A 115,343-nucleotide genomic window follows, 5' to 3' on the forward strand; every position below is an offset into this window, starting at 1 on the left:
TTGCCCACCCACTTGGACTTGAGCGGTGCGAGGTAGCCCAGGTCTTCGGCCAGTTCGATCCAGACCACCTGGCCGGCCCAGCCCTGGTAGCGGATTTCGGATTTCTCCAGGTTCTGCGCGGCGGCAGGGGCCGCCAGGCCCAGCGCCAGCGCGGAGACCAGCAGGAAGCGTTTCGACAGATCGAGCATGGGGAGTTCCTTCGTTGCAGTGGTTCAGTGAGGTGTGCAGTGCAGTGCGTGTGCATTCACTCAGGCCGGGCGCCGTTACCGCGGCCTGAGACCCCCTGCCTTCCGCAACCCGCGTGCCATGGCGTCGATGCTGCTTATGCGGAAATCGCGCATGGCGCCGGGGTGCTGCGTGGGCGCCGCCTGTGCGCTGCGTCGCCGGGATAAACGCACCCTGCAGCGTTGACGCGTATGGCAACTGACAGCAGCCGGGGGCGCCACGGCTGAGGTGCGAGCGGCTGTGCGCGGCTGCTGGGTTTGCAGCAGCGCGTGCGCGCTTCGTCGTTCGTTGCTGCAAAGTCAGCAGCGGCTGCGGGGCGCTGCAAAGCGATGCAGCGTTGTGGTGGATGCTCAGGGCGGCGGGCGGTCGGCACAATGGCGCGATGACGACCCCACCCTCGCGCCACGCCGTGGTCTGGCTGCAGGCCGACGCGCCGCCCAAGCCGGCCGTGGGCGCGCCCTGCAACGGCTGCGGTTTGTGCTGCCTGGCCGAGCCCTGCCCGCTGGGCATGCTGGTGTCGCGCCGCCGCCGTGGGGCCTGCGTGGCGCTGCGGTGGGACGAAGCGCACGCCCGGTACCTGTGCGGCATGGTGGCCGACCCGGGCGAGGTGACGGGCCTGCGGCAGCGCTGGTTGACGGCACCGCTGGCCTGGCTGGCTCGGCGCTGGATTGCGGCGGGCGTCGGGTGCGATGCGGATGTGGCGACCACCGACGTGCCGCGCCCGTGAGCTGGGTGGTGACTTGCCAGGGAACTGTTGGCGGGATGGGGCGGCAGGCGGTGCGCTACGCAGCGCTTGGAAGGTGATTGCTATTAAAAATATAGCTGCTAGCGCTTGCCTATCAAGCGGTAGAGGGGTTTTTTAATCAAAAACCCCCAGTGTCTACGCAGCGCGGCAGCAACGTCGTCTACTGGCCCACTGCGCTGTGGGCTGTCAGTGGGGCCGGGCGTCCGCCATGCTGCGCCGAGCCAGGTGCACGCCCGCCAGCATGCAGCGCACCGACCCGCCCGCCAGTTCGATGGTCGGCACGGCCAGCGGCAGCAGCGTGGCGCTGCGCTCGATGACGGCCTTCTGCGCCGCGGTCAGGCTGGCGGCGGCGCGCGCCGACAGGGCCAGCACACGACCCCGGGCGCCGGTCAGCTCCAGCGCATTGCCCGCGAATTCGCCGATCTGGTGGGCGCTCAGTTCGATGACGTCGCGGCCGGTTTCGCGCAGGCGGCTTCGCACAGCCTCACGTCGCAAGGGGTCGGTGATCAGGTGGAACCCGCCCAGCGCGAAGTCGGTGCCCACGCAGAGCATCACGTTGGTGTGATAGCACGGCCGGCCCTCTCCATCGGCCGTGGCAAAGGCCATGGGCTCGTAGTTGAAGTGGGTGCAGAACCGCTCCAGCGCCACCGGGTCGGCGCGGTTCGACTGCGCGGTGTAGGCGATGCGGCCGATGTGGTCGAGCACCATCGCGCCGGTGCCTTCGAGGAACATGTTGTCGGCCTCCAGCCCCGAGTAGTCGATCACGTCCTGCACCCGGTACTCGGCCTTGAGCAGGTCCAGCACGTCGCTGCGGCGCTCGCGCCGCCGGCTCTGTGCGTACATCGGGTACACGGCCACGTGGCCGCCGGCGTGGGTGGAGAACCAGTTGTTGGGGAAGACCGCATCGGGCGCGTGGCGCTCGCCCAGGTCGTCGAACAGGTGCACGCGCACGCCGGCGGCTTCGAGTTTCGCTGCGGCCTGGGTCACCTCGGCGTATGCCTTGCGCGCGATGTCGTCCGGGGCGGCGGTGGTGGTTACGGACTGAAAGGCGTTGTCGTGCGCGGTGTCCGGGTTGGGGTGAAAGCGATGGGGGCGGACCATCACGACGGCGGAGGGGGCTTGGGCGGATGCGGGGGAGGGCATGGCGGTCAGTGGTTGGAAGATGGCGGCAAGGTGGCGGTGCATGAATTTTCCGGACAGTGCCAGCCAACCAACAGACTTCAAACTGATCGAAATGCAGCAAAATCTGGCGTTCTGATCACCCAGAGGCCCACTATGAACAGGCTGGACGACACCGACCGCGAAATCCTCAGCATCCTGCGGGCCGACGCGCGCACGCCCGTGGCCACACTGGCGCTCAAACTGCGCGTCTCGCGCGGCACCGTGCAGAACCGGCTGCACAAGATGGAGGAAAGCGGCGTCATCGTGGGCTACACCGTGCGCCTGCGGCCCGACTCCGAGCCCCAGCGCATCCGCGCCTGGATGAGCATCGCGGTGGAGGGCAACGCCGCGCCCGAGGTGATCCGCGCGCTGCGCGGCGAGCCCATGGTGGGCACGCTGCACACCACCAATGGCCGCTGGGACATCGTGGCCGAAGTGCGCGCCGAGAGCCTGGAGGCCTTCGACGCGGCGCTGGGCCGCATCCGCCTGACGCCCGGCATTGCGAACACCGAGACGAGCATCCTGTTGTCGACGTACAAGGCCTGATGCCGGTGCGCCTGCGGGGCGGAAGGTGCACTGGCACCTGTGCGACACCGGCTAGGGGGTTTCCGCAAGACCCCTGAGGAGTCGGTTGAAGTCCAATGGCGAAGTCTTTGTTTTTGCTATTGAGGAGCCCCGCCATGCAACGTCGCCAGATCATCCAATGGGGAGCCGCCGGCCTCGCCGCCCCCGCTTTCATGGCGCAGGCCCAGAGCTTTCCGAACAAGCCCATCAAGCTCGTGATCGCCTTCCCGGCGGGCGGCCCCACCGACATCACCATGCGTTCGCTGGCCGACAGCGCCGGCAAGATCCTGGGCCAGCCGGTCATCGTGGAGAACAAGCCCGGCGCCGGCGGCACGCTGCCCGCGCAGGCGCTGCAGGGCGCTGCGGCCGACGGCTACACCGTGGCGCAGATTCCGCTGGGCGTCTTTCGCCTGCCCTACACCACCAAGATCAACTGGGACCCGGTCAAGGACATCAGCTACGTGCTCAACGTCACCGGCTATGCGTTCGGGCTGGTGGTGCCGGCCGACTCGCCGCTCAAGACCTGGACGCACTTCGTGGCCTGGGCCAAGGCCAATCCCGGCAAGCTGAGCTACGGCTCCACCGGCACCATGACCAGCCCGCACCTGACGATGGAGCTGATCGCCCAGCAACTGGGGCTGGAGCTGCTACACGTGCCCTACAAGGGCAGTGCGGACCTGATGCAGTCCATCCTGGGCGGGCAGATCATGGCGGCGGCCGACTCCACCGGCTTTGCGCCGCAGGTCGAGGCCGGCAAGCTGCGCGTGCTCAACACCTGGGGCGCCGAGCGCCTGGCCAAGTTCCCGGACGCACCCACGCTCAAGGAGCTGGGGCTGAACCTGGTGCAGAACTCGCCCTTCGGCATCGGCGCGCCCAAGGGCACACCCGATGCGGTGGTCAAGCGCCTGCACGATGCCTTCAAGCAGGCGATGGAGCAGGACAGCTACAAGACCGCGCTGGCCCGCTACGACATGGTGCCGATGTACATGAGCACGTCGGCGTACAAGAAATTCGCGCAGGACACCTTCACGCGCGAGAAGGCGCTGGTGGAAAAACTGGGCCTGGCCAAGCCGAGTTGAAGTGAGCACCCCCTGAGCGGCTGCGCCGCTTCCCCCTCTCTCGCTGCGCTGCGCTGGCGGGAGGGGGACGCCCCCAGCGCACGGAAGTGAAGCGCCGCAAGCGGCTTGGCGGCCCTTGCGCGGGGGCACTGGCCCGGGACGCGCCAGTCACGACGTTTCGCTGGCAAACTTTTCTCACTGAAGGTCCGCCCTCACGCTATTCATCGGTACCGCGACATGGCCTCCGGAGGGGCGTATGGCGTTCCGTGTGATGATCCGTCCCAACATTGAACGGAATACCGCGAGCATTTATGGCATCCCCCTCCGACAACAGCATCAGCATGGCCCTGTTCTGCGACTTCGAAAACGTCGCCCTGGGCGTGCGCGATGCGCAGTATGAAAAGTTCGACATCAAGCCCATCCTGGAGCGCCTGCTGCTCAAGGGCTCCATCGTGGTCAAGAAGGCCTATTGCGACTGGGAGCGCTACAAGGGCTTCAAGGCCACCATGCACGAGGCGAATTTCGAGCTGATCGAAATCCCCCATGTGCGGCAGTCGGGCAAGAACTCGGCGGACATCCGCCTGGTGGTGGACGCGCTGGACCTGTGCTACACCAAGTCGCACGTGAACACCTTCGTGATCATCAGTGGCGACTCGGACTTCTCGCCGCTCGTGTCCAAGCTGCGCGAGAACAACAAGCAGGTGATCGGCGTGGGCGTGAAGCAGTCCACGTCGGACCTGCTCATCGCCAACTGCGATGAATTCATCTTCTACGACGACCTGGTGCGCGAGAACCAGCGCGCGATGGCCCGGCGCCAGAACCCCGGCTCGGCCCCCGCGCCGCGTCGCACGCCCGAGGAAGAGCGCCATCGCAAGGAAACCCAGGACGTGCGCCGCACCCAGGGCGTGGAGCTGGCGGTGGAGACCTTCGAGGCGCTGACCTCCGAGCGCGGCGACAGCGGCAAGATCTGGGCGTCGGTCCTCAAGGAAGCCATCAAGCGCCGCAAGCCCGATTTCAGCGAGAGCTATTACGGCTTTCGCACCTTTGGCAACCTGCTGGAGGAAGCGCAAGCACGCGGCCTGCTGGAGTTCGGCCGTGACGAGAAGTCCGGCGCGTATGTGTTCCGCTCGCTGGGCGGCGGAGTGGGCGCAGGCAGTGCCGATCCCTCGGGCCGCGCCGACGCACCGGCCGAGCGGCAGGGGGGCGCAGCGGGTCACGTCCGCCACGATTTCCATGCCGTGGCTTCGGTGCCGGACACCTCGGCAGGCCAGGGCGAAGGCGGCGGCGGCAATGGCCGCGGTGGCCGCTCGCGCGGGCGCCGGGGCGAAGGCGCTGGGCGCTCGTCGGCACCGCAGCACGCAGAGATGCGCCGCGATGGGCAGGCAGAGGACCATGGCGACCAGCAGCCCGACTTCGGCGTGGATGCTCACGATGGCCGTGATTCGCGTGACTCCCGCAATTCACGTGAGGCTCGAGATGCTCGTGACACGCGGGACACGCGCAATGCGCAGGATGACGATCAGCCGGAGCGTCCGACCCGCAGCTACTTCAGTCAGCCGGCGGCCGCACCAGCGCCTGCACCCGCTGCGGTCGACGCCCCGCCGCGTCGCGATGCCGTGTTGAATGATGACGACTACCAGTCCGGCGCTCCAGCTCAGCAGTGGGGTGCCGACGATGACCACCAGGCCTCAGCGCCCGCGATGGTCGAGGCACCCGATGAAGCAGCCGAAGAGTCCAGCGCCCCTGCACCCCGCAGCCGCCGCGCCGGATCGGCAGCGCGCAAGACCAGCGGGCGCAAGGCAGCAACGGGCGACTCGGAGGCACCGGCGGCCGCATCGCAACCCGCGCCAGCGCCCAAGCCACGAACAGCATCGGCCAAACCCAAGGCCGCCGCGGCTGCTGCAACAGCAGCAACTCCAGAGGCCGCTGCAAAGACCCCAGCGCCCCGCGCCCGCAAGCCGCGCAGCACAGGCAAAACCACCAAGCCCGCTGAGTGAACGGTGCCAGCCGCCGGCCGGGCTGAACGCCTGCCGCACGGCTGACACGCGCCGCCAGCCAATGCAACCCTGGCCTTATGCGGCGGCTGCCTGTACGGCGGACGCGCCCGCCTGCGCGGCGAGCCGCTGGCGCACCGTGTCGTAGCGGGGCGGCACGCAGCCCACCTGCTCCACGCAATGGCTGGCACTGGCGAGCGCATGCCACAGCACGGCGTGCAGCCGCTCGGTAGCCAGCGGGGCCACCAGGCCCCCGGGGCGCTCGCACAGGGCCTCCTGCCCCCGCTCCGGCCCCGCCAGCAGCGCGGTGATGAGACCGGCCAGAAAACAATCTCCCGCCCCCACGGTGTCGGCCACGGCCAAGGGCGCGTGCTCTTGCGCATGCACGGCCTGGCCGTCGCGCTGCAGCAGCCACGCGCCGCCGGGCCCCAGCGTCAGGGCCAGCCACTGGGCGCGGGTGTGGTCCAGCAGGTGCCGGGCGCGCTGCAGTGCGGTGCCGCCCGGCACGGCCAGTGCCTCCAGGTCGTCGTCGCTCACCTTGATGAGGTGGGCGTGCTGCAGCGCGGCCATCACGTTGGCCCGGTAGGCGGGCACGTCGTCTACCGCTGACAGGCGCAGGTTGGCATCGACCACCACCATGCGCCCGGCGGCACGCTGGGCTGCAAGCCACGGCAGGTAGATGCCTGCGTCCTGCGCCACCAGCGCGAGGCAGCCGGTGGCCACCACCTGCAGGCCGGGCAGGGCGGTGCAGGCGGCGATCAGCGCGTCGCCCGTGGCCTGGCGGTCGGCCACGCCATCGCGATAGAAGCTGTAGCTGGCCTTGCCCTCGGCATCCAGCGCGGCCACCGCCAGCGCGCTGGGCGCGCGCACGGGCACGGGCGATGCCAGGGCCACGCCGGCGTCGTGCAGGCCCTGCAAAAGCTGTCGGCCCAGCAGGTCGGCCGACAGCGGGTTCAGGTAAATCGTGCCCACGCCCTGCAGGCCCAGCGCACGGGTGAGGTTGTAGACGGCCCCGCCCGCGCAGGGCCGCAGGCGTCCGTCAGCCTCCTGGATCAGGTCGAACAGGGCTTCTCCGGCGGTGGCCACCCGCAGGGCTGGTGCTGCGTCGGTGGGCGTGGAGGCCGTTGGTTCTAGGGGAGCGCGCGACCCTGGGAGCGGTGTGAGGGTGGCGGTGTCAGGTGCTGATCGGCTAGGGAAAACCATAACTAAATCCACTTGATTTATTAAATTGCAACGCACTATAGTTCGATCCCATCCACCCGACAAGAGTGGTGTTCCCGAGGTGCCGCACCGTGTGGCGCCCGGGGTTTCAGCCATCCGTTCCAAGGAGACAACCGTGATCCAACGCGCCCCTGCTTTCGTGCTGTCCGCCATTGCCTTGTCTGGCGCCCTGGCCTGTAGCCTGGCCCAGGCTGCCGAGCCCGTGATCGGCCTGATCACCAAGACCGAGACCAACCCCTTCTTCGTGAAGATGAAGGAAGGCGCCACGGCCGAAGCCAAGAAGCTCGGCGCCAAGGTGGTGTCGGCCGCGGGCAAGACCGACGGCGACAACGCCGGCCAGGTCACGGCCATGGAGAACCTTATCGCCGCGGGCGCCACCACCATCCTGATCACGCCCAGCGACGCCAAGGCCATCGTGCCAGCCATCAAGAAGGCCCAGGCCAAGGGCGTGATGGTGATCGCGCTCGACAGCCCCACCGAGCCGGCCGACGCCACCGATGCGCTGTTCGCCACCGACAACTACAAGGCCGGCGAGCTGATCGGCCAGTACGCCAAGGCGGCGCTGGCCGGCAAGAAACCCGTCATCGCCATGTTGGACCTGCACCCCGGCCACCCCGTGGGTGCCCAGCGCCACAACGGCTTCCTCAAGGGATTCGGCCTGCAGGCCAACGATGCCAAGAGCAACGAGCTGTCGCGCCCCGCCGAGGTGGTGTGCATGGCCGACAGCTTCGGCGACCGCGCCAAGGGCCAGACCGGCATGGAAAACTGCCTGCAGAAGAACCCCGACATCAACCTCGTCTACACCATCAACGAGCCTGCTGCCGCCGGTGCCTACAACGCGCTGAAGGCCGCCGGTAAGGACAAGGGCACGATCATCGTGTCGGTGGACGGCGGCTGCGCCGGCGTGGCCGACGTGGGCAAGGGCGCCATCGCCGCCACCAGCCAGCAGTACCCGCTGCGCATGGCCGCGCTGGGCGTGGCGGCCGGTGTGGAGCACGCCAAGACCGGCAAGAAGGTCAGCGGCTACACCGACACCGGCGTAACGCTGATCGCCGCCAAGGCCGTGCCCGGCGTGGACAGCAAGGACGTGAAGACCGGCACGGACCTGTGCTGGGGCGCGAAGTAAACAAGTCGCTGGCGGCTCCGCTGCCGGCTGACACCCTGGCGCCGGGCCCACTGCCCGGCGCGTAGACGAACGACCCCCGAATGCCATGAACACCACCGCCTCCAAGCTCCCCCCGCTGGCCACGCTCGGGCCCTTCATCGCGCTGCTGCTGGCCTGCGGCTTCTTCGCGCTGCAGAGCGACCGCTTCCTGTCAAGCCAGAACTTTGCGCTCATCCTGCAGCAGGTGATGGTCGTGGGCGTCATCGCCATCGGGCAGACGCTGGTCATCCTGACCGCGGGCATCGACCTGTCGTGCGGCATGGTCATGGCGCTGGGCGGCATCGTGATGACCAAGGTGGCGTCGGACTATGGCCTGTCGGCCCCCGTGGCGATCGCCTGCGGCATGGCGGTGACCACGCTGTTCGGCATGGTCAACGGCCTCTTGGTCACCAAGGTCAAGCTGCCGCCGTTCATCGTGACGCTGGGTACGCTCAATATCGCGTTCGCCGCCACGCAGCTGTACTCGGGCGCGCAGACCATCACCGACATTCCGGGTGGCATGACCATGCTGGGCAACACCTTCCAGGTCGGCGGAACGGCCGTGGTGTGGGGCGCGCTGCTGATGCTGGCGCTGTACGTGGCGATGTGGTTCTTCCTGCGCGAGACCGCGCCGGGCCGCCACATCTACGCCGTGGGCAACAACCCCGAGGCCACGCGCCTCACCGGCATACCGACGGACCGCGTGCTGCTCTTCGTCTACATGCTGGCCGGCGTGTTCTACGGCATCGCCGCGCTGCTGTCGGTGGCGCGCACCGGTGCGGGCGACCCCAATGCGGGGCAGACCGAGAACCTCGACGCCATCAGCGCCGTGGTGCTGGGCGGCACCAGCCTGTTCGGCGGGCGCGGGGTGATCCTGGGCACGCTTGTGGGTGCGCTCATCGTGGGCGTGTTCCGCAACGGGCTCACGCTGATGGGCGTGTCGTCCGTCTACCAGATACTGGTCACCGGCATCCTCGTGATCCTGGCCGTGGCCACCGACCAACTCTCGCGCAAAGGAGTGCGTTGATGATGAACGCCGCTCAACAATCTTCTCCATCCGCGGCACCGCTGGTGATGCAGGCCAAGGGCCTGGTCAAGCGCTACGGCCAGGTCGTGGCGCTCGATGGTGCCGACTTCGAGCTGCGCGCCGGCGAGATCATGGCCGTGATCGGCGACAACGGCGCGGGCAAATCCAGCCTGATCAAGGCGCTGTCGGGCGCCACCGTGCCGGACGAGGGCACCGTGCTGCTCGACGGCGTACCCGTACAGTTCAAGAGCCCCATCGATGCGCGCCGCGCGGGCATCGAAACCGTGTACCAGGACCTTGCCGTGGCCCCGGCCATGACGATTGCCGAGAACCTGTTCCTGGGCCGCGAACTGCTGCGCCCCGGCATGGCCGGCCGTGTGCTGCGCATGCTGGACAAGAAGCGCATGCTCGAAGAAAGCGTGGCGCGCATGAACGAGTTGAAGGTCGGCATCCGGTCCATGACGCAGGCGGTGGAGACGCTGTCGGGCGGGCAGCGCCAGTGCGTGGCCGTGGCGCGCGCCGCGGCCTTTGCGCGGCACGTGGTCATCATGGACGAGCCCACCGCCGCGCTGGGCGTGAAGGAGGGCAACATGGTGCTGGAGCTGATCCGCCGCGTGCGCGACAAGGGCCTGCCCGTGATCCTGATCAGCCACAACATGCCCCACGTGTTCGAGATCGCCGACCGCATCCACATCGCCCGGCTGGGCAAGCGTGCTGCCGTCGTCAACCCCCAAAAGATCAGCATGAGCGACACCGTGGCCGTGATGACCGGCGCCATGGCGGCGTCGGAGCTGCCTGCCGAATGCCTGGCCTGAACGGGCCGCGAATCTACCCATGCTCAAGAACATCGACCCCCTGCTGACCCCCGACCTGCTCAAGGTGCTGGCCGAGATGGGCCATGACGACGCCATCGTGCTGGCCGACGCCAACTTCACCGCCATGAGCCTTGGGGCTGGCAAGCCCGTGCTGCGCCTGCCCGGCATCGGCATGGCCCGCGCCGTGCAGGCCGTGGCCAGCGTGCTGCCGCTGGCGCAGGACGTGCCCCACCCCGTGGCCTACATGCAGGTGGGCGGCACCGAGGCGCCGTACCGCTCGGCCCTGCAGCGCGACACCCTGCAGGTGCTGGCCCGCGAAGGCGTGGCCAGCGAGCAGGCCGAAGGCGTGGAGCGCTTCGCGTTCTACGAACGCGCCCGGCGCGCGTACGCCATCGTGGTGACTGGCGAGCTGCAGCCCTGGGGAAACTTTCTGCTGCGCAAGGGCGTCATCGGCGACACTTTGCAGCCCTGATCCCGCACATTTTTCTGCCACCACCACCGTGATCCCTCTCGACTCCGCAGACCTGCCTGACGCCATTGCAGACGCACCTGAGCCCGCAGCCGCCGGGCCGGTGCGGCTGCGCCAGCGGGGCTCCAACCACGTGGGGCTGCGCCAGTTCAACGAGCGGGTGGTGCTGCAGGCCCTGCGCACGCACGGCAGCCTGGCCAAGGCCGAGATGGCGCGTGTCACCGGGCTCACCGCGCAGACCATCGGCCTCATCACCGCGCGGCTGGACGAAGACCAGCTGCTGCGCCGCGAAGCCCCGGTGCGCGGCCGCGTGGGCCAGCCCTCGGTCCCCATCGGCCTGAACCCGGACGGCGCGTTTGCCATCGGCATCAAGATCGGCCGGCGCAGCGCCGACTGGCTGCTGGTCGACTTCACCGGCCACGTGCGCGAGCGCGTGGTGCTGGACTATGCGTTCCCCGACATCGATGTGCTGCTGCCCGCCATCCGCCGTCACCTGAACCAGCTGCTCGACGGCCTGGGCCCGCTGCGCTCGCGCGTGGTGGGGGTGGGCGTGGCAGCCCCGTTCCAGCTGGGCGGCTGGCACCGCATGCTGGGGCTGACCGAGGCGCAATCGGAAGCGTGGAACAACATCGACCTGGCCGAGCAGGTGCAGCAGATGACCGAGCTGCCCGTGAGCTTTGCCAAGGACACCTCGGCCGCCTGCGTGGCCGAGCTGCTGCAGGGCCGCGGGCGCGACATCCCGAGCTTTCTGTACCTGTTCATGGACACGTTCATCGGTGGTGGCTTGGTCATCAACTCGCACCTGCACCGCGGCCTGCACGGCAACGCAGGCGCGGTGGCCTCGCTGCCTCTGACCCCAGCGCAGCCGGGCCAGGCACCCGCGCAGCTCATCAGCCAGGCATCGCTGTGGGAGCTGGAGCAGCGCTTTCGCGCCCACGGCCTGGACCCCATGGCCGCCTACGACAAGCGCGTGCTGCAGGCCCCCTGGCTGGCCCACAGCCGCGCGTGGATCGACAGTGCGGCCACGGCGCTGGCGCACTGCATCGTGTCGGCCACCGCCTTCCTCGACCCGGACGCCGTGGTGCTGGACGGCGCCTGCGCGCCCGAGCTGCTGCAGGCGCTGTGCGAAGGCGCGCGCCGTTCGCTGGCCGACTACAACTGGGAAGGCCTGCACCAGCCGCCACGGCTGGAGCTGGGCAGCATCGGCTCGGATGCGCGCGCGCTGGGCGGTGCGCTGCTGCCGCTGCACGCTTGCTTTGCGCCGGACCACGAGATTTTTTTGAAGGCTTGACGCTCTGCGTTCTGTGCTGCGTGCTCTGCGGTGTGTGGTGTACAGCGTGGGTTTGCTATGAATTAAATAGCTACTTGCGATTGCCTATCAAGCGGTAGAGGCCATTTTTATTCAGTAAAACCTTGGGTGGACGGTCTGAGGGATTTGGTGGGCTGGAGGTTTTGCCCGCCGACATCCCTTGAACGCCCCGCCAGAGGCTTCACCTCCAAGCCCGTTGTTTTACCGGCCCGCCAGAATGGCCCGCGCCACTTCAGCAAACCCCGCGCCCCGTTCACCCTCGGTCACGTACCGCGGCAAGTGCTGCAACTGCGGCACGAACCGCGCAATGTTGGCCACCCCTACGCTGTGCGGGAAGTGCTGGAACATGAGCTGGTCGTTGGTGGAGTCGCCCACGTACACCCAGCGGTCGATCTCGGCATCCAGGTCACGCCCGAACAGCTCGCGCACGATCCACCGCGCGCCTTCGAGCTTGTTGTGCGTGCCGTACCAACCGTTGATGTGGATGCTGCTCACGGTGGCGTTCATGCCCGCCGCCTGCATCAGCGCAACGCATTGATCAATGTGCGCCTGCGGCATCTGCGTGAACTCGCTGTGGTCGATGGCGATGTCGCACTCGCGGCCCGCGGAGTCGGTGGCGCGGCGCGCGCCGGGGACTTCGTGCTCGATCTGGGCCAGCACCTGTTGCATGCGGGCGAAGTTGGCGGTGCGGGTGGTTGCGTCCTGCTGGTAGAGCTTGTTCAGCGAACCATCGGGTTGCCGGACCAGCGCGACCGCGCCGTTCTCGGCCACGATGGCGTCCACGGGCCAAGACAGTGCGAAAGGTTCGCTCCAGCCGACGGGGCGGCCGGTGATGGGGATGATGGGTAACCCTGCTGACTTCAAACTCTTGAGCGCCCGGACAGCATCCGTCGTGACGGCGCCATCCGTCGTGAGGGTGTCGTCGATATCCGTGAGAAGTCCGACTATTTTCGAAAGGTCGGGCGTACGCTGAAGGTTAATCAATTGCATTGCGGTGGAAGGCTGGTGGGTTAGTATCGGAAGCTCAGCCTTGATTCAGGTTGATGAGTGTAATGAGAAAGAAAAACGCCCGTGTCTTTGACTGAAATTGTATGAAATCCTGGAATGCCTCTACCGCCCCGGCTGCGTCCTGGCGAAGAATAATGACTTGGACTTGGTTGCTGTTGGTAAGCGCCGTTGCGGTCCGCGGCCTGTACAAGGTCTATGTCAGATCAGTTGGAATGGTGAATGGCGACGCAGAATGGATTTATCTGCCAGGCGGAAGAAAACTTCTGGGAGATCCATTGGAATTTATAGCTACAGATATATTGAGCTATAGCGTGGCACCGCTAGGCTATGTGTGGAGTGCTGTCTGGGGTGTGAATGAGTTGGCTATCAAGCTCGCGAATTGCGGGCTTTTCATCATTTGCATATTCCTGGTGTGGCGTATCGCGCTACGGTTGGGCGGTGCCGTAGCTGCCGTTTCGGCCACTGCCATATGGGTGACAACCCATACGCTGCTCCATGCAATACCTCAGGTATTGACAGAGGCCATGTACATGTTCGGGTTTTTGCTGTTCGTCTTTGGGCTGGTGGAGGCAATTGTGTCAGGCAATCCGAGGATCCGCTGGTTTGCGGCAACCTCGCTGGGTTTGACCATCACCCTGCTATCGCGACCAGTGCTGCAATATGTCGTGCTGGGAGTACTCGCTTTGATGGCTGCAGCATACGCCGCTTGGCGGATCGGCGCCCTTAAAGACACTGCACCTCATGTCAAGGTGATATTTCGCCGTGCAACGTATGCCTTGTTGTTGGCGTTGGTGCTTCCCCTGCTGGTGATTGCCAAAAATGGCATCTATTTCGGCAGTTGGAGCATTGGCACAGGCGCGGGAGCGGGGCTGTATTATGGCGTACACCCCTTGCACATGGGGGAGGAACCGTACTACACCAATTTTCAGTACGATGTCGGGCACACTGCCTCAACCATCAACCCCGCCACGCGGGGAAATCTTGAAATTGAGGCTGATCGCTGGCAAAAACAAATCGCGGTCCACATGATTACGCAGACCAGTTTTCTGGATAATTTGCGGTTTTTTGCCAGCAAGGCGCGCGCATGGCTTCTGTACAGTCCAGTCGAAAATCACTTTGATCCCGAATGGCGCGAAAAACGGCAGTTGCAAGTGATTTTGCTTTGCGCAGGCATTGGGTTGCTGTGCCAGACGGCGCTGTTCCGAGGGCGTCGGGCGGTTGTGGAAATTTTTGAACAGCTGATACCAGCTCCCCATGCAAGGAGTGGATCCTGTCCCGTAGCGTGGACCCCATCGGACCAAGCCAAGGGGATGATTTTTTGTTGCGTCGCCTTGGTATTATTGACGGGTGGAATGATTGCCCAGTTTCTTCCGATACTCTATAACGCGCGTTACAACGGTGCGTTTCTGGATCCATTATTCGTCATTCTTGGGTCCGTAGCATTGGCCATGCTGACCCGGCACGTTCGCCTATTGTTCGCAGGTAATGAAGCAGGACAAGGCAACCTGCGCAACCTGCGCAAGTGGCCCAGGGCGGCCGGACAGATCGCCTTCCTCGTGCTGCTTCTTTTTGTCCACAGGGCTGCTGGCGACTGGGCGTTGCGCCATGAACGGCTCTCCCTCGACCCCCACCGGCTGGGCCCCGCTGCCGTCGTATTGAACGGTGACGCATTTGGCCCGGCACGGGTGTCCGGCATGGAGGCCAGGGGTGACAACCGATGGGTCACACGCGACTATCTGTCCGAATTGGCTATACAGGTGAACATTCCTCGGGGCTTGAGCCTGTCGAGAGAGAGCGTGTATGAGGCCATCTGGCGCGTCAGGCTGCAAATGCGGGGGGACATCCCGAGCGCCTGCCGCGATGTGGCGGTCAGCTATTCTCAGCCGGACAGTCCGACATCCACTTTGCCTCCTCGGGTTTTTCTTTCACGCGATGGCGAAATGCACAGCTATGCCTTGAGCGCAGGGCAGAGCATGCGCCCGCGAGAGAGCGGAGAATTGATATTCAAATTCACCTGCCCTGCGGGAATAGAGATCCATTGGGGTGGCGCAGAACTGCTGCGTTCGACGTTGGCTGAGGCAAGCCGAGAACTTGTCCTCCATGGAAGCGCATTCAGCCCCTATCAGCCTCACGAGCCTCGATTGCCCGACAAGAAGCAACCGTAGCACGCGTGAGCGGTTGGTTGCCGGAACCGGCCGCTTTCCCGACACCACGGGTTCATGGGGGAAAGGGGCACGGCATTGAGCCCCTCATCGACGAGGCCGCCAACTTGCCAGCATTGGGTGCCTGCCGACGGTCAGGATTCAAGAATTTCTTCGTCGAGATTCTGGCTGAGCGGCTCCGTGGGCAAATTGCCAACGTCGTAATGCATGAATGCCACCAAAAACTGGATTCCTGCCAGAAGGGGCAGTGCGGCCAGCATCACGGTTCCGCTGGTCGCGGGTTGATGATTCTGGCTGCTCATGATCCAGTGTGATACTCCGAAAATCGACCCGAAGACAAACAAGAGTATGCCGGTGAGGCTATACAAGGTGCCTACATTGAAGTCGCGAACGATGTAGTTGTACACATAGCGTCTCCATAGCCGCGACAGGTGTTTGCGCAGGAATTCTGGGAGTATCTTGCCGATTTTCAGGTTGGATTCCTCGTCTGCATAGACAGAATCCATGGGAATATCCTTGACCACGGCACGTATGGTGTTGAGCCTGAACAGCATGTCAGTCTCGAAAAAATAGCGTTGCTCGAGTTTTTCGAGTGGCAGTTCTTTCAGGACTTGGGTGCGGATTGCCGTATAGCCGTTGGTCGGATCCATGACGTTCCAATAGCCGCAGCTTAACTTTGTCAGGAAAGACAGCGCACCATTGCCGAACAGGCGCATCGGAGGCATGCCCTGCACCGACTCAGGCCGGTAAAAGCGATTTCCTTTGGTGTAGTCAGCCCGTTTTTGCAGAAGAGGGCGGACGAACTTGGGGAGGAGTGTCGGATTCATCTGGCCATCCCCGTCGATCTTGACAACGATGTCCATACCATCCGCTATGGCCGCCTGATAGGCCGTCACGATCGCGCCACCCACACCACGATTTTGCGGGTTGTAAAGCACTCGGACCCGCGGGTCCCTGTTGTTCTGTTCGATGAACCGGCCGCTGCCTTCGGGACAGGCATCGTCCACGGCATAGATGACTTCGACTTCCGAACCGATGGCCTCGATGACTCCGAGGACATGCTGCAATACCTTGTAGCAGGGAATGGCGACCGCAATGCGCATTTTTGTTTTCTCAACTGGTGGATGCCAACGCCACGCCCAGCATGATCAGCGCTCCGCCTGCCAGCGTGCGCCAATGCAGCGGCTCGCCGAGGAACATCCAGGCCAGCGTGGGGACTATGAGGAAGGCCAAACCCATGAACGGGTAGGCGAGGTGCAGGGGCACGTTGCGCAGGATCCATACCCAGCCCAGCGTCGTGAGGCCGTAAAGAATCAGTGACGCGATAAGCCAGCCATTGAAAACGAACGCCTGCCACGTCAGCGGCGCTGCAAACGCGCCAGCCGCCTTCTTGAACAGGATTTGCCCCACGCTGATGGACAGCACACAAAGCAGGGTGAGCGCGATGGTGAATTTAGGCATTCTCTCTATCCGGTGACCCACAAATGACGGGAAGCAGAACCAACGGCGCGGTGAAGAATGCCAGGAGATACCGGTACTCGCCCGCGATCGAAAAGATGAATATGGCGATCAGTTGCACGGCGTAGGTGCCTGAGATCAGGGCCGCAATCTTGTCGCGTCGCGCCAGCGAGCGGCGAAGGGCAAACATCAGCAACACCAGCCCACCCCAGGGGGCCCACAGGAGTGCCCTGTGCTGGATGGAAAAGTCGTACCAGGCGTGAAGATGCTTGCGCGGCGAGAACTTCAGGGGCTGCACACTCGATACTGATTGGGTCAGCGGCAGTATTTGGGCGGTAGCCGGTGGGCCGGGTATGCCGCCATTGGCCATCGCCGAGTACAGGAAGATGTTGACACGGCTGGCCATGAAGGCAGGAAAGTTGTGCCACAGGTTGTACTTGAAGAACTCCTTGATGATGGTTCTTTTGGATTTGTTCGAAAGCGACAGAAGCGCTGGGCCTGCAGGAAAGAAGATCAACGGGTCCCAGTAGTAGTGGTCGTGGAACTCCCGGATCTTGTCCAGCGATTGGCCAGTGGAGGTGAGCGCGTCGACCGTTTTGGCGGTGACCCGCGGTTGGTTGTGTTCCCACAATCCCATCGGTCTGTCTTCCAGGAATCCCACGGTTTCATACAGGGCCAGCGGGAATACCGAGCCGATAGGATTCTCGTACTTGTAGACGAACTGGCTACCAAAGCCGACGACGAGCCAAGGAACGATGACCAAGCCCAGGCGAAGCCTGTAGGGATTGGACAGTACCCACGCCATCGCCACGAGGGGAATCAGGTTCAGCACCCCGTTGGGCCGTCCAAAGATTGCAAACGGTACGGTAACGAAGAGAATCAGCAGCGACGGCAGATCAACGCTGCGGCGGCGGATGCTCCTCCATGCCTCGAACAGCATGCCGCTCAGTGCAATCGCGTAGATGCCGTCCGAGTAGAAGCTGCTGGAGTAATACACCACACTGGGTGCCAGAGCGACAAACACGAGGCAGTAGGCAAAGCTCTTCCACATGCGGCGCGTCAGCATCCAGGCCAGTATGCGGGCGCACACTGCTGCACAAATCAGCATCTGCAAAGCGATGGGTACTTCGACCCGCCCGGTGGCTCCGTAGGTGAGTAGTGCATAGAGATACCAGAATGCCGGCTTGTTGGCCTGATGCACGCGATCGGTGTCGACCTCCAGCATGATGGCGAGGCTGTCCTGCCCCAGAATTCCGGGCCAGGAGGCAACGAGCCATGCGGCATACACGACGCCAATGAACCCCAGGACGATGGCGAAGTACTGCAGCTCGGACAGCGCCAGAAAGCGGGTTTTGACGGCGCGCATGGCAGGCGCGCCAAACCACGCCTGCGAGGACGACGGCTTGAATCTCAAAGCCTGCTTTTCCACCAGATGCCAGCTGGCGTACGCCAGCGCCACGGTAATGGTGAGCGATATGAACAGAGTCCCTGCGAATCCCAGCTGCGGCCAGCCATACTGAATGACGGTTTGCTGGATGGGAAATGCGAACAGATAAATGCCATAGGAAGGATCTCCCCACCGGCCAGCGCGCCGGATGTACGCTGTGGTTTGCGTTCCGGCACAGATGATGAAAAACGGCAGCCCCAGCAGCAACGCGCTATGCCGCCAGCCCGCCGCCCACACTGCGGCGGTGGCAAGAGCGATGGCTCCGCCCCACAGCACTGGCCGACGGCGCCAGTACGGCTCCAGGGTGTAAAGCGCGGCGCCGGCCAAGAAGAAAGCGCTCAGCTCGCGGCCGTGGTGAACCGTGCCTGTCACGTCAGGATTGCTGCGGACGAGAAACCAGCCGATCAGAACCGCAATGCTCAAAAGCAGCACGGGCCGGTACTTGAGCAGACCGATCAAACCCGCCAGACCCAACACGATGTAGCAGCGTACTTCGATGGGAATGGTCCACAGCGACCCATTCACGCCGAGGCGGTAGGGGTTGTTCTCAAACACCCCGGGCAGCACGAAGTGGATCTTCATCCCCAGCGCCTGTAGGTAGTTGGCCGTTGCACGGTGTGTCAGGTACTCCTTCAACGGAAGTTGCGTGACCCAGGCGCCCAACACGTAGGCGGTCAATACAACGGCGACGGTAAGGGCAGGCCAGATGCGCAAAAACCGCCGAAGCCCGAACCGCCAGAAGTTTGGATCTCTCTGCCAACTCGCATTCACCAGATAACCGCTGAGTACGAAGAAGATGGTGACCGCCAGTCCGCCCAGGCTGTGGATGCCGAAGAAAGACGGCTCCATCTGGCCCGTGAGCGCGAAGTGGTGGCTGTACAGCACCATCGTCGCGGCCACGATGCGGATTGCGTCGAAGTTGTTGCCCGGGTGGGTGGCTGGAGAGGATGCCCCTGTGTGAGCCTGCACGGAATTCTCGGCGCTCATGCGCTCGCCTGCAGCGACAACCCGGCATGCTCGCGCAGCGGATGAAAATGAATCTTTGGAAACCGCTCCTGCGCCAGCCGCACGTCGTACGGTGACGTGCACAGATAAGCCAGCGTGTCCGCCGCATCGTGCGCCAGGCGCAGTGGATACGCGTCGGTGAACGCACGCAGATCCGCCGGGGAATCTGCAGTGATCCAGCGCGCCCCTGTGTACTGGCAGCCTTCCAGCCGCACGTCCGCGTCGTACTCGGCCTTCAGGCGGTGCTGCACCACTTCGAACTGCAGTTGCCCCACGGCGCCCAGCAGCATGTTGCCGCCGGCGTCGGGCTTGAAGACCTGAATGGCGCCTTCTTCGCCCAGCTGGGCCAAGCCCTGCTGGAGCTGCTTGGTGCGCAAGGGGTTCTTGAGCACCACGGTCATGAACATTTCCGGCGCGAAGAACGGCAGGCCGGTGAACTGCAGGTTGGCACCATCGGTGATGGTGTCGCCCAGCTGCACGCCACCGTGGGTGGTAAAGCCGATGATGTCGCCCGCGTAGGCCTCTTCGACCGCCTCGCGGCGCTGGGACATGAAGGTCACGACGGACGTGGGGCGCAGTTCCTTGGCGGTGCGCTGCACCCGGAGCTTCATGCCCGGCATGTACTTGCCCGACGCCACGCGCACGAAGGCGATGCGGTCGCGGTGGTTGGCGTCCATGTTGGCCTGCACCTTGAAGACCACGCCGGCGAAGCCCTCGTCCTCGGGCTGGATGGTCTTGACCACGGGCTGCTTGTTCACCTGCAGGGTGCTCACGCGTGGGCCGGGGGGCGGAGCCATGTCGACCAGGGCGTCGAGCACCTCCATCACCCCGAAGTTGTTCACCCCGGAGCCAAAGAACACTGGGGTCAGTTTGCCGGCCAGGAAGGCGTCGTGGTCCCAGGTGGGCGATGCGCCGACTGCCAGCTCCATGCTTTCGAGCGCGGCATCGAACTCGGCGCCGAAGCGTGCGCGCAGCGTGGTTTCGTCAGACAGCGGAATGGCTTCGAAGTCCTGCGGGCGGCGCTCGCTGCCGGACTCGAACACCGTCATGGTCTTGGTGCGCAGGTTGATGATGCCGCCGAAGGCCTTGCCCTGGCCCACGGGCCAGGTCATGGGGCAGCAGGGCATGCCCAGCTCGCGCTCGACCTCGTCCATGATGTCCAGCGGGTCGCGCACTTCGCGATCCATCTTGTTCACGAAAGTGATGATGGGCGTGTCGCGCTGGCGGCAGACCTCGATCAGGCGGCGCGTCTGCGCTTCCACGCCGTTGGCCGCATCGATCACCATCAGTGCCGAGTCCACGGCCGTAAGCACGCGGTAGGTGTCTTCCGAGAAGTCCTTGTGGCCGGGCGTGTCGAGCAGATTGATGACGTGTTCGCGGTACAGCATCTGCATGACCGACGAGGCCACCGAGATGCCGCGCTGCTTTTCGATTTCCATCCAGTCCGACGTGGCGTGGCGGCTGGCCTTGCGGCCCTTGACGGCGCCGGCGATCTGGATCGCGCCCGAAAACAGCAGCAGCTTTTCGGTCAGCGTTGTCTTGCCCGCGTCCGGGTGGGAAATGATGGCAAAGGTGCGGCGGCGCCGGGTTTCGGGGGCGTAGGACACAGGGGATTCCAGAAGGGGGAGTCGAGGCACGCTGCGGCAGGGACTGCGGCTGGCGGCGCGGCAGGCGCATGCGCCCGAATCGCGGGATTTTAACGGTGTCCGCTACGGCGCTCGCGGTGGTGCGGTCGCCGGGCCTGCAATGCCGGCACTGGCCAGGCGCAGGGCTGCCAGATTCTCCAGTCTGCAAGGCTGCGGGCGGAGCGCCGCGCTGCCGGGTTTGTGCCGGGTACGCCGCGCTGCTCTGGCCGCGCCACCACACTTGCTTTTATAATCCGCCGATCCGAGGAGCGTTGCAGCGTCCCCAGCACAGGCGGGGCGTGAGGCTCGGAGTCATCCAGCAACGACGCTCAACCACTTCTCGCGTGGTGAGCCTCCGGCAATCCCCCGACCAGTGGTTTTTTCAAACATGCTTTGGAGCAAACCATCATGAACGCACGCGTCAACGCACCCGTCAACACCGACTGTGTCATCACCGACATCGGCCTGGCCCCCTGGGGCCGCAAGGAAATCGCCATTGCCGAGACCGAGATGCCCGGTCTCATGGCGATCCGCGAGGAATTCGCTGCCGCCCAGCCCCTGAAGGGCGCCCGCATCACCGGCTCGCTGCACATGACCATCCAGACGGCCGTGCTGATCGAGACCTTGAAGTCGCTGGGTGCCGACGTGCGCTGGGCTTCTTGCAACATTTTCTCCACGCAGGACCACGCTGCCGCTGCCATCGCTGCGGGCGGCACGCCGGTGTTCGCCGTCAAGGGCGAGTCGCTGGAAGAGTACTGGGATTACACCCACCGCATCTTCGACTTCGGTGCCAAGGGCACGGCGGGCGAAGGCCCCAACATGATCCTGGACGACGGCGGCGACGCCACGCTGCTGATGCACCTGGGCCAGCGCGCCGAGAAGGACGCGTCCCTGGTGGCCGGCAACGGCGCCAGCGAAGAAGAGCGCATCCTGTTTGCCTCGATCCGCAAGAAGCTGTCGGAAGACGCCACCTGGTACACCCGCAAGTCGGCCGAGATCGTCGGCGTGACCGAAGAGACCACCACCGGTGTGCACCGCCTGAACGAGATGTCCGCCAAGGGCACGCTGCTGTTCCGCGCGATCAACGTGAACGACTCGGTCACCAAGAGCAAGTTCGACAACCTGTACGGCTGCCGCGAGTCGCTGGTGGACGGCATCAAGCGCGCCACCGACGTGATGATCGCCGGCAAGGTCGCCGTGGTGGCGGGCTACGGCGATGTGGGCAAGGGCTGCGCCCAGGCGCTCGCTGCCCTGCGCGCCCAGGTGTGGGTGACCGAGATCGACCCCATCAACGCCCTGCAGGCCGCGATGGAAGGCTTCAAGGTCGTGACGATGGAATACGCGGCTGATAAGGCCGACATCTTCGTGACCACGACCGGCAACAAGGACGTGATCCGCCACGAGCACATGGTGGCGATGAAGAACGAGGCCATCGTCTGCAACATCGGCCACTTCGACAACGAGATCGACGTCGCGTCGATCGAGAAGTACCAGTGGGAGGAAATCAAGCCCCAGGTGGACCATGTGATCTTCCCGGACGGCAAGCGCATCACGCTGCTGGCCAAGGGCCGCCTGGTGAACCTGGGCTGCGCCACGGGCCACCCGAGCTTCGTGATGAGCAGCTCGTTCGCCAACCAGACGATCGCGCAGATCGAGCTGTTCACCAAGCAGGGCGACTACGAAGCCGGCAAGGTGTACGTGCTGCCCAAGATCCTGGACGAAAAGGTCGCCCGTCTGCACCTGAAGAAGGTCGGCGCGCAGCTGACCGAGCTGACCGACACGCAGGCCGCCTACATCGGCGTGGCCAAGCAAGGCCCTTACAAGCCTGATACGTACCGGTATTGATCCCGGTAGGGCGCTGCGCGTGGGCTCGGCCTGCGCTGGGCGCTGGGGCTGACCGGCTAGGCTGCCGAGCGGCGGGTTGAGGCTCTGCAGCTTTGTTGCATGCCTGCGGCAAGGACCCGTCTGCCATCAGACGGGTCGCCCCCGGCACTTGGCGTAGCAGCTTGCTGCATCAGTGGCGCGTGCTGGGTGTACTTGGGTTTGCTATACAAAATATAGCTGGTAGCGCTTGCTGAGCAAGCGGTAGCGGCTATTTTTATTCATAAGAAGGACGGGCGCGATGCGCGCAGATGTGTATTTGGTAGAGCGCGGGCATGCCGCGACCCGGTCCCAGGCCCAGCGGCTCATTGCTGCGGGTGTGCAATGGCGCCTGTCGCCGGGCATGCCTTGGCAGAAGGTGGCCAAGAACGGCGACGACATTCCCGAGATCGCCCTGGTCGAACTGCTGGACGGCGCCGAAGCCAAGTACCTCTCACGCGGCGGCCTGAAGCTGGAAGGGGCGCTCAAGGCCACCGGCCTGGCGGTAGACGGATTGCGCTGCCTGGACGTGGGCCAGAGCACCGGGGGCTTTACCGACTGCCTGTTGCAGCACGGCGCCGCGCAGGTGATCGGCGTCGATGTGGGCCACGGCCAGTTGCACGAGCGGCTGCGCAACGACCCGCGCGTGGTCGGTGTGGAGGGGCTGAACGCCCGCGCCATGACGGCCCAATCGCTGCAGGACGCGAGCGAAGAAGCGCTGTCCGAGCATGTGGAAACCGACGTTGATGACAACGACACCCAGCCCGTGGCGCCCTATGCGTGGATGCGCAACGGTGGCGAGGTAGACGAGGAATACGACGACACCGACGACGCCCGCGAGCAGGACGTGGAGGCCTTCAAGGCCGAACGCGCTGCCAAGGCCCGTGCGCGCGCTGAAGGCATCGTGCCCACCAAGCGCCAGCGCAAGGCGGGGCTCGAGCAGGTGGACATCACACCCGAGTTCGACGTCATCACCGGCGATCTGTCGTTCATCTCGCTCACGCTGGTGTTGCCGGCGCTGGTGCCGCTGCTGAAGGCGGGCGGCTCGCTGCTGATGCTGGTCAAGCCCCAGTTCGAGCTGCAGCCGGGCCAGGTGGGCAAGGGCGGTATCGTGCGCGACGAGGCTCTGTACGCGGTGGTCGAAAAGCGCATCCGTGACTGCTGCGCCGACCTGGGGCTGACGGTGGGCGACTGGCTCCCCAGCGCGATCGACGGCGGCGACGGCAACCGAGAATTTTTTGTTTCTGCGAGGAGAGCTGCTGCATGAATGCTGCCAGCGCACAAGGCACCGGCTTTCCGGTGAGCTTCGAGTTCTTTCCCCCCAAGACGCCCGAGGGCGCCGAGAAACTGCGGGCCGCGCGCCAGCAGCTGTACGCGCTGCACCCGGACTTTTGCTCCGTGACCTACGGCGCGGGCGGCTCCACCCAGGAGGGCACCTTCGGCACGGTGCGCGAGATCCTGGCCGAGGGCGTGAGCGCCGCTTCGCACTTCTCGTGCATCGGCGCCACGCGCCAGTCGGTGCGCGAGGAACTGGCCCAGCTCAAGGCCATGGGCGTGAAGCGCCTGGTGGCCCTGCGGGGCGATCTGCCCAGCGGCTACGGTGCCGGCGGCGAGTTCCAGTACGCCAGCGACCTGGTGGCCTTCATCCGGGCGGAGACGGGGCGCGACTTTCACATCGAGGTGGCGGCCTACCCGGAGGTGCACCCACAGGCGCGATCGCCGGAGGCAGACCTTAAGGCTTATGTCGCCAAGGTCCAGTTAGGGGCGGACTCTGCCATCACCCAGTACTTCTACAACAGCGATGCGTACTTCCGGTTCGTGGAAGAGGCCAAGCGTCTGGGCGCCGACGTGCCTGTGGTGCCGGGCATCATGCCGATCGGCAGCTCGACGCAGCTGATGCGCTTCTCGGATGCCTGCGGCGCCGAGATTCCGCGCTGGATCCGTCTGCGCCTGCAATCGTTTGGTGACGACACGGCGAGCATCAAGGCCTTTGGCCTGGATGTGGTAACCGACCTGTGCGACCGGCTGCGCAGTGCGGGCGTGCCGGCGCTGCATTTTTACACCATGAACCAGAGCGCTGCGACCCTGGAGATTTGCCGCAGGCTGGGGATCTGATGCGGCAGGGGCACCGCGCCGCGCTGCTGCAGGGCCCGTGGTCCGCGGTCACCGGGCTGTGGCGCCAGCGATGGCCGCGCGCGTTGCTGGCCGTGCCGGTGCTGGGCGGGGCGGTCGCTTTGGCTGCGCTGTGCGGCCCCGCGCCGGTATGGGCGCAGGGGTTTTCGGCAGAAGCAGATGCTCTGGCGCCCAACCTGCTGAGCGTGCCGGGTGAGGCCATGCTGATCGACCCGGTTCGCCCCGAGCGTCCCCCGGCCGATGCGCCGCTGATCGTGCCCCTGATCGTCCCGGGCACGCAGTTGGACCTCTCTGCCGATGAAGTGGGGCTTGCATCCTGGTACGGGGCCAAATTCCACAAGCGGCGCACGGCCAGTGGAGAGCTGTTCGACATGAAAGCCCTGACCGCTGCCCATCCCACGCTGCCCTTTGGCTCCCTGGTGTGCGTGCGCAGCCAGGCTACGGGGCGCTCGGTGGTGGTCCGCATCAACGACCGCGGCCCCCACACCCGCAAGCGCGTCATCGACCTCAGCCGCGGAGCTGCCGAGGTGCTGGGCATGGTGGGGCTGGGGTTGAAGCCGGTGGAGCTGTTCGCGCTGGACGACGGCGCGCGCGACTGCCCGATGCCTTAAAGGCGAAAGGCGAAGGGCGAAGGGCGAGAGTCGGGGGCCACTTCCCGCCGGTGCACACGGCACCCTGGCCCCCTCCAGCGACATCGTGGGTCCGGCTTTGCCAAGTCACTGCAGGCGTGTTTCCCTTGGGGGGAGGCGCCGTAGGCGACTCCAGGGCGCCTTGCTGGCCTACCCTCCGGATTCGAGCGTGTGCGTGGCGTGCTTGTCCTGCGCCAGCAGTTCCACCATTTGGGGCAGCGCGGTTTTCAGCGCGGCTTTCAAGGTGAAGGGCGGGTTGATCAGGAACATGCCGCTGGCCGGCAGGCCGGGGCGTTTGGTGTCGCCCGCGGCATCGCTGGTGATCTTGCTGGACTTGACGGTGAGCGTGGCGTGCAGCCAGCTCTTGCCCGCCTTGGTGGCCATGGTTTTCAGGCGGCGCGGCAGGTCGTGCGCCTCGGGGCGCGGGATGATGGGGTACCAGACGGCATAGGTGCCGGTGGCAAAACGCTTGAGCGAGTCTGCCGCCATGTCGAGCACCTTGGCGTAGTCGGTCTTGATTTCGTAGCTGGGATCGCACAGCACCAAGGCGCGGCGGGCCGGTGGAGGCAGAAATTTCTTGATGCCTTCGAACCCGTCTTCATGCAGCACGGCCACCTGGCGGCCCGCTTCGAGCTGGGCCACGTTGCCCGCCAGCGAGCGCAGGTCGGTCGGGTGCAGCTCGAACAGCTTGAGCTTGTCGTGGTCGCGCAACAGGCGCTGGGTGATGAACGGCGAGCCCGGATAGACCCTGAGCGCGTTGCCCTGATTGAAGCCGCGGATCAGGTCCACGTAGGCCTGCAGTGCGGGAGTGAGGGCGGGGGCCTCGGGCGCGAACAGGCGGACCACGCCGTCGGCCGCTTCGCCGCTGGTGTTGGCATAGTCGCCATCGAGCCGGTACAGCCCGGCGCCGGCATGGGTGTCCAGCACGGTCAGGGCCGCGTCTTTTTCGATAAGGTATTGCAGGGCGGCGATCAGGACCGTGTGCTTGAGCACATCGGCATGATTGCCTGCATGGAAGGCGTGGCGATAACTGAACATGTCCAATGGTAACGGGTGCGGGTCGCGGTGGCGCATCCCGCCGGCAGGCCCGCCCCGCCATGGCTGCCAGGAGCTTCAGGTCGCCGGGACGGCTGTGCACAGGGCGTTTCCGTGGCGATGTCATGATCCGATGCCGTTTCGTCATGGTGTCCGGTGGTGCGGAGAGGCCGGGCGCGGCACAATCGGGTTGTTTGCCCAAGCGTGATGTTTTTTGCAGACAGAAAGCCTTTTGTTTCAGCAACCGTAACCGCATGCTTCATCATTCCGCCTGCAGCCGCCTTGACCTCAGGGCGTTGCCGATGCAAGCACGCATGCACGCCACGCACTCTTCAACATGAACGCAGTCTCCAGCCCCGCCTCTGCCCCTGCCAGCGGTATCAGCCACACGGATGCGCTGCCGCCCGGTACCCGGCTGGCCGAGTTCGAGATCCTGGGGCTGCTGGGTGTGGGCGGGTTCGGCATGGTCTACAAGGCCTTCGACCACTCGCTGCACCGGGCCGTGGCCATCAAGGAATACATGCCGTCCGCGCTGGCGGGGCGCTCCGAAGGGCAGTCGCTGTGGGTGCGGTCGTCGTCCGACCAGCAGACCTTCCGCGCCGGACTGGCGTCGTTCGTGGGGGAGGCGCGGCTGCTCGCGCAGTTCGACCACCCCTCGCTGGTCAAAGTGTTCCGCTTCTGGGAGGCCAACAACACCGCCTACATGGTGATGCCGCTGTATACCGGCATGACCTTCAAGCAGGCCCGCGCCCAGATGCGCACGCCCCCGTCCGAGGCCTGGCTGCGCAAGCTGCTGTGGTCGATACTGGGCGCCCTGCGTGTGCTGCACGAGGGCAAGACGCTGCACCGCGACATCTCGCCGGACAACATCTTCCTGCAGGACAACGGCCCGCCGGTGCTGCTGGACCTGGGGGCCGCCCGTCACGCCATCAACGACCAGGACCGCAAGCACACCGCCGTGCTCAAGGTGAACTACGCGCCCATCGAGCAGTATTCCGACGGCGACGAGGAACTGCGCCAGGGTCCGTGGAGCGATTTGTATTCGCTGGCCGCCGTGATGCACGGCTGCCTGTGCAACGACACGCCCCTGCCGGCCACGCTGCGTTCCATCCGCGACCGCATGGTGTCGTTCTCCCGCGTGGCCCGGACGGTCAAGCGCCAGTTCGGGGTGGAGTATTCGGCGCCCTTTGTCGCTGCCATCGCCAAGTCGCTGGCGCTGCGCCCCGCAGACCGGCCGCAGAGCATCGACGAGTTCCTGCAGATCATGGAGATGACCACGGCTCCGGAGGGCAGTGAGCATTTCGATTTCAGAGCCGACCTGGGCGACATCTGGGTGGAGCCTGCCGACCGGCCCGGCCCCGGTCAGGTCACGCCCACGGTGGATGTGACGTCTGCGTCGGACGCCGTCAGTGAACTGCAGGCCCAGGCCGCGCGCGTTGCGCTGCCGGACGGCGCCCTGCACGCCGCGGGCCCCGCCCATGGCCACGCTGCGGGCGATGCCGGGGGCCTTGGCACGGACACGACGGTCGACCTGGGCGGCGACACGGTGATGATGGGGCCGGACACGGTGGCGGCCGACGCCGGGGACACCGTGTTCATCGACGCGGGCGACTCGGTGGTGGACGATTCGCGCTACGACGACCCCCAGACCTACCGCAGCATGGGCGAGCAGGGCCACGGCAAGGCCGCGGCGGAGCCCCGCGCCAAGCATGCCGACCGCGATGCAGGGGCGCGCGCTGCGGCCAAGCCTGGCAAGAGCGGCAAGCGCGTGCCCATCGTGGCCTGGATTGCGGTGGCCGTCTTTGCGGTGGTGGCCGCCGCTGGTGGCTTGCGCTGGGCCCAGAGCGACAAAGCGCCTAAAGACGACATCATCACCGAGATGGCCGAACCGGCAGCCCCGGCCCCCGCGGTGGCGGACGCCGCCCTGACCGACACTGCCGCAGGTGCCCCTGCCGCCGAATCCGCTGCGTCGGACGCCACGGCCAGTGCGGCCGCTGCGACGGCTGCGGCAGCCGCTGCATCGGCCGCAGCGCCGGTGCCTGCCGTTGCCGCTGCCTCGGCGCCTGCGACCAAACCCGCACGCACCGCCAAACGGCCTGTGGCCGAGCCGGCCCCCGCTCCCGTCGTGGTGCACGAAGAGCCCGCGCCACCCCCTGCGCCCGTGGTGGCCGAGCCCCGGCCCCGCCCCACGCCGCCCCGGGTGCAGTCGCCGCAGGAAAGCTGTGCGGATGCCAATTTCCTGTCGCGGCCGATGTGCATCCACCAGGAATGCCAGAAAGCCTCGCACTCCGCGCACCCCATTTGCGTAGAGAGCCGGCGCCGCTACGAGGCCGAAGAGCAACGGCGCCGCCAGACCCCCAACTGAGGGCATGGGGCCGGTGGCCGGCCCCGTTTGCCGCGTGTGCACGCACGCCGCTTGCGTGCACGCGGGGTAAATTCGTATAATCGAGGGCTTCGCAGCGCTTTTGTGGTCCCGCGGCGAGGATTTCATGCCACCTAAGAGGCTTCCTTCAGAGAAGCACCGACCGTGGAAAAGGACCCGCCAAACCCTCTTCATAGAGAGAATCTCATGACTACTACTTTCAGCGCCAAGCCCGCTGAGGTCGTGCACGAGTGGTTTGTGATTGACGCGACCAATAAGGTCCTCGGACGAGTAGCCAGCGAAGTTGCTCTCCGTTTGCGCGGCAAACACAAGGCCATTTACACGCCTCACGTCGACACCGGTGACTTCATCGTCATCATCAACGCCGCCCAGATCAAGGTGACCGGCACCAAGTCCCTGGACAAGGTGTACTACCGCCACTCGGGTTACCCCGGCGGTATCACGGCCACGAACTTCCGTGACATGCAAGCCAAGCACCCTGGCCGTGCGCTGGAAAAGGCTGTCAAGGGCATGCTGCCCAAGGGTCCCCTTGGCTACGCAATGATCAAGAAACTCAAGGTGTATGGTGGTGCAGAGCATCCCCACACCGCCCAGCAGCCCAAAGTGCTGGAAATCTAAGGAGCCTTGAGATGATTGGTGAATGGAACAATGGCACCGGCCGTCGCAAGTCCAGCGTCGCCCGCGTGTTTCTGAAAAAAGGCACTGGCAAGATCACGGTGAACGGCAAGGACATCCAGTCCTATTTCGGCCGCGAAACCTCGATCATGATCGCCAAGCAACCGCTCGCACTGACCAACCATGTCGAAACCTTCGACATCCAGATCAATGTGCACGGTGGTGGTGAATCCGGCCAGGCCGGCGCTGCCCGCCACGGCATCACCCGCGCCCTGATCGACTACGACGCGACGCTCAAGCCCGCACTGAGCCAAGCCGGCTTCGTGACGCGCGATGCCCGCGAAGTGGAACGTAAGAAGGTCGGTCTGCGCTCTGCACGCCGCGCCAAGCAGTTCTCCAAGCGTTAAGCTTTTGGTTCTGCCCGGAGGCCGCCTCGCGTGGCCTTCGCTCTGCAAGGGGGTTCTTCGGAGCCTCTTTACAGAACAGAAAAACCGCCTCAGGGCGGTTTTTTCGTTTAAGGTGCGCCTTTTTCCTTGCGAACCATTCTCATGTTGCAACCCCTGAATGAAGAAGCGGTAGTGCGTAGCCTGCTCACCCGCCCGGTGCCCGCCGGTGAAGCTGTGGCAAGGATGGGCCGGACGGCCTTGGCACAAACGAGCGCCGCCCAGGGTCAGCGGCTGTTGCAGGAGCTCTGAGCCATGCGCCTTCGTTTGCTGCGCCGCCGGTTGACCATCAGCGCCCCCCGGGTCGCCATCCGCAGTGCGCTGCCCTGGCCGTTTCGCTGGCTGGCCCTGGCGGTGGTGCTGGGTTTGTGCGCCGCGGTTGCGCTGTGGGCGTTCGAGTTCGGCAAATCCATTGCAGGCCTCGACAGCATCTCCCGCGACGAGCTGAACAAGCTGCGCGCCGAACTAACCAGCCTGCGCGATGCGGGGCAGGAGCAGCAGACCGTGGCCCACACCGCCGACAGCCTGCTGATCGCCGAGCGTGCCGCCAAGGAGAACCTGATGGCGCAGGTGCGGCAGCTCGAGGCCGACAACCGCACGCTGCGCGAAGACCTGGGTTTCTTTGAAAAGCTGATCCCCGCGGCCAAGACCGAAGGCCTGGCCATCCGCAGCCTGCAGGCCGAGGTGCTGGGGGGCATGCAGTTGCGCTGGCAGGTGCTGGTCATCCAGGCCACGCGCAATGCGCCCGAATTCAACGGCCGGCTGGAACTGGTGCTGTCCGGCACGCAGGACGGCAAACCCTGGACGCAGACCCAGCCAGCACAGGGCCAGCCGGTGCAGGTCAAGCAGTACCGGCGCATCGAAGGGGTGCTCGATCTGCCCCCCAACGCCGTGGTAAAAACCGTGACCGCGCGCGTGCTGGAAGGCAGCACGGTCCGGGCGGTGCAGGCCATGACCATCGAGTGACGCGGGGCAGGGCAGGGGTGCTGCCTGGGCGGCAAACCCTGTCAGCGGGCGCACGGCGCCTGTGGCCGTGACCCCGCGCTTCGGCTTGAGCGCATTCGGGGCACCATTCAGCATCTTGTGCCATGGTTTTCGTGCCGCGAGGAAGCCTGAGCAAGGTATCGTCGGCCCCTATTTTTGCTGCGCGCCGGGCCGATTGGGCGGCGCGCTTCTCCAGGAGTTTTGCCCATGTTTTCCCGTAAAAAGCAGCCCCCCATCAAAAGCCTGATCGCGCAGGGCACCAAGATCGAGGGGAACGTTCACTTCGTGGAAGGCATGCGCATCGACGGCGAGGTGGTGGGCGACATCCGTGCAGCGCCCGAACAGCCCAGCATCCTGGTGATTTCCGAGACCGCCCGCGTCGAGGGCGCAGTGCACGCCACCCATGTGATCGTCAATGGCCAGGTGGAGGGGCCGGTGCATGCCACCGAACTGCTGGAACTCCAGCCCAAGGCAAAGATCACAGGCAATGTGCACTACAAGGCGCTGGAGATGCACCAGGGGGCCGTGATCGCCGGGCAGATGTGCCCGGTGGCTGTGCTGGTGGAGGAAAAGCCCCCACTGAAGTTAGCGTCAAACGGGCAGTGATGTGAATTCCCGAGCGGTCTGCAGTACTATTACCCGCAAAATTGAAAACCGGAAGGACACCCCATGAGCGCAGTTGCCGAGAATATCCAGACCGAAATGCCAGCCCCCATCCTGTTCACGGACAGCGCGGCGGCCAAGGTGGCGGACCTGATCGCCGAAGAAGGCAACCCTGACCTGAAGCTGCGCGTGTTCGTGCAGGGTGGCGGTTGCTCCGGCTTCCAGTATGGCTTCACCTTCGACGAGATCACCAACGAAGACGACACCACCATGACCAAGAATGGCGTGTCGCTGCTGATCGACGCCATGAGCTACCAGTACCTGGTGGGCGCCGAGATCGACTACAAGGAAGACCTGCAGGGTGCCCAGTTCGTGATCAAGAACCCGAACGCCACCACCACCTGCGGCTGCGGCTCCAGCTTCTCTGCCTGATCGATGCACGGGCATGCCAGCAGGGCACTGCGATAGCTGCCCTGCCGACGACACAAGCCGCCTCCGGGCGGCTTTTTCGTTGGCGCCCTCCTGAATTTGCAGCGACTTTCAGCGCCGCGCCTGCCACCGATCTTGTGAGCCGTCCATGCAGCAGCCATCCTTGACCCCGCCACAGTCCACCACGCAGATGCCGGCACCCACGCCGACGCCCTCGCCGCAATCGCTCAAGCTGCTGCTGTGGCTCGTGGCCATCGGCTTCTTCATGCAGACGCTGGACGCCACCATCGTCAACACTGCCTTGCCGGCCATGGCGCGCAGCCTGGGCGAGAGCCCCCTGCGCATGCAGTCGGTGGTGGTGGCGTATTCGCTGACCATGGCCATGCTGATCCCCGCGTCGGGCTGGGTGGCCGACCGCTTTGGCGCGCGGCGGGTGTACCTGGCGGCCATCGTGCTGTTCGTGCTGGGCTCGGTGTGCTGCGCACTGGCGCAGAACCTGGGCCAGCTGGTGGCGGCGCGTGTGGTGCAGGGGCTGGGTGGGGCGCTGCTGCTGCCCGTGGGGCGGCTGGTGGTGCTGCGCACCTTTCCGCGCGAGCAGTTCCTGCAGGCGATGAGCTTCGTGGCCATCCCGGGGCTGATCGGCCCGCTCATCGGGCCCACGCTGGGCGGCTGGCTGGTGGAGGTCGCGTCCTGGCACTGGATCTTCCTCATCAACGTGCCGGTGGGCATCGTGGGCTGCATTGCCACGCTGCGCTTCATGCCCGGCGGGCCGGTCACCTTCGTCGCGCGCTTCGACCTGGCGGGCTACCTGATGCTCGCGTTCGGCATGGTGTCGCTCTCGCTCGCGCTGGACGGCCTGGCGAGCATGGGCCTGCGCCAGGCCAGCGTGCTGGTGCTGATGGTCTTCGGGCTGGCCAGCCTGGTGGCGTACTGGCTGCACGCCGCGCGCAAGCCGGACCCGCTGTTCTCGCCCAACCTGTTCACGGTAGACACGCTGCGCATCGGCCTGCTGGGCAATCTGTTTTCGCGTCTGGGCAGCTCGTGCATGCCGTTCTTGATTCCGCTGCTGCTGCAGGTGAGCATGGGGTACTCGCCCATGCAGGCCGGCATGATGATGCTGCCCGTGGCCATGGCCGGCATGTCGATGAAGCGCTTTACGACCACGCTGATCACCCGCTTTGGCTACCGGCGCGTGCTGGTGGTCAACACGCTGCTGGTGGGCGTCACCATGGCCAGCTTCGGGCTGGCGAGCCCCGCGCAGCCGCTGTGGGTGCACATCGTGCAACTGGCGGCGTTCGGCGCGGTGAACTCGCTGCAGTTCACCGCCATGAACACGGTCACGCTCAAAGACCTGGAGCACGCCATGGCCAGCAGCGGCAACAGCCTGCTGTCGATGGTGCAAATGTTGGCCATGGGCATGGGCGTGGCGTCTGCCGGTGCGGTGCTGGCGGCCTTCACCAACGTTTTTCCGGCGGGTGCTGCAGGGCAGGCGCTGGCAGCGTTCCAGGCCACCTTTGCGTGCATGGGGCTGATCACCATCGCATCGGCCGCCATCTTCTGGCAGCTGTCGCCACTGGACAAAACCAGCAGCCGGGCCGCGGCGTCGGCAGATGCGGCAGAGCCGGGCTGACAAGGCGGGCGAGAACACTGCGGCTGCAAGGAGCCGCAATCGCTCCCCAGCGCAACGGGCTGTCAGGCCGGGTAGATGGCGCCCAGCACGCGGGGCCCTACGGCGCCGGTCACGCTTGACAGGTTGCCCGGCTGGCCCATGACCGCCTGGCGTGCCAGCCAGGCGAACGCGGCGGCTTCCACCTGCAGGGCGGGCAGGCCGAGAGCGTCGGTGGCCACCACACGCAGGGCGGGGCACAGGGCCTGCAGCCGGGCCATGAGGTGGGCGTTGAGTGCGCCGCCGCCGCACACCGCCAGCGATGCACTATCTTTTTGATAGCTGCTTGCGCTCATCTGGCAAGCGGTAGCGGTGAATTCGGTCAATGTCGCCTGTACATCCACAGGCCGGGCGTCGCCCCACGCGTGCAGGTGCGCCGCCAACCAGCCGGGGTTGAACAGGTCGCGCCCCGTGCTTTTGGGCGCGCTCTTGTGCAGAAACGGTTCTTGCAGCAGTGACGCCAGCAGTCCCGGCAGCACCTGCCCGCTGGCCGCCCAGGCCCCGCCTGCATCGTACGGCTGGCCCGTGTGCTGCTGGCACCAGTGGTCCATCAGCGCATTGCCCGGGCCGCAATCGAAGCCCAGCACGCTGCCGTCCGCGCCCAGCACGCTGAGGTTGGAGATGCCGCCGATGTTGAGCACCAGCACCGTCTCGCCAGCCCGGCCGAACACGCCCTGGTGAAACGCCGGCACCAGCGGTGCCCCCTGGCCGCCGGCCGCCACATCGCGGCTGCGAAAGTCCGCCACCACCGCAATGCCGGTGCGCTCGGCCAGCAGGGCGGGGCTGCCCAACTGCAGTGTGTAGCCGGTGCCGTCGAATTCCTGCGGGCGGTGGCGCACCGTCTGCCCGTGGGCGCCGATGGCGCGGATGGCGGTGGCGGGCAGGCCGCTCTGGGCCAGCAGCGTGCGCACCACCCCGGCATATGCGAGCGACAGCGCATTGCCCGCCAGCGCGGCGCGGTGCAGTTCGTCGTGGCCAGAGGTATTGAGCGCCAGCAGCTCGGCCCGCAGCTCCGGTGCGAAGCCCGCGCTGGCATGGTGCGTGACCACCATGCGCGGGCCCGAAAAGTCGGCCAGAACCCCGTCGACGCCATCGAGCGAAGTGCCCGACATCAGGCCGATGTACAGCTCGTTGGTGATGGTGCTCATGGGAAGCCTGCGAACGGGCGAGGGCGTTTGCTATGGGCGCGGACCCAGCCAGGGACGCCGCGGAACTGGCTTTGCCAGGCCGCTGGCGTCGTCCCCCTGGGGGGAAGGCGCCGCAGGCGACTCAGAGGGGGTCACATCACTCTGCGCTGGCTTGCTCGATCAGCGCTGCGGCATTCAGCTGAATGCGCATGTTGGACGCCAGGCGCTGGAAGACAGGGCGCGATGCGGCCGAGATGGGGGCGGCAGCGTCGCTGGCGGCCACAATGGTCTGCGGGTCCTGGTGCACGCCGTTCACGCGGAACTCGAAGTGCAGGTGCGGTCCTGTGGCCCAACCGGTGGAGCCCACGGCGCCCAGGGTCTGGCCCTGTTCGACCGACTGGCCCTGGCGCACGTCGATGCGGCTCAGGTGGGCGTACACGGTGACGTGCTGGTTGCGGTGCTTGACGAAGACCACATTGCCAAAACCGTTCTGCACGCCAGCGAACTCGATCACGCCGTCGCCCACGGTGCGCACGGCGGTGCCGGTGGGGGCTGCGAAGTCGGTGCCCAGGTGGGCGCGCCAGGTCTTCAGGATGGGGTGCAGGCGCATCTTGAAGCCGCTGGTCACGCGCGAGAACTCGACGGGCGAGGTCAGGTAGGCGCGGCGCATGCTCTCGCCGTCCAGGGTGTAGTACGAGCCCTTGCTGCCCGGCTCCTGGAACCAGATGGCCTGGTGGGTCTTGCCGTTGTTGACGAACTCGGCGCTCAGCACGCGGCCGCTGGACAGGGGCTCGCCGTCGGCCTCCAGAGTTTCGTACACCACGGAGAACCGGTCGCCCTTGCGCAGCGAGCGGCGAAAGTCGATGTTGCCCGAGAACAGCTCGGCCATCTGCACGGCCACGCCGTCGGGGATGTTGGACGCATCGGTGGCGGCGAACAGCGAGCTGTTGATGACGCCGCCCGACAGGCGGCTGCTGGCCGTCATCTTGGCGGTCTCGACGCGCGAGGTGAATTTGTTGTCGCCCGTGCGCTGCACGATCAGGCGGCGGAAGTTGCCGCTATCGTCCGGCACCCAGCGGGCCGTCAGGCGCACCAGGCGGTGGTCGTCGGTGGTTTCGGCCGACACGACGCGGCCGGTACGGCCGAGCATGTTCTGTCTGACGGGCGTGTCACCGCGCATGAAGGCGGCAGCGGCCGGATCGGCCACGCCCATGCGCTGCAGCAGCGATTCGGGTGTGTCGCTGCTGCGCACCTGCTCGGAGCGGTACAGCGAGAAGCCGGGGGCATCGAGCTCGCCCAGCACCATGTTCTCGGCCAGCGATTCGACGGGCAGCGTCACCATGCGCACCGGCATCTCGGCCGGGTCGGGCGCGAAGGACGCCACGGCGAATGCGCCGCCGCCGCCTGTCAGCAAGATGGCTGCAATGGCGGCGGTGATGCGCTTGGGGTGTTTCTGGATCGTGTGGGACAGCCGGTCAAGCAGAGCCGTGCTGGCGGTGGTCAAGCCATGAATCAAAGGTCTATCCCCAGGGTGAACGTGGCTCCATGACACTCCCCCGCTGCGCGCGCTAGCGGGGCAAGGCTGAAGGCACAAGCTGTCAGGTGCAAGGTATCGGCTGCGGGCTGAAGGCGTCGTAACACCGGGCCCACTAGAATCCGGCCTTGGCAAGGTGGGCGCAAGTATAGCGGCGCACGCTGTCTAGACATCCCAAAAAACCCTTATGAATCAATCTGCTGTTACAACAAGCCCGGTGTCCGATGGTGTAGGAAAGGCGCTCGAAATTTCGCTGCGCGGCGTCGACGAGCTGCTGCCCCAGGACGAGTGGGTCCAAAAGCTCGCGCGCTCCGAAGCGTCGGGCCAGCCCCTGCGTGTCAAGCTGGGGCTGGACCCCACCGCGCCCGACATCCACATCGGCCACACCGTGGTGCTCAACAAGATGCGCCAGTTGCAAGATTTGGGCCACCAGGTGATCTTTCTGATCGGCGATTTCACCAGCCTGATCGGCGATCCTTCGGGCCGCAACAGCACGCGCCCGCCGCTCACCAAGGATCAGATCAAGGCCAACGCCGAGACCTACTACCGCCAGGCCAGCCTGGTGCTGGACCCGGCGCGCACCGAGATCCGCTACAACAGCGAATGGAGCGAGCCCCTGGGCGCCAGCGGCATGATCCAGCTGGCCGCCAAGTACACCGTGGCCCGCATGATGGAGCGCGACGATTTTCACAAGCGCTTCACCACCGGGCAGTCCATCTCGGTGCACGAATTCTTGTACCCGCTGATGCAGGGCTACGACTCGGTGGCGTTGAAGAGCGACCTGGAGCTGGGCGGCACCGACCAGAAGTTCAACCTGCTCATGGGCCGCCACCTGCAGCAGGAGTACGGCCAGGAGCCGCAGTGTGTGCTCACCATGCCGCTGCTGGTGGGCCTGGACGGCGTGGACAAGATGTCCAAGTCCAAGAACAACTACATCGGCATCACCGAAGAGCCCAACACGATGTTCGCCAAGGTGCTGTCCATCAGCGACACGCTCATGTGGGACTGGTACACGCTGCTGTCGTTCAAGAGCCTGGCCGACATCGCTGCGCTCAAGGGCGAGATCGCCGGCGGGCGCAACCCCAAGGACGCCAAGGTGATGCTCGCCAAGGAGATCACCACCCGCTTTCACAGCGCGGCCGCGGCCGAGGCGGCCGAGCAGGACTTCATCAACCGCAGCAAGGGCGGCGTGCCCGATGAGATCCCGGAGGTGAGCCTGTCCGGCGCGCCGCTGGGCATTGGTGCGCTGCTCAAGCAGGCCAACCTGGCACCGTCGGGCAGCGAGGCCAGCCGCCTGATCGACGGCGGCGGCGTGCGCGTGGATGGCAGCGTGGTCAGCGACAAGGGCCTGAAGCTCGACGCGGGCACCTACGTGGTGCAGGTGGGCAAGCGCAAGTTCGCACGGGTGACTTTGGTCGCCCCCTGAGCGGCTGCGCCGCTTCGCCCGGAGGGGGGACGCACCCGGTGGCCCGGCGAAGCCGGCTCCAACGGGTGCACTGGCATCGGGCGCGTCGGTTGTGACCGCTGCGATTTGTCGTTGCGCCTGTTGTATGTGTCGATAAAAATGGCTGCTACCGCTTGATGGATAGGCGCTGGCAGCTATTTTTTTGATAGCGTTTGCTGGTCAGTGCCGCGGCCCTTGCCCTGCTGCCTTTGGTACGTCGTTGCCTCGCTATCCGGCGCGCCCACCTTCAATCCAGATTGTCATTGAGATCCGGGTCGGGCACATCGCCGATGGCCTCGCGCGTGGCCTGGGCCTGCAGTTCCAGCCAGGCGCAGAACGCCTTGATCTCCGGCCGGTGGGCGCTGCGCGGGCCCACCACGAGCCAGTAGGTCAGGGGCGAGTCGATGCGGTGGCCGGGCAGCACCTCCACCAGGTCGCCCGAGGCCAGGGCGTCTGCGATCAGCGGCATGCGGGCCAGGGCGAGGCCCTGGCCTGCCAGCGCGGCCTGCACGATCTGGTGCGCGTAGTTGAAGTACAGCCAGCGCTCGGGCTGCAGCTTGGCCAGATCGCGCGCGTCGAACCAGCGGCGCCAGCTCAGGTATTCCAGGTAATGCGTGCGGTGGGCGTCGCCCGCCTCGATCAGGGTGAACTGCGCCACGTCGGCCGGCGTGCGCAGGGGTTTGCCGCTTTTCAGCAGCCAGGGGCTGGCCACCACCGCCAGTTGCTCGCCGAACAGGCGCGTGCCGCCCTGGGTGGCGCCGCCGGGCATGGCGTAGCGCAACGCCAGGTCCACGTCCGAGGTGTCGAGGTCGATCTGCACGTCGCTTGCATCGATGCGGATGTCGATGCCCGGGTTGTCGCGCTGGAACTCCTCCATGCGCGGGATGAGCCACATCGATGCAAAGCTGGCCCAGGTGGTGATGGCCACGCTGCGCCGGCCGGCCGTCTGGCGCACCAGGCGCACGGCGGCGTCCATGCGTTCGATGGCCGGCGCCACGGCGCGCTGCAGCTGCGCGCCCGCGCTGGTCAGCTCCACCGCGCGCGTGTGGCGCAGGAACAGCGCCACACCCACTTCTTCTTCCAGCGCCTGGATCTGGCGGCTCACGGCCGACTGGGTGAGCGACAGCTCGTCCGCCGCGGCGCGGAAGTTCAGGTGCCGCGCCACGGCCAGAAACGCGCGCCAGTGGCCGGTGGCCACGGCGCGGGTGCGAAGGACGGCAGGGGAGTACTCGGCTGAGGCCATGGCGGGTTCCTGAGAAGTTCCAGATTCATGCGTCGATGGAATGAATAGCGTACCGCGTTTTCATTGGACTGGGTAGGGCGCTTGCGGCAACATTGATGCTCATCAACGCGTATTGAGCGCACCCGAAGGAGCCCGTCATGTCAGCCCGCAACGTTCTGGAATCGCAACAATCCGCCCACGCCCCATCGGCTGGCCGACCTGCGGCCGGTTGCTGGAAACTGAACCCTGGCCGTGCCCTGTCGCTGCATCCGCGAGAGCACGGCGTGCTCGCCATCGCGCAAGGCCGCGCCTGGGTCACCCTGCGGGGCGCGTCGCTGGCCGGGCTGCCGGTGGACCTGCCCCCGGACCTGCCGATGTGCCTGGCCGACCATGTGCTGCAGGCCGGCGAGCGCCTGGTGGTCGCGCCCGGCCAGCATGTGGTGATGGAAGCCTGGAGCCCCGCCGGCACGCCGCCTGAAGCCGTGGCGTTCGAGTGGGCGGCGCAACCCGTTGCACAGGCCCAGCGCCTGTTGCGGCCCGGTGCCGAGTGGGAATGCAGCGTCGCCTTGCCCCTGCGCGACCTGATGCAGGCCCTGGGCCAGGGCGGCCGTGCCGTGGGCCAGGCGGGCGTGCAGGTGTTGGGCGCAGGCAGCCGGCTGGCGGTCGGAATCGCGCGCTTTGCTCTCTTTCGGATAGCAGCACCGCGCGCTCGCACAACGGCTTGAGAACGACATGCAAGAAGAGCATCAATCGACACATTCCTTTTCATTGGACGCCGTGTCTAGCACGCCGCACCATAGAGTCCATCAAGGGTAAACCCGGAGAACGCCATGAACACCACCTCGCACACCTTCCAAGTCCAATCCACCGCTGCCACGGCAAAGTCCGCCCAGGGCACCACTACCGTGCTGCCCGGCAGTGCCGTCAGCCTGACCCCCCGCTCGGCCCTGGCCCTGCGCGTTGCCGAAGGCCACGCCTGGATCACGCTCGATGCCGGCCCCTATGGCACGGGCGCCGAGGCGGGCGACGTCTTCCTGCACGCCGGCCAGACGCTGCAGATCGCTGCCGGCCAGCATGCCGTGGTGGAGCCCATCGGCACCCAGCGCCTGCAGTACCGCGTGGCCGCAGCGGCGCATGCGGAAGGCGCTGCACCCTGGTGGCGCCGCGCGGCCTTCGGCAGCGCTGCAGCCGCCGACCAGCGCGTGGGCGGGGACGCCTGCTGCGCCTGAAGTACGCCGGCCCGGGGCTGCCCTGCAGATCCCGCGCCACGGTGTCGACCCCGTGCCATCACTGGCACTTCATGGGCTGACCCGGAAATCAATGCCCTGAGAGCTTCTGCCGCTTGTCCTGCAAGCGGCAGAAGCTCTTTTTTTGATAGCAAGACAAGACGTGACAAGGCCAGGGCAGCGGGGTGCGCGCCTTGCGTCAGCGTGGCGGGGTCTCCAGCAGGTCGATCAGCTGCGCCTGCAGCGTGACCAAAATTTCTTGCGACAGGTCGGGCTGCCCCGCTGCCGTGGCCCGCGCCAGCGCCAGGCCGCCGACCATGGTGGCCAGCACTTCCATGGCCCGTGCACGCTGGGCCGAGGGCGGGGCGCCCGGCGCGTGGTCGGCCAGCAACTGCGTGAAGCGCTGGATGTTGCGCTCGATGCCTTCGGCAAACACCTGCGACAACTCGGGCCCCGCGCGGGCCGCGTCCACCGCCAGCGCAGCGGCCGGGCAACCGTTGCCGGGTTCGTCGCGGTGCTGTGGCGAGAGATAGCTTTTGATGCGGTCCGCCATGTTGGCGTTGGGCGTGTGCCCGTCCAGCGGCGCGATCGACCAGTCGAACGCACGCGCGCAGGCCTCGCGCACCAGGGCGTCCTTGGACGCGAAATGCCGGTACAGCCCACCGTGCGTCAGCCCGGCGTCGCGGGTGATGTCGGCCACGCCCACGCCCGTCAGGCCGCGCTCGCGGTACAGCCGCGACGCCGCGTCCAGGATGCCCTGGCGGTTCTCTGCGGCCTGTGCTTTGGACACCTTCATGGAAAACCTTTTAATGATTGCGGTCGTACGCAATAAGCTGTTTTGTGCTTATGATGACGGCTCCAATCATAAGCCTCGGCCCCACGGCGGCGTGGCAGGGTGGGGCAACGTCGCTGGCGGCCACCCCGGGTTGCACCGGTCCCCACTGTCCGCAACCGCCACTCGAATGCCACTCAGACGCCGCCGGACGTACTGAACGCCACCGAACACCCGTGGGCGCCACAACCATCCTCAGCAGGCGCAACCCGCGCCGACAACCAGCGAGATGTTTTCATGAAGATCACCCCGTCCCACCTGTGCACCTGCGCAGCAGCCTGCATTCACGGAGCCGACCGCTGATGCGCCGCATCGTCATCACGGGCATGGGCCTGGTCTCGCCCTTGGGCAGCAGCGTGGAACTGGCCTGGCAGCGCCTTTTGGCCGGGCGCTCGGGGGTCACCCGCCTGCCGGAGGGGGTCGCTGAAGGCGTGCCCGCACAGGTCGCCGGGCGTGTGCTGAGCGTGGCCGAAGACCCCGAGGGCGGCTGGGATGTGGACGCCATCGTCTCGCCCAAGGACCAGCGCAAGATGGACCGCTTCATCCCGTTTGCGCTGGGCGCAGCGCAGCAGGCGCTGGCGCAGGCCGGCTGGCCTGTCGCAGCTGTCGCGGGCGGCGATGCGGCCGCGCTCGCGCGCACGGCCACCGTCATCGCATCGGGCATCGGCGGGTTCGGCGCCATTGCCGATGCGGTGCGCACCACCGAAACGCGCGGGCCGCAGCGGCTGTCGCCGTTCACCGTGCCGTCGTTCCTGGTCAACCTGGCGGCGGGGCATGTGTCCATCCGCCACGGGCTCAAGGGCCCGCTGGGTGCTCCGGTGACGGCGTGCGCCGCCAGCGTGCAGGCGCTGGGCGATGCCGCCCGCATGATCCGCTGCGGCGAGGCCGACATCGCGGTGTGCGGCGGGAGCGAGGCCGCCATCGACCGGGTGAGTCTGGGCGCATTCGCTGCGGCCAAGGCGTTGTCCACGTGCTTCAACGACGCACCGCCCGAGGCCTCGCGTCCGTTCGATGCGCAGCGCGACGGCTTCGTGATGGGCGAGGGCGCGGGCATGCTGGTCATCGAGGCGCTGGAGCACGCCCTGGCCCGCGGCGCGCAACCGCTGGCCGAACTGGTGGGCTACGGCACGTCTGCCGACGCGTACCACATCACCTCGGGCCCCGAGGACGGCGATGGTGCGGCACGCAGCATGGAGGCAGCCCTGGCGCAGGCGGGGCTGCGCGCAGGCGAGGTGCAGTACCTCAACGCCCACGCCACCTCCACCATGGTCGGAGACCGGGGCGAGCTGGCTGCGATCCGCCGCGTGTTCGGCACCGAGGGCGGCATCGCCGTCAGCTCCACCAAGTCGGCCACGGGCCACCTGCTGGGCGCTGCGGGCGGTGTGGCGGCGATCTTTACCGTGTTGGCGCTGCGCGACCAGGTGGTACCCGGCACGCTCAACCTGCACACGCCCGATGAGCAGGCAGCGGGCCTGGACATGGTGGCGCTGGCGGCGCGGCCCATGGCGCTGTCGCACGCCATGGTCAACGGCTTCGGTTTTGGCGGGGTGAATGCCACGCTGGTGCTGCGGCGCTGGCCGCAAGGGCAGGCCTGATCCAAAGACCTGAGGGGCAAGTCTGAGTGGCTGCGCGAGCGCCGGGCGGGTTGCCGTGCAACCGGCCCGGCGCGGCGCGGTGGGACGACGGCCAGCCCGTGGGTGGGTGGCCGGGGGAGGGGTGGTCTCAGTAGTCCAGCTCTTCGCACACGGCGGTGAAGGCGGCCAGCGCGGCCTCGCCGTCCAGCTGCTCCATGCGCGCGAGCGCGTCCACGTCTTCCACGGTGCTGAAGGCCAGGTTGAAGTTCTGGAACCGCCGGCCTGCGAGCAGCCCGTGGTGCAGGACTTCGACGTTCACATGGCGCGGGTCGTTGCGGATGCGCTCGATGAGCTTGAGCACCGCTTTCTTGGGCCCCTCGAACTGCTGGCAAAAGCGCTGGCCGTCGAAAATGAGCAGCCCGGTGATGTCCATCCTGGTGTTGGCCACGCGGGCGGCGGCGGCGATCTCGGCCACGACGCTCAGGGGTTGGTCGGGCGCGAGCATGCTGACGTACAGCACCTCGTACAGTGCGGGGGAAAGGTTCATAGGGATGCCCCAATGTAGGCCGGGGCAGCGCGGTCGCGCAATGTCAAAAGACATACGCGGCATTGGCGCGTCACTTGCGCAACATCTGCGCTCTTGCGGTGTTGCGCGCGCAAGGACCGCTTCTAAAATCGCCGCACCATGAGCGCTGTCCCCCCTGTAGTCCCCGCCTGCCCTCCTGCCTGCCGAGCCTGCGGACTGCGCAAGACCGGCGCGTTCACGCTGGTGGAGCCGCAGGTGCTGGACTTCATCGAGGGGTTCCGCAGCGACACCATGGCGGTGCAGCCCGGCGACGCGCTGGTGCGCGAAGGGCAGGGCAACGCGCGGCTGTTCACGCTGTATTCGGGCTGGGCGTTTCGCTACAAGACGCTGAGCGACGGGCGCCGCCAGATCCTCAACTTTCTGCTGCCGGGCGACCTGGTGGGCCTGCAGCAGGAGTTCGGCGACGCGTCGGCGCACGGGGTGGAGGCGCTGACCGCGTGCTCGCTGTGCGTGTTCCAGAACGACAGCCTGTGGGCGGTGTTCCGCGAGCACCCGCGCCTGGGCTACGACATGACCTGGCTGGCCGCGCACGAAGAAGGCCATGTGGACGACAACCTGCTCACCGCCGGGCGGCGCAACGCCACCGAGCGCGTGGCCATGCTGCTGATGCACCTGTACCGGCGGCTCGACCGCATCGGCATGGCTGAGGGTGGCACCGTGGCGTTTCCGCTTACCCAGCAGCACATCGCCGATGCACTGGGGCTGTCGCTGGTGCACACCAACAAGACGCTGCGGCGCCTGTCGATGCTGGGCCTGCACGAGCTCAAAGACGGGCGGCTGCGCCTGCTCAACACCCGCGCGCTGGCCCGCATCGCCGAGTACTACGACACGCCCCCGCGCCTGCTGCCGCTGCTGTAGCCTGCCGACAGGCATCAAAAACGGCCTTGCCGCGCATCTGGCAAGCGCCAGGCGCTATGTTTTGCATAGCATGCGGCGTGGTGTGCGCTGCAGCCGATAATCCCGTACCGACCTGCGCACGCACCGTGGCGCGGCCCGCACTCTCCCTCATCGTTCATGACGCAACTCGACATCCTCATCATGGCGGCCGGCAAGGGCACGCGCATGAAAAGCCGCATCCCCAAAGTGCTGCAGCGCCTGGCGGGGCGCCCGCTGCTGCACCACGTACTCGACCAGGCCGCACACCTGCAGGCCCGCAGCGCGGTGGTCATCACCGGCCACGGTGCTGCCGAAGTAGAAGCCGCCTGCACGGGGGCCGCGAGTGGCAGCCGTGGTCTGGATGTGAAATTTGCGCGGCAGGAGCCGCAGCTGGGCACGGGCCACGCGGTGCAGCAGGCGGCGCCGCTGGTGGCTGACGACGGCACGGCCGTGGTGCTGTCGGGCGACGTGCCGCTCACGCACGCCGGCACGCTGCGCGCGCTGGTGGATGCGAGCACGCAGGATGGCGGCGGGCGCCTGGCGCTGCTCACCGTCACGCTGGCCGATCCCACCGGCTACGGCCGCATCGTGCGCGACGCCGAGGGCGCCGTGCAGGGCATCGTCGAACATAAAGATGCGAGCGAGGCCCAGCGCGCCATCACCGAGGTCTACAGCGGCATCATGGCCGTGCCCACGCGCCAGCTCAAAGGCTGGCTGGCACGCCTGACCAACGACAACGCCCAGGGCGAGTACTACCTGACCGACATCGTCGCCATGGCCGTGGCCGACGGCGTGCCCGTGGTGGCGCACCGCATCACCGATGCGCTGCAGGTGGCCGGTGTGAACAGCCCGCTGCAACTGGCCGAGCTGGAGCGCGCGCACCAGCTGCGCGTGGCGCGCAGCCTGATGGAGCAGGGCGTGCGCCTGGCCGACCCGGCACGCCTGGATGTGCGCGACGACACCCGCACCGGCGCGCGCGGCGAGCTGCAGTGCGGCCAGGACGTGGAGATCGACGTGAACTGCATCTTCACCGGCCGCGTGGAGCTGGGCGACGGCGTGAGCATCGGCGCGCACTGCTGCATTGCCAACGCCACCATCGCCGCGGGCGCGGTGATCCACCCCTACACCCACATCGACGGCGAAAAGGCCGGTGCCAGCGTGGGCGCCGGTGCGCTCATCGGCCCGTTCGCCCGCCTGCGCCCCGGTGCGCAACTGGGCCGCGAGGTGCACATCGGCAACTTCGTCGAGGTGAAGAACAGCACGCTGGCCGACGGCGCCAAGGCCAACCACCTGGCCTATCTGGGCGACGCCACGGTGGGCGAGCGCGTGAACTACGGCGCCGGCAGCATCACCGCCAATTACGACGGCGCGAACAAGCACCGCACGGTGATCGAGGCCGACGTGCACATCGGCAGCAACTGCGTGCTGGTGGCGCCCGTCACCATCGGCGCAGGTGGCACGGTGGGCGGGGGCAGCACCATCACCAAGAGCACGGCACCGGGCGCTTTGAGCGTGGCGCGCGGCAAGCAGGTCAGCATCGCCAACTGGGCGCGGCCGAAGAAGTGAGGAGCGCTGTGAGCCGCTGCGCGCCTTCCTCCGCCCTGATGGTGCGGGGCAAGAATGCGCCCGGTAGCCCGGTGCGGCCGATGGCGCTTTGGCTGGCCCTGGCCCGGGCGTCGCGCCAACTTCAAGGGGTGTGAACGATGAGCGACAACGACACCGCGCAGACCCTGCTGCAACTGCGCACCGAGCTGGCCCGCAGCCAGCAGCAGGTGGCCGACATGGCCGCGGCGCACGAGGACTTTCTGCGCGCGGTCTCGCACGACCTGCGCGCGCCGCTGCGGCACTTCACCTCGTACGGCACGCTGGTGCGCGAGACGCTGGGCGACCTGCCTGCCGCCGTGGTGCAGGGGGCCGAGGTGCAGGAGGCGCTGGGCTTCCTGGCCACCATGGACCAGTCGGCCCGCCGCATGGGCCTGATGATCGACGCGCTGCAGGCCTTGGCGCGCGCGGGCAAGGCCCCCGTGCGCTGGCAGCCGGTACCGCTGGCCGACGCGGTGGCGCAGGCGCGCGCAACCCTTGCCAGTGCACACGCAGGGCGTGAGGTGCAGTGGCGCATCGCCCCCGACCTGCCCACGCTGAATGCCGACCCGGAGCTGCTGCAGGAATTGCTCGGGCAACTGCTGGGCAATGCCCTCAAGTTCACGCGCAATATCCCGCAGCCCGCGCTCATCAGCGTGCAGCCCGTGGCGGCGGATGCGCCGGGTCAGGTAGGGTTCACGGTGACGGACAACGGTGCGGGGTTCGACCCGGCACGTGCGGGCCAGCTGTTCGGCGTGTTCCAGCGGCTGCACCGCGAGACCGAGTTCGACGGCGTGGGCGCAGGCCTGGCGCTGTGCCGGGTGATTGCGCAGCGCCATGGCGGCGCCATCACCGCTACGGCGGGCGTGGGCGCGGGCTGCACGGTGCGGGTGCAATGGCCGGCGGCGCTGCCCGGTGCTGCTGCGGGTGGTTGGGGCGGTGGTTGATGCCGTGGTTCAGGCAGTGGTTCAGGCAGTGGTTCAGGCAGTGGTCGAGACGGACCCGCGGTGGATCGCCCCAAACCGTTCGGGTTGAGCCTGTCGAAACCTTGCGCGGCGCTTCTACGCGCTCAGCGTGAAAGGGCTGGGTGCCGTCCCATGTCGGTGGTCATCACACCGCAGGCACCAGCTCCGGCTCCATGCACCCCGCCACGCGGTTGCGGCCCGCCTTCTTGGCGGCGTAGAGCGCGGCGTCCGCAGACTCGATCCAGGCGCGCAGGTTGCTGTGGCGGTGGTCGGCGGGGGCCACGCCGATGCTGCTGGTCAGGCGCAGATCGGGCAGCTCGCGCAGCCGCACGCCTTCGGCCTGGGCCCTGATGCGCTGTGCAATGGCCAGCGCATCCTGCGCCCGCATGCCGGGCAGGATGATGGCGAACTCATCGCCGCCATAGCGCCCCGCACAGTCGCCCGCCCGCACATGGCCGCGCACCACGTGGGCCAGCGCACGGATCACCTCATCGCCCACGGCATGGCCGTGCTCGTCGTTGACCTCTTTGAAGTGGTCGATGTCCATCATCAGCATGCAGGCGGGCTCGTCGGTGGTGTGGTGGCGCCGCAGTGCGGCCTCGGCCTGCTCCTGCCAGTGCCCGCGGCCGAACAGGCCGGTGAGCGAATCGATGCGGCGCAGCTCGTCCAGCATCTGGTTCTGGCGTGACACCTGGCGGATGAGCTGGTAGCTCACCACGCTGACCGACAGCGTGTGCAAGGTCATCACCGGCAGGCAGGCCAGCAGCACGGCGAACGACGTCTCGGGTGCCCAGTGCCAGCCCGTGAGCACCGCGCTGGCCACGCCCGCCAGCAGCATCACCGGAATGGACCGCGCCCACAGCCCGCGGATGCCGGTGGTCACCTTGTCCACCAGGGTCAGCGTGAGCAGCAGCACGCTGGGCAGCAGGTTGAAGTGCATCAGCGGCACAAAGGCCGCCGCCGCCGCCGAATCGACCAGCAGATTGCGCATCTCTGTCCGGTACGGGTCGGTGCTTTGGCGACTCAACAGATAGGCCACGTGCGGCCACACGAAGGCCGGCAGCACCATGCCCAACCAGGCGTACACCGAGGCGTGGCGCTCCCACAGCACCACGCCCACCACGGCGCCACCCAGGCCCATGCCCAGCACGCGCAGCGGGTAGATACGGCGGGGCATCTGGCGTTCGGGCGTCGGCATCGATGGAGAAGGGGTGTGGGCCGCGCCCGCCGGGGGCGGAGTGCGATGGGGCTGAGGTCTGTGTAAAGAAGGCTGGCGGGGAGCTTACCGTGGGCCGCCGGCGCAGGCCAGAGAGAAATGACCTACATCTGACGCGGGGCGGACAGGCCGACCCGTCGTTGCACAGATCGGCCGCGGATCGACCGTGAAGCGACCACGACTCAACCGCCACTTCACCACGACTCAAACCACGACTCAAACCACGATTCAAACCACGATTCAAACCACGATTCAAACCACGATTCAAACCACGATTCAAACCACGATTCAATTGGCGATTGGTTTGCTATATTTTGTATAGCTGCTAGCGCTTGTTAATCCAGCGATACAGGCACTTTGGTATCGAATTTGGCCCGCCGCGTGGCAAAGAAGGCCTTCACGTTCCGCACATTCGCGTCGCCGGTAAAAAGCCGCTGCGACAGCGCCAGATACCCCGGCATGTCCCGGGTGTGCGCCACCAGCACGAAGTCCGGCCCCGGCGACACGCGCCAGCACTGCTGCACTGCGTCGTCGGCCACCGCGCGGGCTTCGAAGGCATCCAGGTGCTCGGAGCCCTGGCGGTCCAGAGACACCTCCACGATGCACGAGAGGCCGTGGCCCTGGATGGCGGCCAGCCGGTCCGGCTGCAGGATGGCCACCTGGCGCTCGATCAGCCCGGCCTCCTGCAGCCGCTTGACCCGCCGCAGGCAGGTGGGCGGGGACACATGCACCTGCTCGGCCAGCGACTGGTTGCTCTGGGCGGAGTCGGTTTGCAACAGGTTCAGCAGCTGCAGGTCCGTGGCATCGAGGGTTATGGATTCCATATTGATTGCGATTATGAAACTTAAATTCACATTCGTGGGTGGGTGAAATTTAAGTTCATTTCACTGCAAATATCGATGAGAAATTGTTTTGGAGCGTGCCTACCATCCCGGCATCCATCTCACACAAAGGCATCTCCATGTGCGGCATCGTCGGCGCAGTCTCCACGCGCAACATTGTTCCCATCCTCGTGCAAGGCCTGCAGCGGCTGGAATACCGGGGCTATGACTCCTGCGGCGTGGCCGTGCACGGCGCCAGCCTGGACCCTGCCCGCCACGGCACCGAGCGCGGTGGCCTGCAGCGTGCCCGCAGCACGGCCCGCGTCGCCGAACTGCTGGAGCAGGTGCAGACCGACCACCTGGACGGCGCCACCGGCATCGCCCACACCCGCTGGGCCACCCACGGGGCGCCCGTGGTGCACAACGCCCACCCGCACTTCAGCCACGGCACGGGTGCCGACGCCCAGGCCCACAGCGCGGGCCGCGTGGCCCTGGTGCACAACGGCATCATCGAAAACCATGAAGAACTGCGCCGCGCCCTGCAGGCCCGCGGCTACGTGTTTGCCAGCCAGACCGACACCGAGGTCATCGCCCACCTGGTGGACAGCCACTACAGCGGCGACCTGTTCGACGCCGTGCAGGCCACCGTGGCCGAGCTGCATGGCGCCTACGCCATCGCCGTGATCCACCGCGACGAGCCGCACCGCGTGGTGGGCGCGCGCGCCGGCTCGCCGCTGATTCTGGGCGTGGGCTCCGGGACTGCGGGCTCGGTCGTGGGCGAGCACTTCCTGGCCAGCGACGCCATGGCCCTGGCCGGCGTCACCGACCAGATCGTGTACCTGGAAGAGGGCGACCTGGTGGACCTGCAGCTGGGCCGCTACTGGATCGTCGGCAAGGACCGCGCTGCGCTCACCCCCGCGCAGCGCCCCGTGCGCACCGTGCAGGCCCACAGCGGCGCGGCCGAGCTGGGCCCCTACCGCCACTACATGCAAAAGGAAATCTTCGAGCAGCCGCGCGCCATCGCCGACACGCTCGAAGGCGTGGAAGGCATCGTGCCCGAGCTGTTCGACGGCGCAGGCCTGCACGGCGAGCCCGGCGCCGCCGCCTGGCGCGTGTTCAAGGAGATCGACAGCGTCCTCATCCTGGCCTGCGGCACCAGCTACTACAGCGGCTGCACCGCCAAATACTGGCTCGAAGAAATCGCCGGCATCCCCACGCAGGTGGAAGTGGCCAGCGAATACCGCTACCGCACCAGTGTGCCCAACCCCCGCACCCTGGTCGTCACCATCAGCCAGTCCGGCGAAACAGCCGACACGCTGGCCGCGCTGCGCCACGCGCAGTCCCTGGGCATGTTGCACACGCTGACCATCTGCAACGTCGCCACCAGCGCCATGGTGCGCGAATGCAAGCTGGCCTACATCACCCGTGCGGGTGTGGAGATCGGCGTGGCCAGCACCAAGGCCTTCACCACGCAGCTGGCGGGCCTGTTCTTGCTGACGCTCGCGCTGGCCCAGTCCAAGGGCCGCCTGACCGAAGCGCAGGAGGCCGAGCACCTCAAGGCCATGCGCCACCTGCCCGTGGCCCTGCAGGCCGTGCTGGCGCTGGAGCCCCAACTCATCAGCTGGGCCGAAGACTTCGCCCGCATGGAAAACGCCCTGTTCCTGGGCCGCGGCCTGCACTACCCCATCGCGCTGGAAGGTGCGCTCAAGCTCAAGGAGATCAGCTACATCCATGCTGAGGCGTATCCCGCCGGCGAACTCAAGCACGGCCCCCTGGCCCTGGTCACCAGCGCCATGCCCGTGGTGACGGTGGCGCCCAACGACGCACTGCTGGAAAAGCTCAAGAGCAACATGCAGGAAGTGCGCGCCCGCGCCGGCGTGCTGTACGTGTTGGCCGATGGCGACACCCGCATCGAAAGCGGCGAAGGCCTGCACGTGATCCGCATGCCCGAACACTACGGCCCCTTGAGCCCGCTGCTGCACGTGGTGCCGCTGCAGCTGCTGGCGTATCACACGGCGTGTGCGCGGGGGACGGATGTGGACAAGCCTAGGAATTTGGCGAAGAGTGTGACGGTGGAGTGAGGGGGTTATTGTCGCTATTGATAATATTCCGGGTAATTAAAGTCGTAAACACGCAAATAAAGTCGTAAACAAGCCTCCAGCATTCACGCGGGTTTGCGGGGTGGTCATTTGTAACAGTAAAGTCGTAAACTCGAACTTGACGGGTACCGGCGACCTAGAAATACGAAGCAAACTGCAGCCCTGTTTGGGCTTGTTGCTATATAAAAAAGAGCGCCCAGTTTGAGCGCTCTTTTTCTTTGGTTTTTCTAGAAGTTCTTGTGGTCCGAGTGGCCCCCAAAAAGGCTCCAATGGCTGCAAGAGGCTGATCTCGGTCGCTCGTCGGCGGGGACCTAAGCGGCAGCTGGTTCCAGCAGCGGTCCCCCGACCTGACGCGGCCTATCCGGCAGCTTCGCCGAAGGAAGCGGCCGTCGGGCGCATGTGGAGGCGGTTGGGCATTTTGAGTTATCGCTGCCAGTAGAGACAGTCCCGTGGCGCATTCCGATCGTGGCGGCCAGGCTGGCTGGCTCGAATCGCTGACGCCAAGCTGGCCCGCTCGTTGTCACGCAAGGGATGCTCGCCGGACAACGTGGCGTACGAGGCTTGTTGACACACCGAACAACGGCATGGATGCTGTGAATCATGCGCATCCCCTCCGAACGCCTCGCCTTCTGGTTCTTGCGGCTCAACGGCTTTCTCACTATCCCGAACTTCATCGTGCATCCCGAGGGGCCTCGGGACGACGGCGCCTATCCGCAGCAGACTGACGTCGATGTGCTGGGGGTGCGATTCCCGCTTCGTGCGGAGAACCGACGGCGGCCCATGCCAGACCACCCGCTGTTCATGGCTGAACGTCGCAGACCGATGGTGGTGCTTTCTGAAGTGAAGACGGGGCAGTGCGGCTTGAATGGGCCATGGACTGACCCAGAGCGCCAGAACATGCAGAAGGTGCTCTGCGCCGGTGGATTCCGACCAGCCCACCAGGTAGAGGAGATTGCTAGGGCCCTCTACGGTCATGGTGTGTGGCAAGACGAGACCTTGGTCATCCATATCGTGTGTTTCGGCAATCGGCACAACTCTGGTCTTGCGAGAAGCCATCCATCGGTTCCGCAGTTGATTTGGCATCAAGAAGTGCTGCCTTTCGTCTACCGCCGCTTTGACGAATACAAGCTGGAAAAGCAAATGCACCGTCAGTGGGACGAGGACGCTCGACAGCTGTTTGCAGTGGCTGGGCAGGTGGCCAACGCGGACGAATTTGTGGCGTCAGTTGAAGTGGTCGACAAGCTCTGAAGGATGCATCTCAGTTCCCCATCAGTCGGCCGATGCCTTTAGAGATGAAACTCAGGAAGGTCATGTCTTCATCATTGAGCTCGGCTCGGTCGAGGAACTTCCAGACAGCGATGGCCGAGCACACCAACAGGATGGCGATGCCGGCGCATTGGCAAGGCGAGATGAGGCGGTGCCACATGACCTGGTCCAACAAGCTCGCGAAGGCCGCAGCGGCCGAGCCCTTGAGGCTGGCCTTGCGCTCGGCGGTCCAGGCCATCATGCAAAGCGGCAACACCGTGTAGAAGACGGCAAAGCCAATCGCGCCCGTGCAAAGGGCACCGACGGGGCCGAACGACGCGGCGAGGTGCGCGGTGTTGTCCACCGCCGTGGAAAGGCCGCCGCGGCCGTGGCGCCTGTAGCCGCGCCTGCTCACGCCGCCTCCCGCGTCGAGCTGACCGGCCGCTTCTCCGCTTGAACGAAGGCGGTTTGGAGGCCTTGATAGGTGCTGGGCGCTGCGCCGGTGCGATGGCGCAGGGCTCTCATCTGCACGTCCAGGGCCGCGTAGACCAAGCCGCCGTGTAGCGGGCGCATCACCTCGGCCAGGGCCAGCACCGCCGCCAGCGCGCCAACGAACGGCGTGGCCACTGCGCGGGAAGCCAGCAGCGTCATCCCGCAGATGTCTTTGCGTTCGTCGGCGAGCTTTTTGTAGGTATCGTTCAGCTCGGGCTCGGCTTGCGCGGCGGACTCAGCCCTCCAGATTTGGGAAGGCAGGCGCGGCCCCGGGAAGGTGTGCAGGCGGATGTTGCGGAAGTCGCGGTAGCCGCTGCCCAGCCCGGTCTCGACGACCATTGCGAACGCAGCCGTGTCGAGGTCGCGACGGGCGGCGACGTTGTCGACGCCGAAGAGGGCCGTGGTCGGCTCGTCGACCATTACGCGGTGTCCAGGACCGAACCGGCGTTCGACCAGCGCGGTGGTGAAGCCGGCGGCCTCCAGGCGGCTAGCGAGGGCCCTGACTTTCGGCTTGAGCAGGTCAGCCGCCCAGAGCAGCAAGCAGGTACTGAGGTTGGACTTGGCTGCCTTGTCGAAGTCTTGAAGCACCAGGTGCGGCCGGCCGTCGACCGGGTAGGGCAGCATGCCCAGCGTCCACGCATATGCTTGGCCAAGGTGGCCCAAACCGACGAGCCACAGGGACTTCGGCAGATAGGCGAGCGGGGGGCCTTTGTGTGCATCGTCGCGCCAGTCTGCGACGGCCAGCGGATTCCAGAGGGACATGCCGACGGTGCGATGACCAGCCTCGACCAGGTCGCCGCGGACGTGCATGAAGGCTTCGTTGACGCCCAGCGCGGCGGCGCCAATGCCGGCGAGTGGGTTGTCATCGACGCAGGTCAGCGCGCTTTCGGCACCGACTGGCGCAATCTGGAAGCGCCAGTGGTCCCAGCCGAGCTGAACGCAGAAGGCAGGTGCAGCGGCGTCGGGCGCGGCGCCGAGCACGAGCGTCGGCAGCTCGGTCGTGGTGCAGGTGACCACCGCCGCGCCGAGCTCTTTGGCGACTTCCCGTGCGCTGCGACCTCGATACAGCGGGACATCAAGGACATGGCTCAGGTCGTCGTAGACCTCAACGCCGCCAAGAAAGGCGCGCACGGCCGTGTTCAGCGCGGTCAGAAAGCTGGCCTGCCCGGCCAGCGTGTCGGCCCAGCCGTGGCCGAGGTGGATGCGCAGGCGGTAGCGCGAAAACAAGGCTACTGCCTCCTCGGGCGAGTCAACTTCACCGGCGTCCAGCGCCATCTTGGCCAGCCGGTGCATGGAATCAGCGTTCAACTCGGTCATTGAAAAACTCCAGCATTGGTAACTCGTAGGAGGCGGCCGACATCGGAACCCGAGTACGACGCCCACTGGTGGTTGCCTTGGTAGACATAGAGGCCGAGGTCACGCGGGCGCGGGTTGCCCTTGGCGAACCTGGGCACGATGAGGGCAATGTGGTCTTTCAGGGCGACCATGGGGTTGGTGCGGTCTGAACGGCTCTGCCCGGGGCCGAAGGGGTGCGTGTGGACGTCGGCCACGACGGTCATGCCGGTGGCGCGGCAGACCTCCCAGAGCTTGGCGAAGCTGTCGGCCTTCAAAGACACGTAGTCGTTGCTAAAGGCGTCGGGCTGCAGCTGCTCGTATGGCATGAAGCGCTTGACCATGCGTCCGGCATCGGTCTTGCATCCAAGGAGGAAGGCGCCGCTTTCGCGAACGCCGGCACCTTGCTCGCGCAGGTGGGCCATCAGCTCCGCCCAGAGCGCGGCCGGCACCTCAAGCAGGGGCGCAGGTGTAGTCGCGACTTTGAAGAAGTTCATGGACGACCTCCAGGTAGTGGCTGATGCCCTTGGCGGGGTTCCAGATGAGCTGCGGGTACTGGGCGAACCAGCAGTCGTGGCCGACGATGCTTTCGCGGTCGCAGGGGATGTAGAGCGCGTCGCCGCTCTTCCACCCAGGCTTGAAGGCTAGCTGCAGACGCTCGCCGCCCTGGGGCCACTTGTCGAAGGACAGCTTGCTGTTCGTCGACGGGTCCCAGAACGTGCCAGTGGGCGGCGTGGTCGGAAAGCCGCTGCAGTCCAGGCGCAGCGTGTACTCGCGCCGGTCGCGGGCGATGACGTTGATATAGACGAAAGGCCACTCTAGCTTCTTGAACTGCCAGCGGTTGCGGTCTTCGCCAGAGAGAAAGCGCGCCGACGCGAGGTCGGCACGAAGCGATTGCTCGTCCGGTGCCATACCTCGCCCCTTAGCCGTTGATGCGGTGCGCGGGCACCAGGTCGAAGGCCACCTCGCACTGCGGGCACTTGGTGAGCGTGCCGATGTGGATGTCCACGTCAGGCTGCTCGGTAGCGCCGGCAATCTGGAGGACGTGCTCGGCGATGTCGCCCGGCGCCATGCCGAACTTCTCTCCGGCCCACAGGCGCACGCGGCCGACGGTAGTCGCCGGGCGGAACTTGTGGTGCACGACCTCGGCGCCGAAGCGGACCTTCACCTCTACCTGCTTGCAGCGGTGGAGGTGTACGCGCACGCCATGCTCCTTCTTGAGGTGCTTGACGTGGGTAGCGTAGCCGTGGGCGTCATCGTCATCGTCATCGTCCTCGACCGAGAGGGTCAGGTCGGACGTTTCGGTACCGGGCGGCAGCAGCGCTAGGGCTGCGTGCTTCAGCTCAGCGACGGTGGCATCGTCGTTGACTTCGACGAACTTGATCTCAGGGAAATACTCAGACTGGATGTAAATGCGGGTTGGCATTGCTGCTCCTTACAGTTGGTTGAGCGGCACGGGATGCGCTGCTCATGCTGGGTAAGTCGCAGGAAGGCCTGGAAATCGGAAGTGCTGGTGCGGAAGCGGCTCAAGCCGGGCAGTGCAGGAAGTGCCTGCACTTCGGGCATTCCCAGGAGTTGGGTTTCGCCTCGAACTTGCTGGCCGCCAATCCTTGGGCAATCGGCACCAGGAAGAAGTCGTCCGGGAGCCGGCCGTACGGGGAGACGGACTCTTCAGTGCCTGTGCTCAGGTCGAAGATGCGGCCCTGGAACGAGTGCCGCGGGTACGCTTCGGCGAGGTACTTCAACACCCACTTCAAAACCTTATGCTGCCGCGACCACTTGCCGGACGGCTTGATGCGCACGAATTCCAACTTCACCACTGACCCATTGCTAGATTTGGTGGTGCGATGCGGCGTGACGTGTAGCGGGACGCCCACGCACTCGATGTCAAACGGCTTTCCCATCGCGGCGCGGTTCGTGCCGAGCCACCTCCGACCGTTGCCTCGCAGCTGGTCAGCGTAGGCCCTTAAGTGCGGTACCGAATCCTTGAAGGCAGGGCCGAGAGAGGCAAGCACTTTTTCCACTTCCGCAGGCGGTTCGCCTGTCCCTTGGCCATACGGCACGAACAGCTCTCGCATGACCGCGCCTTCGACCAGGGCAGCTGGGTGCAGGCCCGCTGCCGGGCTCAGCTCCTTGATGAAGTCGTAGTAGTACCGTCGAGGGCACACTCGATACGACAAGAAACCTGCGAGCTCATATGAGGCAGGTGGGGCGGCCACGCTGCCTTTGATGGAAACAACCGGCGACTTGGGCAAGGTGGCTTTGCCCTGAATGCGCTCGAGTAGATGCGCGGCGCCGGTGATGGCCGCAACGCATTCAGCGTTGTACATGGCCTTGGTTTCATAGAGTACGAGGTGCTCGCGGGCTCGTGATAGCGCCACATAAAGCTTGTTCGACGCCTCGCTCTGCTCCTCGAAGTTCTCAATGGGAGCGATGGACTGCAGCAAGGCCTGGGGCACGAGCTCGGAGTCGGTGCCCATCCGGAAATGCTTGGCGTCGATATCCACAAGGTGGACCGCTTCGAACTCGAGGCCCTTGCTTCCGTGGATTGTCATGACAGCTACCGCGTCGAGGCTGTCCGCCTCAGGGGGCGGAATGCGAAGCTCACGGTCATCGCCGATGCGCAGACGTCGGCGCAAACGAGTGATGAAGCTGCCGACGGTCTGATACGCCCGGCTGCCATCCGGCACGCGCAGGTAGTAGATGAACTGCCAGAGCGCAATACGACGCGTGATGTCGAGGATGCTGCTACCGCCAAGATGAGCTCGGAGGATGCCCGTCCGGTCGAGGAGCAACTGGCAGGCGACCTCCCAAGGGGAATCCGACGAGTCGAGGTCGGCGAAAGCAGTTGCCCATTGGCCCAGCGTGGCAATGCCTTTTGCCGAGAGCCCGGAGGGTGGGGCAGAGACCCAGGAGAGCGGTGCCGGTCGATTCGCCTTGCACCAGCTAAGCAGCTTCTCGACGTCAGCCGGCGGCAGCTCTAGTCCTGGAAGGCGTGCGACTCGAAGCAGGCCGCTCCCGGAGCGGTCAATGAAGAGTTGCAGCAGAGCCAGCAGGTCTTTGACTTCAGGGCGCTGGAAGATGTCGCCGAGATGCAGCGCAGGCACCCCGACCGCATTCAGGCGGTCGGCCGCAGTGCTGCAGGTCTCATGAGTGCTCGCGAGGATGACTTGGTCGCGGAACGCTACGCCAAGGCCGTGAATGCGGCGGACGTTGGCTGCGAGTTCGCCGTGGACAACATCGTCGGTGGGGCACTTCACGTGACGCGGCTTGATGCCGCTGTTTCCCCGCGCCGAACCAACGTCATCGAGCGGAAGCACCATCTGCAGAGGGTTTCCCTCGCGACCCGTGTGCTCGAAGACGCGGATGACCTCTTCGAAACTGCGTCGATTCTCGTTAAGACGAAAGGTCTTGTGCGCAGGAAAGTCATCACCGAAACGGACGATGTTGCGCATGGACGCGCCGCGAAATCGGTAGATGGCCTGTCGAGCGTCCCCGACGACCCAGAGGGTCTTGGCGTGAGCAGCAAGGGCCTTCACGAGCTGGGCGCTGGCCCGGTTCACATCCTGGTACTCGTCGACAAGGATGTGCTTGAACCGACCGACGCTTGCGGTGTACTTGGCAAAGTCCTTAGTCAGTGCAATGGCAGGGAGCATGACGAGGTCTCCCATGTCGACGAGATTGCCATTGGCTTGCATCTTCGACTCGTAGCACCTGTACAGCTTGACGACGTCGTACTGCTTGGCCAGCGCCTCATCCGAAGTGTCTAGAGCCGACCGGTCCACCGCATCGGCAAACTCAGTTGAATCTGCAAGCTCGTCTTTGGCTCTCTGGATGGCCGAGGTGACTTCTTTAAGCCAGTCAAGCGGATCGCCAAGGGGATTGAATGCGGTTAGGCCGAGTCCGTAGATGTGTGGCTCGAGGACCGAAATCTGAGCCATTTTGTCGGCAACGCCAAAGCGAGCTTGGAGGCCGAACTGGTCATGGTTCTTACGCAGGAACTCCAGGCCAAAAGCGTGAAACGTGCCGACCCAGATGTCATGAGCATTCTGGACGCCCAACTGCTGCAACCGGTCAACGAGCTCTCGTGCAGCCCGATTTGAAAACGTGAGCAGTAGCAGTTCCTCGGGTTTGGCTCCCTTGGCGAGCAGGTGTTGCACTCTCATCAGGAGCGTAGCCGTCTTGCCAGTCCCTGGCCCGGCTACGACCAGTGAAGTCGTCGCAGAGGATGTGGCAGCGGCGAGCTGTTCTTCGGTCGGTGTGATGGGCTGGGACTGCTCCTCACCGGGCGCAGCTGGTTCGGGAAGAAGCAATCCGTCGAGCAGCTGTTGTCGAACCAGCTCCAAGGAGAGGTCCAGTTCTTGCGCCAACTGCGTCGCGTTTTTCCCGGTGAGGAACAGGTCGCGTGCCACCGATCGCGGCAGCAATAGCTCTCTGGCGAAGATGTTCGCCTGCAGTTCGGCGCGTTCTCGAGCGCCGTAGGCCTCGACTTTCTGGGAACCGAACGTATCGCCGTCCTCTGGCTTCAAGGTCGAATCGACGACCTTGTGGCAACCCTCGTGGCCTTCGTCATGAAGTTTCCAGTGCCCGAATTCATGTGCGATGAGAAACGCCCGCTCCCCGCTCGGCACGTCGTTGCGCACAACGATTTGCCGGAATTTGCGAACCAAAACAGCATCAGCGGTTCCTAGAGCCTCGTCGTCAGGTGCCGCATCCGAGATGTCGAAGTCCTCAGCGTCTTCGGTGGCTTCGATGACTCGCTTCGATGGGATACCGGACGACGCCTCGTTGCCGAACAGCTGGTGCCTCAGCAGCGTCGCAGCCTCTCTAGCTCTATGGAAGGGGGTCACGAGTCGCCCTCCCTGACTTGCTGTAGCGCGAGCAATCGTCGCTTCTCTTCGTCGCTGACCGACAGGGACTGGACCGCGGCTTTCCAGGTTTCTTGAGACGAAGCGTTTGGCGCGGCTTTCGACCGATAGCTCTTCGTCCCTGCCAATTCTGGTCCCAAGCATCTTTGGAGCCCGTCAAGCGCAACATCGAGATGCGCAGCCAAGTCGCTCAGCACCTTGATAGGAACGTCGACGATGCTTTTGGTGAGGACCTTCGTTAACAGCAGCGCAGAAGCGCCCAGGCCCGCGGCAGCGGCGGCTTGCTTGAGGCGTTTCCCGGCGAGCGACTCGATGGCTTTGCGTGCAGCTTCAGCTTGCGAGTTTGCCCCAGCCCCGTTGTCCAGTTCATGGAGCCGGTTGAGTACAAAGCTCTGCAGGCGCGAGACAGTCTCCTCAGAGACGTTGGCAATCTCTGCAGCTAGTGTCTCGGGTGAGGCGTCGTGTACTGACCAAAGGGCTGCAAACTCAAGGATGTCCTCGCGATATTGAGGATGGGCTTCGCAGGCGCGAAGAACCATGGCGGGCGATGGCTTGTCGGCGGAGAAGAAGAACTCGTCCAGAACTTCCTCGAGCGATAGCCTGCGGGTGGGCGATGTCATTGCATGAACTCCTTCCGCATCTCTGCGACTTTGTCAATGGCAGTGTTCTTATAGGTGTTGATGGTTCGAGGGGTGACCCCCAGCGCAGCTGCAATGTCCTTGACCGGCATGTCTTCGACGAAAAGCATCGTATAGACGTAGTGCTCTTGCTTGGTCAGCACAGCTTGCAGCCGCTTAGCAACTTCCGCGTGCCATTGCTGGGCGGCCAGGGCGTCAGCTGGCGTATCGTGCTGGCGCAGCGCAGAGACCTTGCGAATGGTCTTGTCGGGGTCATCGTCCTCGTCAGAGCGTTCCATGGCATCCAGGCTGTCCTGGAGGTTGCGCTTCTTGGCCAGCAGACGGCGCTGAAAATCGAGCGCGCGCCGTTTAAAAAACTGCCCAAACAGTTTTTCGGCATGCGCTGCGTCGCCTGGTCGCGTAACGAGGCACTCCCAGACGTACTGCGACAGCTCTTCCGCGGCCTGGTCGATGTTTCCGATGTTCCCGGGGTAGATGCCGCTGCGCACTGCGAAGCCCTTGGCGAGGCCCAGCATGCGCCGCGACAGCACCCTTGAAAGAATCCCCGCCCGGCTGGTGTTTTCAGCATCCCGAGCGCGCCTGAACATGCGAAAGACCTGCTCATCAGGGATGAACAGTGGGTCGTGCTCCCAGTCTGTACGCGCCAGCCTAGCCAGCAAGGCGCGGTCATCGAGGGCCTCTACGGCCGCGTCAGGTTCTCGTGTGTACATCGTTGTTTTCCGTTGGTCATGCGAACACCCCCCTCTCGTTTCAGGGGAATGCCCCCCTCGCATCACTTAGTCGCAAGATGAGCCGGAAATCGGAAGCTGTCGGGGCGTCGCGGGTTGAGATGACCCGCAATGCCGAGCCGACGGCGGTCGGTTTTCCACCAGCCAGTATGCAATAACCTTTCGTTACGTGCGCACGCCTCAGGAGCTTTTGGGCGTCGCTCGGTGCTGGAGTTCGAAGCAACCTAGGCCGGCCGATGCCTCGCAATCCGGTTTGCGAGAATCCGGACATGCCCCTCACATCCGAAGCCCGTTTCCTCGCGGAAACCCTCATCGATGGTGCCCGCAAGACCGTCCAGAACGCCGACGAGCTCTTTGACGAAGCACGCCTTCTGGCCGACGCCGGCCACGTCGCCCGTGCGCTTTTGCTGCACCAGATTTCTCTGGAGGAATGCGGGAAGCTGGAAATGCTCTACGTGGCCACTGCGGAGGTCCTTCGCGGGCAGGCTGTAGACATGAAGCGCCTCAGCCGCGCCTTCAGCAAGCATGCAGCGAAGAACCGAACGAACGCCTACTTTCTGGCCAAATCCGAGGCCGAACTAGCGGCCGAGCAGCAGGACGACATAGGCGCCGCTCATGAGGCCTTCAACGAGCTGCAGGCCGATTTCCACGAGAAGTCTAACGACCTCAAGAACGCCTCCCTGTATGTTGACTACGACGGTTTGTTCCGCGCCCCCCGGGAAGTCATCAGCGCGGAGCACCTCGACGAAGTTTTCAATCGCAATGGCACCTTCATGTCGATGGCTTTTGACAAGCTGGCCATCTTGTTGAGATGGGGTGCCGATTTGGATGCAGCCGCTGCCGAGATCGCCCAATGGTGGGCGGTGCTGGGCATGGACGATCTCGACCGCGATAAGCCCGATTCGCTCGTCGCGCTCAAGAAGTGCTTGGCAGAGGTGATGCAGAAGGGTCGGGACGCTCTGAAACCTCAGCCGCCCAGCGCTGGCTAACGGGCTTGCTCCTTACCCGCTCCCAGCTCCCAGCCATGGGCCCCAACTCGAAGAACGGGATTCAAAGCTGCGGGCGCGAGGTCACGACGGCTCATTCAGCCGCCCAGGAAACAGGTTGCGGACCAGCGCATCGTGGGGCCTGTCCGTCTCGAACTTGGCGTCGCTCGCGTTTGGCAGCGGTTGACCTGCAGCGGTAAGTAGACATCCGCTGATGTTGAAGTCGGCTCGCAAGCATGCACGCAAAGAACGACCGGTTCAGCCCCCAGACTAGTTGGTCGAACCTTGTGTCGGCTATTGGCTCGATGACCGAAATTCACTCAGGACTCGTCGTACGAGGCACGGCGCGGACCGACCGAGATCGCTGCATTGCCGACACCGAGCCGATCCTTCACCTTGGTGACCAGCGGCGGCGAGTCGCAATCCGGCAAGGCAAGACACCTTGCGGAGCGACCTCCTTCGGCATAGCCTACCGCGATGCCAGAAACGGACAAACTCTTTCCCGAGTACCAGCTCCTGTCCTGGCTGCCTGATGAGACATTCTTCAGTCTGGTTAGCCGTCATCACCAGCTTTGGGGGCATGTCACATCTGCGCAAACCTGCCAACTGATGTTCGGCAGCGCACGTGCTGGTGTCCACCATGATCTACCCAACAGTCTTGGTGCCTTCGCGCAGCGCACGAATACACTGCTTGGTGAGGTCGATTCCATTGCGAGAGAGCGGACACTGCTCAATTTCTACGCGGCCTTCGCCCCACCAGACGAGACTGCAAACGCCGTCGCGTGTATGTCCGGTGCCAGTGTGGCGCATCTGAAGCTGCGCCTGGGCATCCTCACCAGCCGATTTCGCGCCAACCATCCCCTTAAGGCCTGCCCGCAATGCATGGAGCAAGACCTCCGCGAGACGGGATGGGCTTATTGGCATTTGAAGCACCAGTTCCCGGGTGTGTGGATGTGTACGGCACACCAGCAGCCATTGCTTCAATCAGCCCTTAAAGCCAATGGAGTCGAGCGCTTCCAATGGCTCTTGCCGCGCTTGGCTGACTTGCATTCCGCAAGCGCGAAGTCCCCCGAAACAGCTTCGTGCTCTTTGTTGTTGAGCCTCGCAGAGCTCATTGAGCATCTTGTTCAATCAGGAGCATTCGAGCCACTGCTGTTGAGAGATCTGTACGAGGTCTACCGTGAAGAATTTCGGGCGCGTGGATGGGTTGCTGGTGCCGCAAGCTTGCGCACAGGACAGATCGCGACAGCCTTCCTCAGCTACTGCGAGCCACTCAGATGCATTCCAGAGTTTTCGCCGCTCGCCCAAGACGAGGAAGCGATGGCGACGCAATTGGGTCGATTGCTGAGACCTCCTCGCTCGGGAACCCATCCCCTCAGGCACCTGCTCCTTATCCATTGGCTATTCGGCACTGCACAACGGTTCGATCTCGCAATGAAATCCAAGGGTGTTCACACCCAATCAACCGTCTCAAACACGGTGCTGCCTGGATTTCCCGTCATTGACCCGCGAATGACTCACCTGCATCGGCTCATTCAGGAAGAGGGTCAATCAGTACGCAAGGCAGCGAGCCTTGTTGGTGTTGACCCGCAAACAGCGCTCATGTGGGCTGCAAAGGCAGGGATAGCGATTTCACGTCGGCCACAGAAGCTGTCCACAGATGTGCGTGCTAAAGCCATCCGGGAGCTACGCAAGGGGGCTGACAAAGAACAAGTGGCATCTCGAGCCGGAGTCTCTGTCGGGACCATCACCCGTTTGCTGCTCAGTGAGGAAAAGCTGCATGCTGACTGGTCCGAAGCGCGAAGCGAAAAAGCGAGGGCCCATGCTCGAAATCTTTGGCTTGAACTGTTGCAGTCCTCCGGAAATCTCGGGGTCAAGTGGATGCGCACAATGGACCCACGCACCTATGCGTGGCTCTATCGAAATGACCGCGTTTGGTTGGACGCTCACAAACCGGATCCACTTCCTGAATCCCAGCGTTCCAGGCCGTCCTCAGTGGATTGGGTAGCCCGAGATGAGCAACTATGCATCCTGGTTCGTGAAGCAGCGTTGCGCCTGATGGAGGAGCAGGGTCTCTCGCGCATCCACCTCTGGCAGCTGTGCCAACGAATACCTGACCTGCGGGCAAAGCAGGCCCAACTGCCCCGATTGCCGCGCACTCTTGAAGCCATCAAAGCAGCTCTGAGTTCCCATCTTCCGTCCCTAGATCTTTTTCGCTGAGGCAGATTCATTGTCGGATTCTTTTCGGGCTTGATATGTATATATGCAATGCGTTATGCTTTATGCATGATTGAATTGGAAGTCAAAGCACGCGCAGCAAACGCTCGTCGTATTTGTTTGGGCCATGGAATAGCCCAAGCGGACATCGCCGCCCACGTAGGGGCCAGTCAATCTCAGGTGAGCCGCATCCTCAAAGGAGAGGGCGTCAGAGCCTCACGTCTGTTTGAAGAGGTGTGCCTTTTTGTTGAGCGCTTCGAGGGTGGTGTCAGCGCCGATAGCGTTCGCAGCAATCGGGAATTGATTGAGGCCCTTCAGGCCACTTGGGATGGTTCTGCGTCGCATGCCAAGGCATTGGCTGCCGTGATTCGATCCCTGGCGATTCTCAAACCCGCTTGATCCGATAGGGAGACAGCTGATGAACATGCTTGTGCACCCGGCGCCATTCCCAGAAGAGATGGACCGTGGCTACTTGGGGCGGATTATGCGGATCAATGGATACCGCACACCTAAGGATACGGTGGAGGCAATGGCTGCGCATTTTGGTGAGGAAGGGCGGTCACGCCGCGACCTCACAACGCACGAGCTTCTCAGCAGGATGGCGGGAATGACTACCGAGCACTTCGCGCAGCGTCACACGACACTGCCGTTGCGCAGAGGGATTACCTCCTATCTTCCAAAGCTTGTGCATGGATGTGGTGAACGCACAAGCCTGCTGTATGTCAGTGGCACCCTGCGAAAGTATCCGGCGGTCTTCTTCTGCGAGGAATGCGTTCAAGCAGATATTCAATTTCATGGGACCGCCTATTGGCGCAGGGACCTGCAAACTCCAGGTCAGCTGTGGTGTTCCAAACACTCGAAGCCACTGAGCTTCGTTGCCGGAAAAGATCCTTTCCTTGACTCTCCTGCAGCCTATATCGGGAAATCAGAGCAAATACCCCAAGAGTGGGTAACGCCTGCAGTCAACAATGCACATGTGAATCGGTTCCTGGAACTTGCCTCGGCTCTTTATGATCGGTCGGTTCCTCTCGATGTTGCCCTCATCGCACCACTTCTTCGCGATACGGGGAGTGCGCAGGGTTTCAAACCTAACGCTTGTTCGAAACAAGGGACACTGATCAGTGATCGGATAAAGGAGCTGTTTCCAGAGAATTGGCTTGGTACCGTATTTCACGAAGTGGTTGCAAAGGATCCAGGTACCTATCTCCACCAGGTGGATGGAACTCTCTACCTGCGCAAATCAGCCTCGTCTGTTATCGCTTACCTGCTCGTGTTGTCTGTCTTGTTTGAGAGCGCTGACCAAGCCTTGCACGCCTTGGTTGACGCCTGCAACGGGCAAGTAGCGTCGTCATGGCGGCCACGGCTTGCGAAACCGAGTGTTCCAGGAGTAGATGATCTGCTGGCGCAGTACGTCGCAGCGAAGGGAGTTCATTCAGCAGTCGCGCAGCTGCTTGAGTTACCGCCTCATACGGTACGAAAGGCTCTGTGTGATCTCGGTTTACCCAGCCTACCTGAGTGGGATGAAACGGCTGATGTTGGGCCTGTCGCAGCGTTGAAAGCGTACTACCTAGATAAGCTGTCCTACACGTCCTGCTTGAAGATAGCGGGTGTAACAGAGGCTCGTTTTGATGCGCTGATGCGTCAATGTAGTCCAAAGATGGCAATAGCCCTCGGGCGGATGAGTCTGAAAACAAGCATCCGGCCAAGGGCGCGCCAAGCGAAAGGCCGGCTCCCCGTCAGGCTGGAGCAAGAGGCTGTGCTGGCAACCCCTCAGTTCCGCGAAACGTTGCTCCAGAACTGAGCCCAAAAGCTGTGGTCCTGAGGAGAGAGGTCTTCGTACATAGACAGCCGTGCCGGGTCATTGCTGTGCAACGCAGCAACGGCCTGAGCCACTGGTGCCAGATAGGTGTCTGCAGCCACCTTGAAGTCATCAAGGCGAAGATCGTCATCATTGCGCTCGAACGCCACACGGTGCGCAGCAATCCAAAGCGCAATGATCAGTCGCTGTACCCCGGCTGTTCTTTCGAGGATGAGATCACCCAATTCTTTAGTGATAGGCATGGGCCGAGCAACGTACTGGTAGTGCCCAAGCCTTGGCAGAAAGTGCTGACTGAACGCCGCATCATGATCTCCCCAGAAGTGCTTGAAGGCGTGATACCCGGAGGTGACGATGCGTTCTGTATTGCTCAAGCGCTTGGTCAACGCGCCGAAGCCGTCTGGAGTACCCGAAACCAGCAGCGGTATTTGCCATTCGTTCAACGCCGTCAGGATCCACTTGAGGGACTGATCATCAATGATGCGCAGCTCTGGCGGGGGGTCGCCGAGCTTTCTTTTGCTTCTGGACTTGAGCGTAGGAAGCTTGAACAGGTTCTGAATCTCGTCCAAGTGCAGAAGGCCAAGAAAATGACTGGAAGCGACTTGCCGCCACTCGTCCAGCATTTGTGGCCCATTGCGCCATTCACCAGCCAGCGTCTTGTCAAAGCGGGTGCTGTCTGTCGCCTTCTTCCATGCCGTCATCAGCGCCGCTGCCAGATCGGTGGCTTTGCCCCCCGCAGGAACATCCAGCGAGAGCCAAACTACTTGCTGCAAGCCATTGACCATCCGGAAAAATGAAGTGTGCTGGATAGTTTGGGGGAATGTAGAGAGGCCTCTGCGAATCGCTTGGGTCTTGCCAGAGCCGGAAACACCCACAACTGCTGCTCCATAGCTTGGTGCCGTTATCGGTGGCCTAAAGCGGGCGTCCTCGCCACTGATCATGCTCCACGTACTTGATGACGAGGGTTGCAGGTGGTGGTAGTTCTGACGGATCATCATGTCCATCGTTTCGTACAACTGCAGCTCTTCCAAACTGGGTACATGCAGATCGCGCACACTCGTCAGCATGTGTAGGCGGACGTGGCGCGGAATAGACGCGATGTCTTTGGGTGGACGAGCTGGGAAATCCACCAATGCCTTGAGTGCGTCGGGCCGTGAACGTATCGGTCCAAGCTGGGCGATGAGTGAATTGCCTGCGTAAGGGTCGTGCACTGCGACAGTTTCAGGTGCGCGTTTAGTCATGCATGGCCTCCGCATCCATTGCTTGGACCAAGTCGCCAATCATCGCGTCATAGTTGGATTTGGACTCCGAGCGTGTCTTCGCCGTTCCGCGCACTTCACCCACCAGTTGACCAGCAAACTCATTTTCGATTGCACGAGCTTCACGGATTGTGGGAGTGAGTCCACGCGCGCGTTGACGTGCAGCGCGCGTCTCCTCAACGGCTTGGTTGCGGATAGACTCCATGCGGTAGTAGCCAAGCACCGCCTCATGCACTCGTTGGTGTTCGACGTCGGCAGCCTTGAGTTTTTGGAACGCAAATGCGTCAACCATCTCGTCATGGGTGAGCGCGGGATCGGCCCGGGAATGGTCGGAGATGGTGAGATCGATCAGGCCATTTCCGCTTTCGTATGGAGTCCAGATGCGTGAAACAGAGCCTGGGTAGTACTGGGCCGGGATTTCCCAACTGCCCCGGACTGACCGTGCACGGGTTGTCCATTGCTCAGTTTCTACGATCGGCGCGCTGTAGCGATTCGTGCGAAAGACGACACCGTTTCGAGTGACGCGTGCATCGCCAGCTGGGAGCAGCTGTGTGATCAAGTCTGCTTGCGACTGCGCGCGAGAGAAGCCAATTCCCATCTCATGCCCCCAACGCCACAGCCCCGCTGGACTGGGGAACACACCTTGCGCGATCATGTGTGCATCCAAGCGCTTGCTTCTGTCTGCAGTCAGGTTGTAGATGTAGAAGCACTCATGGAGAAACTGCATGTACTGACGTACGGACATCGTGGCTGCAGCTGGGTTAGATCGGCGCAAGTCGTACTCTTTGCGTCGGGCATCCATCGCGCCTGGAATGAAGTGGTACTGCACGTTCTTCATGATGCGGTTCATAACCTCCACGATGCCTTTCAGATCGGGGCGGAAGGGCGCGGTGTAGCTGAGAGTGGTGAGCAGTTTCATGCCCGCAGCCTTTGCCAGTTTCGACAAATATTCACCTCGATCGCAGAGCAGTCTTGCTGGCAGGGTAGGGGCCGGGAACAGCGACTGGCGCATGTCGTATCCCCAAAGATCGCTTAGCAGGTTGGACGATGCGACTGTGTTGAAAATGGCGACTTGCGCAGTGTCCCAACTGGGCCCTGTGAGACAGACATAGAAGCCCACGACAGCCGTGGAGAACACGTCCACGATGACATACACGATGGGGCGTCCGATGATCCAGTTGGGATCGATTGAAGATCGCAAGTACACGTCCCCGATGGTGGAGTCGATGGCGTACATCAGCCCCGGTCCTTCAGATCCCTCCCAGCTGTAGCCTGACAAGCCGCGGAGTGCGCGTTCGAAATGACCGTTGCTGGTCTTTTCGCGGATTCGGTAGATCTCCTCGATGTCTTCCGTCAGAACTCGCTTCACTTGTTGGTAGTTGGGGTACTGGCCCTTCTCAAGCTCGATTGCAACGATGTTTCCGTTGTCGTCAAAGCGCATCGCCGTGGTGAACTGGCTGGCGATGATGCGTTTATGGCGCTCCGGCATCGAAGGCTTTGGCGTTGCGATGCTTTTGTCTGCCATCATTATTTTTGCGCGCCAGACTGTGCTCATCCCTGGCTGAACTGGTTCACCCCAGCATCCGTAAAGCAGTTTGGAGAGTCGCTGCGCAAATGTCTTTCTGCCAGCTTTCTTTCTGGTGCTGCTGGCCGACAGATCGCGTCGTTTGCCTGGAGCACCGCATTTGTCCCAACGACTGCGGAGACTTACGCTAGTAAGACCAAAAGTGCACAGAATGGACCACAGTTTGTAGACGTACGACTTGCTGACTTTGTGCCGTTGCGCCGTTTCGCTCACTAGGTGGCCCAGATTTCCGTGAATCAGGATGGATTCCTTGAGTGTCTCGTTGTCCAGGAACTGCTCCATCACCCTGCAGCGCTGGTCGAAAGCACTTTGCGCGCTTGGTTGATCAATCGGTTTGTAGTACAGACCGGGAAGCTCAAGGCTAATGGGGATCAGCTCGTGTGACTCTATGAGTTCTATGAGATCTTTCCGAGAAACTGCGCATAAGGTGCCAACTAACGATTTCTGGGGGATTCTTTTTTTCCGCTTCAGCTTCTGTTCTTCGATGCGAGCTCTACCTCCTCGAACCTTTGTTCGCGGGGACTCTTGCTTGATCAAAACGCAGTAGGTGATGCCTGTGGAGGAATCATCCACGACGATCCGAAAGATGCCTTCGGGTAGTCCCAGCGCCTCCGCGGTCAACTTGAACGATTGGTTGTGCATCAAATGCATGCCGACCTCCGCGCCAAGATGGGGTTGAGGGACACGAATTCTTTCTGCGAGATCAAGGTCAGTGGGTGGTGAGGCCTCCAGCCGCGGCGCAAATCTACAGGTAGCAATCCGCGCCAGATCGACTGCCAGAGCGCCCGCTGCGCTTGATGGCGATGGCTCTCCCCGCCAAAGCGGTCAGTCAGATGATTGATGACGTCAGAGTAGGGATGCCAAGGCGCCGAGCGCACCACTGTGCATGCTGTTTGGATGTCCGTAGTCACTGCTGGCTCATCAAATCCCCACGGCGAGCTGCGACGCAGGGTGAGTCCTACACTTTTCTCGTACTGCTCTGGCGTGATGAGCAGCCAGTCAACGTTACGGATATTCCAATACGTTTTCTCCAAGCGGAGCAGCTCTTTCGCGCGCTTGGTGAGGGCGCTGGATGGTTTGCACGACACGGCGAGCAGCCAAAGCCCGCCGCGTTGATTGCGTACGACAAGCAGCAAATCTGTTGTGCTAGTCCACACGTGTGTTTCGTCACCGTCTTTCAGAGCAGGGTGCTTGATACCAAGCTTTCCCGCAATCTCCAAAGTCCCGGCGAACTGCTTCAGCCCGCAGCCGACTTGCCAGCGCGAAAGGTCGTGGGACGAGGGGTCTTGGCTGATTGGGAACTGCTCGACAAGATCGACCAAGCCTGGAACTAGGCCGGCGAAGTTCAAGCCTCCCCATTCCTGGTCCGAGAGGAGCTCACGCTGTCTATCCATCCAGACGATAAGGTGGGAACGTCCCTTACTGGATGGGTCGCCCCGCGAGACCCTGTGCCAAGGGATGTAGTCCGAGTAGGTGCCGGTGCCCCTTCCTTCTCTCCGAAAGCGTTCGAGGACCTGGGGGGTGAAGCGCTTTTCGGTTCTCATGCCGCTACTCCCCATCGGTGGAGGCAGAAGCAGAGTTGGGCTACAGGTGCTGAGCGCTGAGACTCGACCGGGCTGTGGTCTGGCTTATCAAGTTGACTTTCCGCAGTTAGGAACGCAGTGTAAGGACGCGTCGATGCCTCACAGCAATAGGTGATTTTTTGCATATATCTGATCTTTGGGGGCGTTCGCCTGATAGGCGCGAACAAGTCCACCACCAAGGACTCAGATCGGTTAATCTTGCGGTGCGAACGCGCGAAGACCTCGGTCTGAGCACCCTGGGCGGCGGGGCTTCCGAAAGGGGGTTCCGCCGTTTCTTATTTCATGATGGACTCCAGGTTTTTTTGGATGATTGACACTTGTGCTGGCGACAGCTGTCCACCGAGCGCGGCAATGTCGCGCAGTAGCGAGGCGACATGTGTTGGTGTACCTTTACTGACCCTTAAGCCCAGTGCAACGCGTTCAGCTTGTGCAAACTCGGCTAGCCGACGCTGTTCGTTTTGAGGGAGCTGTAGTGCCTGCCCGATCGCTCTTACTTTTGCTAGAGGAGGGGGGGCGCGACGGGTGTTTTCAATCTCGCTGATCGAGGAGGCAGGGAGTTTCGCGAGCTTCGCCAGCTGTTTCTGGCTAAGGCAGCTTCGCTGCCTCAGGTCATAAAGCAGTTCTCCAAAGCATCGTGGAATGGTTGTCGAGTTTTGCAATGACGTTGCCTCACGACGCGAGATCTATTTCAGGTCCAAGTCTGTAATCGGACCATGCTAGGGAGGTCGCGCGCGGCCGTCTAGATACGATGCGAGCTCAGGCGGAGCGTGTTTGCGGAGTGCCGGTTTTTTATCGCTTTGAGCGTCCGAATAGGCTTGTCCGCCTCGGAAGACCATCGGCGATCTTCCGCATAAAAGTATCAAAATGCGCTGGCTTAAGTACCATCGCGAGAATTTTTTTGCCTGCTGCCCGTCATGTTGTTTTATCGCTGAAGCCGGTTGTCATCGCGACTCTAAATCGACGGGATAATCGTTGGGTGTTCGAAGGACCGAAAATAGGGCTAGGTCGCAATGTTCCCATTCAGGGGAACGCACGCATCCCTGCACCACGGTCTCCTCATACAGCCGCTGCACAGCTTCCAAGGCAGCCCCTTCCTCCTGCGCACATCGCAGAATCAGCCGTGGTTCGACCTCCGCAAAAAGCCCGGACAGGATGTCGTTCGCCGCCTTGGTGGCGGCGGACAGTCGTCCCGACGTTAAGGAAAGTGCCACGTCTCCCGCGCTCACAATCCGCCCGTAGGGAGCGTTTAAATGGGTAGCGATCAGGGATGCTGCTGGCATGAGATCTGAGCCGCCTAGGGTTGCCCGCGAGGCACAAACTTCCCGTCGGTCGTGAGGAGGCCTTTCACGGCAGATCCATCGATACCGGTTCGCACGGCGGTGGTCGGATCGTCGGGATCTAGGCTGATCCGGATCGGGTTTTGTTGTTTGATCCGCTCCAGCCCATCAGCGCCGGCGGGATCGCTCAGCACAGCCAGCAGACCAGTCAGCAGATCTGGCCGCTGCTCCAGGCCCTCTCTCACAACCGCGCTTTCCTCCAGCTTGAGCCCGATCGCACAGCAATGTGCCAGCAGATCTCCCAACTGACATCCCCGCTCGTTCGCCAAACGCCGTGCGTTGTCGACCAACTCCCTTGGCAGTTCAATTTCCAGAGGCGTTGTGCGTCTCCGGGTCGTTCGCGCGTTGCTCATGGCATGGTCTCCGTTGCACAAGTGATGTCGCCCACCTGAATCTGCAGCGTGGGCGAAAACTGATCGTTCTCTCCGCGCGACGGTTGACCAAACGAGTACCCCCGAGGATTGCAGACCACGCGAGTACTGTTCACTTCGTAGTCGAAGCTTTCGTGCGTGTGTCCATGGATCCAGAGGTTTGCGTTCCCCATCAGGTGCTCCAGATCGGAGACATAGGCTGGAGTCAGCGAATGCCCGGCGTAGCCCGCAGGAATCGAGCGGGGATGCGGTGCATGGTGCGTCACTACAATCGTTCGCGACGGATCGCCGCTTTTGAACTGCTCTTCAAGCCAGGCGATGCTCTCTCGATGCCGACGCTGAGTCAGTGCGGGAATCACGTGTTTGGAACGCACCCAGTAGAAGTCGGCTGTCCCTGAGCTTCTGGAAAACTTGATCCTTTTGTAGTCCGTCATGCGGTGCTGGGCCTCACGCATGCACTCCTGCGCCGCGTCTGCCCCGTTGATCTCAAAGTCGGTCCACAGGCTGCAGCCCAAGAACCGAAACCCTCCGATCTCCACGCTCTCACGCTCGAGGAAATGGATGCCCAACTCGGCAGCCAGGGTGCGCAGATCGTGCAGGTGTTTGGTCCAGTCACGGGAGTAGAACTCATGGTTGCCGGCCACATAGATCACAGGCTTACCCGCAAAGGCCTGCGCAGCCCAGCGCAGGCCCTTGAGTCCCTCATCGATGTCGCCGGCGAGAACAACCACGTCCGCACCCGCGTCAATGCGCTGGCCTTCGGCATCGACCAATGGCAGTGCATGGTGGTCAAGATGAAGATCAGATAGAACGAGCAGTTTGAGCAGTGGCATACAAAGCTCCTGAGGCGGAGAACTCCTGTTCGGATCGGAGACGGACTGAGCAAAGACGAGCGCTAGTTGGTGCAATCAAGTGCATGCGCCCATGAAAGAGCGGCGCTTTTCCAAACTGCGGGGGGTGGCGCGAAGACTGGTGGGCATGTGGACAAGCTACCGGGCAATAGCGATCGTGTCTAGGGGGGGTCAATGCGCAACGAGTGCGAACGCAAGCTTCTCGAGGCACCTTCGCCACGACGGACGAGAGCTTGACCGGCAGGCGGAGCGGATGAGCAACTCCATCAACACTCCAGCAGTTGAGCTTGTAGGCCTCAAAGACATACGATTCCTTGGGTGACGTCCCATCCCACGTTCACGAAGTGCGTAGTCTCAGTGGGAGCCAGCACATCCCGGTGCAAATGCCCGTGGTAGTTCACAAGCCGGCCGAAACTGTGCTCCACGGTCGCCGGATAGTGGCTCACGAAGACGTTCTGCTCCAGTGCATCCCTCCAAGCCAGGAACGGCACCAAGGCCTCGAATAGAGGGCGTTGTTCACCTGATGACATCTCTGTGAGGTACCGGCATTCCCCTTTCATGGTGAGATCGTGGTTGCCGACCACCAGAACCTTTCGGCCAGGGATGCGCCGAACCCACTCCATCGCCAACTGGTGGTCTCCCATCGCCAGGTCGCCCACGATCACCAGCCACTCGTCATCGCGGACCTTTCGGGCCTGGGAGACCAGGTGCTCGTTCATCTGCGAAACATCGGTGAAGGGGCGGTTGCAGTACCCGATGACATTGGTATGGGACAGGTGCAGGTCCGCAGTCATCCACACCCGCTCACCGCGGACAAGCGCCTGCTGGATTTCTGTGCTGACCGCGGTGACGACGTCGGGCTGCGCCAGCGACAACATGGTCGCGTGCACATCCGGGCGACTTCTCTCGGTTGCGAGAGTGCGCGTGAAGAGGTCCAGAGCGTTGTCGAACTCCATCTCGTCTCCTTAGTTGAAGAGAAACGAATGCAGGAACGACGGCGGGATTGTGAAAGGCATGGCGGGCTCCTGTGTGCGGAGCCCGGTAGGGATGGCCTGAGGGGGGTATGTGCCAGGCTCCGCGGTAAATACTGCGGGCTGGTGGGATCAGAGAACTAGGTCTTCAACCGGATACCAAGCACCGCTCGATGGTCGTGCTAACGACTATCGAGACAGGTCGGACGGAATGGATGCGGCGAGACATGAGAACGATCATCCAGGAGGGTTCGCGCCTTGTCAACAACGCAGCACGGCCGCTTGGAATGGGAGATGGGGAAATGCAAAGGGACGTCCGCGGCAATCCATCTGGACCAGCTGACCAGGTTTCAGTGCACAGGAGGGAAGCCAGGGGGGGTCAATGCTCAACGCTGAACCTACTTCTCCAGAGTCTTTACTGTCACCCCACTGGGGATTCCATCTGTCCAATTGAGCGTCCTGTGGATGCCCGTTTGCAGGGCGGCATCAAGTCGTGCCATCCCGCGTGCCGCAGTTCGCTTGGTGTAGATCGCGATCGCGATCAGCGTGGTCAAGCCAACGCCAAACCCAATCCATGCCGGAGTTTCTGAGCGATAGACGTGACCGTACTTGATGGATGCCCAGAACGGAAAAACAGGGACTGCCAGGAAGCCGAGCACCGGCAACATACACCCGTTCGTGAAGGAGCCGCCGTAGTCCAGAGAAATGGACATGGAGCGTGCCGTATAGACGGACAGCTCCTTGGTCGCAGCGTTGAAAACTGCGACGGGCGTGACGGTGTCTTCATCGCTCCACCCGACGTAGATGATGGTGACGTCCTGGCCATCCCTCAAAGGTATCAGTTGACCGAAGCGGCACTCTTTCTCGGTGCCGTCGGGTTGCTTGATCCACCAGGTGGTGGAGTGTCGATTGGAGTGCGTAAGGTGCGCTCTTTTTGTCGAGGCGGAATACTCCTCCCGATACACCACGTCCGTGTTTTGTTTGACGCCATACGCCGTTCCTGAGATCCCGTAGACGACGAGGTTGCGCTTTCCGATTGGAATGGACACCGTTTCTCCCTAGTTTGCCGTTTTGGTGGTCTGAGTTGGGGATAAAGCGCGAGATGGCCGATCTCCATGTTTCCCTGCAGCGCGGTACATCAACTCGGTTTTGTGAAAGTCAAAGATTGAGTCCATGCCGCTGCAGTCAGCTAATTCCCGGCCGTCCTCCAGCACGTGGATCCAACCGCGGCATGTATCGCCACGAGGCAAAGACGCCTGGCACAGCCACAGCTGCGCGAGCGGATCCAGCGACCATTTACCAGTGCCGTTCACATGGCCTGGCGAGAGCAATCCAATGCGGGTGATCTCGCATTCCGGTACCAGCCGCTCCAGCTCGGATGGGCCAGAAATCAACACACGGGATTGATCCGGGTCATCGGCGCATGCCACCTCGATCCAGAGACGGCATGACACCGAAGCCAATGCCATCTGGCGCCAGAAGCTGACGCTCCCGTCGAGTGCGGGAAAAAGCTGAACTTGGTGGTGGACTTCGGCAAAAAACACGGAGCTGGCTGTGGCGGCTGGCAGCCGCTCATAGGTAAATAGTCGATTTTTCACTATTTTGCCTGAACCCAAATAGTTGGCCGGCCTATGGCCAACATGTTCAAGACGCGGTACAGCCGCAGATATCGTCAGTTTCTGAATGCGCTCTGTGCAGCGCGGGAGTCCGCCGGGCTCACCCAGGTGGAGCTAGCCAAGAGGCTGCGGGTGAGCCAGTCCTGGGTCAGCAAGTGCGAACGGGGCCAGCGACGCCTGGATGTCGTGGAGTTGGAGATTTGGTGCGCGGCTCTTGGGTTGGAGGCGGCCCAGTTTCTGGAGTCGTTCTAGCTCTTCCATGCTCTGCGCCGCCAGGAGCAGGAGGGAAGACGCAGTTGCAGGGGGCCGCAGATGACCACCGTCTGCTGTGGTTGCGTTCGATTTACTAAGCCATGCGCGCGGCGTTCTCGATCACCTGCAGATGATCAGTAATGACACCGCGAAGCTGTACAACGTGCCGCGCATGCAGAGCCAACGGTAGTGCCGGGCGGCTGCTCAGCTGTCAGGACTTTGCGGCCTGACGCATTTTCATTTCGGCCTTGAGTGGGCCCATCTTCACCAATGCTTCAATCTTCGCGAGTTGCTTGATGCGAGGCGTTACTTGTCCCTTCTCCCACCGCGAGTAAGACAGCTGTGAAACCGCGAGCAACGCTGCCATTTGGAGTTGCGTGGCACCGAGTGCACTGCGCATGCTAGCCAGCATCTCCGGCGCAAATACGAACGCCTGGCGTGCAGTCCCTTCTGTAGAACTGGCTTGATCGATTGGTAGACCCGTGCGCACGGCGTTGAATTGGCTCTGGGCTGTTTTCAGCTGGGAAGTGAGGCTCTTCACTTCACGCTTGAGCGCCACAATTTCCGAGCGGTGGGTAGAGATCGCTTTGCGCATGCCCTGGAGTTCAGGCTTGAGTTCCTTTCGCGCCATGCGGATGACCTCTGCGCGAAAAGCGTTGGAAAACGTGTTCATACACCGATGGTAGTGGATCGCTATGTAGAGTGCCCTCGGGCCGTGTCATTGAGGCTGGCGAAATGCGCTGCTAAGCTTCGACGTCCCCATCGACGTGAGACGGAAATGAACGCTGAAGAACGAGAAGTTGCGCTGCAGCGCATGGAGCGTGCAGCCGATGAGTTCTACCGAAGTGCTGTGCAAATCGGCAACCATCCCTTCATTGAGTTCGCGGGTCTGATGAACGAGTACATCACGGCTTGTCGGCAAGCACACGCACAAGGGATTGACTTCAGCCAGTGCAGCAAGCACAACGGCATGGCCTTGCCACTGCACCCGGTCATGTCGGACTACATCAACGAGAAGCTGGAGTGCATTTTCACGGGCGCTAAGGTACTCGACGCAGAGGTGGCTGAGGCAGCTTTTCCTCCGCAATAGGGAGCCAGGCCGCGGGCATTGCTAGACGGCCTGAACAAGTCAGTGCTGGAGTCCGGCTTTCGGCAAGAAATCCACACCTGTGCGCTTCACCAGTTCCTGATAGCTGATCGGCCGGCTCACTATCTCGCCTTCCTGATTTTCCTGCCAATGCGCCCAGGCCTTCTGGGTTGTAGCGTCGTAAACAAGCTTGTACAGATAGGTTGGCACCTTCACCCCACCGCCTCCGATGCGCGGCCCCGCATCAGTGAACACAGGGCCTGTGATGACGAACACGTCCCCTTGGGCCCGTCGCGCATAGTGCCGCGTATCCTGCTCGATCTTGTTCCAGGCACCTCCGTTGTGTTGCGCATTCTGTGGAACCATGTTGGCCAGGCTGAAGCTCTGCGCCATCGCTGTTGGAGTAGGCATGTCGCCTGCAGGCGCCATGTGACCCCGGCTGTATCCTGAGTGCTTGTAGTCTTCCAATTCAGCTCGCTCTGCGCTCGGTAGCCGCGCGTCAGCGAAGAACCGCTTCGCACGCTTCTCGTCGGCGTCTTCGACACTGCGGCGATTGAGGCGTTGCGCAACATAGACGGGCGTCTTGGTCGTGCCACTGTGCAACACTGCGAATGCCTCGTAGCACAACTCACGCAACTGGGGCCGAGATGTGATCACCGGTGGAATGCCGCTGGCAAAGAATTGCGGGCATTGCGCGAAGCTGGTCGGCTGCGGAGTGAGCAGCGCAGTGCTGTCGAACTGAGGAGAACGAGCCCAAGAGAAATGGGGGAGTGAGAAGCCGGCCAGTGACAGGGCCAGCACCGTGACCAAGCGCGTGGAGCGCGGCCTGAAGATCATTCGATTCACAGTAGTAGGTGCAACAAAACGGAGCCCGATTGGAGCATCGTTCCCACCCTCTGGCGGCCCCAGATACTTAGACCCTGCAGGGATTTACAGCTGCTTGCAGCTCAGCTTCCAAAACAAACTGTGCTTCCAGAGGGAGCCCGGTTTATTTCGGCCAGTGGGCGGGATTCAAGACACTCCTCATGGCAGCAGCACCAGCGACATGCCGCCAATGCCACCACCATGGGAAGGCCCGCAACTGCGTCAATTACATGGCGCTGATTTCGCCTGAAGGGATCGTGCCGGTGCGCACGGCTCCAGTAGCCAATTGACTTTCATGTAGTGTTGTGAGTGTCTGACTGACCTCTGTATTCACCGGCCTGCGTTCCAAACTAGGAGCTCGCCTAGTGCTTCGGCAGTGCAAATGCCGTGTGAGGCTAGGTTGAATGCTACTGCCGCCCGATCAACCTTCCGTGACTTTGTAGTTTGATTCATAAAGCGGGCTTCACCCCTTTTCCTTGCTCCATCAATGTATTGCTTTTTTGTTTTGCTGCGGCATCCGCCGCATTTTTTTCTGTTTGAAGCTGAGTAAGCATTCTTGCAGAATCATAAACAGTGATGTTGAAGTTGTTCACCAAACCTTCATCGCCACTTTGGTAAGATGATTCCGCAGCATTGATTTTAGCCGTTACCGAAAATGAACATTGTTGGGTGAAGGATTGCGGTGTATAAATAGGGTATGTGCCTTGATAGCCTGCAGATATTTCACTGAGTGAGGTCGTGCATGGACCGGCATCAGCTACGTGCCCCCCCTTACGAGTGAAAAGCTTTAGGTTGCGATCGAATTCCCATTCGCCTGTGCCAATGCCACCAGATAAAGATTTGCGTGAAGGGGCACCGAATTTCTGCTCAAGCGCTTCCCAAGTCGCTTTGGCGGTTGGACGGGGTGTTTTAGGTGCAAAGGCCTGAGTACGGCTGACGAACCAAACGGCATCAGATTTGTCAGCTAAAACGACAATGTGGTCCTTCTGAACGAATTTTTCGATGCTGGCGTTTGGTGCCATCGACCTAGCACCTGCATCTTCCCTTCCTACACTGATTCGCTCCCGTCCTTCGTAGCCCACAACGCTGCCATTGTTTTGCTTGAGTTCTTTTATAACCAGTCCTGGGCTAATGTTTGACAAAGTCACTTTAGCCTCTTTCAAGGTTGACCCCATTTTGATACCGCCGATGTCAAATGACGGATTCGCGTTGCCCGTGATTGCGAATGAGGTGAAAGCCAACAACGGCAAAAATTTAGAATTCATATTTGATTTAAAAATAGCAAGTCATTAAATTTTTCAAGGTTATGCTTTTAGCAATAACATCCGGCGCTTGATGAGCCTTTTAAATTGAGGGATCGCTATGCCCAATCCTCAGCCGTTAGCCTCTGATAAATTTGCGCGGCTGGGATCTCGTTATTTTCGAAAGAGGAATTGCCTTGAGGATCTTTGATCGTCGACAGTTGCCCATCTTCGTATTGAAGACGTAAGGGCAGGTCATGAGGAACGTAGGCCCCGAGAAATGCGGCATGCTCTTCCACATCCAGCCAAACGTAGTTTTGATTCGGTGAGGAGCGCATAGCCTGCTGATCAAAAATTGGCAAGTAGTCCCGGCACTTCTGACACCAAGCCACAGCACCGATAACCACTATCAATTGGGCGCCAGGCTGCGCTAAACGCTGTGCAAGGGTTTGAGCGTCGCTCCAAGGATCCAGCCTCATGAGTTAAGCGACTCCTCGCCTTGGGCGCGCGTACGAGCGAGTACGCTGTATTGGGTTCGCGCCCTTGATCGTATGTCAGTAGATCGAGCACCCGCAGAAACCAAACGCTGGTTGGCTATCCAACGCAGGGCCTGGGGCGCGTGCCACAGCGCGCTAGCAAGCACTGACTCGTTGACCTGTTGCCCCCCCAAACTAGCCACACCTGGTTGCAGCGCCACCCCGATTTGGGCAATGGCGCTGATGTTGGGCTCGGGCAGTCCTGGATCGCGAATATCTGTGCCGCGTGGTGCTTCCGTAGGCCCACGTGGAGCTAGCGCAAGGCCCTCATTTTGCAGATCGATCCCGGTGAGTGAACTCCATACCCACCCAGCCAAGCGGGCAACCTCTGGGTCCGCCATGTACTGTTCCACTGTCAGCAGATAACGGCCATCACCGTGGTGCAATACAAACCACAAGCTCAGCCGCGGTGGCAGCAATTCAAGCAGCTTGGCAATCCCTGCATGGCCGATAGGTGCGGCCGAACCCAGATGACAGAGCCACCGCATCAATCTGTGCTGTAGTTGACTGCGAGGAAGACCGGACGACGAGGCAAGCTCTTGGACCATCGCGTGAGTGACAAGCCATAAAACACCCGCGGCCTGTGTTTGCAGATCCAGCCGTTGCGCAGGCGTGTACTGTGGCACCGGATGGGATGGATGGCCGTTGACCTGAGAGTCACTTCGCGACGCCGCAGCTATCCAGCCGATTGCGGCCTCTGCGCGAACCCGAGCGGTTGGATCTGAAAACAATGGGAGCAAGGACTGTGGCTGCCCGACAGCTGCCAGCCATCGGCAAGCAGCCGCACGCACGTGTTCGTTCGAACTGGCGATTGCCAATGGCAGCGCGGTACTTACAACGGACCACGCCGACTGCTCCATCCCTATAGGTTGCTCATCTGCAGGCGACGACTGGCGAAGAGCCAAGGCCCGCCATGCCGCTACCACCAGCGGGGCTGGCGTGCGCGGCTCGGCGAGCCAGTGGCAGCACCACCCCAATGAGGTTTCCGCCGGGCCCCAGGCCAACGCAGAAATCAACCCTCTGAGCATGCGTGAAGGATTCGTTTGCACTACTAACCACACATCCGATAGCCATGGGCCAGGCTCAGAATTCTCCAGCGCCAAAAGCGTGCAGACAAAAACCTGCGGTGCACGCTGCCAGCGACGCAGTTGCTCTAGCGCGCAGTCCCAGCCTGCATCTTCGGCCACGCGCAAACCGTCTAGGTGCGCATCCAGTAGCCGGTCGAACTCCATCAATTGAGGCAGACCTACCAAGGGTGAATGCACCGAGGTATCACGCTGCTGCCAATAAAAGGCCGCGTCTCCAGCGTGGCGGGCGACGAGCGGCGCAATGATCGGGGCCACAGAAGTACGCATAGTCACCAAAGGCGGTTCCACTGCTTGCCATCGTTCACCGTGGCGCCGTACATTCCCGCCAGCAGCATGACGCCGTCCCCTACAGCCAGATTGCCCGAACACGATTTGACTTCTGGGGGTACGGGCGCTTCTCGAAGTTTGCCGTCTTCGATGACCCAAAGGCCGTAGTCAGACGTACACCACACCTTGCCACCAAACCACACCATGTCTTTGAACGGCAGGGTCATCTCGTCCTTATGAATGATGGTCCATTTGTCTTCACGGCCTCTCAATACTGAGCCGCTTTGCATGCCGATGTACACATGCCCGTCACCCGCGCAGCACACGCTTTTAAACTGCATGTTGGTAGGCACAGGACACTGGTACCAACGTTTTCCGTCGTAGCGCCATGCATCACCTTCGCCGCCTACGCAATAGATGTCATTTGCACTGAAGCCTGCAATTGCGTCAAAACCCCCCTGTACGAAACTGCCTTTTGCTTCGGGCTTTGGCATCATTTTTCTGTCCACTACGCTTACCCAGTTGTTGGGTCCCAAACGACGACAAACTGCGCGCGCTGGTCCAGTCGCATAGACGCTGCCATCAATTGTTGCCAAGTTGAAGCACGTACTCCATAGTGGCTTGTCAGGATCACCATGGGGAATGGGAGATTCCATGCCACCGTCACCTCCGCCAAGAACTGCAACAGTACAGTCGAGAGCTACAACGACTACTTGATCTCTGGGAACCCGACTTGATGCAATTTTTGGCTGTTCGAATCCCGTCATATTCATGACTCCTATTCGATCGTCGATAGGATCTGAAGGGAAGTAGTTCAATATCCTTCTTCTGCCGTTTGCGGCATCAGGGATTTGCTCGAGCAGTAGAAACGAAAATGATTCTTTGTTGCGAACAGCACAGTCGTACGTCCAAAAGCCGGACAAATGCTCTTTATATTCTGTTGAACTTAACTTCATGAGATTTCTCACTTTGTTTTGCTGGGTTTATCAGCAGTGCCACCACTGGACTGACCAGACTCATTCTTTGGCATGCAATTGAGCTTGTCATAGAACGAATGCAACTGCGCTTCCAAGCATCTTGTTTCACACCCAGACACCGCAAATGCCGACTTGACAGACTTGGCGCCAGCTTCAATCGCTTGATTTTTTGTTATCTGGGCGCCCTTAGGGATGGGTTGCTTGTTCGGGTACTCCAATTTGCCAAGCTCCTTCCCCATATCTTTGTGCACGTCCCCATGAGATCCATGGGTGTTGTTCGTGCCCTCTACACATACCGTGGGAGCTTCGTTGGGCTTGTAGTCGGGGCAGTCTTTGAACATTGAGCTGGGGAGCACGTGGTGTCCGGATTGGCCAGGGCAGCAACCAGCGCCGTCCTTGCCAGCCTTTTCCTTCTCAGTTTCTTTGTATGGCACCAAAGCGCATCGACGAGCTCGAATGCACGGGTTGAGTACGGCAGCACCCTTCATCATGTCGGACACCATTTCCTGCTTTTTGTAGGTGCCGTCTGGATTCTTGTACTTGTCGAGGTGCCCCTTCATGTCCGCAATCTTTGCCTGGGCATCTTTAAGCTTTTGAGAAGCCTCGCTGATTTCGCTAGCGATGTCTGGAAACTCTTTGGCAGCTTGCGCCATATCCATGGCGCCGTCGGCCGTCATGAGAACATTGGCTGCGATACCAACCCACGGTCCTCCCAGAAATGGCGCTACCCGCCCGACAACTTGCTTGCCTGCTGTCTTTGCAGCCTTGTTTTTGATAGCCTGTTCCAACTTCTCTTTGGCCTTGGCTTCTACCGACTGCAATGCCTTGACCCCAAGTTCCTCGGCCATCTGCTCCGGAATCTTTTCCAGTTCCTTGAACATGTCTTCTGGACTGCTAGGCTTGATCATCAAGAATTCACAATGATCGTTCACCCACTGTGCGTTCGGATTGGAGGCCTTGCCGGTATGCGACGGCAGCTTCAGTTTGTTCAAGAGCGGTGGCGCTTCCTTCTTTTGTCTTTCGCTCTTCGCGGACTCCGATTCTGGTTTGCAATTTTTGTCGATAGCACCCTTGTCTTTCGCGCACGCGGCCTTGCTGGCAGCCGTGTCCATGTAGATGTGCCTGCCGGTATTGGGCGCGCCCTTTTGGCTGGCGGCGGGCTTTTTGCCTTGATCTTTCGAGCTGTCTTTTGAGCCCGTTTTCTTTTTGACGGCCATGGTCCTCCCGTACCCCCTCAGGTTTTATGGTTGTGTGTAGTGGGGTCGGTGTGTCTGCATACGTTCAGGCCTTCTACTTTCACGTCAGGAGACCAGTCCACGAAATAGCAGCGTCCTTTGATGGTGTTGCTGACGACACCCATCTTGAATGCATAGGTGGCCGGCTCATTCCCGGTACTCGTTGCCAGATAAGACACGTCCTTTTTGCAGATGGGCGTGCCGCACACGAAAACGGTGGTGCTACCGTTTGCCAGATCGCGGGCATATGCGGTGTTGGGATAGGGGACGGGAATGCCGATCTTGGGTGGCTTTGGTGGGCTGTGGCATACGTCCGGAAAACATGCGGCAGCAACTCCATCAGCAGCTTGGGAGCAAAACTCATCATCGTTGGCGTAAACGTGGGTTTCCATTGAACTCTTTCAAAGTGCAGGTATGGACCTGTCGCGCGGCGCTTGCTGGTGACGAACCACAACGGCACTTCGAAGCCCATCGTCGTTCGCTAGATGGATGACTCCGCAATCGCCTGGCCCATCGGGCCTTGGCAGCAGGTGCTGCAGCCAAGCGAGCATGAGTGCGCCTGTAGCTGCACCGACTTCGCCTGCACAGTCAGCAGTGGTGTACACCATGGGGGTAGTGCCGCCGTCCACTGCCACGCGCGTAAATGCGTTGGCAGCTTCGCCAGCAAAAAAACCTTCCCCGTTCTGATCGCTCATGCGAAATGCCAAGTCGTTGCAGTCGATGTCGGCTTGGTCGAAGGCTGTTCGCAATGCGCGGCTCAGGCCTTGAGCACGGCTGGGCACGCTCCCGTCGGGACGGCCAGGCTCTTCGCCACGGCCCCAGCCCACGATGTGCAGTCCTGGCACGTCGGGAGGAGCCAATTCGAGTAGCACGGCGGCCGCCGCTTCTCCCGGAATGAACCCGTCGCGATTGCCGGGCACCAACAATCGATCTGCCCGCAGATAGTGGTTGACGGTTTCAGCATTCAAGAAGCTGTCAATGCCAAGCACGAGAACCTGCTTGCAAACTCCTTCGCTCAACAGTTCGTGTGCTTTGTCCAAAACCGGTGCCAAACCTGCACGGCCCGTTCGCACGATTTCAGAATTCGAATGCAGCTGCGCAGATGGAATGCTCGATAGAGTTAGCTGTTGGAGATGGCTCAGATCTATCGCACAACGATCATTTTCTGCAGTCAAAACAATGGTCAAAAGTCGTGTGTCTTGCAGCACCACGCCTTGGCTCAGACAGTCATCGATAGCGTGAGCCATCCAGCGCACAAGACGTGCTGTCCCCCAAGTTTCGTTGTCGGGCAGCCTCGCTACGCGTATTGCCTCGCCGTTGGAGGTAACAAATTCGCCCTCCTGAAAATGGTCCATGCCTGCACGCATGGCGCATGAGGCGGCCTTTGCGGTGTAACCGACTGAACAGCAGAGACCCACCGACGCAACGCGCAAAGTCTTATCGGTGGCGCCGTTTTGCAGGGTCGCCATCCATGAGCTTTTCATTTCAAGTCACCTGCCTTGCTGGTTGCCCGCAATTCGTGCAGTCGCTTTCATCCAGGCCCAGAGATCGCGCTCTCCACCACTGTTCATCCAGCGGGCCCACCGCGATGGTGTTGAATTCCTGGATACGACGACGGATCGGCACGCTGGCTCTCCACACCACGCTAAAACGTGCCGCTTCCGTCTCGAAGAAAAGGGTGTCGACGTGAACAGTTGGCATCTCAACGCTGTAGTCTTTGCGCAAGATACGCACTTGTAGCTGGTTAAGTGGCGGAAGCTTGAAGCGAATGTGGGGCTGTTTGGGATTCATGTGCACGAGCTGTACTTGCTCCCCGCCTTGCAAATAGGCCACACGTTGATCGGCCGGTGCGCTCTGATGAAATCGATCGTCAAAGTCTTCAGGCAAAAACGGAAATACATCACGACGCCATGTCGCGTCGTACGTACCAGCGTACTGGCTGCGCTCTGGGACGTTGGCGCTGATGGCGTTCAGTCCAATAGGAAAATGTGCTCCGTCAGGTTGCCTTACCGGATCTTCGAATGCCTCCAAACATGGCATAGGTTGGTTTGCCATCTCGCCAATGGTGTGGGATCCAGCCCAACCAAGTCCCACGGGATTGGCATCGAAAGCTTCTGTCAAAGTGTCTCCACTTTTGACATACGTGCGGGTGGCACCGAACCCCAAACCCAGATGAAGAGGCATGCTTACAAACGGCTCGGGCGGGGATGGCTCGTAGCTCAGGAGTGACCGCTTCCAAGTGCGGTGGCCCCACACTTTGACCTGCTTTTGCCACGCGCCCACCTGTGCCTGCACGGCCAGCGCAATCATTGGCTGTCCGTCGGGACTGTGGGCGCAAGCATCAAAAAGAATGTCGCATTGCGGCTTGTAGCGCACCAAGTCAGCAGCGTGGCGCACTGCCGATGCACCCGGTTCACCGTAATGTTCGTCTGCATGCGCCAAAGGGCCTGCTGGAATGGGCCTTGGCCTTTGACCCGGTTCTGGCAAGGTCCATGTTCCCTTGGTGACCACCACCAAATGCTCTTGGCCCCGCACATCCAAAGCGGGAAAGACTTCAGTGCGTAGCAACTGATTTCCCTGAACGATATCCATGTCTGCCAACCCCTGGTCAGTTGATCTGCACTGAACCACCGCGTATGCGGTTGCTGGCGCTAGCATGTGTGGTCACATAGGTGCCGCGTATCTGAATGCTCCCGTCTTCACAGAGGAGAATGACCGCTTCGCCGCAGCGCAACTCCAATTCGCTTTGGGCTTGTACCACCACTCTATGACCGTTGTGCGTTATCTGCATCCCAGCTGCATCGAACTGTCCGGCCTGTGTTTGATACTGCTGTGCCGGAGTGCCGTGCATCATCAAACCCAACACGATTGGCCGGTATGCATCGGCTCCTTCAAAACCCAAGGCCACAGCGTGCCCCACATGGTGCGCTTCAAGTTGCACCATGCTGACAGCGGCCACTGCCTGTAGTTGCAAGCTGGGGATGTCTACGAGAATCTCGCGCGTCTGTGGGTCAACGCCGCTCAAGTAACCAATGGCAATGCCCTCAGCCTTCAAAGAAGTAGCTGCCGCCTTTGAGCGGTCAGGCGAGGCTGTCTGTTGGTGCAAAAGTGCCTGAAACGCGGCATCCGGAGAGCCCGATTTCGTAGAACTCCCGAGGTCGTCGGAAAGCGGCGCTATCGAAGCGTTGCCGGCGGGCTTGGGGCTACTAGTTTTCAAGGATCTTCGCTCCCTTCATGGTGATATTTCCATCGGCGGTGATCACTTGCTCACCTGTCATGGTCACGGTCAAGTCGTGCCCGTTGAGCGTGACAGTTCCATCCTTTTTCATGACGAAGGTGCTGGCTCCAACGCTCAAGGTGATGGAGTCTGCATCCATGAAAATGTTGGAGCCACCACCACCACCGCCTTCTCCACTCCCAGCCGCACCACCCGAAGGCGCTACGATGTTCTTGGGGCCCCCGGCTCCTGCTGCGCCGCCGGCTGCAGTTCCGCCCGAGCCCCCACCGCCCCCGCCAACCGTGAGTGCGTACTTGGTGCCTACGGTGGTGGTCTTGTCGCTGCCCACCTTGGTGCTCTGGTCCTTGCCTACCAGGGTGGCCATCACCGCGCCAACGTTCAGGTTGTAGACAACGCCCACGTTTTCCATGCGCCCCACACCGACGTTCTGCATGTAGGCGATGCCGACGGTTTCGGTCTTGAACTTACCCACCTTGATGGACCAGTTGCTGCCGATCTTGTCCTTCTCGTTCTTGCCCACCGTTTTGGTGCGGTTGATGCCGATCTTGAAGGTCTGGTTGTCGCCGATGTCCACGGTCTCGTTGTGGTCCACCCGCTCCTTGCGGTTGCTGTGGATGGTGATGGTCTCGTCGCCATCGACCTCTTCCGTGCGCCAGCCGTGCACGGTGATCTTTTCGTTGCGGTCCACCGTCTCGGTACGGTCCCGGTGGATGGTGTTGGTCTCGTCCCGGTCGATGGTCTTCTCGCGGTCGCGGCCCACCCACTTTTCTTCATCGTTCTCGACTTCGGTCAGCTGGTCTTTTTGCGCGTGCAGCCACAGTTGCTCTTGCCCGGCCTTGTCTTCAAAGCGCAGGGCGTTGGCATCGCCTGGACCGTTCTTCATCCCGGCGCCCGCAGCACCGCCTTTGCTTGAGCGGGTCTTTATGCCCGATTGGGTCTGGTTGGCCGGCAGCGACCACGGGGGCATGTTGTCGGCGTTGTAGACCACGCCCACGATGATGGGCCGGTCCGGGTTGGCGTCGATGTGGTCCACCAACACTTCCATGCGGATGCGCGGTATGGCGATAGCACCAAAGTTCGAACCTGCCCAACTGCTGGAAAACCGCATCCAGCAGCTGGAGTTTTCGTCCATCGCGCCGATGCGGTCCCAGTGGAACTGCACTTTGACGCGGCCGTACTTGTCGCAATAGATCTCTTCCCCAGGCGGGCCGACCACCCAGGCAGTCTGCAAGCCCTGTGTGCGCGGCTTCGGCGTAATACGCGCGGGCCTGAACGCCCGCGTGGTGGGCAATGCCTCGAGGGCAAACCGCTGTGTGGAGCCCACACTTGCGTCGCTCACCTGTACGTTCTCTGTGAAGTGGTAAGTGACCGATATCAGCAAGTGCTGCACGTTCTGGTCTTCGCGCGGGTAGTTGCGCAGCGTCATGAAGCAGCCTGTGGCGCCCACCAGGTTTCTGGCGTTGCCCTGGCCTGCTACACGCTCGTGCGCGGCGATGTGCTCTTCGACGCGGACCTTGGCGTAGTGCTCCCCTTGGTCGTACTCCGTAAACTGCCCCGGAAACTCATAGGTCTCGAATCCGTCGTTGGCATGGCCCGGCGGCATTTTGCGCGTATTGGTCAGATCGGCGCGGGGCTTCTTGAAGTCGAAATCGTCCGTCGCCACTTTGCCCGAGCGCAATCCCTGCGTGAAGTCCCAGTCATCCAGGTTCTCCTCTCGGGCCACCGCGGCCTTTTCAGGAGGATAGAACGGTAGTCCGCCTCCGGCCATGGGCTCGTGCGAGCTGATGGTGTCATCGCAGAACACCAACGTGTGGCTGCCGCTGGAATGTTTGAAGTGAAAGTAGATACCCAGGTCTTCTGCCAAGCGGCACACCAGGTTGCAGTCGCTTTCTGAGTATTGAACCAGGTACTCGACGGATGGATAGGCCTTGGTCAGCCGGAACTCCATGGGCTCACCGTACTTGCCCAGGACATCACGAATGATGTCGGGCACGGTCATGTTCTGAAAGATTTTGAAGTCTGTCTTGCGTGTGGCCAGCCACAGCCAGGGACGCATTTCCAGGAAGTAACTGTACTTGGAGGCGTCCTGCCCCCGCATGCCAAACCGGCTGATCACGCCATTGAGATACCGCTTACCGCCGCCGTCTGTCTCCACCTCGACCGTTGCCGACTTACCGAGTAGCGCCTTGGGGTCCACGGTTTTGGACTCGCTGATCACCTGCACATTGAAGGTAAAGAGCCTGCTGAGTTCTTCCGTGCCATGGAGTTGGCGCAGTTGCAGCGTATCGCCCAGCGGGGTGTTGATCTTGGTGCGGCGTTGGCTCATGGAAAGCGAAAGGTCGATGGTGTGGGTATAGGTACAACGCGCACGTCGATACCAAGGGGCCGGGCGATGCTAGCAGCGGGAGATGAAGTAACTTGTTGCGAGATTGCATGCATTGAGCCAATTTTTTGCAACTGATCGCAACAGTACCGCGCCACATCGTGGAAGACATATTGCAGGCCTCATTCTTTTTGTATGCTCCTGCGCCACGACAATTCCAAGTCGCGTGAGGAGCCGGCTCCTTATGCGGTACGCCTTTTTCCCGATGCGCTGCTGTGAAAAATTCAAAGCTGTCTCAGAAGCCTATTGATCGGCAGAATCTGCTGCGAAAGATGCCGTCAACAGGCTCGCCGCGCTTTTATGGGATTTACCGTCAGGTATCACGCGCAGGTGGGGTGTCGTGGCGGGTATGCCTCAGCCGTAGAGGGCGCTCGTTTGCAAGGACTTTTTCCGTCAAGCGCTATGGAAGCGACGAGGCGGCCATCCACGCAGCACTGGCATACCGTAACAAGGTGGTCAGTGAGCACGCAATGGTGAGCAAGCGGGAGAACCACGTCATTTTGCGGGCCAACTGCCACTCCGGCATTCCTGGCGTTCGCTTGAGCAAAACCAGCGCGTCGGAGCGGTGGATCGCCAGCATTCGGTTGAGCGAGGGGGGTTCTACCTCCGCGTCGTTTTGCGTCAAGAAGTATGGCTTTGAACAGGCTTTTGAATTGGCGGTGCAAGCGCGCAAACAGATGCTCGCGCTCGTAGTGGACCAAAAAACTTTTCGCGCGCCATGCGACCCGGTGTTGGCGCTTGCGCCGCAGTGTCTCGTGACCGACGTGGTGGTGCCTTTGACATCTGGCTCGGTCACGGCAGTATCGCGGCCGAGCAACGACGTCCAGGGGGTCTTCCGTTTCATCTATCGAAGGCGGCGCCCCGATGGCACTTTGCTGGAAAGCCCGATGTGGGGCGCTGAATACCGATGGCCGGACAAGGGGATCACAAGGCGCACCTACTCAGTCACAAGATTTGGGGAAGATGTCTCCAGACAGATGGCGGTAGACCAGCGTGCCGTATGGGACCAACATCCCCCCGACAAGCCCTTGAAAGGTGCGACGAGAAAAGGACGCCGAGCCAGCCGTAAACCGATTTGCAGTATGCATCGCAAACTCCAGCGATCACGATCCGATGGACGAAGTTTGGCTTACTGGCAAGTGACCTATCGCTTCCCAGGCGATGGGCATCAGCGTACCGCTACATTCAGCGTGACGCGCTACGGCGAGGACGGAGCACGCACACTTGCGGATGCGCAGTGCCAAGAGTGGCTGCGCGAGCCACCAGCCAAGCGCGTTGCACAAACAGGCACCACAGCGGCTGATAGGCTGCCCCGTGCGCCTAGGTCACGAACTGTCAAACACTGATGTGGCGTCTTGCCGTTGAGTAAAAATCCATGACCGAATTTGTACGCCCAGGCCCGTTGGGCACCAATGAGCACGACAGCAATGGCGAGTTCTCCAAAATCCGCCTGCACGAACCATCGCACAGCTTCATTGGCAAGGGGCACACTCCAACTCCTTTAGGAACGCACTCGACTGACGCGGAATCGCGACGCTCTTCGCAGCGCTACCCCGCACCGGCGCGCAGCATGCCTTCAGATTCGAGCCACGGCAACAAGTCCCAGCAGAAATCTGCCCCAGGGGTATCAGCGTCAACCAGTTCGCCTGCAGTTGGCGACAAGCCCCATTGGGGCAACGAGCAGAGCCTCAAGCGCATCGCTGATACGGATGAACACGTGAGGACTTGGCTTCGCGCTGCTCTGTCCAATGCCGGCGAGTACCAGACCCCAGGTCTCTGGCTGGCTGCGCGACGCGAAGAGGGACTTGATCGATATGACAACAACTTGGCCGCCGCTGAACGCTTCGCAATGGCGGCAGAGGGGTTCTGGAATGTTTTTCCAGGCTCGCAGACGATGGCCATCGCCGGCAAAAAGCTGTTGCAGAAAGCCCGTATGAACGTGCCGGGAGCCGAAGCGTTGCTCGGCAAAGCAGGTTCCAGCAATCCCGATTTCACCGAAAAGTGGGGCCAACTTGGTAACTCGTACCACCAACTTGGTATGACTCCACAGGCCGCTTGCGAGGCAGCCATGACGCACAAGTTCTCACGCAAATGACAAGGGACGTCGCCGAGGCAGCGCACAGCAAACCCAAGAGCGCTTCTCACTTGCGCGCTTTCTGGCTACCTGCAGGGTGTTTGTTGGCTGCCGCAGTATGGGTTGACTTGATTTTGCAGGCACCTTTGGCTGGGCTGGCAGTTTCTTTTCTTGCACTGCTTTGGACCGCGGCAGCGGTCGTGTCAGGACTTTTGAAGCGCCACAGCGTCTTTGCCACATTGCGAAGCCATCAAGTATCGGTCAGTCTGATCGGGACGTACTTTGCGAGCGTGGCCTGCGGCCTCATCGTCAGCCATCTGGTGTTCAGCCAAGCGCAAGGGCTGCGTGAGCAGATCCGACAAAGCCGCAAGTCGGGCACCGATGTTGACACTGCGGCCCTACAGAATGTCTACGATTCGTTTTGTACTTCACGGTGGAATGGACGTTGTGGCTGGATGAACTATCGAATTCTTTACAACACCGATGGCGCATCAGATCAAAGACCTGGAGCTTCCGGGGTGTTGGTTGTTTTCCAGTTCTTCACTGAGAGAGTCGCGATTTCGGTTGAAACGGGACAGGTCGTGGAGCGCCGTAGCGTCGATTGAAGTCGAGGGCGAGAAAGCGAGTCCATGCCAAAAGAACTTGAATTTGATGGAAGCTTCAATCTGCGTGCCCCACCAAGCGCTCCAGCACAGGAGGCAGCCGCAAGTATCTACGTGCGGTGAGGACAGTGGTCAACAGCAACACAACGTGGGATCTATGTATAGCCCGAGACTTACGTACTCAGCGTCCCCTGGATGTAGTACTTGATCGCTACGCCTCGTCCAAGATTTGCGCGAGCCGACGGAATGTTGCGCTGTTGTGCACCCACAGCGCCTTGTCGCCAACGACGTAAAGCCTCTTCTTGGCGCGGGTCAGGGCGACATTGAGAAGGTTGGGACTTTGCTCGTCGCCTGCGAACGAGGCGATGGCCTGAGGGCTGTCGGTATTGCCCCCGAGCAGCAGGATCACCACGTCGGCCTCCTTACCCTGAAACGTGTGCACCGTACCAGCCATTTCGTGAATTTTTTCCTCACGCGCTAAGTGGCTCTCGTGCAACAGAGACTTGAACCCGACAGCGACGTCCCGGTAGGGCGTGATGACATTGATGTGGAAGGCGCCGTTACGGTTCCTCAACTCGCCGCGAAGTTGCGCGGTGTCGAGTAGCCGCAAGATTAGATCGTGCGCGAAGTCACCCTGATCGGGGACCCAATGCCCCACCGAGGCACCGCATATGTCGAACCATCGGCTCGGTCCAACCCAGTCCTCGGATGCCGTGTCGTCAACCACGCCATGCACCATCAAGTGCGCATAAACGATCTCGTTGGCGGCCCGGAACATGGGGTTCAGACAGCGCCGGTGTACGCGCAGCGGGCTGCCTACCCACAGCGAATCCTCGGCTATGTCGCTGCTGCCCAGGTAGGTACCGTAGGGCGTGCAGCCGTCCGCCAGCGTCTGCACGGAGCACCGCGGTGGCGCCCAGGCCAGCTCTGCCCCCAGCCACTGCCGCCAGGCGGCCAGAGCATCGACGGGCTGGGGCACGACGGGCTCCAGCTGCAGCGGGTCGCCGACGGCGATGACGCGCCGAGAGCGCCAGATGGCGCCAACGGCGTTCTGCGGGGTGGACTGCCCGGCCTCGTCGATCAAGAGCAACCCCAGGGCTTCCTGCCCGAGGCTGGCGAACAATTTGTCGAACGAAGCGAAGGTGCTCGAGACCACCGGCACGACAAGGAAGAAGGCGTTCCACAGATGCGGCGCGGCAGCGGCGGCCTGCACGACAGACAGCTTACCCGACTGCAGGTCGACGAAGGCGCTCAGCGTGGGTCCTAAGCGCTTCCAGGCGGCCACGACGAATGATTCGGTAAGCGCCATCGCGGCGCGGAACACCTCGACGCGCAAGGCCTGCAGCAGCGGATCGTTGAACGCCACGCAGCGCTGCAGGTCCTCGTCGGACAGCTTGGCCAGTTGGGTTGTGGCCGGGAAGGTGTCCGGCAGATCCGCAAATCGCGACTCCATTGACGCCAGGCGGTGCTCGGCGGCGGTGAGATCGGTCTGCGATCGAGCCCGCGCCTGCGCGGCGGCGCCCACGTCGGCTTCGGCCTGCCGGACCTGGGCCTGCGCAGTCGCAAGCCGCTGCGTGAGGCTGCTGTGATCGTGCAGGAGCGCGGCAGCATCGTCGTCCTCGCCGAGTCCCGCGGCCTGCAAGGCTTGAACGGCACGCGCGAGTGCGGCGGCACTGGTTTCTCGCTGCTGCTCGGCGGCACGGTACTGCTCCATCGCCGATTGCGCCGCCGCCAGCGCCGACGACGCGTCTGCCAGGCGGCGCCGGGCCGCCATCTCGTGATCGCCCGTGGCCTGCATGCGGGTGGCCCATGCCCGGCTTGCGCCTCGGTGGAACAGGTTGTCCCAGAAACCCGGCTTGGTGGCCAGCGTCAGCTCCGTCTGGCGCACAGCCATGTCCACTTCCAACTGCGCTTGCCGCGCGGCGTCCGCCGCCCCTGGGGCCAGCGTGGCTTGTGCCTCAAGTAGCGCCTGACTCGCAGCGCCTTGCGTCTCACGCACTATCGTGAACGCGCGGCGCGCCGCCAGCCTTTGCGCAGCGCGCTCCGTGGCACCGCGCAAGCACCTCTCTTCGTCCGCGCCGGCCTCCCGGGCATGCTGTAATGCTCCAAGCTGCACGGCAGCCGCCTCGACTTGCGCGCGCAGCGCCTGACACCGATGCAGCAGCGCCGCGTAGTCTTCGACGTCCTGCGCTCGCTCGCGGCAGCGCTGCAGTGCCTGCCGAAAGGCCTTTCGAGCCGGGGCCCATGCCGATGCACCGTGGTCGCCCTGCCCAATCAGGCCGCGCAGGCTGCGCAGGCGCAAGGGGTCAGGGTTCGCCGGGTCTTTTGGCGCGGCCTCAAACCAGAAGCGACTCAGGAATGCGCGCTTCTTCTCGCCGCTGCCCAGCAAGGCGGCCACCAAGCCCCAACTGCTGCCGTCGGCCCGCTGCTCAGCTTTCGGCGGTGCTGCAATGGAGTCGGACACGGCGCTGAAATATGAGAGACCGGCAGCGTCCATCGGCTTGGAGCGCTTGGGCAAGTCGTTGATGACGTTCTCCACCGCGCCGTTGTTGGACGACGTCACCACCACGCCATGGCCGTGCAGCGCCGCATCCAGAGTCCAGTAGGGGTACTTGTGGCCGTCGATCTCCCGGGACGCAGAAAATGCCGACAGTGGGTCGTCATAACCGGCCAGCAGTTCCGCCTTGGTGACGATGGTGTCTGCCACCACATCGCGCAGCAATGTGCTCTTGCCGGTGCCCGGCGGTCCATTGACGCCGTACAAGCCGCCGTCCTCCAGGACGACGCGCGACGCATTCACGGCAAACTGCTGGGCCGTAACAAGGGGGAAGTCCGGCCAAGCGCCTGCAGGCAGGCGCGTGGGCCGCAGCGCATCCACGAAGACGCCCATGCCACCATCCGGATCGCCATCGCGCAGGTCCAAACGCTGCGGCGCTGTGTCGAGCTTCAGGTAGCTGCGCAACGCCGCGCCCAACGGGGCGCCGTCGACAAGCAGCCGTCGCACGCGCTCCACGTCGACTGCGACCATCGAATTCATCGCACCCAGGTCGATCCTGCGCTCTTTGTATCGGGTCAGCGTGACGACTTTGAAGCGGGCCAAGTGACTACGTGGTCCGACCGCTTCAGCACCAGCTTCGTCACCAGACTGCGAGTAGGGCGCCCAATCTGGCTGCCAACCGCTGCGACGCCAGATCAGCGCGAGTATCTTGTGCACATGATCGAGCGCCAGCGGACGCATGTCCCGCGGCCCGCGCAACATGCCGTCCTGGACCTCGCCCGTCAAAGTCTCCGGCGTCCGCGCGTCGGCGTCGCGAGTTAATTGCAGTTGAACGAGCAGGTCGCTCACTTCGCTCATCAGGCCATTCATGAAGTCATCGAAGCCGGAGAACGCTGAGACTTGTGCGGCATCCTGCGCTGGCAGCACGACGTCCCGCAGCCGTGCCATCATCCAAGGCAGCGATGAGATGAAGACTTCGCCACATACACGCCCAGTGTCGTCCAGCGGGATCAGCAACACCGCACCGTCGCCGGACACACGCAGCGCCCGCGGGTCCGTTATGTCCTGCCCCAGCACCTTTTGCAGCGACAGCACATAGTCTCTCTTGGCATACAGCCCACAATAGGCAATCTGCCCCTTGTAGCGATTTCCGCGGCCTCGCAAGCTGGCTTGGCGTGACGGAAAATTCCAGGGCAGGTCGGTGTCGGTACGAACCCCGAACACGTTTCTGCGCTCGTCGGTATCGGGCGCGCCTGCGAGATTCATGTATTCCAAGCCCAACCAGAACTGGCACGCTGAAATAGCGCTTTTCGTCGCCGTCGTGTCGGCCGTAGGCTTCATGTGTCGTTCTTCCCTGTTACTTATCTTGGCTGACATGGCGCATAAACTGCAGGACTGCTCGGCGAGGTATGCACAGTCGCAAACCACCGCGTAGATCATCAAGTTGGCCTCAAGCTGTGAGCACCACTGGCCCCATACGCAGTTCCAATCCATAAGGATTGCGAGCAATCGACTCCCGTCGATGTACTTTTCAAACGGATTTTCCTTGCGTAAAGGCGCTTGCGTAGCCACAAAAAGAGCATCACCGGTTCTCTAGTCAGGGCCGTTTTCATCAGTATCTTTGCCAAAGCTGGGAGTACAGCGCTGCAACATCTGAACCACCTGCACTACCTGCAGGTCCAGCGACATCCCAGCACCATCCAGCCTGAGATCGGGTTGCTCAGGAGCCTCATAGGGCGAATCGATGCCTGTGAAGTTCTCGATCTCGCCGCGCCGAGCGCGCCGATACAGCCCCTTGGGATCGCGCGCTTCGGCAACCTCGATCGGCGTGTCGACATGCACTTCCAAGAATGCATGGGGCTCGCACAGCGCCCGCGCGTGGGCGCGCGCCGCACTAAATGGCGAGACGAGCGCAACCACTGCGATGACGCCCGCGTCGGCAAGATCGCGTGCGTATTCAGCCACCCGACGCACCTGCTCATCGCGGTCGGCTTGAGAAAAAGTCAAGTCTCGGCTGGGGTCTCGACGCAGTTGGTCGCCATCGAGCAGTTGTACCAACTGCCCCGACGCTTGCAGCTCTGCCACCACCGCCGTCGCGATAGTGGTCTTGCCCGCCGCGGGGCGACCGGTGAACCAGATGACCGTCACGCCGCCGCTATGGGAATGCGCGCCAGCAGTCCGTCACCGAACTGCTCGTGCAGCGGCAGGTCGCGCCGGTGGGCATAGCCGATGAAGCAGTCGCAGCGCAGGCGGCTGCAACGCTTTTCCTGCAGCACTTCGTCCAGCGCATCGACATAGAGGTTGCCCATGCGGGTCGGGATGAAGTGGCAGCGCTGTAGCTCTCCCTCGCCGTCCACCGATAGCACTTCCGAGCCGGCCCGGCATGCAACGCCGCGCGACGGCGGCGGTTTGTGCTGAAGCGGAAACCACGGGTCTAAGCCCTCCAGCCACGCGAGATCACGCTCGCTGTAGTAGCCAGGTCCGCGGCGATCGTAGGCATTGAGCCAGATGTTGCTGCCAGGCAATGCGGTGCGCAGGTCACGGATCGCCTCGAAATGCTCATGCCGCGCCACGACGCCGACGGAATACCGTATGCCCATGGTGTCCAGTCGCCGCGTGCGTTCGACGAAGCGTGCCAGCGTCGTCTGCCCCGGGTGGTAGGTGCACCACAGCGACAGCTTGCCAGCGGGTGCATCGGCCAGCCAAGCCAGCGGGCCCGACAGGTTGGTCTGCAGCGCCACCTGCGACAGGTGCGGCAGTGCGGCCAGCGCCAGCATGGCCTCGCGGTAGTGCCGCCGCACCAGCGCCTCGCCCCAGGGGGTGAACAGCACGCGCAATGGTCGCGTCTGGCTTGCCGCCCAGCCGACGAAACGCGCCACCTCGGCCGCGTCACGCGCGAGCGTGGCCCGCGTGTCGCGGCGCTTGGCGAAGGGGCAGTAGTTGCAGGTGTAGTTGCAACTCTCCAAACTGCCGCGGTAGAGCAGCGTCAGCATGCGTCGCTCGCCATGCCCTCTTGCACACGCGCCGACGCCAGCCAGGGTCCGATGGTGTCGGCATAGGCCGTGCCGCGGTCGTTCAGTGCAAGCAGCGCGCTGTCGTCGTGCGCGAGTTCGAGCGCGACAAGCTCCTGCAGTTGCGGCAGATCGTCGAGCGCTGCACTGCCAAAACGCTGCTCGTAAGCCGCTAGCGACAAGCCGGGCTCAGTCAGAAGCGACTGGATGACGTAGCGGCGGCGCTGCTCCTCGCCATCCAGCTCGAAGCCATAGACCGCCTGCGCGAACTGAGTGTCGTCCTGTGCAATGAAGTTCTCGACGATGGAACGCGTGGCGGCGCGTGCCACGGCATAGTCGCCGGACCAGTGCAGCGTGCTCGTATAGGAGCGCGCGCCTGCGCCCAATCCCACCATGCCGTCGTCCTGGCAGCAGTAGACCGGGCCGTCGTCCTGTGGCGCGTGCGGCGCACGGAACATGCGCATGGAGACTTGCCGGTAGCCGGCTGCACGCAGCCGGTCGCGCGCAATGGCGTACAGCGCCTGGCGCTGGTCGGCACCGCTAGCTTCGGCTTGCCGGATGGACAGCTTGCCCAGGCCCGTCTGCGCACGCACGTAGAGCGGGTACAGATAGAGCTCCTCCGGCGCAAAGGCAAGAGCGCTCTCCAGCGACGCCAGCCAGCTCGCGGCCGTCTGGCCGGCGATGCCGTAGATGAGGTCCAGGTTCATCACCTCGAAGCCGGCGCGGCGTATCTCCGTGATTGCCTCATTGACGATGCGGCCTTGCTGCGGTCTCGCCAGCGCGCGCATTTCTGCGTCGGCAAAACTCTGTATGCCCATGCTGACGCGCCGCACGCCCATCGCGCGGCACACCTGCAGGCGCTCGCGCGTGACCGTCTCTGGCGACACCTCAATGCCCGACGGCGTGGCAGCCAGGTCGATGCCCAGCCAGCGCTGTGCGCCCGCGTAGAGGCGCTCGAGCTGTCCAGCCGACAGGAAGCTCGGCGTGCCGCCGCCCAGTGCCAGCCGTGCGAAGCGTCGCTCGCCGAGCACACGGTCCATCACCTGCATCTGCCGCAGCACGGCGTCTACATAGGCGTCCACCAGCGCGTCGTCCGGCAGCGCCATCGCGAACAGGTTGCAGAAGCCGCAGCGCATCGTGCAGAACGGCACATGCACATACGCAAAAAGCGCCGAGCGGTCCTGCGTGGCCCACAATGCGTCCAACGCGCGCGGAGTGTCCAGCATGCGGTAGGCGCTCTTGTGCGGATAGCTGTACGAGTACGCCTGGTAGGCCCCATGGCGCATCGCCTCGGCCAGTGACAGCGTCTTCAGCATGCGGAATTCCCAAGAAAAAAATGTGCGTAGGGCACGGTCCACACGATGTCGTGTCCGACACGGTGACCATGATGGCCGTCCTCGCCATAGGCAGTGCCGTGGTCGGAACAGACGATGACAAAGGTCGGCGCGCGCGCGGCGCAAACCTCGAACAACGGCGCCAGAGCGGCGTCGACGCTGCGCAGCGCGGCGGCATGGGTGGCCAGCGAGTCTTCCTCGGCACCCGGCAGGTGGGCCCGGTTGGGCGAGTGGATGGCCGAGACGTTGATGAACAGCAGCACCCGGCCGTCAGTGGCGTGGAGCCGCTCCACCGCCAGCGCCACCTGCCGCCGGGTCGAATCGCGCCGGCCCACACCCAATGCGGGGTTCCAATGGCTCTCGGCGAACAGCCCTGGCAACACACGGCCCAGCGCGTTCTGCTGGTTGAAGAAGCCGACGCCGCCGATGCACACGGTGTGATAGCCGCGCGCGGTCAGCGCCTCCGGTATCGAGGCCTCGTCAAACGCGAACGTGTGTCGCCCGGTGGTCTCGCTACCGCGGAAGGCACTCGCAAACAGCCGCGCATGCCGCCCGGGCGACGCCGGCGTGGGCAGATAGCCCGCGAAGAAAGCTTGGTGCGCGGCGTACGTGAAACTGCTCGGCGAGTGACGCCGCTCCCAGCCGCTGGGCAGCAGGTGGCGCGCCAGCACTGGCAGTTCGCCGCGCTCGAACGCTGCCTGGGCGACGTCAAAACGCAGCGTGTCCAGCGTGATGATCACAATATCGTGCGTGCCCACCACGCCGTTCATGTCTGGATTGGTCGTCATCGCGTCAGGCCAGCGCGGTGGCATAGGTATCGCGACCCTGCCAGAGCAGGCCGGGCAGCAGGTCGCCGAAGGCATTGGCCTCCAGCACGCGCGCCGTGCCTTGCCGCACGACCAGGTCGAAGCCGACGACGGCGGCGCGCGGGAACACGCGGGCCGCCTGCTCGGCGGTCGCCTCCATCACGCCGAGATCGTGCGCAGGCAGCAGTTGCGCCGGATCGGCGCGTGCGCTGTCCAGGTGCAGGTTGGTCAGAGTCCTCCCGCTCACGCGCGCCACACGGTGCGCCGCACGCGCGCCGAAGGTGACGACGCGCAGGTCGAAGTGGCCCGCGCCGGAGCGGGGCTTGGAAAGCCAGGCCTCCACGTAGGCCCCCTGCGCGGCCACCAGGTCGATGACACGGCGCACATCGTCGAGCCCCTGATAGCTGCACACGCGCTTGACATTGAACAGCCGCAGGCCATCGGCATGCAGTTGCGCCGACGTGGTGGCCTGCTGGCGGCCTGCGGCGCGCCGGTAGGCCACCACACCGGCAGCTGAGGACCCGTAGCGCGCCTTGACGAACACGCGGTCCAGACTATGGTGGTCCAGCAAGTCGACAAGATGGTCATAGCCTTGCACCGGCCCCAGCAGCGCTGCGGTGGCAAGCCCCTGCTCGCGCAAGCGTTGCTGGCAATGCAGTTTGTCGGTCATCGCGATGATGTCGTCAGGCGCATTCACGACGCTGGCCTGCGGCTGCGCGGCAAGCAGTGCCGCTAGCTGCTGCATCGTCCACTGAAAACCCGCAAACCAGGCGTCGACCGCCGCCAGTTCGCCGCTCTCGGGTGCTGCGCACAGCGGCCGGCCCAGGCTCTCACAGCCACGGTGCAGCAACGCGAGGTGCACCTGCGGGTCGTCGCCTGGCGGCTCGATCTTGAACCGGCACGGTACCCGCAGCGCCTGGGCTAGGCGATCGGGCGCGGCCAGCCAGTCTCGCCATTCGACAAGCTGTACGGACACACGCGCGATCGCGGCGGCCGCCATCAGCCCGCGCGTGCGCTTGCTGCCGGCTACGCCCAGCACCACCCAGCGATGCACGCAGCTTCCCGGCCTATTCGCCAACGGCCACGTAGCGGTCGTTGTCTGCGGCTCCCTGCGCGTCGTCAAGCACGACGCCGGGGATCGCGGCGCGCAGCTTTCCCTGCAGCGCTTCGGAGATATAGTGGTGCGACAGGTCCAGCTTCTTCAACGCCGCAGTGTGCGGGCTCGCCAGCAGTGCCTGTGCGCCCTTATCGCCGAGCGTGCCCAGCGACAGGTCCAGCGTGTCCAGTGACGCGACCCACGCCTCGCCGGCCAGCCAGATGGCCAGTTCGTCGGCGATCTGCGAGTCGCGCAGACCCAGCACGTGCAGTGCCGGGGTGCGCAGCTTCTGCAGCACCTGACGGTACAACGCTACATCGCCCTCGAAGCCATAGTTGTCATCACCCAGCCAAAGCTCCAGCTTCTCCAGAGCCGGTAGCTCTGACTGAGCGAGCGCCTGGGCAATCTCCCGTGGCAGTCCGCCACTCTCAATCACCAATTCACGCAATCCGGCATGGGAAACCGGCGACAACTCCAGCGAAGTGGATCCGCGGATGCGCAATGCCTCCAACCGCGGAAAAGCCTGCAGCAGATGGTTGTAGCGCGTGCCTTGAATGATCCAGGAGATCTCGCACTCCTCATAGGTCATGTCGCCCACAAACAGCGCCTTGAAGTTTGGCAACTGGGGCGCCAGTTCAATCAGTCGATCCAGCGCTTCATTGGGACTGTTGTCGTGAGGTTCGCCCCACGCTCCGATGACAAGCGCCTCTAGCTGCCCCTGATCAATCTTCGAGAGGTACTCTTCCAGCAGTTCCAGCAGGCTGCGCGAATCGTCGTAGTCGAGCGTCAGTCGATGAACTACTCCGCTTCCACCAGCGGGTACCCCACCTTGGTAGTCCTGAACTGTCTTACCGAAAAATACTTCGGTGCGTTCCGAAATCGTCACAAGTGCCCTCCCCAGGGTGCATAAATGAAATAAAAAGCTGCGGGACTTTCGCCCTTTAAACGAATACGCCAGGTCGCCACTTCGAGCGTCATCTATTCGCTATGGATCTAACAGTTCTAGAGCTTGTCTCCGTACGAAAACGAGCCCATTACACGAGCCTATTGCCAGTTTGAAACACGTCGCTAAGCCGTACCGGTCATTGAACTCCATAGCTCTGTAGAAGCTAGTTTCACAGCCAGCGCAATCACATTTGACGCGTTGGCTGAACGTCATGTGACGCTGCCGAGAAATTCTCTAACTGCAGGTAGTCCGCTCGATTGTATTGCCGTCCAACGACCCGCCACGCGGTCGCCAGAAGCGTGATTGATCGTTCAGTTCTACATCAGCCCACGGCACTTCACGACGTTTCACATCAGCACCAGTTGCAGCTTGATGTGTGCTTCGGAAGCCCTGGACTTGGTCATGACAGGCTGCCCCGCCATGGCGCGCGCTTATGAAATTGCGGCCACCGACCGGTACGAACTTCAGGATCCAGTCGCGTGCGCTGGCAGGAGAATTGGTCCTGTTGCAGAACTGATTGATGAAACCTTGATCCCGACGACAGCTATGGCTTGCCGCCCAACAGTCTGCGACGCGATCATCAAGAGAAAATCGTCACTAGATACGACTCGGGTAAAGGTTGCTCGTAGTAGGTTTGAAATTAGCGCGCCTAGCTGCTTTGGTTCTAACCAAAAAAGCTGTAGCGGAACGTGGCACTGAACTTGATTCCGCAACGACGTGATTGATGCCTGCGTCATCGCTGTCCCTTTACTTAAAGTCCCGGCTCTCCGTCGCCAGCCGTCCCAGCAGGGGCGACAGATCTGCCAGCCTGTCCGCAATCAGGTTGCACACCTCACCTTCGCGCTGCCAGCGTCCTTTGACCGCCATTAACCGCGAGCCCAATAAAACCTCCCGCTGCGCTTCCTTGATGTGGCGCCAGCAGATCACCTGGGTCGAACCGTGCTCATCCTCGAGTGACACGAAGATGGTCCCTTTGGCCGTTTCCGGTTGCTGCCGCAGCGTCACGATGCCGGCCGTGCGCACGACGCGCCCGTTGGGTACGTGCCGCAGTTCCTCGGACGTCTTGAGCTTGTACTTGTCGAGCTTCTTGCGCAACAGTGCCAGGGGATGGCTGCGTAGTGTGAGGCCGATGGACGCGTAGTCCCAGACCACATCTTCGCCTTCCGGCGGCGCTGGCAGTTCCAGAAACTCTTCGTCCACTGGTGCTTCCTGCAGCAGCGCCGGCGGGGCATGCAGCGCTGCCGCATCCCAGACCTGCTGGCGCCTGTGGCCCGACAGCGTGGCCAGTGCGCCAGCCGCGGCCAGCAGCTTCATCTCGTGCTGTTCGAGCCTGGCTCTTCTGGCAAGTTCTTCGGCGTTGTCGAGTGGTGCTCGATGCCTAGCGGCCATGATGCGCTCCGCGCTGGCTGCTTTCAGGCCGCCGATCATGTGGAGGCCCAGCCGCACCGCCGGTGTGTTGGGCAGATCCTCCAGCGTGGACTCGACGTCGCTGTACATCACATCTACCGGCCGCACTTCTACTTTGTGGCGCTGGGCATCCTGCACCAGCTGGCTTGGGCTGTAGAAACCCATGGGCTGGCTGTTGAGCAGCGCAGCCAGGAATGCCGCAGGCTCGTGCCGCTTGATCCAGCACGAGGCATAGACCAGCAACGCGAAGCTGGCTGCATGGCTCTCAGGGAATCCGTATTCCGAGAACCCTTTGATCTGCTCGAAGATCTGTTCGGCGAACGCCCGCTCGTACCCCCGCGAGGTCATGCCGTCCACGATCTTGTTGTAGTACTTGCCCAATCCCCCCTTGCGCTTCCAGGCAGCCATGGCCCTGCGCAGGCCATCGGCTTCACCAGGTGTGAAGCCCGCCGCCAGGATGGAGATTTGCATCACCTGTTCCTGGAACACCGGAACACCGAGGGTGCGGCCCAGCGCCGTCTTGAGGGCTTCGCTCGGATAGCTCACCGGTTCCTTGCCCTGGCGCCGGTTCAGGTAAGGGTGCACCATGCCACCCTGGATGGGACCAGGCCGCACAATGGCCACCTCGATCACCAAGTCGTAGAAGCAACGTGGCCGCAGGCGCGGCAGCATGCTCATCTGCGCCCGGCTTTCGATCTGGAACACACCGATGGTGTCTGCCTTGCAGACCATGTCATAGGTCTCCGGATCCTCGGCCGGAATGTCCTGCATGCCGAACTGGTAGCCGCGCCGGTCGCTGATCATGTCCAGCGCGCGCCGGATCGCGGACAGCATGCCCAGGGCCAGCACATCGACCTTCAGAAGGCCTGCTGCGTCCAGGTCGTCCTTGTCCCATTCGATCACCGTGCGATCGGGCATGGAGGCGTTTTCTACGGGCACCATGCGGCACAGCAGATCCTTCGTTAGCACGAAACCACCCGTGTGCTGCGACAAGTGCCGCGGAAACCCAATCAGCTGGCTGGTCAGCACGATGAGCTGACGCACCTGCAGGTTCTCGGTAGACATGCCCAGCTCATCAAACCGCTCGAGCCGCACATCCGCGCCATCGAACCACTGCTGGCCCTTGGCAATCGCATCCACCGTCTCCAGGTCGAACCCCAGCGCCTTGCCCACGTCCCGAATCGCCGACTTCGGCCGGTAGCTGATCACCGTGGCTGTGAGTGCGGCCCGGTCCCTGCCGTACTTCTGGTACAGGTACTGGATCACCTCTTCACGGCGCTGGTGCTCGAAGTCGATGTCGATGTCCGGTGGCTCGTTGCGCTCCTTGGAAATGAATCGCTCGAAGAGCACCGACATGCGCGCGGGGTCGACCTCGGTGATTCCCAGGCAGTAGCAGACCACGCTGTTGGCCGCCGATCCGCGCCCCTGACAAAGGATGTGCCGCGACCGCGCAAAAGCCACGATGTCGTAGACGGTCAGAAAATAGTGCTCGTAGTGCAACTCGCAAATCAACGACAGCTCATGCTCGATCTGCCCTTGCACTTTCGCCGGTATGCCGGCAGGCCAGCGCCGGCCAGCTCCTTCATAGGTGACCTGGCGCAGATAGCCCGCCGCCGTTAGTCCCGCAGGGACCACCTCGTCCGGGTACTGGTACTTCAACTCGTCCAGGCTGAAACTGCACCGCGCCGCCACCTGCAGCGTCTCGGCCAGCAGCTCGGCCGGGAACGTCTGCGCCAGGCGCAACCGGGTGCGCAGGTGCTGCTCCGCGCTGCGCTGCAGGGCATGGCCGCACTCGGTGAGCGGCTTGCCGAGGCGCGTGGCCGTGAGCACATCCTGCAGCGGCTTGCGCGAGCGCACATGCATGTGCACGTCACCCACCGCCACCAGCGGCAGCGCCGTGAGTTCGGACAGCTGGCGCATGCGGTGCAGCCAGAGCTCATCGTCAAGCCGCCGCACCTGGTCCACGCCGATCCAGCACCGCCCCGTGAACTGATGCAGGGTCCAGAGTCCAGCGGCCTCCAGCTGCGCATCCGTGGCCTTGCGGTCGGGGCACAACAGGACCACGCAGTCCTCCAGCTCTGTTCCGCTGAGTTGGTCCAGGGTGAGGTGGTAGGTGCCTTTCTCTGAGGAGCGCCGCAGCTTGGTGATGAAGGCACACAGGTTGCCGTAGCCGTTGAGACTCTGAGACAGCACCACCAGCGTGAAGGCGCCCTCCGATGCGTCCCGCGGCTGGATGCAGAACTGCGAGCCCAGCAGCAGCGGCAGGCCCGCCGCCTTGGCCGCGACATGGGCCCGCACCACGCCTGCCATCGAGCACTCGTCCGTGATGGCCAGGCCCTGGTAGCCCAGTTCCTTAGCTCGCTCCACCAGTTCGTCAGGCGCACTTGCACCTCTCAAGAACGTGAAGTTTGAAACGCAGCGCAACTCGACATAGTCCGGCAGTGATCGGGACGGACGGATCAACATGCCCGCCTCACGCAAAATGCCCGTGCAGGAACCAGGCGGTCTGGTCCCGCGCCAGACGCTGCTGGAACACCCACAGCACGCCGGCATGAGGGCTTAGCGCCAGCCAGTAGTCGCGCTGCACGTTCAGGGGACGGGCATCGGCATCTTCGCTGCTGCGGTGCCACCAGCCGCCCTCGATACGGTCTGGACCCAACAGCAATTGCAGCGGGCCTTGGTAGTGCGGCCGGTTGTCGCGCTCGATGAGGCGCAGCGGTTCATCCAGCACCCAGCTGGGCAAAGGCAATTCGTAGGGAGACTCCGCTTTTTTTCTCTGGGTCTCGCACTGCCAGCTCTGCATCCACTCCAGACGGTGGTCTGCGGACATCGTGGGCCGACGCACGCAGGCATCGCCGAGCCGCGCCTGGATGCGCTCCAGCGCGAGATCCGTGCTGCCACTCTTGCGCAAGGTCTCGGGGATCAGCGAGCTGCTTTCCTCCACGATGGGCAGGACCTCCGTGGCGAGCAGCTCGATGTCGCCAGCGGGCGCTGCGAGCGTGACCTTGGCCAGGTGCTCGGCCAGCAGCCGCGCGAAATGCTCCACGTTTTGAGTGGGCTGCGCGGTGCGCACGGTGAGTTCCCCGCCGGTGCCGGCGTCCTTGGCACGCATGACATCGTGGCACCAGCGCAGGGTGAAGGCCGTGGCGCCCATGCGGCGCGCGGCCAGCCAACCCGCCATCTGCACCAGTAGCCGCCGCGCACCAAAGAGCAGTGCGGGCGCGGTTTCCACCCGCGACATCAACTCCAACCGAACATGAAAACTCTCCGGCAGCGTGAGCCACTCGTAGACTTCGGGCCGCAAACCATAGGCCTGGTCCAGCGCCACCAGCAGACCCTTGTCAAAACGCCGGCTCAGGCCGCCGCGCGGCAGGTTGCGGACATCGCCCAGGGTGCGACAGCCGACGCGGGCCAAGGTGGGCTGGTGCAGGCACACGGCCGCAATCGCTTCCAGCGGCAGAGGATCTAGCATCTTGGCCAGCGGAAGCTGAAAGCCATCCAATGGCACTGCGGATGCAGTCTGGCGTACCAGGGCCAGCGCAGAGGTCCCCGTGGGCGCCCAGGCTATGCGCGCACCCAGCTCCACAGCACCGGCCTCGATGAGCCCGTGAAGTGACTCCATGCCGCCAAATAGCCGCGCACTTCCCGATACTTCAACGACCACGGAATCTTCGAGCAATGCCACCCGGGGGGTGAATTGCAGTGCCCAGATTCCGAGCGATGTTGCATCAATGGGAGACGGGCTGGCTGGTAGTGGAGTGGGGAGCAACGCGGCCCAATGCCCGTGCATCGGATGCCTCCTCGCGTGAGAGCGCAGCAGAACGTGCCGGCACGGTCTTGAGCCGGGGTGGAAGCACCGACTCCAGGTTTTCTGGCATGGCCGCCAGATAGAGAGCTTCGTCGAGCGAGGCCCCTCTGCGTTTGGGGATGCGGATTTGCAGCTGCCAGCCCTTGGCTAGGGCCACGGCAACGCGCAGCGGCGCTGGAGACGTGTCGTTCAAGGCGGCAACAGGGCGGAACAGAAACACCGGTGCGTCACAGGACTGGGCGTGAATCTGCAGACGCCGGATCTGTTCCGGTCGGGCCTGAGGCAGCCATGACAGCACGGCACCGGCAGGGTCTGACTTGACGATCTGCTCGGTCGCCCACAGACGGTCCACCGGCGTCGATGCATGGACCCACACGACCTGGTCTGCAGACAAGCCCAGTTGCTCCAGGCCGCCGGCATGTGGCTGCTTGGGTGGGGCGATCAGGTAGACCCGACCGCCAGAGGACAGGAAAGACGGGATGGCCCGCCCTAGAAGGCGCCATTCGCAAAGAGCGGCCTGGGGCATGAGCAGCTCGGTCAGGCTGTGGGTGGGCCAGCCACCGCCGGGCAGTTCGCTGTCCAGTTCCGTGAAGCCTGAGGGGACAGTGCGTGAGACAGAATCGCCCAGCTCGGAGCCACGCCACACTGCCTCCGCCACGTGGCGCGGTAGAACGCCCGGGTCGAAGGCGCCGTGGGAGGCGTGGGCGGCAAGTGGCATGGATGAAGCATCAACTGCTGGAATACTGTATGAAATGACAGTATATGTCTGCAGTCGTTTCTGCTGCAACCGATCCTTGCCGCCCGGTTCAGCTGAGCTGAAATTGCTAGCAGGCAGTGCCCGTGAGCGATGGCTTTGAGCTGGTTAGGCGGAAAGTAACCCCTGGAACTGATCAGGTACGAGATGGTCGAGCGCTGCCGCTGCTGGCTGTCTTCGCGTACCTGATGCCGACCCAGGTCAGGACGGCATTGCGCCAGTTCCTGGTCGTTACTTCGCCAGAATGCACGGCTTTAAGAGGTCTCGACAATCCGGAACTGCTCGCGGTCCTTGCCAGCGATCCATGTAGGAGACCTGCCGCGCCCGGTCCACTCTTTTCCGGTGGCTGGATCTCGGTACTTAGGGTCGACCTGGACGCGCACTCCGCGGCCAGGCCCTTGTGACGGCATGATCTCTTGGGCCGTGATGCCGTACTGCTGCATGAGTTCGCGAATTTGCGTGATGGCACCATCGACTTCTTGCGCGCGCATGGTCTCGATTTGTTTGTCGAGCTCGTTGCGCTGTGCGAGTAGGTCTTTGTAACTGGTCATGGTTTTGATCAAGGGTTAATCCACCTGCGATAGTAGAGGTTTGTGACAACTTACAACGTTGCAAAAGGCCGGGGACAGATCTCCTAGTATGAATTCGATCTCGATTTCTAAAATCGCTTTTGAGATTCACAAACCACTGATGTTGCCAATTTTTTTCGCATCAATCCAACTGGGCGTGCGTTGTATTGCTCAATGGCCTCTCTTTGGTGACCGTCCAGAAGCTGGATATTTTCTATGGTCACTCACTGTGGCCGCCGCCTGATAGCATCATTGCGCAAAAACACACCTTGCTATCACCCCAATGAGCCGTTCCATATCCCGAGCCCATGAAACCTTTGACAGTGCGATTGAGGACGCTTGTGCGCTTCTAGCGTTGATCGACTCGATGTACAAGCAGGACCCTGTCGCTCCGACAGCAGAAGCCCTTAAGCGGGCGGGCTTGGTGATGTCGCTGACTGCTTGGGAAACCTATGTCGAAGACCGCGTGACGGAGGCCGTCAACATGCGCTTGAAGGCCGTGAGCGGCAGCCCAATCGGCAACTTTGTGAGTAGCAGGCTCAATGACGAGCTGAAGCGTTTCCACAACCCGAACTCTGAAAAAACGCGCCGGATTTTCCTCGACTACCTTGAAGTCGACGTGACTGCTGGATGGAAGTGGCTCCACTTTGAGCCGGCGACAGCCAGAAAAATGCTGGACGATCTTCTTGCCAAAAGGGGGGAGGCAGTGCATCGATCAAAGTCGATCACGGCGGGTGTTCCGGCCCCGCATCTGGTGAAGCGCGATGACTTGGACAAAGCGATCCGCTTCCTCAAAGGGTTGGTGAACGCCACGGACAAGGCTTTGGCTGAGCACTAGCTTTGCTAGGCGCGGGCCATAGGATTCATCCCTCGCTGCAGGCCGCCGCACTCGCCTGAGGCGGTCGTTGATTCGATCAATGCGATAGCCAGCCCGGGTGAGCGAAATCAAGGATTCCTAGGAAACGCATTTCAATCTTGAACAGTGCTTTTACACATTTTCAGGAGGCCGTGCCCCTCTCTTCTGGAGATCGGTCTGAAATGGGTGGTCCGAAAGTGAACTGGGTGAAGTGAGCACGAAAGTGCTGCTGGCCCATCCTCAAACAGGCGTGAGCAAGGTTGAAGATCTGGTTTGCATCCGTGAACTTTGGCCCGACAGTGCTGTGAAATTCCTCCCCTTTCACCTGAGGAGCATAGCTGTGAAGGCTTCGAGTCGTGGCATGTGTCCCGAGGGTCGATAAACCGGCCCACACGCTCGCGTAGGCCTTCTTCATGTCTGCTATCTCGGCCGCCTCAAAAGCGGAGATTTGTGAGCCTTTCGGCTCTACAGCATGGGATTGCAACATTTCCCAGACCTCGGGCGAAAGTTCATCGGGAGGAAACTCCTTCTTGAGGCGCTTTGCCATTGCGAACAGCTCGGAAGTGTGCTTGTTTTCCATACGGTCGAGCACGTTTTTTTCACGCCATAGTGCGCACGTGAAAAACAGGCACTCGTAGCCAGTTCGCAGCAGGGCAATAGCGCTGGGAACCATGCCCCTGTCTGCAAGCATGGCCGCCCCCTGGCATGCCTCAAGCGTTCGTTCCCAAAGACCCAACGCGGGCCACTCGCTGCCGGCGATAGGTGACCCGTGCAAGATCTGCAAATCAGCATGCACGTTGCAAACGGCTGTCTTGACCAACTCAAGGTATGCGCTGGTGTCGGTGGATCCGCTCCAACGCATGCTCTCGGCCTCATTCGACAAGAACCCGAAGTCTGCAAACGTCGTGAGGTCCTTAGGCTGCGGAAGCTGTGACGCCATGCCGAATATGGGAAATCGAACGCTGTTCATGGCCTGAGGCAGTAGGAGGGCCTAGTCATTTTGACTCATCAATGTGGGCCCTGGCAGGATTTGGGCTTTCACTTGCCGTCGTTGGCCTCCTTGATGGCGTTGATTTGCGTTATCAGCTCGGTAAGCGCTTCGATGGACGCGGTGGGACTTGCCTGGCCTTCGGTGACAGTGGATACACCGCACGTGCTATGTTTTTTTATGGATCCTTTGAACGGGATCCGCACAGCCTGAACGAAATAAGGGTCTGGCACTTTGAATGTCAGCGTTTGTATTTCCTTACCTTCTCCTTTTATATCCACTACCAGTGTCCGGCATGCCGCGTAGTAGAACGTACCCACTTCCTGTCCCCAAGGAATGTCTTTAAATTCGATTGCGTCTGCTGGAGCTTTCTCTAATCGATAGGTTGCGCAACTGTCTTTGGGAGCCCAACTTTTAAGCTGTCTTTCATTTCCTGAATCTATCTTTGCATTGAGATTCAAGTATTTGCACGGGAACGTGTTGTCCGTGCGTGCAACTGTGGCGAAAGCGGCAAGCATGGAGCCGATTTTCGTGATGCTGTTTTTGAGGTTTTCTGTCGTCGTTGCCCCGACCGACTGCACCAGCTCCGTGTTGTCCCGTTTGGTCACATTGACAGTCGTGGTTTTATACAGATTGTTTGTCCCATTGAAGCCGATGCGCCGCCCGTCTTCGACGATTTCCACAGTGACTTTCGCCTGCAGCTTGCCTATCAGCGATGCGGCGGAGCTCTTACCCAGCTCTGCGCCGGGATTCGCTTTTGCGGCCGGAGGGGGTACGTCTGAGAACTCAATCTTCAAGACGGCCTGGTCAAGGGCGAACACGTCATCTAAACCATCCTTGGGTCTCGCTGTCTCGGCCATGTCGTAGTAAGCGACGCCTGGCGAGGTGGTGGCGCATCCAGCTGACAGCATCGCAGAGGCAACTGCGGCGATCAGTCTCATTTGGCGTTGTTGAAGCATGGTGATCCCTCTCTAAGTGAATGGACCACCAAATTACCCGGGACCCGCCCGGCCGGCACTCCCACATTTGGGGGATGCGTCGCGTACATGCAGCAGGGATACTGAGCGGTTGGCTTTGCCCCTGGATATGCGATCCCCATGCTCACTGGAGCGCTGCTGGCTTGCTTTGTGGGTACGGCCCGGCATTGTTGCATCGACTATGAGCACTACCTCGTCAAGCAACTGCAGCCCATGCAGATGCGATTCTTCAGCCTCTGGGGGACAGCTTTGCAACGTTGACGAGCGCGCAGAAGGTGCTGTTCTAGGGCTGGGGGGGTGAAAACCGGGGCGATACCCAATGACGGAACTACCTGGCCGGTTGAGGGGTGGGTGTAAGCTTGGCAGCGGTTGCTGACGGTCGCCGATGGGTGCATGAGCTTCCGGTAAATACCATTCAGCTGACGCTTCGGATCGAAGGCCGGCTGCGGCCTGAGGGGGAAACGAATGTTGGAGAATCCAGTACCCTAGAGTTACACAGTTACCCAGAAAGCTAAACCGTGATTCGGACAGACCGTCAGACCGTAGAAACGCCGCCGTCGCTTAGGGTTGGGCCGGGGTCGCCTGGCTCAAGGGAAAGGATTGAGGCTGGGCAATTCTTTCAAAGCCCTGATGGAATATGGAGACAATCCAGATTTCGATTCGCTGCGTATCGGAATCCTGACGTAGTGTCCTCGGCCTGGCGACTTTTCCACGAAAAGTGCGCGTTCTGCGAAACGCCGCTCGCCAAGCCCCAGAGCGCCAACATTACCCACTTTAGACCGCCAAATGGTGTGATCGACGCTCCTGAGCACCCAGGATATTGGTGGCTGGCTATGAAATGGAGAAACATTTATCCTGCCTGCGATGGATGCCTGCGTGCAAGTGGGAGTGGCATCGGTAAAGGTCGGCGCTTTCCACTCGAGGACAACTCGAAGCGAGCGATACGACCAAGTCAGGAGCGTGGAGAGCGTCCATTGCTGTTGGATCCGTGTTTGGACGAGCCCGCCCTCCATCTGTCCTACCTAGATTCTGGGCGCGTAGTCGCTCGAACGGTCCGAGGTGAATACACGATCAATGAGTTCTCGCTGAATCGTGAAGACTTGGTCGGTGCGAGAAAGCGACAAATTGCTGTAGCGCGTCGTAGTCTGCAAATCTTTCGAAATGCTTACGGTGCGAATCAGACATCTGGGCTGAACAAGTCCGATTTGGATATTCCCAGTCTTACGACAGCTGCGTCCAAACTTCAAGAACTGCTGCATGATGACATGGCCTATGCAGGAGCGATGCGGCAAGTGGCGTTCCGGTCCAGCAAGCGTCTAGCCAAGGAGATTGGGGACATGTCTTGGCTCGGAGCTGGCTGGTATGGATCGCTGGCGGCTGCGCAGCGAACCGACCATGCCAGTGATGAGCCCGAGACCATCCGTGAACATGTCGAGGAGTACCGGCTTGACAGCGCCGAGGGGCGTCGGCGGTACAAGCTTCGACGCCGCCTCTTGCAATCGATCGAGATCACGAACCTCCGGGGAATTAGAAGTCTATCTCTCTCGGTGAGTTCTGGAACCGATAGCGTCACTCCGTGGCTGACTCTCCTCGGTGAGAACGGGGTCGGGAAAAGCACGGTGCTCCAAGCGACGGCAATTGCTCTTGCCGGTCCACGCTACTTTCAAAGGCTGCATGAGGCGAAGCTCATAGACGTCAAAGCTCTCATTCGGCATCGATGCCTGACTGGGGAAGTCTCGGTCCGAATGTCAGGCTTCGACGCGCCCTATCGAGTGCGGTTCACCAAGACGCGTGTTGAGTTCTTCGGTCCGCTCGGTGAGCGCTCCCACCTCTCAATCAGTTCACGCGCGGCAAACATTGTTGGCAAGGTCTATGAAGCGCCAACGGTTGTTTTGGGCTATGGGGCGATTCGACTACCTGCACGGACTGTGGGCAGCGGGACATATGGAACGTCCTATGCCCGTATTGAGAACCTATTCAGCTATGAGGCCACCCTTGTGGACCCGAGACGAAGTCTCCAGAGAATGTCTAAGCAGCGGTTCGAGCACGCTGCCAAGGTGATCAGAGAGCTTCTTTCTTTGCGACGAGGGGCATCTCTGCTTGTGAAGAAGGAGGATGTGGTCATTCGGGAGCATGGCACTGATACCTCCTTGGCGCACCTGAGCGATGGGTACCAAGGGGTGATTAGCTTAGTTGTGGATGTGCTCGAAGCGATCTACAAAGTATGGCCGAATGTGGCGGATGCCGAAGGAGTCGTGCTGATTGACGAGATCGGCACCCATCTACATCCGGGCTGGAAGATGCGAATCGTTGAAGGCTTGAAGTCGGGATTGCCGGGAATTCAGTTCATCACTTCGACTCATGATCCGCTTTGCTTGCGTGGTCTAAACGATGGTGAAGTGGCGGTGCTTCGCAGAGATGCAGAAGGTCAGATTGCCGCCCTGAGGAAACTCCCGTCGCCCGCCGGATATCGTGTTGACCAATTGCTGACGTCCGACTTCTTCGGCCTACGTTCAACCGTTGATCCTCTGATGGAGCAAGCTTTCGAGCGGTACTACGAATTGCTTGCTCTGGCAAAGCCCAATGCGAGAGAACGGGTTGAACTCGCAGAGGTTAAGGCGACTCTAGATGCCAATCGCCATTTGGGGGAAACGCCGCGCGATCGGATGATGTATGCAGCGATTGATCGTCTGATCGCTTTGGAAGAAGCTAACTCGCCTATCGACAGTCCCCAACTTACGAATCAGGCAATCGCGGAGATCTCGCAACGCTGGAATCTCCAGTTCCAGAGATGATTCACATCAAGCGGACTTCCAGCACGGCAAAGGTGCTGACGGACAAGCGTCTTAAATCGACCAGGCGGCCTGGCCTTACCCGAGCAGATTTAGAGTGCGAGAAGGCCATCGAGTACTACACGGTCACACTCCCTGCTGAGCAGGCTAAAGTGAAGGCGAAGAATGCGCAAGCTGCATTAAATGGGGGCGCACTTCTCGACAGCCCGAAGATAAAATTCCCGTTCTCTGTTTACGGCGACGAACATGTCGTGAAGGAGTTGATGACGCTCTTTCACAAGAAATGTGCATACTGTGAGAGTCATTTTCGTCATGTGACCCCAGCGGACATAGAGCATTTTCGCCCGAAGGGTGCAGTGATCATCAATGGCAGCCTAGAACACCCTGGGTACTACTGGTTGGGTGCGGATTGGGACAATCTATTCCTGTCCTGCCCTAGGTGCAATCGCAAGGATCAACTTGATGTGCCCGGCGTCCAATCGACGGTTTCAGGGGGCAAGGGAAATCATTTTCCGTTGTTGGATGAGTCGAAGCGCGTTCGAAAGCACGGCCTATCGCTCGCGGACGAGGAGGCTGTACGGCTTTTGCTAAATCCATGTATCGATGACCCGGAGGCGGTGCTGCGGTACGAGGATGATGGCTCGATCTTGCCGAAGCGCCGCCTCCGTAAACTTAATCGGAGGCGTGCCGATACTTCGATCTCGGTTTACGGTCTATGGCAGGGAGAGCTGCGAGACAAGCGCAAAGAGCTACTTGATCAGCTGAAGTTGGAGCTCATCACGATCGAGCGCTTCTTGCGAATGATTGATCGAATGAAATCTGCCGGTGAATCTCCTGCAGACATTCAGACAGAGCAAGATGTCCTTGATATGCACATGGGAGTACTCAAGGGAATGTTCGAGCCTGGAGCGGAGTATCTCGGGATGCTTCGATATCAACTCAGACAAGAACTTGAGCCAGGAAGAGCTGGCGACCGGCTGGTGCGCGTAGGGTTGGACCTGACAAAGTTGCTTGTTTAACCCTTCAACTGCGCGAGCTCGTCCAGCGCGCTCGGGCAGTTTTTGTGGCGACTCCTGCGTCGAACGGTCTGTTCCGGGGGCGGACAGTCAGGGCAGGTCCCGCAAGGATGTAGTTCGAGAAAGCGGTTAGTTTTGACAGTGCACCTTCGTACAATCCCAAGCGGCGCGTTAACCGCTTAACCTCGGCTTCTGAATCTCTCAGTCGAGCGCGTAAAGCTTCTGTTTCCGCCAGTTCTTGCGGTACAGATTCACATTGGGTGCTCTGTTCCATTTAGGTCTCTCCGACTCGCCAGATGCGCAGTTTTATAGCAATTCTCAGCCCCTTGATCTATGGTCTCTACAGAATCAATTGGTGGGGTTCGAGGAAGTGGTGTCATTACCAAAAACGAATTGTCTTGGGCGGCAGCTCGGCGACGAGCATCGCTTCGCCATACAGACGCTTCGCCACGTCATAGTCGATTTCAGTATGGCCCGAGTGGGCAGAAACTCTCACGAACCGAGACAGCTCCTGGGGAGTGAATGACCAATCTTCTGGGAGCTTGAGCACCCGCTTTGCGGCGCCGTCAGCGGAATTGCAATCTCCGCATACGAGGGTTTCAGCGAATCAGGGTCTGGTTGTGCTATGGCAGTGATGGTGGGCAAAAGTCACAGTGAAGCCCATGCCGAAAGTCTGAGCGTACCGCTCTTTCCAGCCAGCGACGCGGATGTCAGTCCAGCGAACGAGTTCATGTGCGGTTCGGTTGCAGCACGGGCATCGCCAGCTTGTCGCGACCGATTCGCGGTATATGTTCCTGCAGTGCATTCCCGTGAATTCGGCAAGCTCCTGCGGGGTCGGCACCCTTGAGTACTTCGCGGTTTTCATCGTGCACACCTCCTCTTGCGACCTCGCGACCGAGCACTGCGCCTTGGTTTCCGGGGTCGACGAATGCGTTATAACCGCGCGAGAAGAAGACGTGTCGAATGGCCTAATTGTTGATTTCCATGCAACCGTAACCCACCGGGGGTTAGTGGGTCATTTCTGCGTGAAAATCAACAGACGGGGCCTCTTCCCAGCTCAAACTCGATGCACTCGATCCCGCGCAGCTTGCCCGCGTAGTAGTGGCCTGCTTCTTTTGCATTTCTTCGAAGACCCGCTGCTCAATCGCATATAGAGTTATCGTACCGATGATTCGCTTCAACAACTTTCTGCATCTTGACGCCGAAGTCGCTAACTTGGCCCGTGAACTTATAGGTGTCGTTGCCGAAAGCGGGTCCGCATTTCATCATTTGCTCACGTGTGGATTGCATTCAATGGCTGGATAGCATGGTGCGTGTTCGTGTCAGCCGGAGGAGTGCGACACACGGGCTCAAGCGATACCTGTGGGCCGTGCCGCCAATAGCCACAAGGAATAGGGGAACTCATGGCTGTAACGCCGCAACACGGCCTGCTCGGCAGACTGCTTGACTATGTCGTCGAGCAAGGTAAGGAAATAGACCCGCGCGCTTACACGCTCACCGGTACATCGGACTTCCGGCGGTTTCCAAAGGACTTGGTCGGGTTGCCCGGTGTCGACCTTGACCTCAAGCTTGAAGGTGATCACATCTGGCTCCAGGTGCAGAGGCTAGAGGCGCATTCGGCGCCGCGGCCGGGTGATGTGACCCTGCGAAACTTAATCACCGTCTCGGACGATCCGAATGGGGCGCCGCCCCAGGCCAACGACGTCGCGCTCAAGCACCAAGCCGCCACCGAAACGAAATCCCTCGGTATGGAGCGCGCGGCCCAGGCCGACGGCGTGCGCCGCGCCGCCATCGGCGAGGCTCTACTCCAGCTCCAGCCCTTGTGGCTGGCCTGGGCCGAAGGCGAGAAGCCACGCCGCAAATCCATCGCACTCTATGGCGACCTTTTCATGCTCAAAGGGCGGCTGGAGGCGGAGGAAACGTCCAAGCCTTCTGAGCTGATCTGGGGGATGGGTGTATCGGCCTGGAAATATCAGTGGCAGCCCACAGAGCAGGGCGCGGCAGCCTCAGTCGACTACCAGTACCCGCTGCTCACGCAGGTGGTCGAGATCGAACTCGATCCCCAGACACACCGCATTGCCGTGCGTCCCAGGGTGGCCCCCCCGCGCCTGGAGTTCGATGTCTTCGGCGCCTGCCAGGTAATGGGGGCGGCCGAGATTGAAAAGCAAGCCAAGCATCTGCTCGGCAAAGAATCCGACCACTCGGTCACGCCTTTCGACGTGTCCAGCTTCGAACCCATCCTCAAATTGGCAGCCGGCAACCTCAGCAAGGAAGGCCGCTATGACGCCGATTTTCAGGGCGTGCCGATCCCCGCTGCGGAATTGCTCGTCACCCCGGGTTGGGTCATGTTGGTCCGAGAGCGTTCAAGCAGTTTCCTTGTCGAAGACATCCGACGGCTCAAGGCTAGACTGCTGGCTGGCGATACGA

The 115,343-nt window shown here is 62.5% G+C and carries 101 protein-coding genes and 1 riboswitch (2 of these 102 only partly in view); of the genes, 43 read left to right on the forward strand and 58 right to left on the reverse strand.

Annotated elements, in window-relative coordinates; all coding sequences use genetic code 11:
* On the reverse strand, positions 1-188 hold the 5' end (the start) of the coding sequence (locus tag ASF16_RS03410) for an ABC transporter substrate-binding protein (RefSeq protein WP_056162776.1). Its footprint begins 835 nt before the window's first position; the window shows 188 of its 1,023 coding nt (coding positions 1-188); the start codon lies at positions 186-188; its stop codon lies off the left edge, out of view.
* A gap of 419 nt (positions 189-607) precedes the next feature.
* Here ASF16_RS03410 and ASF16_RS03415 point away from each other — a divergent pair, with 419 nt between their 5' ends.
* Positions 608-952 (forward strand): hypothetical protein, encoded by a 345-nt coding sequence (locus ASF16_RS03415; protein WP_056162779.1) that lies wholly within the window; start codon positions 608-610, stop codon positions 950-952.
* A 204-nt stretch (positions 953-1,156) separates the two neighbouring features.
* On the opposite strand, the gene ctlX is transcribed toward ASF16_RS03415, so the two are convergent.
* Positions 1,157-2,113 carry a citrulline utilization hydrolase CtlX gene (gene ctlX / locus ASF16_RS03420; RefSeq protein ID WP_056163008.1) on the reverse strand — a complete coding sequence of 319 codons (957 nt, stop codon included), beginning with the start codon at positions 2,111-2,113 and terminating at the stop codon, positions 1,157-1,159.
* 132 nt (positions 2,114-2,245) lie between these two features.
* Between ctlX and ASF16_RS03425 the strand changes: the two genes are divergently transcribed.
* From ASF16_RS03425 to ASF16_RS03435, 3 genes are all read left to right on the forward strand, one after another.
* Positions 2,246-2,677, forward strand: coding sequence for an Lrp/AsnC family transcriptional regulator (locus ASF16_RS03425; RefSeq protein ID WP_056162782.1), 432 nt, complete (start codon positions 2,246-2,248; stop codon positions 2,675-2,677).
* A gap of 134 nt (positions 2,678-2,811) precedes the next feature.
* Complete coding sequence (locus ASF16_RS03430; RefSeq protein ID WP_056162784.1) at positions 2,812-3,774, forward strand: tripartite tricarboxylate transporter substrate binding protein; 963 nt, start codon at positions 2,812-2,814, stop codon at positions 3,772-3,774.
* Positions 3,775-4,064: 290 nt separating this feature from the next.
* Entirely contained in the window at positions 4,065-5,750 is a 1,686-nt protein-coding gene (locus tag ASF16_RS03435) for an NYN domain-containing protein (RefSeq protein WP_056162787.1), read from the forward strand.
* A 75-nt stretch (positions 5,751-5,825) separates the two neighbouring features.
* Here ASF16_RS03435 and ASF16_RS03440 read toward each other — a convergent pair whose 3' ends face one another.
* Positions 5,826-6,833 carry a PfkB family carbohydrate kinase gene (locus ASF16_RS03440; RefSeq protein ID WP_369817105.1) on the reverse strand — a complete coding sequence of 336 codons (1,008 nt, stop codon included), beginning with the start codon at positions 6,831-6,833 and terminating at the stop codon, positions 5,826-5,828.
* 253 nt (positions 6,834-7,086) lie between these two features.
* Between ASF16_RS03440 and ASF16_RS03445 the strand changes: the two genes are divergently transcribed.
* The 5 genes from ASF16_RS03445 to ASF16_RS03465 all read left to right on the forward strand — a co-directional run bounded on the left by ASF16_RS03445 (position 7,087) and on the right by ASF16_RS03465 (position 11,714).
* Complete coding sequence (locus ASF16_RS03445; RefSeq protein WP_056163013.1) at positions 7,087-8,094, forward strand: sugar ABC transporter substrate-binding protein; 1,008 nt, start codon at positions 7,087-7,089, stop codon at positions 8,092-8,094.
* Positions 8,095-8,179: 85 nt separating this feature from the next.
* The gene (locus ASF16_RS03450) at positions 8,180-9,139 is read left to right on the forward strand and encodes an ABC transporter permease (RefSeq protein ID WP_056162790.1); all 960 of its coding nucleotides are present in this window, start codon (positions 8,180-8,182) and stop codon (positions 9,137-9,139) included.
* 2 nt (positions 9,140-9,141) lie between these two features.
* Positions 9,142-9,954 carry an ATP-binding cassette domain-containing protein gene (locus tag ASF16_RS03455; protein WP_156371928.1) on the forward strand — a complete coding sequence of 271 codons (813 nt, stop codon included), beginning with the start codon at positions 9,142-9,144 and terminating at the stop codon, positions 9,952-9,954.
* Between the two features lie 19 nt (positions 9,955-9,973).
* Positions 9,974-10,426, forward strand: a complete 453-nt coding sequence (locus ASF16_RS03460; protein WP_056162796.1) for an RbsD/FucU family protein — start codon at positions 9,974-9,976, stop codon at positions 10,424-10,426.
* A 52-nt stretch (positions 10,427-10,478) separates the two neighbouring features.
* Entirely contained in the window at positions 10,479-11,714 is a 1,236-nt protein-coding gene (locus ASF16_RS03465; protein WP_056163016.1) for an ROK family transcriptional regulator, read from the forward strand.
* A 219-nt stretch (positions 11,715-11,933) separates the two neighbouring features.
* On the opposite strand, the gene ASF16_RS03470 is transcribed toward ASF16_RS03465, so the two are convergent.
* Entirely contained in the window at positions 11,934-12,722 is a 789-nt protein-coding gene (locus tag ASF16_RS03470) for an HAD-IIB family hydrolase (protein WP_056162799.1), read from the reverse strand.
* A 152-nt stretch (positions 12,723-12,874) separates the two neighbouring features.
* On the opposite strand from ASF16_RS03470, the gene ASF16_RS03475 reads away from it, so the two are divergent.
* Positions 12,875-14,905 (forward strand): glycosyltransferase family 39 protein, encoded by a 2,031-nt coding sequence (locus ASF16_RS03475; RefSeq protein ID WP_162241048.1) that lies wholly within the window; start codon positions 12,875-12,877, stop codon positions 14,903-14,905.
* A 131-nt stretch (positions 14,906-15,036) separates the two neighbouring features.
* Here the strand turns inward: ASF16_RS03475 and ASF16_RS03480 are convergent, their stop codons facing one another.
* Genes ASF16_RS03480 through ASF16_RS03495 form a run of 4 tightly spaced genes read right to left on the reverse strand, consistent with a single transcriptional unit; the run spans position 15,037 to position 20,419 of the window.
* Complete coding sequence (locus ASF16_RS03480) at positions 15,037-16,005, reverse strand: glycosyltransferase (protein ID WP_056162804.1); 969 nt, start codon at positions 16,003-16,005, stop codon at positions 15,037-15,039.
* 10 nt (positions 16,006-16,015) lie between these two features.
* Positions 16,016-16,363 (reverse strand): flippase, encoded by a 348-nt coding sequence (locus ASF16_RS03485; RefSeq protein WP_056162807.1) that lies wholly within the window; start codon positions 16,361-16,363, stop codon positions 16,016-16,018.
* Positions 16,356-18,794 carry an acyltransferase gene (locus ASF16_RS03490; protein WP_056162810.1) on the reverse strand — a complete coding sequence of 813 codons (2,439 nt, stop codon included), beginning with the start codon at positions 18,792-18,794 and terminating at the stop codon, positions 16,356-16,358. Before ASF16_RS03490 ends, ASF16_RS03485 begins: the two co-directional genes overlap by 8 nt.
* Positions 18,791-20,419, reverse strand: a complete 1,629-nt coding sequence (locus ASF16_RS03495; protein WP_056162813.1) for a peptide chain release factor 3 — start codon at positions 20,417-20,419, stop codon at positions 18,791-18,793. Before ASF16_RS03495 ends, ASF16_RS03490 begins: the two co-directional genes overlap by 4 nt.
* 276 nt (positions 20,420-20,695) lie before the next feature.
* Positions 20,696-20,775, forward strand: a riboswitch (S-adenosyl-L-homocysteine riboswitch).
* A 70-nt stretch (positions 20,776-20,845) separates the two neighbouring features.
* Between ASF16_RS03495 and ahcY the strand changes: the two genes are divergently transcribed.
* From ahcY to ASF16_RS25210, 4 genes are all read left to right on the forward strand, one after another.
* The gene (gene ahcY / locus ASF16_RS03500; RefSeq protein ID WP_056163019.1) at positions 20,846-22,282 is read left to right on the forward strand and encodes an adenosylhomocysteinase; all 1,437 of its coding nucleotides are present in this window, start codon (positions 20,846-20,848) and stop codon (positions 22,280-22,282) included.
* Positions 22,283-22,559: 277 nt separating this feature from the next.
* Entirely contained in the window at positions 22,560-23,564 is a 1,005-nt protein-coding gene (locus ASF16_RS03505) for a TlyA family RNA methyltransferase (RefSeq protein ID WP_056162816.1), read from the forward strand.
* Positions 23,561-24,412 (forward strand): methylenetetrahydrofolate reductase [NAD(P)H], encoded by an 852-nt coding sequence (gene metF / locus ASF16_RS03510; RefSeq protein ID WP_056162820.1) that lies wholly within the window; start codon positions 23,561-23,563, stop codon positions 24,410-24,412. Before ASF16_RS03505 ends, metF begins: the two co-directional genes overlap by 4 nt.
* Positions 24,412-25,041, forward strand: a complete 630-nt coding sequence (locus tag ASF16_RS25210) for a septal ring lytic transglycosylase RlpA family protein (RefSeq protein ID WP_082516716.1) — start codon at positions 24,412-24,414, stop codon at positions 25,039-25,041. The genes metF and ASF16_RS25210 overlap by 1 nt, the downstream gene beginning before the upstream one ends.
* Positions 25,042-25,209: 168 nt before the next feature.
* Here the strand turns inward: ASF16_RS25210 and ASF16_RS03520 are convergent, their stop codons facing one another.
* Positions 25,210-26,097: a 23S rRNA (adenine(2030)-N(6))-methyltransferase RlmJ gene (locus tag ASF16_RS03520; protein WP_056162823.1), complete on the reverse strand. Its 888-nt coding sequence runs from the start codon at positions 26,095-26,097 to the stop codon at positions 25,210-25,212.
* Between the two features lie 334 nt (positions 26,098-26,431).
* Between ASF16_RS03520 and ASF16_RS03525 the strand changes: the two genes are divergently transcribed.
* From ASF16_RS03525 to mdtD, 7 genes are all read left to right on the forward strand, one after another.
* Positions 26,432-28,459, forward strand: coding sequence for a serine/threonine-protein kinase (locus ASF16_RS03525; protein WP_056162825.1), 2,028 nt, complete (start codon positions 26,432-26,434; stop codon positions 28,457-28,459).
* Between the two features lie 204 nt (positions 28,460-28,663).
* Positions 28,664-29,095: a 50S ribosomal protein L13 gene (rplM, locus tag ASF16_RS03530; RefSeq protein ID WP_056162827.1), complete on the forward strand. Its 432-nt coding sequence runs from the start codon at positions 28,664-28,666 to the stop codon at positions 29,093-29,095.
* A gap of 11 nt (positions 29,096-29,106) precedes the next feature.
* The gene (gene rpsI / locus ASF16_RS03535; protein ID WP_056162830.1) at positions 29,107-29,499 is read left to right on the forward strand and encodes a 30S ribosomal protein S9; all 393 of its coding nucleotides are present in this window, start codon (positions 29,107-29,109) and stop codon (positions 29,497-29,499) included.
* A gap of 291 nt (positions 29,500-29,790) precedes the next feature.
* Positions 29,791-30,501, forward strand: a complete 711-nt coding sequence (locus ASF16_RS03540; RefSeq protein WP_056162833.1) for a DUF6776 family protein — start codon at positions 29,791-29,793, stop codon at positions 30,499-30,501.
* 225 nt (positions 30,502-30,726) lie between these two features.
* A complete protein-coding gene (locus tag ASF16_RS03545) occupies positions 30,727-31,125 on the forward strand; it encodes a polymer-forming cytoskeletal protein (RefSeq protein ID WP_056162836.1) in 399 nt (132 codons plus the stop codon).
* Between the two features lie 63 nt (positions 31,126-31,188).
* Complete coding sequence (erpA, locus tag ASF16_RS03550; RefSeq protein ID WP_008907234.1) at positions 31,189-31,554, forward strand: iron-sulfur cluster insertion protein ErpA; 366 nt, start codon at positions 31,189-31,191, stop codon at positions 31,552-31,554.
* A gap of 187 nt (positions 31,555-31,741) precedes the next feature.
* Positions 31,742-33,181: a multidrug transporter subunit MdtD gene (gene mdtD / locus ASF16_RS03555; RefSeq protein WP_056163025.1), complete on the forward strand. Its 1,440-nt coding sequence runs from the start codon at positions 31,742-31,744 to the stop codon at positions 33,179-33,181.
* A 62-nt stretch (positions 33,182-33,243) separates the two neighbouring features.
* On the opposite strand, the gene ASF16_RS03560 is transcribed toward mdtD, so the two are convergent.
* Together ASF16_RS03560 and ASF16_RS03565 are read right to left on the reverse strand one after the other, a co-directional pair.
* Complete coding sequence (locus ASF16_RS03560; protein ID WP_056162838.1) at positions 33,244-34,365, reverse strand: anhydro-N-acetylmuramic acid kinase; 1,122 nt, start codon at positions 34,363-34,365, stop codon at positions 33,244-33,246.
* A 136-nt stretch (positions 34,366-34,501) separates the two neighbouring features.
* On the reverse strand, positions 34,502-35,860 hold the full coding sequence (locus ASF16_RS03565) for a M23 family metallopeptidase (protein WP_056162840.1): 1,359 nt from the start codon (positions 35,858-35,860) through the stop codon (positions 34,502-34,504).
* 205 nt (positions 35,861-36,065) lie between these two features.
* On the opposite strand from ASF16_RS03565, the gene tyrS reads away from it, so the two are divergent.
* Positions 36,066-37,304: a tyrosine--tRNA ligase gene (tyrS, locus tag ASF16_RS03570; protein ID WP_056162843.1), complete on the forward strand. Its 1,239-nt coding sequence runs from the start codon at positions 36,066-36,068 to the stop codon at positions 37,302-37,304.
* Positions 37,305-37,569: 265 nt separating this feature from the next.
* Here the strand turns inward: tyrS and ASF16_RS03575 are convergent, their stop codons facing one another.
* A complete protein-coding gene (locus ASF16_RS03575) occupies positions 37,570-38,565 on the reverse strand; it encodes a LysR substrate-binding domain-containing protein (RefSeq protein ID WP_056162848.1) in 996 nt (331 codons plus the stop codon).
* 137 nt (positions 38,566-38,702) lie between these two features.
* On the opposite strand from ASF16_RS03575, the gene ASF16_RS03580 reads away from it, so the two are divergent.
* Entirely contained in the window at positions 38,703-39,269 is a 567-nt protein-coding gene (locus ASF16_RS03580; protein WP_056162850.1) for a DUF2917 domain-containing protein, read from the forward strand.
* A gap of 105 nt (positions 39,270-39,374) precedes the next feature.
* Complete coding sequence (locus tag ASF16_RS03585) at positions 39,375-39,773, forward strand: DUF2917 domain-containing protein (RefSeq protein WP_056162853.1); 399 nt, start codon at positions 39,375-39,377, stop codon at positions 39,771-39,773.
* 196 nt (positions 39,774-39,969) lie between these two features.
* On the opposite strand, the gene ASF16_RS03590 is transcribed toward ASF16_RS03585, so the two are convergent.
* On the reverse strand, positions 39,970-40,566 hold the full coding sequence (locus ASF16_RS03590) for a TetR/AcrR family transcriptional regulator (protein WP_056162856.1): 597 nt from the start codon (positions 40,564-40,566) through the stop codon (positions 39,970-39,972).
* Between the two features lie 338 nt (positions 40,567-40,904).
* Between ASF16_RS03590 and fabF the strand changes: the two genes are divergently transcribed.
* A complete protein-coding gene (gene fabF / locus ASF16_RS03595) occupies positions 40,905-42,197 on the forward strand; it encodes a beta-ketoacyl-ACP synthase II (RefSeq protein ID WP_056162859.1) in 1,293 nt (430 codons plus the stop codon).
* 127 nt (positions 42,198-42,324) lie between these two features.
* Here the strand turns inward: fabF and ASF16_RS03600 are convergent, their stop codons facing one another.
* Positions 42,325-42,723 (reverse strand): BLUF domain-containing protein, encoded by a 399-nt coding sequence (locus ASF16_RS03600; RefSeq protein WP_056162862.1) that lies wholly within the window; start codon positions 42,721-42,723, stop codon positions 42,325-42,327.
* 138 nt (positions 42,724-42,861) lie between these two features.
* On the opposite strand from ASF16_RS03600, the gene ASF16_RS03605 reads away from it, so the two are divergent.
* The 3 genes from ASF16_RS03605 to ASF16_RS03615 all read left to right on the forward strand — a co-directional run bounded on the left by ASF16_RS03605 (position 42,862) and on the right by ASF16_RS03615 (position 46,166).
* A complete protein-coding gene (locus ASF16_RS03605) occupies positions 42,862-43,620 on the forward strand; it encodes a Crp/Fnr family transcriptional regulator (RefSeq protein ID WP_056162864.1) in 759 nt (252 codons plus the stop codon).
* A gap of 156 nt (positions 43,621-43,776) precedes the next feature.
* Positions 43,777-45,204, forward strand: a complete 1,428-nt coding sequence (gene glmU, locus ASF16_RS03610; protein WP_056162867.1) for a bifunctional UDP-N-acetylglucosamine diphosphorylase/glucosamine-1-phosphate N-acetyltransferase GlmU — start codon at positions 43,777-43,779, stop codon at positions 45,202-45,204.
* Positions 45,205-45,341: 137 nt separating this feature from the next.
* Positions 45,342-46,166, forward strand: coding sequence for an ATP-binding protein (locus ASF16_RS03615; protein WP_056162869.1), 825 nt, complete (start codon positions 45,342-45,344; stop codon positions 46,164-46,166).
* Positions 46,167-46,329: 163 nt separating this feature from the next.
* Here ASF16_RS03615 and ASF16_RS03620 read toward each other — a convergent pair whose 3' ends face one another.
* Positions 46,330-47,382 (reverse strand): diguanylate cyclase, encoded by a 1,053-nt coding sequence (locus tag ASF16_RS03620; protein WP_056162874.1) that lies wholly within the window; start codon positions 47,380-47,382, stop codon positions 46,330-46,332.
* 353 nt (positions 47,383-47,735) lie between these two features.
* Positions 47,736-48,224, reverse strand: a complete 489-nt coding sequence (locus ASF16_RS03625; protein WP_056162878.1) for an Lrp/AsnC family transcriptional regulator — start codon at positions 48,222-48,224, stop codon at positions 47,736-47,738.
* A gap of 137 nt (positions 48,225-48,361) precedes the next feature.
* Here ASF16_RS03625 and glmS point away from each other — a divergent pair, with 137 nt between their 5' ends.
* Positions 48,362-50,302 (forward strand): glutamine--fructose-6-phosphate transaminase (isomerizing), encoded by a 1,941-nt coding sequence (glmS, locus tag ASF16_RS03630; protein ID WP_056163027.1) that lies wholly within the window; start codon positions 48,362-48,364, stop codon positions 50,300-50,302.
* Positions 50,303-50,920: 618 nt separating this feature from the next.
* Positions 50,921-51,568 (forward strand): hypothetical protein, encoded by a 648-nt coding sequence (locus ASF16_RS03635; protein WP_056162881.1) that lies wholly within the window; start codon positions 50,921-50,923, stop codon positions 51,566-51,568.
* Between the two features lie 10 nt (positions 51,569-51,578).
* Here ASF16_RS03635 and ASF16_RS03640 read toward each other — a convergent pair whose 3' ends face one another.
* The 8 genes from ASF16_RS03640 to ASF16_RS03675 all read right to left on the reverse strand — a co-directional run bounded on the left by ASF16_RS03640 (position 51,579) and on the right by ASF16_RS03675 (position 59,605).
* A complete protein-coding gene (locus tag ASF16_RS03640; RefSeq protein WP_156371900.1) occupies positions 51,579-51,980 on the reverse strand; it encodes a hypothetical protein in 402 nt (133 codons plus the stop codon).
* Positions 51,977-53,374 (reverse strand): ThiF family adenylyltransferase, encoded by a 1,398-nt coding sequence (locus ASF16_RS03645; protein WP_056162887.1) that lies wholly within the window; start codon positions 53,372-53,374, stop codon positions 51,977-51,979. Before ASF16_RS03645 ends, ASF16_RS03640 begins: the two co-directional genes overlap by 4 nt.
* On the reverse strand, positions 53,371-53,886 hold the full coding sequence (locus ASF16_RS03650) for a Mov34/MPN/PAD-1 family protein (protein ID WP_056162890.1): 516 nt from the start codon (positions 53,884-53,886) through the stop codon (positions 53,371-53,373). The genes ASF16_RS03645 and ASF16_RS03650 overlap by 4 nt, the downstream gene beginning before the upstream one ends.
* The gene (locus ASF16_RS03655) at positions 53,843-54,301 is read right to left on the reverse strand and encodes a hypothetical protein (protein ID WP_056162893.1); all 459 of its coding nucleotides are present in this window, start codon (positions 54,299-54,301) and stop codon (positions 53,843-53,845) included. Before ASF16_RS03655 ends, ASF16_RS03650 begins: the two co-directional genes overlap by 44 nt.
* 10 nt (positions 54,302-54,311) lie before the next feature.
* Complete coding sequence (locus ASF16_RS03660; protein ID WP_056162896.1) at positions 54,312-54,815, reverse strand: hypothetical protein; 504 nt, start codon at positions 54,813-54,815, stop codon at positions 54,312-54,314.
* Between the two features lie 100 nt (positions 54,816-54,915).
* Complete coding sequence (locus ASF16_RS03665; protein ID WP_056162899.1) at positions 54,916-58,239, reverse strand: UvrD-helicase domain-containing protein; 3,324 nt, start codon at positions 58,237-58,239, stop codon at positions 54,916-54,918.
* Positions 58,236-58,877 carry a hypothetical protein gene (locus tag ASF16_RS03670; protein ID WP_056162901.1) on the reverse strand — a complete coding sequence of 214 codons (642 nt, stop codon included), beginning with the start codon at positions 58,875-58,877 and terminating at the stop codon, positions 58,236-58,238. The genes ASF16_RS03665 and ASF16_RS03670 overlap by 4 nt, the downstream gene beginning before the upstream one ends.
* The gene (locus ASF16_RS03675) at positions 58,874-59,605 is read right to left on the reverse strand and encodes a sigma factor-like helix-turn-helix DNA-binding protein (RefSeq protein ID WP_056162903.1); all 732 of its coding nucleotides are present in this window, start codon (positions 59,603-59,605) and stop codon (positions 58,874-58,876) included. The genes ASF16_RS03670 and ASF16_RS03675 overlap by 4 nt, the downstream gene beginning before the upstream one ends.
* A gap of 287 nt (positions 59,606-59,892) precedes the next feature.
* Here ASF16_RS03675 and ASF16_RS03680 point away from each other — a divergent pair, with 287 nt between their 5' ends.
* The 4 genes from ASF16_RS03680 (at position 59,893) to ASF16_RS25225 (ending at position 64,627) form a co-directional block, all read left to right on the forward strand.
* Entirely contained in the window at positions 59,893-60,612 is a 720-nt protein-coding gene (locus ASF16_RS03680; RefSeq protein ID WP_056162905.1) for an AbiV family abortive infection protein, read from the forward strand.
* A 474-nt stretch (positions 60,613-61,086) separates the two neighbouring features.
* A complete protein-coding gene (locus tag ASF16_RS25215) occupies positions 61,087-62,829 on the forward strand; it encodes a TnsD family Tn7-like transposition protein (protein WP_082516719.1) in 1,743 nt (580 codons plus the stop codon).
* 66 nt (positions 62,830-62,895) lie between these two features.
* Complete coding sequence (locus ASF16_RS25220; RefSeq protein ID WP_082516720.1) at positions 62,896-63,225, forward strand: hypothetical protein; 330 nt, start codon at positions 62,896-62,898, stop codon at positions 63,223-63,225.
* A 19-nt stretch (positions 63,226-63,244) separates the two neighbouring features.
* The gene (locus tag ASF16_RS25225) at positions 63,245-64,627 is read left to right on the forward strand and encodes a TniQ family protein (protein ID WP_082516721.1); all 1,383 of its coding nucleotides are present in this window, start codon (positions 63,245-63,247) and stop codon (positions 64,625-64,627) included.
* Here ASF16_RS25225 and ASF16_RS03690 read toward each other — a convergent pair.
* From ASF16_RS03690 to ASF16_RS25850, 10 genes are all read right to left on the reverse strand, one after another.
* Positions 64,597-65,883, reverse strand: coding sequence for an ATP-binding protein (locus ASF16_RS03690; protein ID WP_235507242.1), 1,287 nt, complete (start codon positions 65,881-65,883; stop codon positions 64,597-64,599). The genes ASF16_RS25225 and ASF16_RS03690 overlap by 31 nt on opposite strands.
* On the reverse strand, positions 65,876-68,137 hold the full coding sequence (locus tag ASF16_RS03695) for a DDE-type integrase/transposase/recombinase (protein WP_056162912.1): 2,262 nt from the start codon (positions 68,135-68,137) through the stop codon (positions 65,876-65,878). The genes ASF16_RS03690 and ASF16_RS03695 overlap by 8 nt, the downstream gene beginning before the upstream one ends.
* Positions 68,128-68,835 carry a TnsA endonuclease N-terminal domain-containing protein gene (locus tag ASF16_RS03700; protein ID WP_235507243.1) on the reverse strand — a complete coding sequence of 236 codons (708 nt, stop codon included), beginning with the start codon at positions 68,833-68,835 and terminating at the stop codon, positions 68,128-68,130. Before ASF16_RS03700 ends, ASF16_RS03695 begins: the two co-directional genes overlap by 10 nt.
* 509 nt (positions 68,836-69,344) lie before the next feature.
* Positions 69,345-69,728 (reverse strand): helix-turn-helix transcriptional regulator, encoded by a 384-nt coding sequence (locus tag ASF16_RS27085; protein ID WP_162241049.1) that lies wholly within the window; start codon positions 69,726-69,728, stop codon positions 69,345-69,347.
* Positions 69,729-70,010: 282 nt separating this feature from the next.
* Positions 70,011-70,349, reverse strand: coding sequence for a hypothetical protein (locus ASF16_RS25235; protein ID WP_082516723.1), 339 nt, complete (start codon positions 70,347-70,349; stop codon positions 70,011-70,013).
* A gap of 14 nt (positions 70,350-70,363) precedes the next feature.
* On the reverse strand, positions 70,364-70,759 hold the full coding sequence (locus tag ASF16_RS03705) for a hypothetical protein (protein ID WP_056162915.1): 396 nt from the start codon (positions 70,757-70,759) through the stop codon (positions 70,364-70,366).
* Entirely contained in the window at positions 70,756-71,610 is an 855-nt protein-coding gene (locus ASF16_RS03710; protein WP_056162917.1) for a metallophosphoesterase, read from the reverse strand. The genes ASF16_RS03705 and ASF16_RS03710 overlap by 4 nt, the downstream gene beginning before the upstream one ends.
* A gap of 314 nt (positions 71,611-71,924) precedes the next feature.
* Entirely contained in the window at positions 71,925-72,584 is a 660-nt protein-coding gene (locus tag ASF16_RS03715) for a metallophosphoesterase (RefSeq protein WP_056162920.1), read from the reverse strand.
* Positions 72,585-72,997: 413 nt separating this feature from the next.
* Complete coding sequence (locus tag ASF16_RS03720) at positions 72,998-73,648, reverse strand: hypothetical protein (protein WP_156371904.1); 651 nt, start codon at positions 73,646-73,648, stop codon at positions 72,998-73,000.
* A gap of 9 nt (positions 73,649-73,657) precedes the next feature.
* A complete protein-coding gene (locus ASF16_RS25850; protein ID WP_156371906.1) occupies positions 73,658-74,143 on the reverse strand; it encodes a hypothetical protein in 486 nt (161 codons plus the stop codon).
* A gap of 96 nt (positions 74,144-74,239) precedes the next feature.
* Between ASF16_RS25850 and ASF16_RS03725 the strand changes: the two genes are divergently transcribed.
* Positions 74,240-74,467 carry a helix-turn-helix domain-containing protein gene (locus ASF16_RS03725; RefSeq protein ID WP_056163033.1) on the forward strand — a complete coding sequence of 76 codons (228 nt, stop codon included), beginning with the start codon at positions 74,240-74,242 and terminating at the stop codon, positions 74,465-74,467.
* Between the two features lie 211 nt (positions 74,468-74,678).
* Here the strand turns inward: ASF16_RS03725 and ASF16_RS03730 are convergent, their stop codons facing one another.
* On the reverse strand, positions 74,679-75,140 hold the full coding sequence (locus ASF16_RS03730) for a helix-turn-helix domain-containing protein (protein WP_056162927.1): 462 nt from the start codon (positions 75,138-75,140) through the stop codon (positions 74,679-74,681).
* Positions 75,141-75,245: 105 nt separating this feature from the next.
* On the opposite strand from ASF16_RS03730, the gene ASF16_RS03735 reads away from it, so the two are divergent.
* Positions 75,246-75,557: a hypothetical protein gene (locus ASF16_RS03735; protein WP_056162928.1), complete on the forward strand. Its 312-nt coding sequence runs from the start codon at positions 75,246-75,248 to the stop codon at positions 75,555-75,557.
* A 39-nt stretch (positions 75,558-75,596) separates the two neighbouring features.
* On the opposite strand, the gene ASF16_RS03740 is transcribed toward ASF16_RS03735, so the two are convergent.
* The 10 genes from ASF16_RS03740 to ASF16_RS03770 form a co-directional block, all read right to left on the reverse strand.
* A complete protein-coding gene (locus ASF16_RS03740) occupies positions 75,597-76,391 on the reverse strand; it encodes a DNA/RNA non-specific endonuclease (RefSeq protein WP_056162929.1) in 795 nt (264 codons plus the stop codon).
* Between the two features lie 476 nt (positions 76,392-76,867).
* A complete protein-coding gene (locus ASF16_RS25855; RefSeq protein WP_156371908.1) occupies positions 76,868-77,683 on the reverse strand; it encodes a hypothetical protein in 816 nt (271 codons plus the stop codon).
* A 95-nt stretch (positions 77,684-77,778) separates the two neighbouring features.
* Complete coding sequence (locus tag ASF16_RS25860; protein WP_156371910.1) at positions 77,779-78,138, reverse strand: thioredoxin; 360 nt, start codon at positions 78,136-78,138, stop codon at positions 77,779-77,781.
* Positions 78,139-79,552: 1,414 nt separating this feature from the next.
* The gene (locus ASF16_RS26640) at positions 79,553-80,506 is read right to left on the reverse strand and encodes a hypothetical protein (RefSeq protein WP_156371912.1); all 954 of its coding nucleotides are present in this window, start codon (positions 80,504-80,506) and stop codon (positions 79,553-79,555) included.
* Positions 80,507-80,514: 8 nt separating this feature from the next.
* Positions 80,515-81,744: an HNH/endonuclease VII fold toxin-2 domain-containing protein gene (locus tag ASF16_RS03750; RefSeq protein WP_082516724.1), complete on the reverse strand. Its 1,230-nt coding sequence runs from the start codon at positions 81,742-81,744 to the stop codon at positions 80,515-80,517.
* Between the two features lie 17 nt (positions 81,745-81,761).
* Positions 81,762-82,154 carry a DUF4150 domain-containing protein gene (locus tag ASF16_RS25240; protein WP_082516725.1) on the reverse strand — a complete coding sequence of 131 codons (393 nt, stop codon included), beginning with the start codon at positions 82,152-82,154 and terminating at the stop codon, positions 81,762-81,764.
* 9 nt (positions 82,155-82,163) lie between these two features.
* Positions 82,164-83,246: a hypothetical protein gene (locus ASF16_RS25870; protein ID WP_156371914.1), complete on the reverse strand. Its 1,083-nt coding sequence runs from the start codon at positions 83,244-83,246 to the stop codon at positions 82,164-82,166.
* A gap of 1 nt (position 83,247) precedes the next feature.
* A complete protein-coding gene (locus ASF16_RS25245; protein WP_162241050.1) occupies positions 83,248-84,354 on the reverse strand; it encodes a DUF2169 domain-containing protein in 1,107 nt (368 codons plus the stop codon).
* Positions 84,355-84,370: 16 nt separating this feature from the next.
* On the reverse strand, positions 84,371-84,979 hold the full coding sequence (locus ASF16_RS03765) for a DUF6484 domain-containing protein (protein ID WP_156371916.1): 609 nt from the start codon (positions 84,977-84,979) through the stop codon (positions 84,371-84,373).
* Positions 84,969-87,326 (reverse strand): type VI secretion system Vgr family protein, encoded by a 2,358-nt coding sequence (locus ASF16_RS03770; protein ID WP_056162940.1) that lies wholly within the window; start codon positions 87,324-87,326, stop codon positions 84,969-84,971. Before ASF16_RS03770 ends, ASF16_RS03765 begins: the two co-directional genes overlap by 11 nt.
* Positions 87,327-87,598: 272 nt before the next feature.
* Here ASF16_RS03770 and ASF16_RS25250 point away from each other — a divergent pair, with 272 nt between their 5' ends.
* The 3 genes from ASF16_RS25250 to ASF16_RS25880 are packed head-to-tail and all read left to right on the forward strand — an operon-like array spanning position 87,599 to position 90,062.
* Entirely contained in the window at positions 87,599-88,729 is a 1,131-nt protein-coding gene (locus tag ASF16_RS25250) for an AP2/ERF family transcription factor (protein ID WP_082516727.1), read from the forward strand.
* 29 nt (positions 88,730-88,758) lie between these two features.
* Entirely contained in the window at positions 88,759-89,478 is a 720-nt protein-coding gene (locus tag ASF16_RS25875) for a hypothetical protein (protein ID WP_156371918.1), read from the forward strand.
* Entirely contained in the window at positions 89,475-90,062 is a 588-nt protein-coding gene (locus tag ASF16_RS25880; RefSeq protein WP_156371920.1) for a hypothetical protein, read from the forward strand. The genes ASF16_RS25875 and ASF16_RS25880 overlap by 4 nt, the downstream gene beginning before the upstream one ends.
* 208 nt (positions 90,063-90,270) lie before the next feature.
* On the opposite strand, the gene ASF16_RS03785 is transcribed toward ASF16_RS25880, so the two are convergent.
* The 11 genes from ASF16_RS03785 to ASF16_RS03835 form a co-directional block, all read right to left on the reverse strand.
* The gene (locus ASF16_RS03785; protein ID WP_235507246.1) at positions 90,271-93,996 is read right to left on the reverse strand and encodes a DEAD/DEAH box helicase; all 3,726 of its coding nucleotides are present in this window, start codon (positions 93,994-93,996) and stop codon (positions 90,271-90,273) included.
* Between the two features lie 153 nt (positions 93,997-94,149).
* Entirely contained in the window at positions 94,150-94,704 is a 555-nt protein-coding gene (gene cysC, locus ASF16_RS03790) for an adenylyl-sulfate kinase (protein WP_056162949.1), read from the reverse strand.
* Positions 94,701-95,549 carry an STM4011 family radical SAM protein gene (locus ASF16_RS03795; RefSeq protein ID WP_056162951.1) on the reverse strand — a complete coding sequence of 283 codons (849 nt, stop codon included), beginning with the start codon at positions 95,547-95,549 and terminating at the stop codon, positions 94,701-94,703. The genes cysC and ASF16_RS03795 overlap by 4 nt, the downstream gene beginning before the upstream one ends.
* Complete coding sequence (locus ASF16_RS03800; RefSeq protein ID WP_056162952.1) at positions 95,543-96,883, reverse strand: STM4012 family radical SAM protein; 1,341 nt, start codon at positions 96,881-96,883, stop codon at positions 95,543-95,545. The genes ASF16_RS03795 and ASF16_RS03800 overlap by 7 nt, the downstream gene beginning before the upstream one ends.
* Positions 96,877-97,689 (reverse strand): STM4013/SEN3800 family hydrolase, encoded by an 813-nt coding sequence (locus ASF16_RS03805; protein WP_200926859.1) that lies wholly within the window; start codon positions 97,687-97,689, stop codon positions 96,877-96,879. Before ASF16_RS03805 ends, ASF16_RS03800 begins: the two co-directional genes overlap by 7 nt.
* A 4-nt stretch (positions 97,690-97,693) precedes the next feature.
* Positions 97,694-98,761, reverse strand: a complete 1,068-nt coding sequence (locus ASF16_RS03810; protein ID WP_156371924.1) for an STM4014 family protein — start codon at positions 98,759-98,761, stop codon at positions 97,694-97,696.
* A gap of 13 nt (positions 98,762-98,774) precedes the next feature.
* On the reverse strand, positions 98,775-99,689 hold the full coding sequence (locus ASF16_RS03815; protein ID WP_056162959.1) for an STM4015 family protein: 915 nt from the start codon (positions 99,687-99,689) through the stop codon (positions 98,775-98,777).
* 807 nt (positions 99,690-100,496) lie between these two features.
* A complete protein-coding gene (locus ASF16_RS03820) occupies positions 100,497-103,622 on the reverse strand; it encodes an error-prone DNA polymerase (protein WP_056162963.1) in 3,126 nt (1,041 codons plus the stop codon).
* A 7-nt stretch (positions 103,623-103,629) separates the two neighbouring features.
* The gene (locus tag ASF16_RS03825; RefSeq protein ID WP_235507244.1) at positions 103,630-104,778 is read right to left on the reverse strand and encodes a DNA polymerase Y family protein; all 1,149 of its coding nucleotides are present in this window, start codon (positions 104,776-104,778) and stop codon (positions 103,630-103,632) included.
* Positions 104,779-104,884: 106 nt separating this feature from the next.
* Positions 104,885-105,682 carry a translesion DNA synthesis-associated protein ImuA gene (gene imuA, locus ASF16_RS03830; RefSeq protein ID WP_056162967.1) on the reverse strand — a complete coding sequence of 266 codons (798 nt, stop codon included), beginning with the start codon at positions 105,680-105,682 and terminating at the stop codon, positions 104,885-104,887.
* 290 nt (positions 105,683-105,972) lie between these two features.
* The gene (locus tag ASF16_RS03835) at positions 105,973-106,269 is read right to left on the reverse strand and encodes an H-NS family nucleoid-associated regulatory protein (protein WP_056162971.1); all 297 of its coding nucleotides are present in this window, start codon (positions 106,267-106,269) and stop codon (positions 105,973-105,975) included.
* Between the two features lie 301 nt (positions 106,270-106,570).
* Between ASF16_RS03835 and ASF16_RS03840 the strand changes: the two genes are divergently transcribed.
* Positions 106,571-107,125: a HEPN domain-containing protein gene (locus tag ASF16_RS03840; RefSeq protein ID WP_200926860.1), complete on the forward strand. Its 555-nt coding sequence runs from the start codon at positions 106,571-106,573 to the stop codon at positions 107,123-107,125.
* Between the two features lie 160 nt (positions 107,126-107,285).
* Here ASF16_RS03840 and ASF16_RS03845 read toward each other — a convergent pair whose 3' ends face one another.
* Positions 107,286-108,113: a DUF5677 domain-containing protein gene (locus tag ASF16_RS03845; protein WP_156371926.1), complete on the reverse strand. Its 828-nt coding sequence runs from the start codon at positions 108,111-108,113 to the stop codon at positions 107,286-107,288.
* A 68-nt stretch (positions 108,114-108,181) separates the two neighbouring features.
* Positions 108,182-109,090, reverse strand: a complete 909-nt coding sequence (locus tag ASF16_RS03850; protein ID WP_056162976.1) for a hypothetical protein — start codon at positions 109,088-109,090, stop codon at positions 108,182-108,184.
* Between the two features lie 1,010 nt (positions 109,091-110,100).
* Between ASF16_RS03850 and ASF16_RS03855 the strand changes: the two genes are divergently transcribed.
* The 3 genes from ASF16_RS03855 to ASF16_RS03865 all read left to right on the forward strand — a co-directional run.
* Positions 110,101-111,903 (forward strand): AAA family ATPase, encoded by a 1,803-nt coding sequence (locus ASF16_RS03855; protein WP_162241051.1) that lies wholly within the window; start codon positions 110,101-110,103, stop codon positions 111,901-111,903.
* On the forward strand, positions 111,900-112,919 hold the full coding sequence (locus ASF16_RS03860; RefSeq protein WP_056162982.1) for a retron system putative HNH endonuclease: 1,020 nt from the start codon (positions 111,900-111,902) through the stop codon (positions 112,917-112,919). The genes ASF16_RS03855 and ASF16_RS03860 overlap by 4 nt, the downstream gene beginning before the upstream one ends.
* Positions 112,920-114,319: 1,400 nt before the next feature.
* Positions 114,320-115,343 carry the beginning of an AAA domain-containing protein gene (locus ASF16_RS03865; RefSeq protein ID WP_056162985.1) on the forward strand. 3,533 nt of this gene lie beyond the right edge of the window, so the window shows 1,024 of its 4,557 coding nt (coding positions 1-1,024); the start codon lies at positions 114,320-114,322; its stop codon lies beyond the right edge, outside the window.

The sequence above is a fragment of the Acidovorax sp. Leaf78 genome, from assembly GCF_001422735.1.
In the GTDB taxonomy this organism is placed as follows: Bacteria; Pseudomonadota; Gammaproteobacteria; order Burkholderiales; family Burkholderiaceae_C; genus Acidovorax.

Coding starts and splice junctions, on each gene's coding strand:
- ASF16_RS03585 (WP_056162853.1), top strand. CDS start 39,375: ATGAACACCACCTCGCACACCTTCCAAGTCCAATCCACCGCTGCCACG.
- ASF16_RS25245 (WP_162241050.1), bottom strand. CDS start 84,354: ATGGATATCGTTCAGGGAAATCAGTTGCTACGCACTGAAGTCTTTCCC.
- ASF16_RS03695 (WP_056162912.1), bottom strand. CDS start 68,137: ATGCATTTGATGCACAACCAATCGTTCAAGTTGACCGCGGAGGCGCTG.
- ASF16_RS03575 (WP_056162848.1), bottom strand. CDS start 38,565: ATGGCCTCAGCCGAGTACTCCCCTGCCGTCCTTCGCACCCGCGCCGTG.
- ASF16_RS25875 (WP_156371918.1), top strand. CDS start 88,759: ATGACCGAATTTGTACGCCCAGGCCCGTTGGGCACCAATGAGCACGAC.
- ASF16_RS03435 (WP_056162787.1), top strand. CDS start 4,065: ATGGCATCCCCCTCCGACAACAGCATCAGCATGGCCCTGTTCTGCGAC.
- ASF16_RS03580 (WP_056162850.1), top strand. CDS start 38,703: ATGTCAGCCCGCAACGTTCTGGAATCGCAACAATCCGCCCACGCCCCA.
- metF (WP_056162820.1), top strand. CDS start 23,561: ATGAATGCTGCCAGCGCACAAGGCACCGGCTTTCCGGTGAGCTTCGAG.
- ASF16_RS03660 (WP_056162896.1), bottom strand. CDS start 54,815: ATGCCAACCCGCATTTACATCCAGTCTGAGTATTTCCCTGAGATCAAG.
- ASF16_RS03705 (WP_056162915.1), bottom strand. CDS start 70,759: ATGAGCAACGCGCGAACGACCCGGAGACGCACAACGCCTCTGGAAATT.
- ASF16_RS03480 (WP_056162804.1), bottom strand. CDS start 16,005: ATGCGCATTGCGGTCGCCATTCCCTGCTACAAGGTATTGCAGCATGTC.
- fabF (WP_056162859.1), top strand. CDS start 40,905: ATGCGCCGCATCGTCATCACGGGCATGGGCCTGGTCTCGCCCTTGGGC.
- ASF16_RS03670 (WP_056162901.1), bottom strand. CDS start 58,877: ATGACATCGCCCACCCGCAGGCTATCGCTCGAGGAAGTTCTGGACGAG.
- ASF16_RS03590 (WP_056162856.1), bottom strand. CDS start 40,566: ATGAAGGTGTCCAAAGCACAGGCCGCAGAGAACCGCCAGGGCATCCTG.
- ASF16_RS03675 (WP_056162903.1), bottom strand. CDS start 59,605: ATGTACACACGAGAACCTGACGCGGCCGTAGAGGCCCTCGATGACCGC.
- ASF16_RS03520 (WP_056162823.1), bottom strand. CDS start 26,097: ATGTTCAGTTATCGCCACGCCTTCCATGCAGGCAATCATGCCGATGTG.
- ASF16_RS03680 (WP_056162905.1), top strand. CDS start 59,893: ATGCCCCTCACATCCGAAGCCCGTTTCCTCGCGGAAACCCTCATCGAT.
- ASF16_RS03725 (WP_056163033.1), top strand. CDS start 74,240: ATGTTCAAGACGCGGTACAGCCGCAGATATCGTCAGTTTCTGAATGCG.
- ASF16_RS03655 (WP_056162893.1), bottom strand. CDS start 54,301: ATGGCACCGGACGAGCAATCGCTTCGTGCCGACCTCGCGTCGGCGCGC.
- ahcY (WP_056163019.1), top strand. CDS start 20,846: ATGAACGCACGCGTCAACGCACCCGTCAACACCGACTGTGTCATCACC.
- ASF16_RS25235 (WP_082516723.1), bottom strand. CDS start 70,349: ATGCCAGCAGCATCCCTGATCGCTACCCATTTAAACGCTCCCTACGGG.
- ASF16_RS03490 (WP_056162810.1), bottom strand. CDS start 18,794: ATGAGCGCCGAGAATTCCGTGCAGGCTCACACAGGGGCATCCTCTCCA.
- ctlX (WP_056163008.1), bottom strand. CDS start 2,113: ATGCCCTCCCCCGCATCCGCCCAAGCCCCCTCCGCCGTCGTGATGGTC.
- ASF16_RS03540 (WP_056162833.1), top strand. CDS start 29,791: ATGCGCCTTCGTTTGCTGCGCCGCCGGTTGACCATCAGCGCCCCCCGG.
- ASF16_RS03740 (WP_056162929.1), bottom strand. CDS start 76,391: ATGATCTTCAGGCCGCGCTCCACGCGCTTGGTCACGGTGCTGGCCCTG.
- ASF16_RS03430 (WP_056162784.1), top strand. CDS start 2,812: ATGCAACGTCGCCAGATCATCCAATGGGGAGCCGCCGGCCTCGCCGCC.
- ASF16_RS03715 (WP_056162920.1), bottom strand. CDS start 72,584: ATGGAGTTCGACAACGCTCTGGACCTCTTCACGCGCACTCTCGCAACC.
- ASF16_RS03475 (WP_162241048.1), top strand. CDS start 12,875: ATGACTTGGACTTGGTTGCTGTTGGTAAGCGCCGTTGCGGTCCGCGGC.
- mdtD (WP_056163025.1), top strand. CDS start 31,742: ATGCCGGCACCCACGCCGACGCCCTCGCCGCAATCGCTCAAGCTGCTG.
- ASF16_RS03820 (WP_056162963.1), bottom strand. CDS start 103,622: ATGTTGATCCGTCCGTCCCGATCACTGCCGGACTATGTCGAGTTGCGC.
- ASF16_RS26640 (WP_156371912.1), bottom strand. CDS start 80,506: ATGAAGTTAAGTTCAACAGAATATAAAGAGCATTTGTCCGGCTTTTGG.
- ASF16_RS03425 (WP_056162782.1), top strand. CDS start 2,246: ATGAACAGGCTGGACGACACCGACCGCGAAATCCTCAGCATCCTGCGG.
- rpsI (WP_056162830.1), top strand. CDS start 29,107: ATGATTGGTGAATGGAACAATGGCACCGGCCGTCGCAAGTCCAGCGTC.
- ASF16_RS03470 (WP_056162799.1), bottom strand. CDS start 12,722: ATGCAATTGATTAACCTTCAGCGTACGCCCGACCTTTCGAAAATAGTC.
- ASF16_RS25860 (WP_156371910.1), bottom strand. CDS start 78,138: ATGAGGCTGGATCCTTGGAGCGACGCTCAAACCCTTGCACAGCGTTTA.
- ASF16_RS03450 (WP_056162790.1), top strand. CDS start 8,180: ATGAACACCACCGCCTCCAAGCTCCCCCCGCTGGCCACGCTCGGGCCC.
- ASF16_RS03850 (WP_056162976.1), bottom strand. CDS start 109,090: ATGCTTCAACAACGCCAAATGAGACTGATCGCCGCAGTTGCCTCTGCG.
- ASF16_RS03735 (WP_056162928.1), top strand. CDS start 75,246: ATGAACGCTGAAGAACGAGAAGTTGCGCTGCAGCGCATGGAGCGTGCA.
- ASF16_RS03835 (WP_056162971.1), bottom strand. CDS start 106,269: ATGACCAGTTACAAAGACCTACTCGCACAGCGCAACGAGCTCGACAAA.
- ASF16_RS03615 (WP_056162869.1), top strand. CDS start 45,342: ATGAGCGACAACGACACCGCGCAGACCCTGCTGCAACTGCGCACCGAG.
- tyrS (WP_056162843.1), top strand. CDS start 36,066: ATGAATCAATCTGCTGTTACAACAAGCCCGGTGTCCGATGGTGTAGGA.
- ASF16_RS03805 (WP_200926859.1), bottom strand. CDS start 97,689: ATGACGACCAATCCAGACATGAACGGCGTGGTGGGCACGCACGATATT.
- ASF16_RS03730 (WP_056162927.1), bottom strand. CDS start 75,140: ATGAACACGTTTTCCAACGCTTTTCGCGCAGAGGTCATCCGCATGGCG.
- ASF16_RS25870 (WP_156371914.1), bottom strand. CDS start 83,246: ATGAAAAGCTCATGGATGGCGACCCTGCAAAACGGCGCCACCGATAAG.
- ASF16_RS03485 (WP_056162807.1), bottom strand. CDS start 16,363: ATGCCTAAATTCACCATCGCGCTCACCCTGCTTTGTGTGCTGTCCATC.
- ASF16_RS03635 (WP_056162881.1), top strand. CDS start 50,921: ATGCGCATCCCCTCCGAACGCCTCGCCTTCTGGTTCTTGCGGCTCAAC.
- ASF16_RS03620 (WP_056162874.1), bottom strand. CDS start 47,382: ATGCCGACGCCCGAACGCCAGATGCCCCGCCGTATCTACCCGCTGCGC.
- ASF16_RS03605 (WP_056162864.1), top strand. CDS start 42,862: ATGAGCGCTGTCCCCCCTGTAGTCCCCGCCTGCCCTCCTGCCTGCCGA.
- ASF16_RS03785 (WP_235507246.1), bottom strand. CDS start 93,996: ATGATCTACGCGGTGGTTTGCGACTGTGCATACCTCGCCGAGCAGTCC.
- ASF16_RS03795 (WP_056162951.1), bottom strand. CDS start 95,549: ATGCTGACGCTGCTCTACCGCGGCAGTTTGGAGAGTTGCAACTACACC.
- ASF16_RS03415 (WP_056162779.1), top strand. CDS start 608: ATGACGACCCCACCCTCGCGCCACGCCGTGGTCTGGCTGCAGGCCGAC.
- ASF16_RS03825 (WP_235507244.1), bottom strand. CDS start 104,778: ATGGAGTCACTTCACGGGCTCATCGAGGCCGGTGCTGTGGAGCTGGGT.
- erpA (WP_008907234.1), top strand. CDS start 31,189: ATGAGCGCAGTTGCCGAGAATATCCAGACCGAAATGCCAGCCCCCATC.
- ASF16_RS03600 (WP_056162862.1), bottom strand. CDS start 42,723: ATGAACCTTTCCCCCGCACTGTACGAGGTGCTGTACGTCAGCATGCTC.
- ASF16_RS03750 (WP_082516724.1), bottom strand. CDS start 81,744: ATGGCCGTCAAAAAGAAAACGGGCTCAAAAGACAGCTCGAAAGATCAA.
- ASF16_RS03860 (WP_056162982.1), top strand. CDS start 111,900: ATGATTCACATCAAGCGGACTTCCAGCACGGCAAAGGTGCTGACGGAC.
- ASF16_RS25855 (WP_156371908.1), bottom strand. CDS start 77,683: ATGAATTCTAAATTTTTGCCGTTGTTGGCTTTCACCTCATTCGCAATC.
- ASF16_RS03770 (WP_056162940.1), bottom strand. CDS start 87,326: ATGAGCCAACGCCGCACCAAGATCAACACCCCGCTGGGCGATACGCTG.
- ASF16_RS03650 (WP_056162890.1), bottom strand. CDS start 53,886: ATGAACTTCTTCAAAGTCGCGACTACACCTGCGCCCCTGCTTGAGGTG.
- ASF16_RS03505 (WP_056162816.1), top strand. CDS start 22,560: ATGCGCGCAGATGTGTATTTGGTAGAGCGCGGGCATGCCGCGACCCGG.
- ASF16_RS03840 (WP_200926860.1), top strand. CDS start 106,571: ATGAGCCGTTCCATATCCCGAGCCCATGAAACCTTTGACAGTGCGATT.
- ASF16_RS03690 (WP_235507242.1), bottom strand. CDS start 65,883: ATGACTAAACGCGCACCTGAAACTGTCGCAGTGCACGACCCTTACGCA.
- ASF16_RS03800 (WP_056162952.1), bottom strand. CDS start 96,883: ATGCTGAAGACGCTGTCACTGGCCGAGGCGATGCGCCATGGGGCCTAC.
- glmU (WP_056162867.1), top strand. CDS start 43,777: ATGACGCAACTCGACATCCTCATCATGGCGGCCGGCAAGGGCACGCGC.
- ASF16_RS25240 (WP_082516725.1), bottom strand. CDS start 82,154: ATGGAAACCCACGTTTACGCCAACGATGATGAGTTTTGCTCCCAAGCT.
- glmS (WP_056163027.1), top strand. CDS start 48,362: ATGTGCGGCATCGTCGGCGCAGTCTCCACGCGCAACATTGTTCCCATC.
- ASF16_RS03625 (WP_056162878.1), bottom strand. CDS start 48,224: ATGGAATCCATAACCCTCGATGCCACGGACCTGCAGCTGCTGAACCTG.
- rplM (WP_056162827.1), top strand. CDS start 28,664: ATGACTACTACTTTCAGCGCCAAGCCCGCTGAGGTCGTGCACGAGTGG.
- ASF16_RS25210 (WP_082516716.1), top strand. CDS start 24,412: ATGCGGCAGGGGCACCGCGCCGCGCTGCTGCAGGGCCCGTGGTCCGCG.
- ASF16_RS25880 (WP_156371920.1), top strand. CDS start 89,475: ATGACAAGGGACGTCGCCGAGGCAGCGCACAGCAAACCCAAGAGCGCT.
- ASF16_RS03545 (WP_056162836.1), top strand. CDS start 30,727: ATGTTTTCCCGTAAAAAGCAGCCCCCCATCAAAAGCCTGATCGCGCAG.
- ASF16_RS03710 (WP_056162917.1), bottom strand. CDS start 71,610: ATGCCACTGCTCAAACTGCTCGTTCTATCTGATCTTCATCTTGACCAC.
- ASF16_RS25220 (WP_082516720.1), top strand. CDS start 62,896: ATGATTGAATTGGAAGTCAAAGCACGCGCAGCAAACGCTCGTCGTATT.
- ASF16_RS03460 (WP_056162796.1), top strand. CDS start 9,974: ATGCTCAAGAACATCGACCCCCTGCTGACCCCCGACCTGCTCAAGGTG.
- imuA (WP_056162967.1), bottom strand. CDS start 105,682: ATGCCACTTGCCGCCCACGCCTCCCACGGCGCCTTCGACCCGGGCGTT.
- ASF16_RS03645 (WP_056162887.1), bottom strand. CDS start 53,374: ATGACCGAGTTGAACGCTGATTCCATGCACCGGCTGGCCAAGATGGCG.
- ASF16_RS25215 (WP_082516719.1), top strand. CDS start 61,087: ATGCCAGAAACGGACAAACTCTTTCCCGAGTACCAGCTCCTGTCCTGG.
- ASF16_RS03525 (WP_056162825.1), top strand. CDS start 26,432: ATGAACGCAGTCTCCAGCCCCGCCTCTGCCCCTGCCAGCGGTATCAGC.
- ASF16_RS03455 (WP_156371928.1), top strand. CDS start 9,142: ATGAACGCCGCTCAACAATCTTCTCCATCCGCGGCACCGCTGGTGATG.
- ASF16_RS03560 (WP_056162838.1), bottom strand. CDS start 34,365: ATGAGCACCATCACCAACGAGCTGTACATCGGCCTGATGTCGGGCACT.
- ASF16_RS25225 (WP_082516721.1), top strand. CDS start 63,245: ATGAACATGCTTGTGCACCCGGCGCCATTCCCAGAAGAGATGGACCGT.
- ASF16_RS03845 (WP_156371926.1), bottom strand. CDS start 108,113: ATGAACAGCGTTCGATTTCCCATATTCGGCATGGCGTCACAGCTTCCG.